At 71.6% G+C, this 97,985-nt stretch carries 100 protein-coding genes and 4 pseudogenes; 62 read left to right on the top strand and 42 right to left on the bottom strand.

Translation table 11 applies throughout. The annotated features are described in order from the left end of the window. Positions 1-169 precede the first annotated feature (169 nt). The 3 genes from AB0B58_RS07865 to fdxA all read right to left on the bottom strand — a co-directional run bounded on the left by AB0B58_RS07865 (position 170) and on the right by fdxA (position 2,100). On the bottom strand, positions 170-589 hold the full coding sequence (locus AB0B58_RS07865; RefSeq protein ID WP_360219306.1) for a hypothetical protein: 420 nt from the start codon (positions 587-589) through the stop codon (positions 170-172). 93 nt (positions 590-682) lie between these two features. Beyond that, the gene (gene dapC, locus AB0B58_RS07860) at positions 683-1,777 is read right to left on the bottom strand and encodes a succinyldiaminopimelate transaminase (protein ID WP_360219885.1); all 1,095 of its coding nucleotides are present in this window, start codon (positions 1,775-1,777) and stop codon (positions 683-685) included. Further along, a complete protein-coding gene (gene fdxA, locus AB0B58_RS07855; protein WP_239087677.1) occupies positions 1,774-2,100 on the bottom strand; it encodes a ferredoxin in 327 nt (108 codons plus the stop codon). Before fdxA ends, dapC begins: the two co-directional genes overlap by 4 nt. An 82-nt stretch (positions 2,101-2,182) precedes the next feature. Between fdxA and AB0B58_RS07850 the strand changes: the two genes are divergently transcribed. Continuing rightward, the gene (locus AB0B58_RS07850) at positions 2,183-3,139 is read left to right on the top strand and encodes a GNAT family N-acetyltransferase (protein ID WP_360219302.1); all 957 of its coding nucleotides are present in this window, start codon (positions 2,183-2,185) and stop codon (positions 3,137-3,139) included. 16 nt (positions 3,140-3,155) lie between these two features. On the opposite strand, the gene AB0B58_RS07845 is transcribed toward AB0B58_RS07850, so the two are convergent. Genes AB0B58_RS07845 through mshB form a run of 4 tightly spaced genes read right to left on the bottom strand, consistent with a single transcriptional unit; the run spans position 3,156 to position 6,732 of the window. Beyond that, on the bottom strand, positions 3,156-3,620 hold the full coding sequence (locus tag AB0B58_RS07845) for a hypothetical protein (RefSeq protein ID WP_360219299.1): 465 nt from the start codon (positions 3,618-3,620) through the stop codon (positions 3,156-3,158). A 19-nt stretch (positions 3,621-3,639) separates the two neighbouring features. Then, positions 3,640-5,388, bottom strand: coding sequence for a VanW family protein (locus AB0B58_RS07840; RefSeq protein WP_360219296.1), 1,749 nt, complete (start codon positions 5,386-5,388; stop codon positions 3,640-3,642). 52 nt (positions 5,389-5,440) lie between these two features. Then, entirely contained in the window at positions 5,441-5,887 is a 447-nt protein-coding gene (locus AB0B58_RS07835) for a hypothetical protein (protein WP_360219293.1), read from the bottom strand. Further along, positions 5,884-6,732, bottom strand: a complete 849-nt coding sequence (mshB, locus tag AB0B58_RS07830) for an N-acetyl-1-D-myo-inositol-2-amino-2-deoxy-alpha-D-glucopyranoside deacetylase (protein ID WP_360219882.1) — start codon at positions 6,730-6,732, stop codon at positions 5,884-5,886. The genes AB0B58_RS07835 and mshB overlap by 4 nt, the downstream gene beginning before the upstream one ends. A gap of 118 nt (positions 6,733-6,850) precedes the next feature. Between mshB and AB0B58_RS07825 the strand changes: the two genes are divergently transcribed. The 5 genes from AB0B58_RS07825 (at position 6,851) to AB0B58_RS07805 (ending at position 12,363) form a co-directional block, all read left to right on the top strand. After that, on the top strand, positions 6,851-8,593 hold the full coding sequence (locus AB0B58_RS07825; protein WP_360219290.1) for a prolyl oligopeptidase family serine peptidase: 1,743 nt from the start codon (positions 6,851-6,853) through the stop codon (positions 8,591-8,593). Continuing rightward, positions 8,590-9,108, top strand: a complete 519-nt coding sequence (locus AB0B58_RS07820) for a Uma2 family endonuclease (RefSeq protein WP_360219287.1) — start codon at positions 8,590-8,592, stop codon at positions 9,106-9,108. The genes AB0B58_RS07825 and AB0B58_RS07820 overlap by 4 nt, the downstream gene beginning before the upstream one ends. Before the next feature lie 69 nt (positions 9,109-9,177). Then, on the top strand, positions 9,178-9,699 hold the full coding sequence (locus AB0B58_RS07815) for a Uma2 family endonuclease (RefSeq protein ID WP_360219284.1): 522 nt from the start codon (positions 9,178-9,180) through the stop codon (positions 9,697-9,699). 103 nt (positions 9,700-9,802) lie between these two features. Continuing rightward, a complete protein-coding gene (locus AB0B58_RS07810) occupies positions 9,803-11,125 on the top strand; it encodes a GH1 family beta-glucosidase (RefSeq protein WP_360219879.1) in 1,323 nt (440 codons plus the stop codon). Beyond that, entirely contained in the window at positions 11,092-12,363 is a 1,272-nt protein-coding gene (locus AB0B58_RS07805; protein ID WP_360219281.1) for an MFS transporter, read from the top strand. The genes AB0B58_RS07810 and AB0B58_RS07805 overlap by 34 nt, the downstream gene beginning before the upstream one ends. Before the next feature lie 79 nt (positions 12,364-12,442). Here the strand turns inward: AB0B58_RS07805 and AB0B58_RS07800 are convergent, their stop codons facing one another. Then, positions 12,443-13,090 (bottom strand): RICIN domain-containing protein, encoded by a 648-nt coding sequence (locus AB0B58_RS07800; RefSeq protein WP_360219278.1) that lies wholly within the window; start codon positions 13,088-13,090, stop codon positions 12,443-12,445. Between the two features lie 131 nt (positions 13,091-13,221). Further along, complete coding sequence (locus AB0B58_RS07795; protein ID WP_360219275.1) at positions 13,222-16,419, bottom strand: penicillin acylase family protein; 3,198 nt, start codon at positions 16,417-16,419, stop codon at positions 13,222-13,224. 134 nt (positions 16,420-16,553) lie between these two features. On the opposite strand from AB0B58_RS07795, the gene AB0B58_RS07790 reads away from it, so the two are divergent. From AB0B58_RS07790 to AB0B58_RS07700, 19 genes and pseudogenes are all read left to right on the top strand, one after another. After that, the gene (locus tag AB0B58_RS07790) at positions 16,554-17,996 is read left to right on the top strand and encodes a TldD/PmbA family protein (protein ID WP_360219272.1); all 1,443 of its coding nucleotides are present in this window, start codon (positions 16,554-16,556) and stop codon (positions 17,994-17,996) included. A 73-nt stretch (positions 17,997-18,069) separates the two neighbouring features. Further along, a complete protein-coding gene (locus tag AB0B58_RS07785; RefSeq protein ID WP_360219269.1) occupies positions 18,070-19,446 on the top strand; it encodes a metallopeptidase TldD-related protein in 1,377 nt (458 codons plus the stop codon). 266 nt (positions 19,447-19,712) lie between these two features. Continuing rightward, positions 19,713-19,832 (top strand): annotated as a pseudogene (locus tag AB0B58_RS07780) (pentapeptide repeat-containing protein); the annotation flags it as partial. A gap of 235 nt (positions 19,833-20,067) precedes the next feature. Further along, entirely contained in the window at positions 20,068-20,478 is a 411-nt protein-coding gene (locus AB0B58_RS07775; RefSeq protein ID WP_360219266.1) for a hypothetical protein, read from the top strand. A gap of 157 nt (positions 20,479-20,635) precedes the next feature. Continuing rightward, entirely contained in the window at positions 20,636-21,439 is an 804-nt protein-coding gene (locus tag AB0B58_RS07770) for a hypothetical protein (protein WP_360219263.1), read from the top strand. A 10-nt stretch (positions 21,440-21,449) separates the two neighbouring features. Beyond that, complete coding sequence (locus AB0B58_RS07765) at positions 21,450-23,357, top strand: fumarate reductase/succinate dehydrogenase flavoprotein subunit (protein ID WP_360219260.1); 1,908 nt, start codon at positions 21,450-21,452, stop codon at positions 23,355-23,357. Continuing rightward, entirely contained in the window at positions 23,357-24,364 is a 1,008-nt protein-coding gene (locus AB0B58_RS07760; protein ID WP_360219257.1) for a succinate dehydrogenase/fumarate reductase iron-sulfur subunit, read from the top strand. The genes AB0B58_RS07765 and AB0B58_RS07760 overlap by 1 nt, the downstream gene beginning before the upstream one ends. A gap of 110 nt (positions 24,365-24,474) precedes the next feature. Further along, positions 24,475-25,554, top strand: coding sequence for an LPXTG cell wall anchor domain-containing protein (locus AB0B58_RS07755; protein ID WP_360219254.1), 1,080 nt, complete (start codon positions 24,475-24,477; stop codon positions 25,552-25,554). A gap of 76 nt (positions 25,555-25,630) precedes the next feature. Further along, on the top strand, positions 25,631-26,245 hold the full coding sequence (locus AB0B58_RS07750) for an alpha-ketoglutarate-dependent dioxygenase AlkB (RefSeq protein WP_360219876.1): 615 nt from the start codon (positions 25,631-25,633) through the stop codon (positions 26,243-26,245). A gap of 226 nt (positions 26,246-26,471) precedes the next feature. Next, positions 26,472-27,191: an ABC transporter ATP-binding protein gene (locus AB0B58_RS07745; RefSeq protein WP_360219251.1), complete on the top strand. Its 720-nt coding sequence runs from the start codon at positions 26,472-26,474 to the stop codon at positions 27,189-27,191. Continuing rightward, on the top strand, positions 27,188-27,904 hold the full coding sequence (locus AB0B58_RS07740) for an ABC transporter ATP-binding protein (RefSeq protein ID WP_360219248.1): 717 nt from the start codon (positions 27,188-27,190) through the stop codon (positions 27,902-27,904). The genes AB0B58_RS07745 and AB0B58_RS07740 overlap by 4 nt, the downstream gene beginning before the upstream one ends. A 12-nt stretch (positions 27,905-27,916) precedes the next feature. Continuing rightward, the gene (locus AB0B58_RS07735; RefSeq protein WP_360219245.1) at positions 27,917-28,795 is read left to right on the top strand and encodes a branched-chain amino acid ABC transporter permease; all 879 of its coding nucleotides are present in this window, start codon (positions 27,917-27,919) and stop codon (positions 28,793-28,795) included. Between the two features lie 106 nt (positions 28,796-28,901). Next, positions 28,902-29,948 (top strand): branched-chain amino acid ABC transporter permease, encoded by a 1,047-nt coding sequence (locus AB0B58_RS07730; RefSeq protein ID WP_360219242.1) that lies wholly within the window; start codon positions 28,902-28,904, stop codon positions 29,946-29,948. Continuing rightward, the gene (locus AB0B58_RS07725) at positions 29,945-31,219 is read left to right on the top strand and encodes an ABC transporter substrate-binding protein (RefSeq protein ID WP_360219239.1); all 1,275 of its coding nucleotides are present in this window, start codon (positions 29,945-29,947) and stop codon (positions 31,217-31,219) included. The genes AB0B58_RS07730 and AB0B58_RS07725 overlap by 4 nt, the downstream gene beginning before the upstream one ends. Positions 31,220-31,347: 128 nt before the next feature. Then, entirely contained in the window at positions 31,348-32,103 is a 756-nt protein-coding gene (locus tag AB0B58_RS07720) for an SDR family oxidoreductase (protein ID WP_360219236.1), read from the top strand. Continuing rightward, positions 32,100-32,876, top strand: coding sequence for an SDR family oxidoreductase (locus AB0B58_RS07715; RefSeq protein WP_360219233.1), 777 nt, complete (start codon positions 32,100-32,102; stop codon positions 32,874-32,876). Before AB0B58_RS07720 ends, AB0B58_RS07715 begins: the two co-directional genes overlap by 4 nt. A gap of 73 nt (positions 32,877-32,949) precedes the next feature. Then, positions 32,950-33,597 (top strand): annotated as a pseudogene (locus tag AB0B58_RS07710) (phosphotransferase family protein); the annotation flags it as partial. Between the two features lie 360 nt (positions 33,598-33,957). Beyond that, entirely contained in the window at positions 33,958-35,163 is a 1,206-nt protein-coding gene (locus tag AB0B58_RS07705; protein WP_360219873.1) for an acyl-CoA dehydrogenase family protein, read from the top strand. Further along, a complete protein-coding gene (locus tag AB0B58_RS07700) occupies positions 35,163-35,765 on the top strand; it encodes a TetR/AcrR family transcriptional regulator (protein WP_360219230.1) in 603 nt (200 codons plus the stop codon). The genes AB0B58_RS07705 and AB0B58_RS07700 overlap by 1 nt, the downstream gene beginning before the upstream one ends. Positions 35,766-35,793: 28 nt before the next feature. Here the strand turns inward: AB0B58_RS07700 and AB0B58_RS07695 are convergent, their stop codons facing one another. Then, entirely contained in the window at positions 35,794-36,012 is a 219-nt protein-coding gene (locus tag AB0B58_RS07695; protein ID WP_360219227.1) for a DUF397 domain-containing protein, read from the bottom strand. Positions 36,013-36,233: 221 nt separating this feature from the next. Here AB0B58_RS07695 and AB0B58_RS07690 point away from each other — a divergent pair, with 221 nt between their 5' ends. Next, the gene (locus AB0B58_RS07690; protein WP_360219224.1) at positions 36,234-37,106 is read left to right on the top strand and encodes a helix-turn-helix transcriptional regulator; all 873 of its coding nucleotides are present in this window, start codon (positions 36,234-36,236) and stop codon (positions 37,104-37,106) included. 5 nt (positions 37,107-37,111) lie between these two features. Here the strand turns inward: AB0B58_RS07690 and AB0B58_RS07685 are convergent, their stop codons facing one another. Then, positions 37,112-37,411: a DUF6232 family protein gene (locus AB0B58_RS07685; RefSeq protein WP_360219221.1), complete on the bottom strand. Its 300-nt coding sequence runs from the start codon at positions 37,409-37,411 to the stop codon at positions 37,112-37,114. A gap of 376 nt (positions 37,412-37,787) precedes the next feature. Here AB0B58_RS07685 and AB0B58_RS07680 point away from each other — a divergent pair, with 376 nt between their 5' ends. Beyond that, positions 37,788-38,411, top strand: a complete 624-nt coding sequence (locus AB0B58_RS07680; protein ID WP_360219218.1) for a DUF5753 domain-containing protein — start codon at positions 37,788-37,790, stop codon at positions 38,409-38,411. Here the strand turns inward: AB0B58_RS07680 and AB0B58_RS07675 are convergent. The 3 genes from AB0B58_RS07675 to AB0B58_RS07665 are packed head-to-tail and all read right to left on the bottom strand — an operon-like array spanning position 38,408 to position 41,534. Beyond that, positions 38,408-39,493 carry a zinc-binding dehydrogenase gene (locus AB0B58_RS07675; protein ID WP_360219215.1) on the bottom strand — a complete coding sequence of 362 codons (1,086 nt, stop codon included), beginning with the start codon at positions 39,491-39,493 and terminating at the stop codon, positions 38,408-38,410. The genes AB0B58_RS07680 and AB0B58_RS07675 overlap by 4 nt on opposite strands. Beyond that, a complete protein-coding gene (locus AB0B58_RS07670) occupies positions 39,490-40,890 on the bottom strand; it encodes an aldehyde dehydrogenase family protein (protein ID WP_360219212.1) in 1,401 nt (466 codons plus the stop codon). The genes AB0B58_RS07675 and AB0B58_RS07670 overlap by 4 nt, the downstream gene beginning before the upstream one ends. After that, a complete protein-coding gene (locus tag AB0B58_RS07665; protein ID WP_360219209.1) occupies positions 40,887-41,534 on the bottom strand; it encodes a TetR/AcrR family transcriptional regulator in 648 nt (215 codons plus the stop codon). Before AB0B58_RS07665 ends, AB0B58_RS07670 begins: the two co-directional genes overlap by 4 nt. A 55-nt stretch (positions 41,535-41,589) precedes the next feature. On the opposite strand from AB0B58_RS07665, the gene AB0B58_RS07660 reads away from it, so the two are divergent. Continuing rightward, positions 41,590-42,762 (top strand): acyl-CoA dehydrogenase family protein, encoded by a 1,173-nt coding sequence (locus AB0B58_RS07660; protein WP_360219206.1) that lies wholly within the window; start codon positions 41,590-41,592, stop codon positions 42,760-42,762. Positions 42,763-42,787: 25 nt separating this feature from the next. After that, a complete protein-coding gene (locus tag AB0B58_RS07655; protein ID WP_360219203.1) occupies positions 42,788-44,323 on the top strand; it encodes a long-chain fatty acid--CoA ligase in 1,536 nt (511 codons plus the stop codon). On the opposite strand, the gene AB0B58_RS07650 is transcribed toward AB0B58_RS07655, so the two are convergent. Beyond that, on the bottom strand, positions 44,300-44,746 hold the full coding sequence (locus AB0B58_RS07650) for a (deoxy)nucleoside triphosphate pyrophosphohydrolase (RefSeq protein ID WP_360219200.1): 447 nt from the start codon (positions 44,744-44,746) through the stop codon (positions 44,300-44,302). The two genes, AB0B58_RS07655 and AB0B58_RS07650, sit on opposite strands and share 24 nt — an antisense overlap. A 182-nt stretch (positions 44,747-44,928) precedes the next feature. On the opposite strand from AB0B58_RS07650, the gene AB0B58_RS07645 reads away from it, so the two are divergent. From AB0B58_RS07645 to AB0B58_RS07630, 4 genes are all read left to right on the top strand, one after another. Continuing rightward, on the top strand, positions 44,929-45,240 hold the full coding sequence (locus tag AB0B58_RS07645; RefSeq protein ID WP_360219197.1) for a pterin dehydratase: 312 nt from the start codon (positions 44,929-44,931) through the stop codon (positions 45,238-45,240). 10 nt (positions 45,241-45,250) lie between these two features. Then, the gene (locus AB0B58_RS07640) at positions 45,251-45,613 is read left to right on the top strand and encodes a PH domain-containing protein (protein ID WP_360219194.1); all 363 of its coding nucleotides are present in this window, start codon (positions 45,251-45,253) and stop codon (positions 45,611-45,613) included. A gap of 299 nt (positions 45,614-45,912) precedes the next feature. Further along, positions 45,913-48,705 carry a PQQ-dependent sugar dehydrogenase gene (locus AB0B58_RS07635; protein ID WP_360219191.1) on the top strand — a complete coding sequence of 931 codons (2,793 nt, stop codon included), beginning with the start codon at positions 45,913-45,915 and terminating at the stop codon, positions 48,703-48,705. After that, positions 48,702-50,375, top strand: coding sequence for a ThuA domain-containing protein (locus AB0B58_RS07630; RefSeq protein ID WP_360219188.1), 1,674 nt, complete (start codon positions 48,702-48,704; stop codon positions 50,373-50,375). The genes AB0B58_RS07635 and AB0B58_RS07630 overlap by 4 nt, the downstream gene beginning before the upstream one ends. Here AB0B58_RS07630 and AB0B58_RS07625 read toward each other — a convergent pair. Genes AB0B58_RS07625 through AB0B58_RS07615 form a run of 3 tightly spaced genes read right to left on the bottom strand, consistent with a single transcriptional unit; the run spans position 50,372 to position 52,964 of the window. Then, complete coding sequence (locus AB0B58_RS07625) at positions 50,372-51,109, bottom strand: peptidase E (RefSeq protein ID WP_360219185.1); 738 nt, start codon at positions 51,107-51,109, stop codon at positions 50,372-50,374. The two genes, AB0B58_RS07630 and AB0B58_RS07625, sit on opposite strands and share 4 nt — an antisense overlap. Then, entirely contained in the window at positions 51,106-51,939 is an 834-nt protein-coding gene (locus tag AB0B58_RS07620; protein WP_360219182.1) for a nucleotidyltransferase domain-containing protein, read from the bottom strand. Before AB0B58_RS07620 ends, AB0B58_RS07625 begins: the two co-directional genes overlap by 4 nt. Positions 51,940-51,980: 41 nt before the next feature. Beyond that, a complete protein-coding gene (locus AB0B58_RS07615) occupies positions 51,981-52,964 on the bottom strand; it encodes a G5 domain-containing protein (protein WP_360219179.1) in 984 nt (327 codons plus the stop codon). Positions 52,965-53,228: 264 nt separating this feature from the next. Between AB0B58_RS07615 and AB0B58_RS07610 the strand changes: the two genes are divergently transcribed. From AB0B58_RS07610 to AB0B58_RS07580, 7 genes are read left to right on the top strand one after another with little or no spacing between them, the layout of a single operon-like run. Continuing rightward, positions 53,229-53,687 carry a lamin tail domain-containing protein gene (locus AB0B58_RS07610; protein WP_360219176.1) on the top strand — a complete coding sequence of 153 codons (459 nt, stop codon included), beginning with the start codon at positions 53,229-53,231 and terminating at the stop codon, positions 53,685-53,687. Between the two features lie 58 nt (positions 53,688-53,745). Next, positions 53,746-54,237, top strand: coding sequence for a MarR family winged helix-turn-helix transcriptional regulator (locus AB0B58_RS07605; protein ID WP_360219173.1), 492 nt, complete (start codon positions 53,746-53,748; stop codon positions 54,235-54,237). After that, the gene (locus tag AB0B58_RS07600; protein WP_360219170.1) at positions 54,227-54,421 is read left to right on the top strand and encodes a DNA-binding protein; all 195 of its coding nucleotides are present in this window, start codon (positions 54,227-54,229) and stop codon (positions 54,419-54,421) included. Before AB0B58_RS07605 ends, AB0B58_RS07600 begins: the two co-directional genes overlap by 11 nt. After that, positions 54,418-55,029, top strand: coding sequence for a DUF402 domain-containing protein (locus AB0B58_RS07595; RefSeq protein ID WP_360219167.1), 612 nt, complete (start codon positions 54,418-54,420; stop codon positions 55,027-55,029). Before AB0B58_RS07600 ends, AB0B58_RS07595 begins: the two co-directional genes overlap by 4 nt. A gap of 30 nt (positions 55,030-55,059) precedes the next feature. After that, on the top strand, positions 55,060-55,413 hold the full coding sequence (locus AB0B58_RS07590; protein ID WP_360219164.1) for a metalloregulator ArsR/SmtB family transcription factor: 354 nt from the start codon (positions 55,060-55,062) through the stop codon (positions 55,411-55,413). Beyond that, positions 55,397-55,891, top strand: coding sequence for an SRPBCC family protein (locus tag AB0B58_RS07585; RefSeq protein WP_360219161.1), 495 nt, complete (start codon positions 55,397-55,399; stop codon positions 55,889-55,891). Before AB0B58_RS07590 ends, AB0B58_RS07585 begins: the two co-directional genes overlap by 17 nt. Before the next feature lie 25 nt (positions 55,892-55,916). Then, positions 55,917-56,516, top strand: a complete 600-nt coding sequence (locus tag AB0B58_RS07580) for a phosphoesterase PA-phosphatase (RefSeq protein ID WP_360219158.1) — start codon at positions 55,917-55,919, stop codon at positions 56,514-56,516. 15 nt (positions 56,517-56,531) lie between these two features. On the opposite strand, the gene AB0B58_RS07575 is transcribed toward AB0B58_RS07580, so the two are convergent. After that, entirely contained in the window at positions 56,532-57,893 is a 1,362-nt protein-coding gene (locus AB0B58_RS07575; protein ID WP_360219155.1) for an MFS transporter, read from the bottom strand. Positions 57,894-57,941: 48 nt separating this feature from the next. Continuing rightward, positions 57,942-58,256, bottom strand: coding sequence for a hypothetical protein (locus tag AB0B58_RS07570; RefSeq protein ID WP_360219152.1), 315 nt, complete (start codon positions 58,254-58,256; stop codon positions 57,942-57,944). A gap of 93 nt (positions 58,257-58,349) precedes the next feature. On the opposite strand from AB0B58_RS07570, the gene AB0B58_RS07565 reads away from it, so the two are divergent. Continuing rightward, the gene (locus tag AB0B58_RS07565; RefSeq protein WP_360219149.1) at positions 58,350-59,327 is read left to right on the top strand and encodes an LPXTG cell wall anchor domain-containing protein; all 978 of its coding nucleotides are present in this window, start codon (positions 58,350-58,352) and stop codon (positions 59,325-59,327) included. Here AB0B58_RS07565 and AB0B58_RS07560 read toward each other — a convergent pair. Beyond that, complete coding sequence (locus AB0B58_RS07560) at positions 59,324-60,133, bottom strand: GNAT family N-acetyltransferase (protein WP_360219146.1); 810 nt, start codon at positions 60,131-60,133, stop codon at positions 59,324-59,326. The two genes, AB0B58_RS07565 and AB0B58_RS07560, sit on opposite strands and share 4 nt — an antisense overlap. Before the next feature lie 92 nt (positions 60,134-60,225). Continuing rightward, positions 60,226-60,981: a helix-turn-helix transcriptional regulator gene (locus AB0B58_RS07555; RefSeq protein ID WP_360219143.1), complete on the bottom strand. Its 756-nt coding sequence runs from the start codon at positions 60,979-60,981 to the stop codon at positions 60,226-60,228. Between the two features lie 176 nt (positions 60,982-61,157). Between AB0B58_RS07555 and AB0B58_RS07550 the strand changes: the two genes are divergently transcribed. The 3 genes from AB0B58_RS07550 (at position 61,158) to AB0B58_RS07540 (ending at position 62,435) form a co-directional block, all read left to right on the top strand. Further along, positions 61,158-61,376, top strand: coding sequence for a hypothetical protein (locus tag AB0B58_RS07550; RefSeq protein WP_360219140.1), 219 nt, complete (start codon positions 61,158-61,160; stop codon positions 61,374-61,376). A gap of 412 nt (positions 61,377-61,788) precedes the next feature. Continuing rightward, entirely contained in the window at positions 61,789-62,235 is a 447-nt protein-coding gene (locus AB0B58_RS07545) for a hypothetical protein (RefSeq protein WP_360219137.1), read from the top strand. Next, complete coding sequence (locus AB0B58_RS07540) at positions 62,205-62,435, top strand: hypothetical protein (protein WP_360219134.1); 231 nt, start codon at positions 62,205-62,207, stop codon at positions 62,433-62,435. Before AB0B58_RS07545 ends, AB0B58_RS07540 begins: the two co-directional genes overlap by 31 nt. On the opposite strand, the gene AB0B58_RS07535 is transcribed toward AB0B58_RS07540, so the two are convergent. The 5 genes from AB0B58_RS07535 to AB0B58_RS07515 are packed head-to-tail and all read right to left on the bottom strand — an operon-like array spanning position 62,422 to position 66,420. Further along, positions 62,422-62,817, bottom strand: a complete 396-nt coding sequence (locus tag AB0B58_RS07535) for a PIN domain-containing protein (protein ID WP_360219131.1) — start codon at positions 62,815-62,817, stop codon at positions 62,422-62,424. The genes AB0B58_RS07540 and AB0B58_RS07535 overlap by 14 nt on opposite strands. Beyond that, a complete protein-coding gene (locus AB0B58_RS07530; RefSeq protein ID WP_360219128.1) occupies positions 62,814-63,053 on the bottom strand; it encodes a hypothetical protein in 240 nt (79 codons plus the stop codon). The genes AB0B58_RS07535 and AB0B58_RS07530 overlap by 4 nt, the downstream gene beginning before the upstream one ends. Before the next feature lie 60 nt (positions 63,054-63,113). After that, positions 63,114-64,199, bottom strand: coding sequence for a redox-regulated ATPase YchF (gene ychF, locus AB0B58_RS07525; protein ID WP_360219125.1), 1,086 nt, complete (start codon positions 64,197-64,199; stop codon positions 63,114-63,116). Between the two features lie 11 nt (positions 64,200-64,210). After that, on the bottom strand, positions 64,211-65,335 hold the full coding sequence (locus tag AB0B58_RS07520) for a hypothetical protein (RefSeq protein WP_360219122.1): 1,125 nt from the start codon (positions 65,333-65,335) through the stop codon (positions 64,211-64,213). Next, positions 65,332-66,420, bottom strand: coding sequence for a helix-turn-helix transcriptional regulator (locus tag AB0B58_RS07515; RefSeq protein WP_360219119.1), 1,089 nt, complete (start codon positions 66,418-66,420; stop codon positions 65,332-65,334). The genes AB0B58_RS07520 and AB0B58_RS07515 overlap by 4 nt, the downstream gene beginning before the upstream one ends. 237 nt (positions 66,421-66,657) lie before the next feature. Here AB0B58_RS07515 and AB0B58_RS07510 point away from each other — a divergent pair, with 237 nt between their 5' ends. Continuing rightward, complete coding sequence (locus tag AB0B58_RS07510; protein ID WP_360219116.1) at positions 66,658-66,894, top strand: hypothetical protein; 237 nt, start codon at positions 66,658-66,660, stop codon at positions 66,892-66,894. A gap of 95 nt (positions 66,895-66,989) precedes the next feature. Further along, positions 66,990-67,487 carry a GNAT family N-acetyltransferase gene (locus AB0B58_RS07505; RefSeq protein WP_360219113.1) on the top strand — a complete coding sequence of 166 codons (498 nt, stop codon included), beginning with the start codon at positions 66,990-66,992 and terminating at the stop codon, positions 67,485-67,487. Here the strand turns inward: AB0B58_RS07505 and AB0B58_RS07500 are convergent. Next, positions 67,484-68,179: a hypothetical protein gene (locus AB0B58_RS07500; RefSeq protein WP_360219110.1), complete on the bottom strand. Its 696-nt coding sequence runs from the start codon at positions 68,177-68,179 to the stop codon at positions 67,484-67,486. The genes AB0B58_RS07505 and AB0B58_RS07500 overlap by 4 nt on opposite strands. Before the next feature lie 78 nt (positions 68,180-68,257). On the opposite strand from AB0B58_RS07500, the gene AB0B58_RS07495 reads away from it, so the two are divergent. From AB0B58_RS07495 to AB0B58_RS07480, 4 genes are read left to right on the top strand one after another with little or no spacing between them, the layout of a single operon-like run. Beyond that, positions 68,258-69,673, top strand: coding sequence for an AlkA N-terminal domain-containing protein (locus AB0B58_RS07495; protein WP_360219107.1), 1,416 nt, complete (start codon positions 68,258-68,260; stop codon positions 69,671-69,673). After that, a complete protein-coding gene (locus AB0B58_RS07490) occupies positions 69,670-70,179 on the top strand; it encodes a methylated-DNA--[protein]-cysteine S-methyltransferase (protein ID WP_360219104.1) in 510 nt (169 codons plus the stop codon). The genes AB0B58_RS07495 and AB0B58_RS07490 overlap by 4 nt, the downstream gene beginning before the upstream one ends. Further along, complete coding sequence (valS, locus tag AB0B58_RS07485) at positions 70,176-72,707, top strand: valine--tRNA ligase (protein ID WP_360219101.1); 2,532 nt, start codon at positions 70,176-70,178, stop codon at positions 72,705-72,707. Before AB0B58_RS07490 ends, valS begins: the two co-directional genes overlap by 4 nt. Positions 72,708-72,762: 55 nt before the next feature. Then, positions 72,763-73,311: a hypothetical protein gene (locus AB0B58_RS07480; protein WP_360219098.1), complete on the top strand. Its 549-nt coding sequence runs from the start codon at positions 72,763-72,765 to the stop codon at positions 73,309-73,311. Positions 73,312-73,318: 7 nt separating this feature from the next. Here the strand turns inward: AB0B58_RS07480 and AB0B58_RS07475 are convergent, their stop codons facing one another. Next, positions 73,319-74,044 carry a hypothetical protein gene (locus AB0B58_RS07475; RefSeq protein ID WP_360219095.1) on the bottom strand — a complete coding sequence of 242 codons (726 nt, stop codon included), beginning with the start codon at positions 74,042-74,044 and terminating at the stop codon, positions 73,319-73,321. A gap of 54 nt (positions 74,045-74,098) precedes the next feature. Between AB0B58_RS07475 and AB0B58_RS07470 the strand changes: the two genes are divergently transcribed. After that, positions 74,099-75,265, top strand: coding sequence for a DNA recombination protein RmuC (locus AB0B58_RS07470; RefSeq protein WP_360219092.1), 1,167 nt, complete (start codon positions 74,099-74,101; stop codon positions 75,263-75,265). Here the strand turns inward: AB0B58_RS07470 and AB0B58_RS07465 are convergent. Next, positions 75,262-76,254 carry a 4-hydroxy-3-methylbut-2-enyl diphosphate reductase gene (locus AB0B58_RS07465; RefSeq protein WP_360219089.1) on the bottom strand — a complete coding sequence of 331 codons (993 nt, stop codon included), beginning with the start codon at positions 76,252-76,254 and terminating at the stop codon, positions 75,262-75,264. The genes AB0B58_RS07470 and AB0B58_RS07465 overlap by 4 nt on opposite strands. Positions 76,255-76,364: 110 nt before the next feature. Here AB0B58_RS07465 and AB0B58_RS07460 point away from each other — a divergent pair, with 110 nt between their 5' ends. The 4 genes from AB0B58_RS07460 to AB0B58_RS07445 are packed head-to-tail and all read left to right on the top strand — an operon-like array spanning position 76,365 to position 78,934. Continuing rightward, the gene (locus AB0B58_RS07460; RefSeq protein WP_360219086.1) at positions 76,365-76,886 is read left to right on the top strand and encodes a hypothetical protein; all 522 of its coding nucleotides are present in this window, start codon (positions 76,365-76,367) and stop codon (positions 76,884-76,886) included. Between the two features lie 54 nt (positions 76,887-76,940). After that, positions 76,941-77,474, top strand: a complete 534-nt coding sequence (locus AB0B58_RS07455) for a hypothetical protein (protein WP_360219083.1) — start codon at positions 76,941-76,943, stop codon at positions 77,472-77,474. 27 nt (positions 77,475-77,501) lie between these two features. Continuing rightward, positions 77,502-78,734: an exodeoxyribonuclease VII large subunit gene (xseA, locus tag AB0B58_RS07450; RefSeq protein WP_360219080.1), complete on the top strand. Its 1,233-nt coding sequence runs from the start codon at positions 77,502-77,504 to the stop codon at positions 78,732-78,734. Continuing rightward, complete coding sequence (locus AB0B58_RS07445; RefSeq protein ID WP_354717373.1) at positions 78,731-78,934, top strand: exodeoxyribonuclease VII small subunit; 204 nt, start codon at positions 78,731-78,733, stop codon at positions 78,932-78,934. Before xseA ends, AB0B58_RS07445 begins: the two co-directional genes overlap by 4 nt. A gap of 22 nt (positions 78,935-78,956) precedes the next feature. On the opposite strand, the gene AB0B58_RS07440 is transcribed toward AB0B58_RS07445, so the two are convergent. Then, entirely contained in the window at positions 78,957-79,508 is a 552-nt protein-coding gene (locus AB0B58_RS07440; protein WP_360219076.1) for a DUF4245 domain-containing protein, read from the bottom strand. A gap of 98 nt (positions 79,509-79,606) precedes the next feature. On the opposite strand from AB0B58_RS07440, the gene glpX reads away from it, so the two are divergent. Then, a complete protein-coding gene (glpX, locus tag AB0B58_RS07435; protein ID WP_360219073.1) occupies positions 79,607-80,632 on the top strand; it encodes a class II fructose-bisphosphatase in 1,026 nt (341 codons plus the stop codon). Between the two features lie 68 nt (positions 80,633-80,700). After that, on the top strand, positions 80,701-81,612 hold the full coding sequence (locus AB0B58_RS07430) for a DMT family transporter (protein ID WP_360219870.1): 912 nt from the start codon (positions 80,701-80,703) through the stop codon (positions 81,610-81,612). 16 nt (positions 81,613-81,628) lie between these two features. On the opposite strand, the gene AB0B58_RS07425 is transcribed toward AB0B58_RS07430, so the two are convergent. From AB0B58_RS07425 to AB0B58_RS07410, 4 genes are all read right to left on the bottom strand, one after another. Beyond that, a complete protein-coding gene (locus tag AB0B58_RS07425; protein ID WP_360219070.1) occupies positions 81,629-82,291 on the bottom strand; it encodes a rhomboid family intramembrane serine protease in 663 nt (220 codons plus the stop codon). 60 nt (positions 82,292-82,351) lie between these two features. Next, positions 82,352-83,143 (bottom strand): serine protease, encoded by a 792-nt coding sequence (locus tag AB0B58_RS07420; protein WP_360219067.1) that lies wholly within the window; start codon positions 83,141-83,143, stop codon positions 82,352-82,354. A 79-nt stretch (positions 83,144-83,222) separates the two neighbouring features. Beyond that, the gene (locus tag AB0B58_RS07415) at positions 83,223-83,924 is read right to left on the bottom strand and encodes a lytic transglycosylase domain-containing protein (RefSeq protein ID WP_360219064.1); all 702 of its coding nucleotides are present in this window, start codon (positions 83,922-83,924) and stop codon (positions 83,223-83,225) included. Positions 83,925-84,310: 386 nt separating this feature from the next. Continuing rightward, entirely contained in the window at positions 84,311-85,723 is a 1,413-nt protein-coding gene (locus AB0B58_RS07410) for a PhoH family protein (RefSeq protein WP_360219061.1), read from the bottom strand. A gap of 264 nt (positions 85,724-85,987) precedes the next feature. Between AB0B58_RS07410 and otsB the strand changes: the two genes are divergently transcribed. Continuing rightward, entirely contained in the window at positions 85,988-86,815 is an 828-nt protein-coding gene (gene otsB, locus AB0B58_RS07405) for a trehalose-phosphatase (RefSeq protein WP_360219058.1), read from the top strand. On the opposite strand, the gene AB0B58_RS07400 is transcribed toward otsB, so the two are convergent. Beyond that, on the bottom strand, positions 86,792-87,667 hold the full coding sequence (locus tag AB0B58_RS07400; RefSeq protein WP_360219056.1) for a LysR family transcriptional regulator: 876 nt from the start codon (positions 87,665-87,667) through the stop codon (positions 86,792-86,794). The genes otsB and AB0B58_RS07400 overlap by 24 nt on opposite strands. A gap of 68 nt (positions 87,668-87,735) precedes the next feature. Between AB0B58_RS07400 and AB0B58_RS07395 the strand changes: the two are divergent. Further along, positions 87,736-88,539, top strand: a pseudogene (locus AB0B58_RS07395) (EamA family transporter); the annotation flags it as partial. Between the two features lie 16 nt (positions 88,540-88,555). Here the strand turns inward: AB0B58_RS07395 and AB0B58_RS07390 are convergent. The 3 genes from AB0B58_RS07390 to AB0B58_RS07380 form a co-directional block, all read right to left on the bottom strand. Continuing rightward, positions 88,556-89,326, bottom strand: coding sequence for an isoprenyl transferase (locus tag AB0B58_RS07390; RefSeq protein WP_360219053.1), 771 nt, complete (start codon positions 89,324-89,326; stop codon positions 88,556-88,558). A gap of 31 nt (positions 89,327-89,357) precedes the next feature. Then, a complete protein-coding gene (locus AB0B58_RS07385) occupies positions 89,358-90,473 on the bottom strand; it encodes a geranylgeranyl reductase family protein (protein WP_360219867.1) in 1,116 nt (371 codons plus the stop codon). Between the two features lie 67 nt (positions 90,474-90,540). After that, positions 90,541-92,346, bottom strand: a complete 1,806-nt coding sequence (locus AB0B58_RS07380) for a phosphoenolpyruvate carboxykinase (GTP) (protein ID WP_360219050.1) — start codon at positions 92,344-92,346, stop codon at positions 90,541-90,543. 309 nt (positions 92,347-92,655) lie between these two features. Between AB0B58_RS07380 and AB0B58_RS07375 the strand changes: the two genes are divergently transcribed. From AB0B58_RS07375 to AB0B58_RS07365, 3 genes are all read left to right on the top strand, one after another. Continuing rightward, positions 92,656-93,450: a sigma-70 family RNA polymerase sigma factor gene (locus AB0B58_RS07375; RefSeq protein ID WP_360219047.1), complete on the top strand. Its 795-nt coding sequence runs from the start codon at positions 92,656-92,658 to the stop codon at positions 93,448-93,450. 23 nt (positions 93,451-93,473) lie between these two features. Next, on the top strand, positions 93,474-94,037 hold the full coding sequence (locus AB0B58_RS07370) for a GtrA family protein (RefSeq protein ID WP_360219044.1): 564 nt from the start codon (positions 93,474-93,476) through the stop codon (positions 94,035-94,037). A gap of 64 nt (positions 94,038-94,101) precedes the next feature. After that, positions 94,102-94,665, top strand: coding sequence for a GtrA family protein (locus AB0B58_RS07365; protein ID WP_360219041.1), 564 nt, complete (start codon positions 94,102-94,104; stop codon positions 94,663-94,665). Here AB0B58_RS07365 and AB0B58_RS07360 read toward each other — a convergent pair. The 3 genes and pseudogenes from AB0B58_RS07360 to AB0B58_RS07350 form a co-directional block, all read right to left on the bottom strand. After that, positions 94,592-95,206 (bottom strand): PH domain-containing protein, encoded by a 615-nt coding sequence (locus AB0B58_RS07360; protein ID WP_360219038.1) that lies wholly within the window; start codon positions 95,204-95,206, stop codon positions 94,592-94,594. The genes AB0B58_RS07365 and AB0B58_RS07360 overlap by 74 nt on opposite strands. Before the next feature lie 4 nt (positions 95,207-95,210). After that, a complete protein-coding gene (locus AB0B58_RS07355; RefSeq protein ID WP_360219035.1) occupies positions 95,211-96,074 on the bottom strand; it encodes a biotin--[acetyl-CoA-carboxylase] ligase in 864 nt (287 codons plus the stop codon). A gap of 34 nt (positions 96,075-96,108) precedes the next feature. Then, positions 96,109-97,985, bottom strand: a pseudogene (locus AB0B58_RS07350) (hypothetical protein); the annotation flags it as partial.

Below are 97,985 nucleotides of genomic sequence, written 5' to 3'. Positions count from 1 at the left end.
CGCTCACAAGCTCGCTCATGCCATCACCTCCGCTAGCGCTCCGGCGACGACATGAGTCTTGGACTGAGCCGATGATTCGCTCACAAGCTCGCTCATGCCATCACCTCCGCTAGCGCTCCGGCGACGACATGAGTCTTGGACTGAGCCGATGATTCGCTCACAAGCTCGCTCATACTGCGACCGGCCCTCCCCCGTTGTGGGGGCGGGAGGCCCGCTCGGCGGCGAGCCGGGCGGCTCGGGCCTCCTGCGCGGCGGTCCACAGTGCGTGCTCGACCCGTTTGGTCCCGTCGGCCGAGCGCGCGTCGACGGCGTCGAAGTCGGCGGCGACCTTCTCCGCCGCGGCGGCGAGCAGCCGGGCCGCGGTCAGGAAGCTGGTGAGGTTGGCGGTGGACGCGCTCAGGCTCTTCGCGTAGCGCTCCTTGGCGGCGTGCACGCCGCCGCTCGCGTTCTGCGCGCCGAACGGCACGCTGTCGAGCGGCAGCTTGGCCCGGCCGACCGCGGGCTCGGTCACCTGGTCGGTGTCCGAACGGACGTCGGCGGCGAACTTGTTGAGCCCGCCCGTCTCGACGTTGATTCCAGGATCGCCCACGTCAGCCTCCCCGTAGCCTCCGTCGTCACAACGCTACGAGGGTAGCGACCGCAGGCGAGGTCCGGTAACCCGAGGAGTATCGATCGGGCCGGATCAGGGGGTCAGGCGGGCGACGGCCTCGGCGACGCGTTCGTCCGTCGCGGTCAGCGCGATGCGAACGTGCCGCGCCGCGGCCGGGCCGTAGAACGCGCCGGGCGCGGCCAGGATGCCCCGCTCGGCGAGCCAGTCGACGGTGGCCCAGCAGTCCTCGCCGCGAGTGGACCACAGGTAGAGGCCGGCGGTGGAGTGCTCGATGGAGAACCCGGCCTTTGCGAGCGCGTCCCGGAGCGCCTCCCGGCGGGCCGAGTAGAGCGCACGCTGCTCGCTCACGTGCGTCTCGTCGCCCAGGGCGGCGACCATCGCGGCCTGCACGGGCGCGGGAACGATCATGCCCGCGTGCTTGCGGACGGCGAGGAGCTCGGCGATCAGCGCCGGGTCCCCGCCGAGGAAGCCGGCCCGGTAGCCGGCCAGATTGGACCGCTTGGAGAGCGAGTGCACCGAGATGACGCCGGTGTAGTCCCCACCGCAGACCTCGTCGGCCAGCACCGACACCGGGGTCTCGTCCCAGCCGAGGGACAGGTAGCACTCGTCGCTGACCACGACCGCGCCGCGCTCGCGGGCCCAGTCGACCACCTTGCGCAGGTGGGCCGCGGGCAGCACCCGGCCGGTCGGGTTGGACGGGGAGTTGATCCAGACCAGCTTGACCCGCGGGTCCGGGCCCAGCGCGGTCAGCGAGTCGGAACGGACCACCTCGGCGCCGGCGAGGCGGACCCCGACCTCGTACGTCGGGTAGCAGACCTGTGGGATGACGACGACGTCACCGGGGCGGACGCCGAGCAGGGTCGGCAGCCACGCCACCAGTTCCTTGGAGCCGATGGTCGGCAGCACGCCGAGCCGGCCGGAGGCGTCGCAGGTGCGGGCCAGCCAGCCGGCGATGGCCGCACGCAACGCCGGCGTGCCGGCCGTCAGCGGATAGCCGGGCGCGTCGGACGCGTCGGACAGCGCCGCCCGGATCAGCGGCGGGACCGGGTCGACCGGGGTGCCGATCGACAGGTCCACGATGCCGCCGGGGTGCGCCGCCGCGACCGCCTTGGCCGGCTCCAGCAGGTCCCAGGGGAAATCGGGCAGCGTGGCCGACAGCACGGTCAGTGTGCGTCGCCGCGGGGCGGCTGCGAAGTCACGAACGGGGTGTCCTTGTCGATCTTGCCGACCTTGGAGGCGCCACCAGGCGAACCGAGGTCCTCGAAGAACTCGTAGTTCGCGGTCGTGTAGTCCTTCCACTGCTCCGGCACGTCATCCTCGTAGAAGATGGCCTCCACCGGGCAGACCGGCTCGCAGGCACCGCAGTCGACGCACTCATCGGGGTGGATGTAGAGCATCCGATTGCCCTCGTAGATGCAGTCGACGGGGCATTCCTCGATACATGCCTTGTCGAGCACATCGACGCAGGGCTCAGCGATGATGTAGGTCACGGTCTTTCCCTTCCAGAGCCACGCCGCGGGACACCGCGACGGTACGAGCAGAGCCTAGTATCTCGCCGGAAGGAGGTGGCACGTGCTCCGACGGCAGGATGTGGGACACCGGGTTGTGGTTCGCCGAATTGTAGGCGTTTCGCAGAATCGCCCACTTTTTACCGACGCGCTCGGTGAGCTGGTCGAGCTGACAGAGACGGATCTCACGCTGGCCACCGCCAAGGGCACGCTCCGCGTACCGCTGCGGGAGGTGCACCGCGCCAAGCGGGTGCCCGCCGCCCGCCGCCCGCCCGCCGCCGAGGTGGTCGCCCTCGAACTCGCGGCGAACGAGGCCTGGCCGGCCCCGGTGCAGGCCCGCCTGGGCGGCTGGATCCTGCGCGCGGCGGAGAACTGGACGGGACGGGCCAACGCGGCACTCGCGGTCGGCGATCCGGACCGCACCCTCGAGGCCGCGATCGACGCCGTCGAGCGGTGGTATTCGGCCCGGGGGCAGCGGCCGATGATCAACACTCCGATGCCGCTGGCCGCGCCGGTCAACGCGGCGCTCGACGCCCGCGGCTGGACGGCACGCCCGCTGACGCTCGTGCAGACCGCCGCCGTGCAGAGCCTGGTCGGCGATCCGCGGCGGGACCTGCCGCCGGTCGAGCTCGCCGACACCCCGGCCGACGCCTGGTACGCGATGGTCGCCGAGCACAAGGGCACGCTGCCCGCGGTCGCGAGGCAACTGCTCACCGGCGTACCGGATGTGGTCTTCGCGTCCGTGCGGGACGAGGCCGGCGACCTGCTCGCGGTCGGCCGCGGCGCGGTCACCGGCCCGGACCGCTGGCTCGGCGTCTCCCTGGTGCAGACCGCGCCCGCCGCCCGCCGCCGCGGCCTGGGCGGGCACCTGGTGCGCGCGGTGGCCGGCTGGGCGGCCCAGCGCGGCGCCGCGCGGGCCTATCTGCAGGTGGAGGAGCGGAACACCGGCGCGGCCGCGCTCTACCAGATGCTCGGTTTCCGCACCCACCACACCTACCTGACCCGCGAGGCGCCGGACTGACGGGCGCCGCGGCGCCTCAGCGGCGGACGACGCGGCGGGGCCTGGTCGTCCGCGCCTTGGCGAAGGCCTGCAGCGAGCGGGAGCGGTAGTCGCGCCCGAGCATGGTGGCGATCCAGTAGCCGAGCAGCGTGCCGACGATGGCGAAGCCGCTGTACAGCCAGACCTGGGAGAAGAAGTTCCCCGCGCCGGCGGAGAACGGGGTGTCGCCGCTGACGAACGGGCCGACCAGGATGGTGAGCAGCATGCCGCCGATCGCCGCGGCGGCCAGCTCGGGCAGCCAGGAGCTCGGCGGGACCCGCTGGGCCCGGATGAAGGTCACGACCGCCAGCACGATGCCGATGGCGGCGAACATGATGATCGAGACCCGGCCCTCTGCCGTCTCGTTGTCGGCGAAGCCGATGCGGATCACGAGCCGCGCGATCACATTGATCGCGAACAGACCGGCCGCCAGCACTGCGACCGGCACCCAACGCTGCCTCATGGCGTCCTCCCCTGACGAGCTACGGCTTCGCGCCGCAGATGAATCGTGGCTCGGGATCGTAGCGCCAGGTGAACTTCTCGCGCTCGATCTCCTTGCCGTCCTTGCGGATGACGCGCCATGCGTCCTGGGTGAATCCCGGCAGCCCGCTGCTGGTGATGCACTTCGGCCCCGGCTCGCGGTAGACCGTCGAAGGCGAGGTGACGTTGCGGCGCGGGCCGCGCACGGTCTTGACGCTGTCGTAGACCTTGGTGCTCCACATCGTGACCGTCACGGACCTGTTGGTGTACGACGTGTCGATGAAGATCCCGTACGGCGTGGTGTTCTTGAACTTCAGATCGAGCGTCGGGTAGAAGATCGTCGACTCGATGACCGCCGGATAGCGGGAGAAGTAGAACGAGTGCGGCTTGTGCTCGACGTCCTCGAGCCCCGCGTAGTAGGCGGCGTTGAAGAGCGTCGTGGTGAACTGCGAGGCGCCGCCGCCGACACCCGGCTCGAGCTTGCCGCCGACGATGACCGGGGCGTCCTGGTAGCCGGACGCGTAGTCGCGCTCGCCGGTGTGCCCGTTCAGCGAGAACGTCTTGCCGGGGAGCAGGAGCGCGCCGTCGACCGCCCGGGCGACGGTCATTATGTTCTGGCTGCGCGGCGAGCCGCCGCCGCCGGTGAAGTAGGTGGTGAAGGTGGACACCTTCTCCTTGATGCCGAGCCCGGCCAGTTCGGCGTCGGTCACCCCGGCGTTCTGCGTCGTGAGGCTCGCGGTGACGGACCGGGGTTCCGGGTTGGCCAGCACGCCGAGCAGCGCCGGACCGAGCAGGTTCAGGTCGACCAGGTCGCCCGGCCGGCCCGCCACGATCTTCGGTTTCCCGCCCTTCAGGGCGATCTTCGCCTCCTCGGGCGGCGTCTCGACCTTGGCGAACTCCTTCGCGGCGGCGGCGTGCAGCCGCGCACCGTCGATCGCCGGGGTCAGCAGGCCGTTGCCGTCGGCGCGGAAGACCAGGCCCTTGGCGATCGCCTTGGGCCTCAAGGTGAACGACCTGTCACCGACGGTGACGGTGACAGGTGCCGCGACGGCCGGGGTGGCCAGATCGGCCACCAGCGCGTCGACCTGCTCCGCCGTCGTCGCCGGCGGCTTGGTGACCAGGACGATCTCGGCCTTGCCGCCGACCAGCCAGGCCTGCCGGATCGCGGCGACGGCCGCCGGCATGTCGAGGTTCAGGCCCGGCGCCGGGTAGGTGGCCTCCGGCTTCAGCCCCGCGTACGCGATGCCGGGCTTCTTCAGCGTGATCTGCTTCGGATCGATCTCCCCGCGCAGCACCGCCTCGAGCCTGGCCTCGTCGATCTCGATCACCGGCGGCACCGTGCGCCCGTCGAGCAGCGCCGGGCCGCCGCTCCTGATGGCCCTGCCGACGGACAGGTCGACGTTGAGCCTCATGGCGATGTCGGCGGGCGCGATCGAGAGGTCCCTGCCCGCCAGGTTCACCGCAACCGGGTCGCCCGTGCGGGAACCGACCCCGTTGGTCAGCCTGCGCTCGGCCTCGGTGCGGGACATGCCACCGAGGTCGACGCCGAGGACGCGGGTACCGCGGGGCACGTCACCGACGTAGGCCCACGCCGCCGCGGCCGCTCCGGAGATGAGGACGGCGGCCACGGTGCCGACCACGACGATGCGCCTGCGGTTGACCGGGCCCTCGGAGGGACTCGGATCCTGCGGCGGCACGGGTGGCGGCGCTGTCGTGGGGGCCTGATCGGCGGAGGGCTCAGAGACGAACACGGCGCAAGTGTGCAGGCCGGGCGCCGATCGCGACAAACGCCACGAGCGGTCGTCACTGCTTTGTGACAGGCGGCGGTTTCAAGATCAGCCGGTACGTGTACACCGCGAATGTGAGGCTTCCCACCAGGATCATCACCAGCGCGACCCAGTTGTCGCCGCTGATCAGATAGTCGCCCTCCGGGGTGCGTAGCCCGGCCGCGGCGAACATGATCAATGTCCAGACCGCCCACGGCGGCCCCACCGCCCAGCGCCGCCCGACCGTCGTCACGGCGAACCAGCAGATCGCCAGGTTGCCGACCACGGCCGCGGGTACCGCCACCCCGATCGGCACGCCGCCGATCCGCAACGGGGTCAGCACGAGCTCCAGCACGGCGCTGAGCACCGTGGCGAGCATGGCGATGACCAGCCCGGCGGTCCGGATCGTCGTCTCGAGCGCCCGGCTCGGCTCGGCCCGGGGAGCCGGATCGGCGGAAGCCGAGGCGGGCGCCTCCAGCGTCATCGCCCGACCACGTTGCTGAACAGGTCGTCCTCCCACTTGTGCGGGCCGCTCACCTCGCCGCGCTCGCCCTTGACCAGCGCGAAGTACTCGACGCCCATGAACTCGCCGCCGAAGTCACCGGCGATGCCGTACAGCCAGGAGTTGGCCGGGATCTGGGTCGCGTGCGCGCGCATCGCGGCGACCTTCTGCTCGTAGAAGTCCGTGCCGTCGATCCGGGCCGCGATCTCGTCGTCGGGGTGGCCGAACGGCAGGTCCTCGACGTTCTCCACGTCGGCGAACGGGTTGTCGTCCATGCCCCGGAACGCCTCCATGCCGCCCTCGAGCACGCTCAGCGGCATGGCGGTCCAGTAGATCTTCTCCGGCCCGAAGCCCTCGGCCTCGGCCAGCTCCGCCGCCCGCATCGCGACCCGGTGCGCCTGGATGTGGTCGGGATGTCCGTAGAAGCCGTTCTCGTCGTACGTGATGAGCACCTGCGGGCGTACCTCCCGCATGATCTCCAGGCACTGCCGGGCCGCCTCCTCGAGGTCGGCACGCCAGAAGGCCCGGGGGTGGTTGTTGGTCTCCAGGCCCATCATCCCCGAGTCGCGGTAGCGGCCCGCGCCGCCGAGGAAGCGGTAGTCGGTGACGCCGAGGGCCGCGCAGGCCCGCTCGAGCTCGCCGATCCGCCACCCGCCGAGCTGGTCCGCCTGCCGGGCCTCGAGCTGCGCCAGCTCGGGCACGTGGATCTCGCCCTCCTCGCCGAGCGTGCACGTCACCAGCGTCACCCGGGCACCCTCGGAGACGTACCGGGCCATGGTGGCGCCGGTGCCGGTGACCTCGTCGTCCGGGTGTGCGTGCACGAGCATCAGGCGGCGTGTGGGCAGCGCATTCGTCACGCGCGCCACTCTACGCGCGAGCGTCGGCGGCCCCCACCTGCGCGGTTTGCCGGGCGGGAGGGGCCGCTGATCGGCGATGCTGGTCGGCGTGGAGTATCCCGAACTCGCGGCCCGCACCGGCGGGTTCCGCTTCGGCACCCCGCACGCCCTGACGGTCGGCGACGACGGCGCGCGGATCGCCTTCCTGCGCTCCGCCGGCCCGCGGGACCCGGCGCCCGCGCTGTGGTCCCTCGACGTCGCCACCGCGGCGCTCACCCAGGTGGCGGCCGGGCCGGTCCACTCGTACGCGGGCTCGGCGCGGCTCGACGTCCTGGCCTGGGCGCACGAGGGCGGGCTGTTCTCCTCCGCCGCCGGGCGGATCGGCACCGCCGCCGAGGCCCTGGACCCGCGCCCGGACCCGACCGGGCGGCACATCGGCTATGTCACCCCGGACGGCTGCCTGCGGGTGGTCACCGGCCCTGAGGACCAGCTGCTCGCGGGCGAGCCCGGCGGCGACGCCTCCTGGGGGGCCGCGGAGCCGGCCGCGGCCCAGTTCGGCCGCGACCGCGGCTGGTGGTGGTCGCCCGACGGGACCCAGATCCTGGCCGTACGCAGCGCGCCGGCGCCGAGCCTGCACCTGCTCGACCTGGTCGGCGGCTGGGTCGACGTGCACTGGGACCGGGAGACGTACCCGTACCTGGTCGACGTGCGCTGGGGTGGCGCCGGCAACGCCCTGATCACGGTGCTGCGGCGCACCCAGCAGCACGGCCTGGTGCTGTCCGTGGATCCACGCACCGGTGAGACCCAGGTGCACGCCGAGCTCGCCGACGCACGCTGGGTCGAGCCCGTGGCGGGAACGCCCCGGCTGCTGCCCGACGGCCGCGTCATGGTCGGCGGCGAGCTGGCGCACGACGGCTTCGACGCCCGCTGCCTCTTCGCCGACGGCAGCCTGATCACCCCGCCCGGCCTCTACGTCCGCCGGGTCGCCGGCGTCCTGCCGCGGCCGAACGGCGGCCCCGAGATCATCATCGAGGGCACCGAGGGCGAGCCCGCCGAGCAGCAAGTCTTCGCGGTCCGCACGGCACAGGCCGGCGGCGTCAGCGCCCGCCGGCTCACCGCGGCACCCGGCTGGCACACCGCGAGGGTCGGCGGCGACGTGCTCGTCGTCGACCTGACGGTCATCCGCGGCGCCGCCGAGGTCACGACGCTGCCGTCGCTGGCGGAGCCGCTCCCGTACGCGCCCGAGCCGGTCCTCGAGCGCGTGACCGACCGGCGGCTGCCGAGCGGGGTCCTCTACCCCACCGGCCACGTGACCGGCACCAGGCTGCCGGTCCTGCTCGAGCTGGGTGCCGGGCCGGGCCACCAGCAGGTCGTGGCCGACCCGGCCCGGTGGCAGGAGCGGCAGTGGTGGGCCGACGCCGGCTTCGTCGTGGTCAGCGTCGACACCCGGGGTACTCCGGGGGTGGCGCCCAGCTTCGAGAAGGTGATCTACCGACGGCTGGCCGACGTGGCCCTGACCGACCAGATCGACGCGCTGCGGTCCCTCACGGGCAAGCACCCCGACCTGGACCTGGGCCGGGTCGCCGTACGCGGAACCGGCCTCGGCGGCTGGCTGGCGGCCGTAGCCGTGCAGCGCCGGCACGACGTCTTCCGCTGCGGCGTCGCCCGCGACCCGATCATCGACTGGACCGAGCTTCCCACCGCGTACGCGGAGCGCTATCTCGGCAGCCACGCCGACAACGCCGACGTCTACGACCACCACCGCGTGGACCCGGCGGCGGCCGGGCTACTGATCTCCCCCGCCGGGGGCCTGTCCGAAGAACTCGCATTCGTGACCCGGGAGTGTGCATGACGTCAACCCTGATCGGCCGCAGCCTGCCCTTGGAGGCCCTGGCGACGACGGAGACCGACTACCTGCAACTCGGCGAGACGTCGGCCCGTACGGAGCTGTGGGACGGCGGAGTGCTCAGCTGTCCGAGGGACACGCCGCGGCACCAGCTGATCCTGAGCGCCCTGGCGAACGCGCTCCGGGCGAACCGCACGGACCTGAACGTGATCGCGGGTGTACCGGTGCATCTCGGCCCGGGCCGGATCGCGGTCCCGGACCTGATCATCGCGGGCACCATCGACCCGGACCAGCCGCTGGTCGACGCCGCGTCGGTGCGCCTGGTCTGCGAGATCACGTCACCGACCAGCGCGACGGTCGACTGGTCACTGAAGATGCACGCGTACGCGCAGGCGGGCATCCCGTGCTATCTGGTGGCAGAGCCGGAGCGGGGGCTGCTGCACAGCAACATGCTGTCGGCGCAGGGCTACGTCGAACAGTCGGTGATGCAGCTCGTCCGAGTCACCGGCCTGAATCTCTGACCGGCCCGATCATGGCCGGCTGTGGGAAACTCGGGTCATGACGTCCGCCATCTTCGCCGGGGAATGCCGATGACAGAGGAGGAGTTTCTCGCGCTGGGCGAGACCTCCGAGCGCGTCGAACTCTTCGACGGGAGCTTGTACGTGACCCCCGCGCCGACCCCCCGGCATCAGCACATCTCGAGTGAGCTGAAGTTCGCACTCCGGACCGCTGCCCGCACCGCCGGTCTCTACATCCATGAGGCCGTCAACGTGCGGCTGCAACCCAGGCGGATCCCGATTCCGGACCTCGTGGTCACCCACAAGATCGACTTCGACGAGTCGGTCATCGACGCCGAGTCGGTCGTGCTGGTCTGCGAGATCGTCTCGCCCTCGAACGCCTCCGCCGACAAGGTGCTGAAGATGCACTACTACGCGGCCGCGGGCATACCCTGGTATCTGCTGGTCGAGCAGGAGACCGGCGCGCTGCACCTCTACGAGCTCACGGGTGGCCACTACGCCGAGCGGTCGGTCACGAGGGCCGGCGAGGTGCTGCACCTGACCGAGCCGTTGGACGCCGTGATCTCCCCGGCGGACCTGCTCCCGCCCGCCTGACACCGACCTTCGCCGGTCGCACGCCGCGACCACTACCGCAGTCCCCCACCCGGCACTAACCTGAGCCGAATTCACCTCTGAGGGGACGTGGGTCGTGGACGCACTGCCGAGTTTTCCGCCGGGGTTCCTCTGGGGCGTGTCCACCGCGTCCTACCAGATCGAGGGCGCCGTGCACGACGACGGCCGGGGCCCGTCGATCTGGGACACCTTCGCGCACACGCCCGGGCGCGTCCGCGACGGCGACACCGGCGACGTCGCCTGCGACCACTACCACCGCTGGCCGCAGGACGTGGAGTTGCTCGGCGAGCTGGGGGTGCGCGCCTACCGGTTCTCCATCGCCTGGCCCCGGGTGCAGCCCGACGGCTCCGGGCCCGTCAACCCCAAGGGCCTGGACTTCTACGACAGCCTGGTGGACGGGCTGCTGGAGCGCGGGATCACCCCGATGCCCACGCTGTACCACTGGGACCTGCCGCAGGCGACCGAGGACACCGGCGGCTGGCTGAACCGCGACACCGCACACCGGTTCGCCGAGTACGCGGCCGCCGTCGCGGACCGGCTCGGTGACCGGGTCACCCGCTGGATCACCCTCAACGAGCCGATCGTGCACCTGGCCGAGGGCTACGCCTTCGGCACGCACGCGCCCGGGCGGGCGCTGATGTTCGAGGCGCTCCCGGTCGCACACCACCAGCTGCTCGGCCACGGCCTCGCGGTGCGGGCCCTGCGCGCACGCGGCGCAACCGAGGTGATGATCACCAACAACTGCACGCCGGTGCTGCCGGCCGGCCCCGGGCCGCAGGATGCCGCCGCGGCCGCGGTGTACGACGCGTTCCACAACGGACTGTTCCTCGACCCGATGCTGACCGGCCGGTACCCGGAGCTGCCGGGGATGTCCGACGCCCCGTTCATCCGCGACGGCGACCTCGACGTCATCCGCACGCCCGTCGACGCGCTCGGCGTCAACTACTACCAGCCGACCCGGGTCGGCGCGCCGGGCGCCGAGAGCCCGCTGCCGTTCGAGGTGCTGCCGATCGAGGGCGTGCCGCAGACCGCGTTCGGCTGGCCCGTCGTACCCGGCGGGCTGTTCGACCTGATGGTCGGGCTACGTGACCGCTACGGTGCCGCGCTGCCGCCGATCTACATCACCGAGAACGGCTGCTCCACCGACGACGTGCCCGACGCGGACGGGCGGGTACACGACACCGCGCGCATCGACTACCTCGACGGTCACCTGCGTGCCCTGCACCGGGCCATCGACTCCGGCGTCGACGTCCGCGGGTACTTCGTCTGGTCGCTGCTGGACAACTTCGAGTGGGCCGACGGCTACAGCCAGCGCTTCGGGCTGGTCCGCGTCGACTACGACACCCAGCGCCGCACGCCCAAGGACTCGTACGCGTGGCTGCGTTCGGCCCTGGCCGCCCAGCCATGACCGTCCCGGTCGTCGCTACCGCCGAGCCGACCGCCAGGGTCGGCACCCGCTGGATCGCCCTGCTGTCGCTGGCCAACCTCGGCCTGTGGATGGGCTACTTCGGCCCGCTCCAGGTGCTACTGCCCAACCAGGTGCAGGACGCGGCGGGCGATGACAAGACCACCGTGCTCGGCATCGTCACCGGCGCGGGCGCGCTGGTCGCCGTCCTGGTCGGCCCGATCGCCGGCGCCCTCTCGGACGCCACGACGGCGCGCACCGGGCGCCGGCACACCTGGATCGCCGCGGGTGCCCTGCTCGCCTTCGCCGGCCTGGCCCTGCTGGCCGTGCAGGACACCGTGCTCGGGCTGACGCTCGGCTGGTGCGCGGCGCAGGCCGGGCTCAACACCCTGCAGGCCGGGCTCACCGCGATCGTCCCGGACCGCGCGCCGGTACGGCAGCGCGGGCTCGTCTCCGGCTGGGTGGGCCTGACCCAGTCGATCGGCGTGGTGATCGGCGTCCTGCTGGTCACGGCGGTGGTCGCCGGCACCGTCAGCGGCTATCTGCTGATCGGCATGCTGGTCGTGCTGACCGCGGCGCCTTTCGTGCTCGCCACGCCCGATCCCCCGGCCGCGCCCGGCACCGTGCCGCGGCTCAGCGCCCGGTCGCTCCTCGGCTCGTACCGGTTCAGCCTGCGCGACAACCCCGACTTCGCCTGGGCCTGGATCACCCGTTTCCTGGTTCAGCTCGGCAACGCCATGGCGACGCTCTACCTGCTGTACTTCCTGCGCGACCGGGTGGGCTACGCGGACCCCGACACCGGGCTGCTGCTGCTCATCGTCGTGTACACCGCCGCGACCCTGCTGACGGTCGTCGCCGGCGGGGTGCTGTCGGACCGCACCGGCCGGCGCAAGCCCTCGGTGATCGTGTCCGGGTACGTCATGGCCACCGCGGCCGTGCTGCTCGCGTTCTGGCCGACCTGGACCGGCGCCCTGATCGCCGCGGCCGTTCTCGGGCTGGGCTTCGGCGTCTACCTCTCCGTCGACCAGGCGCTGATCACCCAGGTGCTCCCGGCCGCGCAGGACCGGGCCCGCGACCTGGGCATCATCAACATCGCCAACTCGGCGCCACAGGTGCTCGGACCAGCGCTGGCCTTCCCCATCGTGGCCTACCTCGGCGGCTATCCCGCGCTCTACCTCACCGTTGCCGCGGTCACGGTGCTCGGTTCCGTCCTGGTCACCCGGATCCGCTCGGTCGCCTGACGCGCTAGGGGGAGTCTCGCGGATCACAGCGTCGCCGAGCCGAGGTCCGGCGCAGGCCGCCGTGATCCGCGAGACACCCCTAGCTGCAGTTGTGCCGATCGTGGTTGAAGTGCTTGTGGTAGGCGTGCATGCACTGGAGCTCGTAGCTGTCCCAGTACTGCTCGTCGTCGATCCGGAGGCGCTGGAGCACCGCGGTGCGGCCCGTCCCGGCGGCCAGGACCATGGGCTCGAGGCGCGACCTGTCCGAGTGATACCGGTTGTACAGGGCGAACGGGTGCCTCGACGCCTCGGGGACGGCAAGGCCGCCGGCGCGGGTCGGGATCGCCGTCGTCGGTCTGAGCTCCCAGAGTTGCTGGTCGGAGCCGTTGCATCGCCAGAGCTGGATCCGGGCGTCGTCCTTGTCCGCGTCGAGGCACATGCCGGTCGGTTCCAGCTTGATCCGGATGCCGCCGCCTGCGGTATCCCACTGCGCGTACCAGCGCTGATTCTCCTGACCCCTGGACCCCGCGTCGTGGCACGGGTACACGATCACCCTGCCGCCGTTGCGGTCCATGGTGCCGGGCGGCGCGTCGAGGCAGTCGCGGTTGCGGCCCATCACCTGGAGCCACAGGAGGTCGATGTTGCGGCCGTGGTGTGCGCTCGCCGGCTCGCCGACCGTGAGGACTCCGGCCGCAACGACCGCGGCCAGGACGGCCGAGAGCAGGGCGCGCGGGGATTTCTTGATCATCGTGCTCCAGGTGCGGATCGGACGGGGCAGACGGCGGGACGGCCGGCGCTGTCAAGGAAAGCTAGCGCCGGCGACCCGCGACCGGGATAGGGCAGATGCCCTATCCACCGCACCCAGACCTCAGCGGACACCTAGCGCGAATAGAGCTCCACCTCGTACGCCGAGAATCCGTACGAGGTGGCCCGGGTCTGCCCGGTCAGCCGGACGTAGCGGGCGTTGGCAGCCGCGAAGGCGACGTTGTCCAGGCCGCCGTTGCCGCCGGTCACGGCCGCCACCTGGGTCCAGGCGCCGCCGTCGGCGGAGACCTCGATCTTGTACGCCGTGGCGTAGGCCGCCTCCCACCTGATCACCATCCGGGCCACCGGCCGGCTCGCGCCCAGATCGATGCGCAGCCACTGGTTGTCCGCGGACGAACTGGACCACCGGGTGGTCAGGCTGCCGTCGACCGCGTTGGCCGCCGGATAGAACAGCTGGGTGCTCGACGCGGTGACGGGCCGGCCGGCCGCCAGGTTGGACAGGTCGTCGCCGCGCTTGGCGGGGAACGAGACCACCTGCTGGTACGTCGGGCGGTTCTGCCAGGCGATCGGGTCGTGGGTGATCCCGCCCAGCGGCGACTGCACGATGGCGTCCGCGCACCACTGGTTGCCGGCGGCACAGTACGAGTCACCGGGATAGGTGGTGGTGGCCGGCTCGGCCAGCGCGGCCGAGAGGCTGGACAGCAGCGCGCCGCGGCAGGCGCCGAGCGCCCCGGCACCGCAGTGCGTCCTCGGCCAGCCCGCGACCGTGTCGCCCAGCGCCGCGCGCAGATCCTTCTCGACGTAGCCCCACCAGCCGTACTGGAAGGACGAGCCCTTGTGCGACTGCGCCTCGTTGGCCGCGGTCGGCAGGCCGGACTGCCGGCCGGTCTGGCCGCCCGAGGGCGACTCGTTGATCTGCAACGTGTCGACCAGCGCCTGGTACAGCCCGTCGCCCAGCGAGGACTCGAACTGCGCCGACACAAGCCGCGGCCACCACGCGTCGAAAATCCGGATGGCCTCGGCGTCCTGGTAGGTCCTGCTGCCCGCACCCGTCTCGATCCGGTGCGACCCACGCTGCTGCCAGGCGCGCAGCTTGGCGACGGCCGCCGCCTGCGCGGAGTCCGTGACCGTGCCGGTGTCGATCACCCGGAGCAGGTCGTCGAGCACCTCCGAGCCGCGCAAGTCGGTGGTTCCCGCCGACTCGACGACGCTGAGCAGCGAGGCCCGGTCGAATTTCGTCCCGGCCCGCAACGCCGCCTTGATCGGCCGGTCCAGCAGGTCGCCGCGATGGACCGCGCCGAAGCTGAAGTTGCCGTCGGCCGCGGAGTAGTCCGCCGCCTGCTTGTTGTTCCAGCTGACGAAGTAGTCCTGGTTGACCGCCTGCGGATGGCTCGCCTGCGGATGGTAGGTGGCCGTGTTCGTGTCCGGGTTCCAGCCGGCCCACTCGTAGGCCGTCTGCGCCCGGGTGGGCAGGTTCGGGTCGGCGCCGGCCGCGCGCACCGGGGCGGCGCCGGACATGAAGTACGCCGAGTCGGTCGAGTTGACGTAGAACCAGTTGAACGCGAACGAGATCGTCGACGCCGAGGCGGTGAACGCGGCCGGCGTACCCATCTGATCGGGCTCGTTGAACATCTGGAACCCGATCGCCGAGTCGGCCTCGTGGCGGTAGGTGGAGCGCAGGCTGGTGAACGCGACGGGCTTGCCGCCGACCAGGCCACGCCAGGTCACCAGCCCGTACCTGGTGCGCAGCATGGTCAGCCGGTAGGAGCCCACGGCGGTCGAGTCGGCCGTCGTCGGAGTCCACGAGTTGGTCCGCGACAGCGGCTCCATGGCGACGCACTGACCGTGGTAGAGGTAGTGGGTCGAGGCGGTCGTCGGCGCGCTGCCGTCGGTCTCACAGAGTTCCGCGGCGAAGGTGTCGGTGATGTCCTGCACCGACGACGTGGCGCTCCAGGCGTAGTCGGGGCCGCGGCCGAGCAGGGTGTAAAGGTTCAGCCCGGAGAAGGCGACGCCCCGGCTGCTGATCCCCGGACCCTGCAGCTCCTGCAGCATCAGCAACTGCGGGGCGAAGTAGCCGGTCTGCGGCCCGAAGACGGCGACCGGATGCCCGGTCGCCGAGTGCGCGGCCGAGACCACGGCCGCATTCGACATGCCGCGGTGGCGGCCGTCCACCCGCAGCCCGCCGAGGGAGTCGGCGATGGCGCTGGTGCCGCTCGCGGCGGCCGAGGTCGCCGAGCCGGTCTTGTCGTAGACCAGCGGCTCGGGGGCGGCGGTACCCGCGTCCGGCATCGCCACGCCGGCCGCGTCGGGATCACCGGCGCCGTACGGGAAGGACCGTCCGTTGTGCACGGTGAGCACGGCCTCGGGGTCGTTCTGGGAGCGGAAGGCCGTCCAGACCTGATCACCGATAACGGTGCCGTACTTCGCCCGGGCCGCGATCCGGACCAGGGCCGACTGCATCTCGGTGCCGCCACCGCCGCCGAACAGTCCGCCGATCACGCCGGCGACCGCGATCAGGTCGGTCAGCTGGAAGTCCACCGGGCCGCCGGCGTTGGTGACGGCGTCGAGGTGCCCGGTCAGCACGTACTCGCCGGGGCAGTCCCGGGCGGCCATGCAGTCGGCGATGTACTTGTTGATCCCGGCGATGTAGGACTGCACGTCGGTGTAGAGCTGGGCGCCCCGCGGGCCGGAGACCCGCAACGCGTCGATCTGCGCCTGCAGGTCCTCCTCCGTGTACGGCGAGTTGCGCCAGACGCTCTGCTCCAGTTCCCGGTTGCCGAGGGCGCCGCCGGCGAACGGGGTCAGCTGGCCGCGGGCCACGTGGCGCATCAGGTCCATCAGGAACAGCCGGTCCTCGGCGCCGGCATAGCCCGCGCCGAACATGGTGCCGGACCGAGTGGTGCCGGTGACGTGCGGAATGCCGAGGGCCTTGTCGCGCACCACGGTCACGTCGGAACGCGGCGAGTAGCTGCGCTCCACCTGGTTGACGGGTACGCCGTAGCTGCTGTCGTTGAAGAACGTGTTGATCTGCTGGCCGGTCAGGCCGGTGTAGTTGTAGGTCAGGTTCTCGTAGCGGGCCAGTTGATCGTCGGAGTGCCGGGGCATCGTGCCGAAGGCCTGATGGGCCAGGATCTCGAGCAGGTCGGCGTTGCCGTTCTGGCCCGGCGGCAGGATGTCCGCGCACTCGCCCAGGCAGTAGTCGTCGGCGGTGTAGGCGGCTGCCGCGGGGACGGCGAGCAGCGGGTTGAGGACGGTGGCGGCGACCAGGGAGACGGTGAGGAGGGCGCTGAGCGGAGCGAGGCGTCGGCGCATGGGGTTTTCCCTTCCGGGACGCACGAACGCGAGAAGGATTCATAATGTTACGCACGAGTTAACGATCCACACCAGAGCACGATGACGATCGATTGATGCGAGGAATGTCGGTGGTGTCGCCTAGGGTTTCGGCCATGAGTGTTGATCACTTCGATGAGGCCGGCGCGGCGGTTCAGGCCGCCCTCGACGCCGGAGCGCGATATGCGGACGCGCGGGTCATGCTGCGCCGCACCGAGACGATGAGCGCCCGCGACGGCGAGGTCGAGGACCTCAGCTCGGAGGAGAGCGCGGGCATCGGGGTGCGTGCGCTGGTCGGCTCGAGCTGGGGCTTCTACGCGGTTCCCGACCTCTCCGACGCCGCCGCCCGCGCCGCCGGCCGCCGGGCGGCCGAGATCGCCGCCGCGAGCGCGCTCGTACCGGGCCCCGCGATCGACCTGACCCCGGCCGGCGCCGGCACGGCGAGCTGGGCCAGCCGATGCGAGATCGACCCGCTCTCGGTGCCGCTGTCGGTCAAGGGCGACCTGCTCGTGGCGGCCACCGCCGCCGCCCGGGACGCCGGCGCCGACCTGGCCGAGGGCATCTACCAGATCTGGGACACCCGCAAGTGGTTCGCCTCCAGCGACGGCCACCGCATCGACCAGCACATCCGCGAGTGCGGCGCGGGCGTCACCGCCAGCGCATACGGCGACGGCGAGATTCAGCGCCGCTCCTGGCCCTCGCACCGCGGGCAGTACGGCACCCGAGGCTGGGAGCTCGTCGACGAGCTCGCCCTGACCGACAACGCCGCCCGGATGGCCGAAGAGGCCCGCGCCCTGCTCACCGCGCCGCTGTGCCCGTCCGGCGAGACCACCCTCATCCTCGGCGGCGAGCAGCTCGCGCTGCAGATCCACGAGTCCGTCGGCCACGCGATCGAGCTCGACCGCATCCTCGGCTGGGAGGCCGCCTTCGCCGGCACCTCGTGGCTCGACCTCGACCAGCTCGGCACCCTGCGCTACGGCTCCGACCTGATGAACATCACCATCGACCCGACGATCCCGGGCGCGCTCGGCAGCTTCGGCTACGACGACGAGGGCTCACCTGCGGTCAAGCGCGACGCGGTGCGCAACGGCCGCTGGGTGGGCGTGCTGGCCGGCCGCGACTCGGCGGCGATGGCCGGGCTCGACTACGCGGGCAGCGTGCGCTCCGACGGCTGGGCGCGGCTGCCGATGGTCCGGATGACAAACGTCGGCCTGGAGCCCGGCCCGCACACGCTGGACGAGATCATCGCGGCGACCGACGACGGCGTCATGATGGACATCAACCGCTCCTGGTCGATCGACGACCGGCGGCTCAACTTCCAGTTCGGCTGCGAGATCGGCTACGAGATCAAAAACGGCAGGCGCGGCCGGATGCTGCGCAACCCGACCTACACGGGGATCGGCCCGAAGTTCTGGCAGTCGATGGACATGCTCTCCTCGGAGACGATCGCGTGGGGCACGCCCAACTGCGGCAAGGGCCAGCCCGGCCAGATCGGGCACACCGGCCACCCGGCCGCCCCGGCCCGCTTCACCAACGTCCGCGTGGGGGTCCGGGGATGAGCGAGCTTGCGAGCGAATCATCAGCTCCGTGTCTGACTCATGTCGTCGCCGGAGCGTCAGCGGAGGGGGCGGCATGAGCGCCGAGTTGGATATTGCGGGGCGGGTGGTCGGGCTGGTCCGGGGGCTCGCTGGGGCGGGTGCCGAGGCCGAGGTCCTGGCCGGACACTCCGCCGAGGCGCTGACCCGCTTCGCGAATTCCGCGATCCACCAGAACGTGGCCGACGCGACCACGACCGTGCGCCTGCGGCTGCACCTCGACGGGCGGACGGCCTCCGGCTCGACCACGGTGACCGACGCCGACGGCCTGCGGTCCCTGGTCGAGCGCACGGTCGCCGCGTCCCGCCTCTCCCCGCCGGACGCCGCCTGGCCCGGCCTCACCCCGCCCAGCCCGCTGCGCCCGGCGGGCGGCTTCGACGAGGCGACCGCGGCGGCCACCCCGCAGGAGCGGGCCGAGCGCGTCCGCGACTTCGTCCGGGCGGCCGGCGGGCTCGAGACCGCGGGCTTCTGCCGCACCAGCTACTCGTCCGGCGGCTTCGCCAACACGGCCGGGCACTCGGCCGAGGGCCGCGCGGCCGAGGCGGCGATGGACGGCATCGCCCGCCTCGACGGCGCGGACGGCGTGTCCCGCCGGGCGAGCGGACGCCTCGCCGACCTCGACGGCGCCGCGCTGGGAGTCCGGGCCGCCGCCAAGGCCCGCGCGGGCGGCCGGCCGATCGAGTTGCCGCCCGGCCGCTACGAGGTCGTCCTCGAGCCGACGGCGGTCGCCGACATCCTCGACAACCTGGCCACCTTCGGCTTCAACGGCAAGGCGTTCGCACAGCACCAGTCGTTCGCGGAACTGGGCGCGCAGCAGTTCGACGACGCGATCACCATCGTCGACGAGCCGCTGGGCGCGACGCTGCCCTTCGACCTCGAGGGCACACCGCGTGACGCGCTGCCCCTGGTCCGCGCGGGCACGACGACCGCGGTGACGCACGACCGCACCTCGGCCGCCGAGGTGGGTGCGGCGTCGACCGGCCACGCTTCAACGATCTCCCGTTCGTGGGGCCCGCTCGCCTCCAACCTGCACCTCGCGGGAGGTCCGGGCGCCGACGCCGCCGCCGAGTCCGGCGACGGGCCGACGGCGGCGTCCGCCCGGGCGCTGGTCGCCCGGATGCGGCGCGGCCTGCTCATCACCGACTTCTGGTACACGCGGGTGCTGGACCAGAAGAGCCTTGTCATCACGGGCCTGACCCGCAACGGCGTCTGGCTGGTCGAGGACGGCGAGGTGACGGCGGCGGTGGGCAACATGCGCTTCACCCAGTCCTACCCGCAGGCGCTGGGGCCGGGGACGGTGCTGGGCCTGGGCAGCGAGGCGATCTCGCTGCCGGACCGGTGGTCGGGGGTCCGCTACACCGCGCCGGCCCTGCACCTGAAGTCCTGGAACATCACCGGCAACGCCTCCGGCTGAGCCGAACGGCACCGGGCAGGCCACGCAGGCGCCTGCCCGGGCCAGCGGCCAGCGGAGCGGTAGGGCGGCCGAGGCGGGCCAAGCCTGAGCGGCAAGTGGTGGGCGGGGCATTGACCGGCGTGTTTCACTGGGCCGGTGAGCGCTGGATCAATGAGTGACGGGCCGCATGACCAGCAGCCCGACGAGCATCAGGCCGCCTACCTCCCGGCCGACGAGCCGACCACCGGCCCGCCCGCCGGCGCAAGCACGATGCCCGGCCCCAGCACATCCACCTCAGGCGCGCCGACCTCGAACACCCCGACGTCAGGCGCACCGGTCTCAGGCGCCCCGGTTTCTGGTGCACCGATCTCAGGCGCACCGATCTCAGGCGCACCGATCTCAGGCGCACCGATCTCAGGCGCACCGATCTCAGGCGCGCCCACGTCCGGCGCACCGGCGTCCGGGCAGGGCCCGGACGGGGCCCCGGGCCCCCGCCGCCGCGGGATAAGGCTCACGCGCGCCGACGCGGACGCCGGGCCCGAGGAGAACGCCGGCAGGCGCCGCCGGCGGCGGCTCTTCATCGCCGGTATCTCGATCGGCGCCGCCCTGGTCGTCATCGCGACCTGCGCCGGCGCCCTCGCCGTGATCGACACCGTCTCCGACTTCCGCGACGACGCCGCCGGCGCCCGGGAGCGCCAGCGTCTCCGGGACGCCGCCTGTGTCGCGCTCGAGACCCGTCTCAACCGCCTCGTCCCGCCCGGCGCCACCACCACGCCGCAGGCCCGGGCCGTCGCCGTCCGGGACGAGAACGCCGCGACGCGGATCTACGTTGTACAGCTCCGCGACCAGCGGGCCGGTGACGGCTGGCGGCAGCTTCTCGACGCCCGTACCGCCTTCGCCGAGGGGCTCGAGGCACAGGCCAGATCCCGGACCCCGGCGTTCTACGTGGCCCCCGAGACACGCGGCCAGGTCTCCGTGGCGGATGAGCTGATCCGCTGGTCACCGGCGCCCTGTGCAGGCGCGATCCGGCGATTGGCAACACCTGACCTGTAGTAAGCCTTCCCTTACACGCCACGAAGCTGACCTTCGTTGTAACGTGTGCCACACATTGCGGATGCACCCCGTCTGACAGGTAGAAACAGGGCAGACAGGATCAAGGCGCGCCCGCCGGCAGACGCAGGTCACTGTCAGCACCGTCAGGGAGACGTCAATGACGACGACGGCAACGAGGCCGGATCCGGGGCGCGCACGCGCCGCGATCGCGGCGAAGACGTTGCGTACGGACCGGTGGTGGTTTCCACCGCTGGTCACCTTCGTGGGACTTACCGCGTGGGTCACCTACGCCACCGTCCGGGTGTTCATGCACCGGGACTTCTTCGTTCCGGCCTACCACTATCTGACCCCGTTCTACTCACCGTGCATCACCGACCGGTGCGGTGACGCGGCCATGTTCGGCACCCCGCTGCCGAGCGCCTGGTTCATTCCGGACGCGGCATTCACGCTGCCGTTCCTGCTGCTCTTCCGCCTCACCTGCTACTACTACCGCAAGGCGTACTACCGCTCGTTCTGGTTGTCGCCGCCGGCCTGCGCCGTGCCCGACGCGCACGAGAAGTACTCCGGCGAGACGCGCTTCCCGCTGATCTTCCAGAACATCCACCGGTACGCGTTCTACGCCGCCGGCGTCATCTCGGTCATCAACACCTGGGACGCCATCATCGCGTTCCAGCACGACGGCGAGTTCGGCTTCGGGCTGGGCAACGTCATCCTGGTCGTCAACGTGGTGATGCTGTGGGCGTACACGTTGTCCTGCCACTCCTGCCGGCACATCGCCGGCGGGCGGCTGAAGCACTTCTCGAAGCATCCGGTGCGGTACCGCTTCTGGACGTTCGTGTCGAAGCTCAATACCCGGCACATGGGGCTCGCGTGGATCACGCTCGGCACCCTCGCGCTGACCGACTTCTACATCATGGCGCTGGCGGCGGGCTGGTGGCCCGACCTGCGCTTCATCAACTAGAGGGCCCCCAATGACAACCCGAATCGAACGACACCACTACGACGTCGTCGTGATCGGCGCCGGTGGCGCCGGGCTGCGGGCGGCCATCGAGGCCCGGCTCGCCGGTAAGCGGACCGCGATCATCTCGAAGTCGCTCTTCGGCAAGGCGCACACGGTCATGGCCGAGGGCGGCGCGGCCGCCGCCATGGGCAACGTGAACAGCCGGGACAACTGGATGGTGCACTTCGGTGACACCATGCGCGGCGGCAAGTTCCTGAACAACTTCCGGATGGCCGAGCTGCACGCCAAGGAGGCGCCGGAGCGCATCTGGGAGCTGGAGACCTACGGTGCGCTCTTCGACCGCACCAAGGACGGCAAGATCTCCCAGCGCAACTTCGGCGGCCACGAGTACCCGCGGCTCGCGCACGTCGGCGACCGTACCGGCCTGGAGCTGATCCGCACCCTGCAGCAGAAGATCGTCTCGCTGCAGCAGGAGGACTTCGCGGAGACCGGCAACTACGACGCGCGGATCCGGGTCTTCTCCGAGACCACGATCACCGAGCTGCTGCTCGACGGCGACAAGGTGGCCGGCGCGTTCGGCTACTACCGCGAGTCGGGCGAGTTCATCCTGCTCGAGGCGCCGGCGATCGTGCTCGCCACCGGCGGCGTGGGCCGCTCCTACAAGGTCACCTCGAACTCGTGGGAGTACACCGGCGACGGCCACGCGCTCGCGCTGCGGGCCGGCGCGACGCTGATCAACATGGAGTTCCTGCAGTTCCATCCGACCGGCATGGTCTGGCCGCCCAGCGTCAAGGGCATCCTGGTCACCGAGTCGGTGCGCGGCGACGGCGGCATCCTGAAGAACTCCGACGGCAAGCGGTTCATGTTCGACTACGTCCCGGACGTCTTCCGCCGGCAGTACGCGGAGACCGCCGAGGAGGCGGACCGCTGGTACAAGGACCCGGACAACAACCGGCGCCCGCCCGAGCTGCTCCCCCGCGACGAGGTCGCCCGGGCGATCAACAGCGAGGTGAAGGCCGGCCGCGGCACGAAGGCGGGCGGCGTGCTGCTCGACATCGCCAGCCGGCTGCCGGCCGAGGAGGTCCAGCGGCGACTGCCGTCGATGTACCACCAGTTCAAGGAGCTGGCGGACGTCGACATCACCAAGGAGCCGATGGAGGTCGGTCCGACCTGTCACTACGTGATGGGCGGCGTCGAGGTCGACCCTGACTCGGCGGCGGCGTTCGGCCACGTCGAGGGCCTGTTCGCGGCCGGCGAGGTGTCCGGCGGCATGCACGGCTCCAACAGGCTCGGCGGCAACTCGCTCTCCGACCTGCTGGTCTTCGGCAAGCGGGCCGGCGAGCACGCGGCGGCGTACACGGAGACGCTGGCGAAGCGCCCCAAGGTGGCCACCGGTGACGTCGAGTCCGCGGTGGACGCCGCGCTCGCCCCGCTGAGCCGGGCGAACGGCGAGAACCCGTACACGTTGCAGCAGGACCTGCAGGCGGTCATGGGCGACCTGGTCGGCATCATCCGCCGCGAGGGTGAGCTGACCGACGCCCTCAAGCGGCTCCAGGAGCTCAAGGTGCGGGTGGCGAACGTCGGCGCGACCGGCGGCCGGCTCTACAACCCGGGCTGGCACCTCGCGCTGGACCTGCGCAACATGCTCATCGTCTCGGAGTGCACCGCGAAGGCGGCGCTGGAGCGGGAGGAGTCGCGCGGCGGTCACACCCGCGAGGACTTCCCGAAGATGAGCCCGCAGTGGCGGCTGATCAACCTGGTCTGCTCGCTGGACAACGGCGACGTGCATCTCGAACGCAAGCCGGTGCCGAAGATGCGCGCCGAGCTGATGAAGCTCTTCGACCGCACCGAGCTCTCGAAGTATCTGACGGACGAGGAACTGGCCGAGTACGACGAGGCAGTCGGGGAGGCGAAGTAATGGAGCGTCACTTTCGGGTGTGGCGGGGCGACTCGTCGGGCGGTGAGATCCAGGACTTCGACGTCGAGGTGAACGAGGGCGAGGTCGTCCTCGACATCATCCACCGGCTGCAGGCGACGCAGACACCGGATCTCGCCTGCCGCTGGAACTGCAAGGCCGGCAAGTGCGGCTCCTGCTCGATGGAGATCAACGGCAAGCCGCGGCTGGGCTGCATGACGCGGATGTCCACCTTCGAGGAGGACGAGACCGTCACGATCACCCCGCTGCGGGCCTTCCCGATCATCCGCGACCTGGTCACGGACGTCTCGTTCAACTACGAGAAGGCCCGCGAGACCCCGGCGTTCGCGCCGCCGCCGGATGTCCGGCCCGGCGATTACCGGATGCAGCAGGTCGACGTGGAGCGCTCGCAGGAGTTCCGCAAGTGCATCGAGTGCTTCCTCTGCCAGAACACCTGCCACGTGGTCCGCGACCACGAGGAGAACAAGCAGGCGTTCTCGGGCCCGCGTTACTTCATCCGCGCGGCCGAGCTCGACATGCACCCGCTGGACGACCGCGGTGACCGCAAGGAGTATGCGCAGGCCCGTCAGGGCCTCGGCTACTGCAACATCACCAAGTGCTGCACCGAGGTCTGCCCCGAGCACATCAAGATCACGGATAACGCGATCATCCCGATGAAGGAGCGGGTGGTGGACCGCCGCTACGACCCGCTCGTCTGGCTGGGCCGCAAGATCTTCCGCCGGGACCAGCTGGACAGCGCACCGGCCGGCTCCGGACGGGAGTCGATGGCGCCCAGCACCAGTGCGGGTGTCACCGGCGTCGCGGCCGGCCTGAGCGCCTCCGGCGCCCGGCCGCCGGAGGCACCACCGCTCAACGTCGACGGCCGGCTGGACGTCGCCGAGATGGTCGCGCAGCATGCGGGCGGCCCGTCGCCGTTCGGCGACGACCAGAAGTTCCCGCTGCCGGAGGGCGGCATCACCTACCGCCATCCGGAGCCGGAAAAGGACTGAACAACACCCGTAGAGGCCCGCTTCGGCGGGCCTTTACCATTCCGTACCCCCGCGGGTCGCGACCGCTTCGCTTCTGCGCTAGGTTCCGTCCACCTGACGGAAGGCTGGACATGTCGATGTGGCTCCGGCGCGGTACGGCTGCGACCTACGCTGCAACCCTGGGCGTCCTGCTCCTGGCGGCGCCCGCCGCGGCGGCACCCGCGGCGCCGGCGCCCTCCGGCTCCGCGGCTCCGCGCAAGGCCGCCGCGCCCCCGGCCAGCGTCGACGCGCGGCTGTTCCTCTACAACGAGGGCGGGCCGGGCTCGGTGGCACCTGGCGCCAGCGTCACCTTCGTGATGTCGACGGCCGGCATCCCGGAGAACGTGCCGCAGCACAAGACCGTCGTGCTGGAGCTTCCGGAGGGGGTCACGTTCCGCGTGGCCAACAACCAGCACGCCTCCGGCCCGTGCGTGCCGGACGCCGCCGGGCGCAGGGTGACGTGCACGACCCAGGACCCGGTCGATCAGCTGCCGGCGACCAACGGCGCCTGGTGGGTGACGACCGACTTCGCCGACGATCTGCCGCTCGGCGAGTACGTCACCGCCAAGGCCACCCTCAGCACGGAGATCCCGGACCCGGAGCAGGACAACAACGTCTCGACCTGGGACGTGTTCGTCGCCACGACCGGCGACATGTCCGTCGCCATCAGCGCTCCGCCCGGACCGTGGAAGGTCGGCGACAAGTTCGACGCGACTTACAAGGTGCACAACTTCGGCCCGCACCGCGCGCCCTTCAGCCTCACCTCGGGGATCAACCCCACCAGCCTGCGATACACCGGCTGGCCGGAAGGCTGCGGCTTCGACCCGGGCGAGATGCAGTGCACGTTCGGCGTGCTCGAGGCCGGCAAGACGTTCGAATTCACCATGCGCTTCGAGGTGAGGGAGTACGACGCCGACGGGATCTCGCTGACCCCGACGGTCTACCCCGGGAACCAGGACACCAACGCCGCCAACAACAAGGCCAGCTACCGGGCCGACATCATCAAACCGTCCGCCTCCCCCTCGCCGTCGCCCACCGGCGGCCAGGCCGGCGGCGAACCGACCCTGCCGATCACCGGGGCGCCGGCCGTCCCGCTCGCGGCGGCCGGGCTGAGCCTGCTCGCCGCGGGGGCGGGCGCCCTGCTGCTGGCCCGGCGCCGCCGCACCTCCTGATCGCCGCCCCGCGCCGCATTGGCACACGCGTGCTAATGCGGCGTAGGGTGTCCGGGTGACCGCCTACCAGCCGTCGATGCTCGACCTCATGGCCGGCCCGGCCGCCACGCTCGGGCCGCTGAGCGGCGGCCTGGTCCGCCACCGGCTGACGGCGGGCGCCTGGGTCGACGTGCTGCCCGGCTGGGTGCGGGGCTCGGACCAGGTCTTCGAAACCCTGCGGACCGAGGTCGACTGGCGGGCCGAGCGCCGCCAGATGTATGACGGCGTGGTCGACGTCCCCCGCCTGCTCCGCTGGTACGGCCGCGGCGAGGCCCTGCCGCACCCGGCTCTGACGGGCGCCCGCGACCGCCTCTCGGCCCACTACGAACCGGAGTTGGGCGAGGACTTCGTCACGGCGGGCATGTGCCTCTACCGCGACGGCCGCGACAGCGTGGCGTGGCACGGCGACACCCACGGCCGGTCCTCCCGCGAGGACACCATGGTGGCGATCGTGTCCTTCGGCTCCCCGCGAAACCTGCTGCTCCGCCCCCGCGCGGGCGGCGCGGAGACCCTGCGTTTCCCGCTGGGACACGGCGACCTGATCGTCATGGGCGGCTCCTGCCAGCGCACCTGGGAACACGCGATCCCCAAGACGGCGAAGCCGGTCGGCCCCCGGGTCAGCGTGCAGTTCCGCCCGATCGACGTCGCCTAGCCGGCACACACAGCCCGCAGCGCCCGCCTCGCCGGGCGCTGTTCGTCGCGCGCTCCGGCCCGGCCCATCGATGAGCGGCGACGCCTCGCAGCCCGGAACCTTTGTCGAGCCGGATGTTTCGGGGCTATTGACACCGGGTCTCAAGAACTTACACTCGGAGTGTAAATAGTTACCCGCGTCACATCCCCCACCTAGGACAATGTCCGCCCTCAACGCCGAGGTGACGATGCCCCAGCCAGATTCCGCCGAGACCGACAAAGGGCTCGTTCTACATCAGATCGGAGTCCGCTTCGGCGGCCTCGTCGCCCTCGACGGCGTCTCGCTGCGGGTGCCACCCGGCCGGACGGTGGGCGTCATCGGCCCCAACGGCGCCGGCAAGACCACCCTCTTCAACGTCGTCTGCGGCTTCGTCGCGCCGACCACCGGCACGCTCACCCTCGACGGCAGCCCGCTGCGGCCGCGCCCGCACCGGCTGGCCCGCCTCGGCATCGCCCGGACCCTGCAGGGCGTCGGCCTGTTCGCCGGCATGACCGTGCTCGAGAACGTCATGGTCGGCGCCGAGCACGCGGGCCGGCCGGCCGACTCCGCATGGGAGGCGCTGGAGCAGTGCGGCGTCGCCGAACACGCCCACGCGCTACCCGGCGGCCTGCCGTACGCGGTCCGCAAACGCGTCGCGCTGGCCCGCGCCCTCGTCGCCCAGCCCCGCCTGCTCCTGCTGGACGAGCCGGCCGGCGGCCTGGGCGCCGACGAGATCCAGCAGCTCGGCGAGCTCATCACCGGGCTGCCCTGCGCCGTCCTGCTCGTCGAGCACCACATGGATCTGGTCATGGCCGTCTGCGACGAGATCCTCGTGCTCGACTTCGGCAAGCCGGTCGCGCACGGCACCCCCGCAGAGATCCGCACGAACTCGGCGGTCGCGGACGCCTACCTGGGTGCCGCGGCGTGAGCGGGCTGCTGGAGGCCGAGCAGATCACGGTCGGGTACGGCGCGGCGCCCGTCCTGCACGGCGTCGACCTGTCGGTGCCGGCCGGCGCGATCACGGCCGTGCTCGGTGCGAACGGCGCCGGCAAGACGACGCTGCTGCGTACCCTCTCGGGTCTGCTCCGGCCGGCACAGGGCCGGATCCTGCTCGACGGCCAGGACCTGCGCGGGGTCCGGGTCGAGGAGATGGTGCGGCGCGGGGTGGCGCACGTGCCGGAGGGCCGCGGGGTCGTCACCGAGCTGACCGTCGACGAGAACCTGCGGCTCGGCGGCCTGTGGCGCAAGGACCGCGCGGACGCGAAGCGGGCGCTGGACGAGGTGTACGACCTCTTCGAGCCGCTCGCCCGCCGCCGCCGCTTCCCCGGCCACCAGCTCTCCGGCGGCGAGCGGCAGATGCTCGCGCTCGGCCGCGCCCTGGTCGGCCGGCCGCGGCTGCTGCTGCTGGACGAGCCGTCGCTGGGCCTGGCGCCGCGGGTGACCGGCCAGATCATGGGCCTGCTGCGCACCCTGCGGGACTCGACCGGCCTGACCGTGCTGCTCGTGGAGCAGAACGTGCGCAGCGCGCTGTCGGTCGCCGACACCGGCGTCGTGATGTCGCTGGGCCGGGTCGTCGCCGGCGCGGACGCGGCGACGCTGCGCGAGGACGAAGACATGCGACACGCATACCTCGGATTCTGAGAAGGGAGGGCCATGGACCGGTTCGTTTTCCTGACGTTCGACGGCCTGGGCCGGGGCGCGGTGTACGCCGCGTTCGCACTGGCGCTGGTGCTGATCTGGCGGGCCACCCGGATCGTGAACTTCGCGCAGGGCGCGATGGCGGTGGCCACCGCGTACGTGGGCTATTCGGTGGCCGGCGCGACCGGCTCGTACTGGCTCGGCTTCGTGGTGGCGGTGGCCGGCGGGCTGCTGCTCGGCGCGGTCACCGAGCGGGTGGTGATGCGGTTCGTCGACCATTCGTCGCCGCTCAACGGTGTGGTGGTGGCGCTCGGCCTGGTCCTGGTCATCCAGGGCGTGCTCGGCATGACCTACGGCAACGAGTTCCGCCCGGCCGGCGCGCCGTTCAGCCGGGACGCGTTCAGCGTCGGCGGGATCGCGCTGCTGTCGCGCTTCGACCTGTTCGTGTTCGCGGCCGTGTTCGCCGTCGTCGCGCTGCTGGCGGTCCTGTTCACCAGGACGACCGTCGGCCTGCGGATGCGGGCCTCGGCGTTCGCGCCGGACGTGTCGCGGCTGCTGGGCGTCAACGTCGGCGGGATGCTCACGCTCGGCTGGGCGCTGGCGGCGGCGGTCGGGTCCATGGCCGGCATGCTCGTCATCCCGACCGAGCTGGGCCTGCATCCGAACGCGATGGACATCGTCTTCGTCTCGTCGTTCACCGCGGCCGTGGTCGGCGGGCTGGACAGCCCGTTCGGCGCGGTGGCCGGCGGGCTGATCGTCGGGCTGCTGCTCTCCTACGTCAGCGGCTATCTGGGCGCGACCGTCGCCCCGATCGCCGTCCTGCTGCTGCTCGTCGTCGTGCTCCTCGGCCGCCCCGGCGGCCTCTTCTCCCGATCGGCGGCGAGGGCGGTATGAGCGAGCTTGCGAGCGAATCATCAACTCAAGTGTCTGAGCTTGCGAGCGAATCATCAGCTCAGTGTCAGACTCATGTCGTCGCCGGCGCGCCAGCGGAGGCGATGGCATGAGCGCGACCCTGGCCCCGGCGGTACGCACCGGCCGGCGCGTGCCCGAGACGCGGCGGAAGGCCGGCTATCTGCTGTGGACGGTGGGCGCCGCGGTGCTGATCGTCGCGCTGACCTACGTCCTGCCGCCCTTTCGCAACTACCAGCTCGCGACCGTCGGCGCCTACCTCTGCGTGACGGCCGGGCTGACGGTTCTCACCGGGCTGAACGGGCAGCTGTCGCTCGGGCACGGCGCACTGATGGCGACCGGGGCGTACACGGTCGCGCTGCTTCAGGAGCGGCTCGCCGGCTCCGGGCAGTGGACGCTGCTGGTCTCCGTCGTCGCCGCGATCGTCGTGACCACGATCGCCGGCGGGATCGTCGGGCTGGCGGCCGCGCGGCTGCGCGGCCCCTACCTGGCCGGGCTCACCCTGGCCGTCGCGGTGGTGGTACCGGCCATCACCAGCACGTTCGACACGACCTTCAACAGCGACCAGGGCCTGAGCGTGTACGTCGATCCGCCGCCGCTGGCGCTCGGTGCGACGTTCCCCTACGAGCGCTGGCAGGCCTGGCTGACCTGGACGGGCGCGCTGCTCACCATGTTCGTGCTGGCGACGCTGATCCGCGGCCGGTTCGGCCGGTCGCTGCGTGCCGTACGCGATGACGAGGCCGCCGCCCGCATCGCCGGGGTGAACGTCGCGCGCACCCAGGTCCTGGCGTTCGTGGTGAGCGCGGCCTGCGCGGGCCTCGGCGGCGCGCTCTTCGCCGTGCTCGCGCAGAGCGTCTCACCGGGAGCGTTCCCGCTGTCGCTCTCCCTGTTCCTCGTGATGGCGATCGTGATCGGCGGGCTCGGCAGCCTGGCCGGCGCGGTCTGGGGCGCGGTCCTGCTGGTCGCGCTCCCCGCCCTGACCCATTCGGTCACCGACTCGATCGACGTGTCGCCGGCGGTCGCGCAGCGGCTCGAGGGGAATCTGCCGCTCGCCCTCTTCGGCATCACGTTGATCGTCGTCATGCTCGCCGCCCCCGGCGGAATCGCATCCCTCAAACCCAGAAGGAGAAAGGCATGAGACGCATCTGGTCCGCGCTCGCCGTGATAACCCTGGTGGCCGCCGCAACTGCCGGTTGCAGCGACGACGGCACGAGCGGCAGCAGCGGCGGCGGCAGTGTTCCCGGCGTGACCGGCACGGACATCCTGGTCGGCACGCACATGCCGCTGACCGGTCCGGCCGCGGCCGGCTACTCGAAGATCGCGCCCGCCACCAAGGCGTACTTCGACTTCGTGAACGCGAACGGTGGCGTGCACGGCCGGAAGATCAGCTACAAGATCATGGACGACCAGTACAACCCGGCGACGACCCAGCAGGTGGTCCGCGAGCTCGTCCTGCAGGACAAGGTCTTCGCGATCCTGAACGGCCTGGGCACGCCGACGCACACCGGCGTGCTCGACTTCCTCAAGACCAACCGCGTGCCGGACCTCTTCGTCGCCTCGGGCAGTCGCAGCTGGGACCAGCCGGACAAGTACCCGGGCACGTTCGCGTTCAACCCGAACTACACCGTGGAGGGCAAGATCCTGGCCTCACACGTCAAGGAGACCCTGCCCGGCAAGAAGGTCTGCTTCCTCGGTCAGGACGACGACTTCGGCCGCGACAGCCTGGCCGGCATCGAGAAGGTCCTCGGCCCGGTCGCCGCGAAGCAGTCGTACGTCACGAGCAACCCGAACGTCGGCCCGCAGATGGGCGCGCTCAAGCAGGCCGGCTGCCAGGTCGTCATGCTGGCGACCGTGCCCGGCTTCACCGCGCTGAGCATGGGTACCGCCGCGAAGATCGGCTTCAAGCCGCAGTTCGTGGCCTCACAGGTCGGCGCCGACCTGCGCACGCTCACCAAGCAACTGGGCGCGGCCGCGCCGCTCACCGAGGGCCTGATCTCGGCCAACTACCTGCCGATGAGCGGCGACGACGCCAACCCGTGGATCCAGCTCTACAAGAAGGTGAACGCGCAGTACAACGGCAACGCCGACTTCGACAACAACATCGTCTACGGCATGTCCGTCGGCTACCTCTTCGTGCAGACCCTGCAGGCGGCCGGGAAGGACCTGACCCGGGAGGGGATCATCGCGGCGGTGGAGAAGGGCGGATTCCAGGGCCCGGGCATCGCTCCGCTGCGCTACTCGGCCCAGGACCACTCCGGGTACGGCGGCGAGCAGCTGACCAAGATCGAGGGCGGCAAGCAGGGCTACTTCGGTACGCCGTACGAGACCGACGACGCCGACGGGCCGGTTGCGGCGTACCCGGTGCCGGCCGCGGCGCCGCCGCAGAACGGGATTCCGGTCGCCTCCTAGCACACGGGCAACGCAAGAGAAACGGTTGCGACTCGCCGTCAACAGATGCAGGGTTGGCGGCGAGGGGCGGCTACTCGTCAGCATTTCGCACTGTTAGTGTGAATTCATTCTTGGGGGGTCTTGACCGGATGTCGAAGCTTTCGGGTGCTGTGGCGATCGTGACCGGGGCAAGTCGAGGAATCGGGTTCGCCATCGCGCAACGCTTCGTCGCCGAGGGCGCCAGGGTCTGCATCACGGGACGGGACGCCGGCGCCCTCGAGACCGCGACCAAGGACCTCGGCGGGCCGGGCGTGGCCATCGGCGTCGCCGGCAAGGGCGACGACGCCGCGCACCGCGCCGCCGTGGTCGACACGGTCCTCGGCACGTTCGGCCCGGTCACCACGCTGATCAACAACATCGGCATCAACCCGGCGTACGGGCCGCTCGCCACGCTCGACATGGGCGCCGCGCGCAAGATGTTCGAGGTCAACGTGCTCGGCACCCTCGGCTGGGTGCAGGAGGCGCTGCGTGGCGGCCTCGCCGAGGCCGACGGCTCGATCGTGAACATCTCGTCGATCTCCGGCGTCCGGCCCGCGCCGGGCATCGGGTTCTACGGCGTCACCAAGGCCGCGCTCATCCACCTGACCGAGGAACTGGCCGTGGAACTGGCGCCCCGGGTGCGGGTCAACGCCGTCGCGCCGGCCGTCGTCAAGACCCGCTTCGCCACCGCGCTCTACGAGGGCCGCGAGGAGAAGGTCGCGGCCGCCTATCCGCTGGGACGGCTCGGGGTTCCCGAGGACGTGGCCGGCACGGTCGCGTTCCTCTGCTCCCCGGACGCCGCCTGGATCACCGGCCAGACCGTCGTCATCGACGGCGGCATCACCCTGACGGGAGCGGGCGAGTGAGCCGACAGCGAGTGATCGTCACCGGGGCCGGCGGCGGCATCGGCGCGGCGCTGGCCCGCCGGTTCGCCGCCGACGGCGCACGGGTGATCGTCAACGACCGGGACCCGCTGGCGGCGCAGGCCGTGGCCGCCGAGATCGGGGGATTCGCGGTACCGGGTGACGCCGGCAGCGAGGCGGACGTGCGCCGACTCGTCGACACGGCGTGGGAGGAGCTCGGCGGCTGCGACCTGTTCTGCGCCAACGCCGGCATGCTCTCGCCCGGGTCGGCCGACGCGAGCGACGCCGACTGGGAGCGGGCCTGGCAGGTCAACGTCATGTCCCACGTGTACGTGGCCCGCGCGGTGCTGCCACGCTGGCTGGAGAACGGTGGCGGGCGGCTGCTCTTCACCGTCTCCGCGGCCGGGCTGCTGACGCTGCTCGGCAGCGCGCCGTACTCGGTCACCAAGCACGCGGCGCTCGGCTTCGCGGAGTGGCTGCGCGCGACGTACGCACACCGCGGCATCACCGTGCAGGCGCTCTGCCCGCAGGGCGTGCGCACCGATATGTTGACCGGCGGCCGGGACAGCGCCAGCAAGGCACAGCTCGCCGCGACCGCGATGGAACCCACCGAGGTCGCGGCCGCGGTTGCCAAAGCGCTGGAGGGCGACAGCTTCCTGATCCTGCCCCACCCCGAGGTGGCCGAGTACTACCGGCGCCGCGCGACCGACCCGGACCGCTGGCTCGGCGGAATGAACAAGATCCAGCGCGGCTTCGACGTGGCGGGGATCGCATGAGCGAGCTTGCGAGCGAATCATCAGCTCAGTCTGAAACTCATGTCATCGCCGGAGCGTCAGCGGAGGTGATGGCATGAGCGGGCCGCCGGGGCTCGATCTTGAGAGGTTGCGGGCCCACCTCGGCTCCGGCGAGCTGGCCGCGACCATGTTCGCCGGCGGCCGGTCCAACCTCACCTACGCCGTCAGCGACGGCACCGACCGCTGGGTGCTGCGCCGCCCGCCGCTGGGCCACGTCCTGCCGACCGCGCACGACATGTCCCGCGAGCACCGGGTCCTCGCCGCGCTCTCCGCGGCCGGCTTCCCGGCGCCGCGGCCGGTGCTGATCTGCACCGACCTGGACGTGATCGGCGCGCCCTTCTACCTGATGGAGTACGTCGACGGCACCATCTACCGCGACGTCGAGGCGCTCGAGACGATGGGTACCGCGGCGATGCGCGCGCTGACCCTCTCCCTTGTGGACACCCTCGCCGACCTGCACGCCCTCGACCCGGCCGAGATCGGGCTCGCCGACTTCGGCCGCCCGGAGGGCTTCAACGAGCGCCAGGTCCGTCGCTGGAAGAAGCAGCTCGACGCGTCCCGCAGCCGCGAGGTGCCGGGCATCGAGGAGCTGCACGCCCGGCTGGCCGAGAAGATCCCGGACGGCGCGGGCGCGGTGGTGCACGGCGACTACCGGCTCGACAACGTGCTCATCGGCCCGGGCCTGGAGATCAACGCGGTGCTTGACTGGGAGATGTCGACGCTGGGCGACCCGCTCAGCGACATCGCCCTGATGCTCGTCTACGCCGGGCGCCCGATGCTGAGCAAGGACGGTGAGCCGCGCCACGTCCCTCTCCGTACCGGGGCATCCGAGCCTCGACGAGATGGCCGGCCGCTACGCCAAACGCTCCGGCCGCGACGTCTCCGACCTGCACTGGTACGTGGCCTTCGCCGCGTTCAAGCTGGCGGTCATCCTCGAGGGCGTGCACTACCGGTACGTTCAGGGCCAGACCGTGGGAGCGGGGTTCGACACGGTCGGCGCGATGGTCGCGCCGCTGGTGGCACAGGGACACGAGTCGCTCGACGCAGCGCTGGAGGGAAACTGATGGACTTCGCGTTCGACGAGAAGACCGAGGACTACCGCAAGCGGCTCCTCGCCTTCATGGACGAGTACGTCTACCCCGCCGAGGCCACCTTCGACGAGGGCTACGCGAACGACTGGTCGCCGCCGTCGATCATCACGAGGCTGCAGTCCCAGGCGAAGCTCGCCGGCCTGTGGAACCTCTTCCTGCCCGGCGAGCACGGCGCCGGCCTGACCAACCTGCAGTACGCGCCCCTGGCCGAGCTCACCGGCCGCTCGCCGGCGATCGCCCCGCCCGCGCTGAACTGCGCCGCGCCGGACACCGGCAACATGGAGGTGCTGGCCCAGTTCGGCAGCCCCGAGCAGCGGGAACGCTGGCTGCGACCGCTGCTGGACGGCACCATCCGGTCGGCGTTCGCGATGACCGAGCCGCAGGTGGCCTCGTCCGACGCGACGAACATCGGCACCCGGATCGCCCGCGATGGCGACGACTACGTGATCAACGGCCGCAAGTTCTACATCTCCGGCGCGATGAACCCGAACTGCCAGATCTTCATCGTGATGGGCAAGACCGATCCGGACGCCGCCCGGCACGTGCAGCAGAGCATGATCCTGGTGCCCCGCGACACCCCGGGCCTGACCATCCGGCGCGGCATGACGGTCTTCGGCTACGACGACGGCGACCACGGCGGCCACGCTGAGATGATCTTCGAGGACGTCCGGGTGCCGGCCGGGAACCTGATCGGCGAGGAGGGATCCGGCTTCGCCATCTCGCAGGCGCGCCTTGGGCCGGGCCGGATCCACCACTGCATGCGCCTGATCGGCATGGCGGAGCGGGCACTCGAGTTGATGTGCCGGCGCTCCCTGACCCGTACCCCGTTCGGCAAGACCCTCGCCGAGCAGGGCGTGGTCCAGGAGTGGATCGCGGATTCGCGGGTACGCATCGAGCAGTCCCGCCTGCTGGTGCTCAAGGCCGCCTGGCTGATGGACACGGTCGGCAACAAGGGCGCGCACACGGAGATCCAGGCCATTAAAATCATCGTCCCGACCACCGCCGAGTGGATCATCGACAAGGCGATACAGGCGCACGGCGCCGCGGGGGTCGGCCAGGACACGCCGCTGGCCCGTCTCTGGTCGCAGGCACGCACGCTGCGGCTGGCGGACGGCCCGGACGAGGTACACAAGCGCTCGCTGGCCCACCGCGAGCTCAATCGCTATCGGAGCACCTGATGCCGGCCACCTCTCCCCGCCCGACGCAGCGCATCGACGGCCGCACGGCCCGCTCGGAGCGCACCCGCAACGCCATCGTCGAGGCCCACGTCGCCCTGATCGTCAGCGGCGACCTGCGGCCGACCGCGGATCGCATCGCCAAGCAGGCCGGCGTCTCGCTGCGTGCGCTGTGGAGCCACTTCGCCGACATGGAGGCGCTCTTCGCGGCCAGCGGCGAACGGATCCTGGAGCAGCGCGACGAGGCGCACGAGCCGATCCCGACGGACCTGCCGCTGAAGGCGCGCATCGACGCCTACTGCCATCAGCGGGCGCGCCTGCTGGAGCAGGTGGCGCCCGCGGCCAAGGCCTCGTCGTTGAAGGAGCCGTTCTCCCCCGCGCTGCAGAGCTACCGCCGCAGCCACACGGATCGCGTCTACGACGAGCTGAAGGAGCTCTTCGCCCGCGAGATCGGCGACGACGAAACCCTGCTCGCGGCGCTGACGGCGGTGAGCATGTGGCCGACCTGGGGCACCCTGCGCGATGCCATGGGCATGGACACGGAGGCCGCCCGGGAAGTGCTGACCTGCACGATCACGGCCCTGCTGACCGCGCCGCGGGGCTGACCGGCGCGAACCGCGCCCCCGCCGGGACTCAGCCGGCGTGTCCCGTGACGGGCAGGTCGAATTCGCTGCCGCGGACTCCGCTGAGGAAGTCACCGAATGTGGCGCGGGTGAAGGACAGCACGGGACCGTCCGGGTTCTTGGAGTCCCGGACCAGGACCGCCGCGGGATCGGTCATTACCTCCACGCAGTTGCCGCTCGAGCTCCGCGTGCTCTTGCGCCACTGCGGAACCTCGTCACGCGTGTCCATCCGACCGACCTCCAGCTGTTATGGCGACAGCCGGAACGCACCTCGGCGCGTGGGCTGTGAAGTCTGAATTCTTGGGCTTTGTCCCTTGACAGGCCGGGGTCATAGCCCTGAATCAAATCAGGATGCTAGAGGCAGCCGCGTCCGAGTGCAATCATCCACCTGCATTTTGCATTAGGCTTACCCGGAAGAGATCCGTTCCGCCGACTTCACCGGAGTTCGCCATGACCGAGCCGGTCGGCCCCGCAATCGCACGCCAGCGACTGCACACCTATCTCCGCGACCGCAGGGAGGCGCAGGGCCACACGGCCTCCGCCGTCGCCAAGAAGATGCGCTGGTCTCAGAGCAAGCTCAACCGGATCGAGAACGGCGTGGTGACCATCCAGCCGATCGAGGTCAAGGCCCTCCTCGAGTTCTACGGCGTGCACGACCCCGACGAGGTCGAGCGGCTGATGGACCTCTCCGAGATCTCCCGGGAGCGCCGCTGGTGGCGCGAGGAGAAGCTCTCCCAGGAGTTCAAGGACTTCGTCGCGTACGAGAGCGAGGCCTCCGGCCTGAACGGCTACTTCGCGTTGTTCGTCCCCGGCCTGCTGCAGACCCCCGCGTACGCGCAGGCGCTCAGCTCGCCGGCGATCCGGGAGGCGGTGGCGGACTCCACCGGCATGGACCTGACCGAGGTCCGCCGCAAGCGCCAGGAGACGCTCTTCGATCGGCTCGACGGCAGCCGGCCGCCGACGCTGAGAATGGCCATCGACGAGGCCGTCCTCCTGCGCCCGGTCGGCGGCGGTCAGGTGATGGCCGACCAGCTGGACCACCTGCTCGCGGTCTCCCGGCGCCCGACGGTGCAGCTCACCGTGGTGCCGCTGGCCCTCGGCGCGCACGGCGGCCTCGGCGGGACGTTCGAGCTGCTCGAGTTCGCGGGCAAGCAGGACGAGAGCGTCGTGTTCATCGAGACGGCGGTGGACGACTTCCTGCTGACCGAGAAGACCAAGACCGACACGTTCCGGAAGATCATGGACGACCTGCTCTCGTCCGGGCTGTCCGGCAGCGACGCGACCCGCGAGATCAGGGCCGCTCGCCGGCGCCTGCCGGGCTGACCCGGTCACAACAGCGGCGGACGGTTGATCTCGACGGCCCGGATGAGGGCGCGCCGGACCCGTTCGAACTCCGCCTTGTCGCGGGTGGCGAAGAGCAGGACGTCGGCTCCTCGATAGCCGGCCCGCAGCTCCATCCATCCTGGATCGCGCAGCGGCAGGTGGCGCAGGACCCCGTCGAGCTCGGCGATCGGATAGCGGTCGTGCGGCGTCTCGACGTACCAACTGGTGACGACGATGCGGCTGTCGGCGTAATACACGGCCCAGCCGCAGTGCGGGTTGCTCGGGGAAGTGCGGTCGATTGACATAGGACCCCTCCGGTCGCCGCTACCCCGATTGTCCACTGAAAACTCCTGTCGGCAACAATCCGATCACAAATTCCTGACAGCAGTGCGCTATCTGCAAAATGCAGACGGCCGAGACCAGGGCACCCGTTCGCGGACTAGAATCTTGGCCGGACGAGAAGCGCGCCGATGCGGTCCGTCGATTATCGTGAGGGCACCACCGCCTCAACTTCCCCTCAGGAGGGAGCCGCTCCTATCCATCCAGGACGACGGCGCAGTCGGACCTCATCAGTAAAAGAGGCTCGTCATGTCACAACCCATCGGACCGGCGGCCGCCCGCGACCGGCTTCGAGCCCCGCTACGTGAGCTGCGAGATTCACTGAGGCTGTCGTCCGATCGCTTGGATCGGGACAGGGAGTGGTGGGCGAGCTACCGCTTCACCGCCGAGTACCCGCACTTCGTCGACCATGAGGCCCGCGCCGCCCGGATCGGCGTGTGTCAGCCGCTCGTCGTGCCCGGCATCCTCCAGACCAGGGCGTACGCGGAAGCGGCCACCGCGGCGATCATCGGCCTGCCGCAGGATCATCCGGCCGTCCTGGCGCGCGTGGAGGTGCGGCTCGGCCGGCAGTTCGACCTGCTGAACCGGATGGCCGGCGCGGACCCACCACGGCTGACCGTCGTTCTCGACGAGATAGTCCTGCGCCGGCCCGTCGGCGGCGCGGCGGTCCTGCGCGCACAGCTCGACGCCCTGCTCGAACTGTCCACGATCGACAGCATCGCGGTGGCGGTGATGCCGACCCGGGACGGCGCCCATGCCGGCCTGGGCGGCTACTTCGAGCTGTTGCGGTTCCCCGGCGGGCAGGAGGACGTCGTCTTCATCGAGTCGACGGCCACCGACTCCCTGCTGACCGGCGCCGCCGCCACCGCGCCGTACCGTGACAGCCTGGACCGGCTGGTCTCCACGCCCGGCGACGGGCGCCCGGCCGCGGAGACCATCGCGCAGATCCGCGACTCGCTCGGCTAGAAGATCACCACCGAGCGGGCGCCCTCGCCGCGGGACATGCGGTCGAACGCCTCCGGGACGTCGGCCAGGCCGATGCGGTCCGTGATCAGGTGGTCCAGGTCGAGCGCACCGGACAGCACGTCCCGCGCCAGCTCCGGCACCTCACGGTCCGGGTCCGACGAGCCGTACACCGACGCGCGCAGCGTGCGGGCACTGTTGAAGATGTCCAGCGCGCTCAGCTGCACCATGTCGTCGGCGCCGCCCATGCCAACGACGGTCACCTGGCCGCCCCGGCGGGTCGTCCGCCAGGCAGCCCGGATCGTCGCCGCGCGGCCCACGCACTCGAACGCGTGGTCCGCGCCCAGCCGCGACGTGAGCGCCCGGATGTCCTTCGTCAGGTTCTCCGAGGAGACCACGAAGTCCGTCGCCCCCGCCGCCTCGGCCAGCGCCTTCTTCGACTCCGACACGTCGACCGCGATGACCGTCGCGGCTCCGGCCGCCCGGGCCGCCGCGACGACCGACAGCCCCACTCCGCCGAGGCCGATCACGACCACGGACGAGCCCGGCGCGACCCGCGCGGTGTTGCGCACCGCGCCGATACCGGTCAGGACCGCGCATCCCAGCAGCGCCGCGCTCTCCCAGGCCAGCTCGTCCGGCACCGCAATGACGGCCTTCTCCGGCACCACGACCTGCTCGGCGAACGCGCCCAGCCCGAGCGTCACGTGCACCGGGGCACCGTCGAGGGTGATGCCGTTCTCCAGCGCCGCCACGTTCGACGCCGCGCACAGCCACGGTTCGTCGTGGATGCAGAACCAGCAGTCGCGGCAGGGCGGTGCCCAGTTCAGCGCGACATGCGTGCCGGCACGCACCCGGGCGACGCCCGCGCCGGCCTCGACCACCTCGCCCGCCGCCTCGTGGCCCAGCACCAGCGGATGTGGCGGGCTCAGCGTGCCGTTCACCATGGACAGGTCCGAGTGGCAGACCCCGGCCGCCTTGATCCGGACCCGGACCTGGCCGGGCCCGACCTCGGGCAGGCGCAACTCCTCGACCGCGGGCGCCGCGCCCCTGTCACGAACGACCAGTCCCCGTATGTAAGCACTCATCGCTGAATCGCCTTCGTCTGCTGGAATTCGGCGAGGCCGTACGGCCCCAGTTCCCGGCCGTGGCCGGACTGCTTGTAGCCGCCGAACGGCGCGGCCGGGTTGAACGAGGCGCCGTTGACGTCGACCGCGCCCGTGCGCATCCGCCGGGCCACCGCCATCGCCCGGTCCTCGCCGCCCCAGACGCCTCCGGCCAGGCCATACCTCGAGTTGTTGGCGATCTCCACCGCGTGGTCGTCGGTGTCGAACGGAATGATCGACAGCACCGGGCCGAAGACCTCCTCCTGCGCCAGTTCGCTCGCCGGGTCGACGTCCGCGAAGACGGTCGGCGCGACGAAGTAGCCCCGGTCCGGAACCGCCGCGTCGCCGGCCACCTGCCGGGCGTCGGCCCGGGCGATGAAGCCGCGGACGCGTTCGCGCTGCGCCGCCGACACCAGCGGTCCGAGGCGGGTTCCCTCGTCGAACGGGTCACCGGTCGAGTATGCCGAGACGGTAGCGGCGGCGAGCTCAACGGCCGCCGGGTAGAGGCTGCGGTGCACCAGCATGCGCGTCCACGCCGTACAGGTCTGACCGGAGTTCAGCAGGGCGTTGCCCACGCCGACCTTGACCGCCTTCGTCAGGTCGGCGTCCTCGAGGATCACGTTGGCGGACTTGCCGCCCAGCTCCAGCGACACCCGGGCGATCCGGTCGGCCGCCGCGTGGGTGATCGCCCGGCCGGTCGCCGTTGAGCCGGTGAACGACACCATGTCAACGTCCGGGTGCCCGGCGATCGCGGCGCCGACCGCCGGCCCGGTCCCGGTCACCAGGTTGAGCACGCCGGGCGGCAGGCCGGCCTCGTCGGCGGCGTCGAACAGCAGGTACGCCACCAGCGGCGTCAGCTCGCTCGGCTTCAGCACCACGGTGCAGCCCGCGGCCAGCGCGGCGGCCACCTTGGCGACGACCTGGTGCAGCGGGTAGTTCCACGGCGTGATCGCCCCGACGACACCCACCGGCTCGCGTACGACCAGCGAGTTGCCGATCGTCTCCTCGCGTACCGGCTCGGCCGCCAGGTCCGCGTACCCCCGGAGAACCGTGAGCGGCAGTCCTGCCTGGACCGCCTTCGCGATCTTGAGCGGCGTGCCCAGCTCGAGCCCGACGGTGCGTGCGATGTCGCCCGCCCGGGCGGCGAGCGACTCGTGCAGCTTGCCGAGCATCGCACCGCGCTCGGCCATCGAGGTCTCCGCCCAGCCGGGGAACGCCAGGCGCGCGGCCGCGACGGCCCGGTCGACGTCCTCGGCGCCGCCGGCGGGCACGTGGCCCAGGATCTCCTCGGTTGCCGGGTTCTCGACCGGGATCGTCTCCGCGGACGACGGCGGCACCCAGGCCCCGCCGAGGTAGATCTTGTCGCGCGACAGGCTCATGTCAGGCTCCCTTTCAGCGAATCCAGGCCGGCCTTCTTCAGTTCCAGGCCGGCGAGAACGGTTTCCAGGCCGAGTGCGAACGCACCCTCGTCGACGCTCTGGCGGCGCTCGGCGAGCAGGTGTGCGTTGCGCAGGTGCGGGTAGCGCTCGTCGTACAGCTCGGGATCCTCGTCGAAGCCTAGGGCGAACGACCCGAGCGCCGCGCCCGTCACGAGATACCGCATCAGGGCGCCGATGTGCGTGGCGCGGCCGGGCGGCCAGCCGGCCGCGATGAGCCCGCCGTAGACGGTGTCGGCCATGGCCAGCGCCGCGGGCCGGCGGCCGGGACCGTGCGCTAGGACCGGGACGATGTTCGGGTGCGCGGAGAGCACCGCGTGGTACGAGTGCGCCCAGAGCCGCAGCGCCTCGCTCCAGTCGTTGCCGGTGAAGTAGGAGACGTCGACCTGGGCGACGACCGCGTCGGCGACGGCGTCCAGGATCTCCGCCTTCGTCGCGAAGTGGTTGTAGAGCGAGGGCCCGGCGACGCCCAGCTCGGTGGCGAGCCGCCGGACCGAGACCGCCTCGAGCCCTTCGGCGTCGACCAGGGCACCGGCGACCTCCACGATCCGCTCTCGGGTGAGCAGCGTGTGCCGGGGCCGGGCCATTTTGACGCTCCTGAAACTCTGGACGGCGCAAAACTTACACCGCTAGTTTTATCACGTGGACTTTTCACTCAGCGACGAGGAGAGGGCGGTCCGTGACACCGCCCGGACATTCATCACCCGCGAGGTCATGCCTCTGGAACAGGAGGCGCTGCGGCGCGAACGGGCGCACCTGCCCGGGCTCGAGCCGAGCGAGCTGCGTGAGCTGCAGCTCAAGGCGAAGAAGTTCGGCTTCTGGGGACTGTCGACCCCCGAGCAGTACGGCGGCATGGACCTCCCGGCGGTCGTCCAGTCGTTGATCTGGACCGAGGTCGGCCGCACGTTCGTGCAGTTCAAGTTCGGCGGCGAGGCCGACAACATCCTGTATCACGCCAACGACCAGCAGAAGGCCGAGTATCTCGTCCCGACGATCGAGGGCGACCGGATCTCCTGCTTCGCCATCACCGAGCCGGGCGCCGGCTCCGACGCGGCGAACATCAAGCTCAGCGCCCGGCGCGACGGCGACGACTGGATCCTCAACGGGGAGAAGACGTTCATCACGAACGGCAACGACGCCGACTTCGTGATCGTCGTCGCGGTCACCGACCGGGAGAAGGGCGTCCGCGGCGGCGGCACGACCGCGTTCCTGGTCGACCGCGACATGGGCTGGCGCTCCGAGTTCATCCAGACCATGGGCGAGGGCGGCCCGGCGTCGCTGATCTTCGACAACGTCCGGGTGCCCGCCCGCAACATCCTCGGCGAGATCGGCCAGGGCTTCGAGCTGGGCATGAAGTGGATCGGCAAGGGCCGCTACCTGATCCCGTCGAACGCGGTCGGCATCGCCGAGCGCGCGCTCGGCATGGCGATCGAGTACGCGAACACCCGCGAGACCTTCGGCACCACGATCGGCACCAACCAGGCGATCCAGTGGATGATCGCCGACTCCGAGGTGGAGCTGGAGGCGGCCCGGTGGCTCATCCTGCGGGCCGCGTGGACCGTGGACCAGGGCGACGACCCGCGGCACGCCTCGTCGATGGCGAAGCTCTACGGCGCCAACATGGTCAACAACGTCGTCGACCGGGTGATGCAGATACACGGCGGCATGGGCTACACCCGCGAGCTGCCGATCGAGCGCTGGTACCGGCAGGTCCGGCTGATGCGCATCTACGAGGGCACCGACGAGATGCAGCGGCTGATCATCTCCCGCGACCTGCTGCGCGGGTACACCAAGATCGGCGGGCACCTGGCATGACGCAGGCGCCGGAAGGAGGCTCGACATGACCATGTTGTCGCTGGCGGCGGTCCTGGCCGAGGGCGCACGCCGGTACCCGGGGAAGGTCGCGGTCGTCGACTGCGACGACCGGATCACCTACCGGGAGCTCTGGGACCAGTCCCTGTCCTACGCCGCGGGCCTGCGCGAGTTCGGCGTCGGCCCGGGCGACACCGTCGCCGTCCTGATCCCCAACGTGGCCGACTTCCCCCGGGCCTACTTCGGGGCGCTCGCGGTGGGCGCGCGGATCGTCCCGGTCCATCTGCTGCTGACCGCGAGCGAGATGGCGTACGTGCTGCGCGACAGCGGCACCGACGTGCTCGTGGCGCACTCCAGCCAGTTGCGGACGGCGGCCGCCGCGGCGGAGCTCGCCGGCGTCCGGCTGGTGAGCGTCGGCCCGATGCCGCCGGGCGTGCCCGACGCGCCGCCGCGGCTGGAGGAGGCCGCGGCGGCCGCCACCCCGCTGCCGACCTACGTGAGCCGGGAGGCCGAGGACGTCGCGGTGGTCTTCTACACCAGCGGCACCACGGGCGAGCCGAAGGGCGCCCTGCTGACCCACCTCAACCTGGTCATGAACGCGACCGTGAACATCTTCGACGCGAACGACGCGCGCGAGGACGACGTGGTCCTGGGCTGCCTGCCGCTGTTCCACACCTTCGGCCAGACCGTCGGCATGAACGGCACCTTCCGGCTGGGCGGGACCCTCGTGCTGCTGGCCCGCTTCACCGGCGAGGCGGCGATCGACCTGATGGTCCGCGAGCGGGTGACCGTCTTCCACGGCGTACCGACGATGTACATCGGCCTGGTCGAGGCGGCGGCGAAAGCGGACAAACTGCCCGACTTGCGACTCTGTGTATCGGGCGGGGCATCACTGCCGGTGGCCGTGCTCGAGCGGTTCAGCGAGGTCTTCCGCTCCACGGTCTACGAGGGCTACGGCCTGTCCGAGACGTCGCCGACGGCGACCACCAATCAGCCCGCGTTCGGCACCCGCGCCGGCTCGATCGGGCACCCGATCTGGGGCGTCGAGGTGGAGATCGCCCGGGCGGAGATCGACGAGCGCATCGAGCTGCTGCCGGTCGGCGAGCTCGGCGAGATCGTGATCCGCGGCCACAACGTCTTCGCGGGCTATCTGAACCGGCCCGAGGAGACCGCGAAGGCGCTGGTCGACGGCTGGTTCCGCAGCGGCGACCTGGGCGTCAAGGACGCCGAGGGCTTCATCACGATCGTCGACCGCAAGAAGGACCTGGTCATCCGGGGCGGCTTCAACGTCTACCCACGCGAGGTGGAGGAGGCCCTGGCCCGGCACCCGGCCGTGGTGCAGGTCGCGGTGATCGGGGTGCCCGACGAGGTGCACGGCGAGGAGATCTGCGCCGTCGTCGTCGCCGGCCCCGGGGGCGTCACCGAGCAGGAGCTCATCGACTGGTCGCGGGAGCGGCTGGGCCGGCACAAATACCCGCGCCAGGTCCGGTTCGTCGACGCCCTGCCGATGGGGCCCAGCTTCAAGGTGCTCAAGCGCGAGCTACGCAAGACCTTCGGATCGTAGGGAGGCCAGCAGCCTGGGCAGCTCGGCCACGATCGGCTTGTCCGCCGGCAGCCATGGGACGCTGTCCAGCTCGCCGGCGGTCAGCCAGCGCATCGCCGAGTGCTCGAGGGCGCGTGGCCGGTCGCCGTTCAGCAGCGTCACCGCGTAGACCCGCAGGATGGCTCGGCCGTGCGCCAAGGGCACGTCCGGGCCCACCCGGGCGCCCACCCGCACCCGGACGCCGAGCTCCTCGGCGCACTCGCGGGCCAGCGCCTCGGCGTCGGTCTCCCCGGGCTCGACCTTGCCGCCCGGGAACTCCCAGCGCCCGGCGGCCTCCGGTGGCGCCGAGCGCTCGCAGGCGAGCACCCGGCCATCGGTCACGATCACAGCCGCGACAATCACTCTGGGTGATGTCCGGCCGCTGACGTGGTGTTCGTGGCGCATGAGCCAAGAGCGTGCCACAAAACTTGGCCGATCAGGTTGCCCGAGCCGTCCCGATCGTCACGAGAACACGGATATGTGGGCGTGGACATAGTTGACGGGGGAGGCGAGACTGTTTGGCACCGACCATGACGACACGGCGACAGTTTGGCCACAAGCCGGCAACGACGCCAGGGAGGTGGGCCATGCGGGGCAGAAAAACACGCGGCATCCGCTCCGACTACTTGAGCGATGCGCTCGCGGTGCTCGGCGGGTGGACCCGGGACGGCGTCCAGCTGAAGCGCGTCCTCGCCTGCGACGAGAGCCAGCATGCCGCATTGACGGAACGGATCAAGGTCGCCGCCGACACGCTGCGCCTGCGCCCCAGCATCCGGCGGATGGACGGTCACACGCAGATCCTGCTCGGCGCGTCCGACGGCGTGGCCATCACCGACGGTGAGGTTACCCTCGCAGCCCGCATCGAGGATGCGTACCGCACGGTGGTCGGGCCCCAGTAGCCTTTCGACCATGACGGCACCGGTTTACGACAGCAAGGGCCAGCTCCAGCAGATCGAGAGCGGCCTGCTCGAGGGCGAACAGATCATCGCGGTGTACGACGCGATCGGCGCCGGCACCGGCTTCATCGGGCTCACCACCCGCCGCGTGATCATCCAGGACAAGTCGTTCGTCGGGAAGCGCATCGCGATCACGAGCATCCCGTACTCCAAGGTGAGCAGCGTCAGCGTGGTCAGCAACAAGAGCTGGGCGGGTCAGTTCTTCTCGAGCGGCACCATCGCGATCACGGTCGGCACGCACACCTACGAGGTCGAGTTCCGGGGCACGGAGAAGACCCAGCACGTGCACAACGTGATCCTGCACTACGCGTCCTAGCTCCCGCTTCGCCCCGCGCCCACGACGGCCCGGCCCGCACGCCCGCTTTGTCCGGGCTGCGGGCCGGGCTTTTTGCGTGATGAACAAAAGTCCGACCGGGACTGACGAAAGTATGGACAGCTGCGCCGCAAGTTACTAACGTTTGCACACTGTTACACGTTAGTAACAAGTGGCGAGATCATCCCCGGGGTCTCGGCGCTTGGCCAGGGCTCGGCGTATCGGCGCAAGGTAGCCCACACCTGGCAACTCCCCTACGTCAGGAAAGGGACTGGACCCCTATGTCCGTCAGACATCGACGAATGCCCAGGCTTCGATATACAGCAGGTGCGGCGCTGCTCGTCGCCGCGAGCCTGGTCGCCACGGCGGCGCCCGCGCAGGCACACGACATCGACCCCGCCGACTTCCAGCAGGTGACGCTCGCCAAGGGAGTCGCCGAGGTCGGCGAGCCGATGGCCATCGCCGTGCTGCCCGACTCCTCGGTGCTGCACACCGCCCGCAACGGCACGCTGCGGCGCACCGACCGGAACGGCACCACGACCGTCGTCGGCACGCTCGCCGTATACAGCCACGACGAGGAGGGGTTGCAGGGCGTCGGCGTCGATCCCGGCTTCGCCACCAACCGGCAGATCTACCTCTACTACGCGCCGCCGCTGACCACCCCCGCCGGGGACGCGCCGAGCACCGGCTCGGACTGGTCCGCGTGGACCGGCGTCAACCGGCTCTCCCGCTACACGCTCAACGCCGACTTCACCCTCAACACCGCCAGCAAGGTCGACGTCCTGGACGTGCCCGCCACCCGCGGCCTCTGCTGCCACGTCGGCGGGGACATCGACTTCGACGCGGCCGGCAACCTCTACCTGTCCACCGGCGACGACAGCAACCCGTTCGACTCGGCGGGCTACTCGCCGATCGACGAGCGCGCCGACCGCAACCCCGGCTACGACGCCCAGCGCAGCGCCGCCAACACCAACGACCTGCGCGGCAAGGTGCTGCGCATCAAGGTGAACGCCAACGGGACCTACTCCGTCCCCGCCGGCAACCTCTTCGCGCCCGGCACGGCGAACACCCGGCCCGAGATCTACGCGATGGGCTTCCGCAACCCGTTCCGGATGAGCGTCGACAAGGCGACCGGCGTCGTCTACCTCGGCGACTACGGCCCCGACGCGGGTTCCACCGATCCGAACCGCGGCCCGAGCGGCCAGGTCGAGTTCAACCGGATCACCAGCCCGGGCAACTACGGCTGGCCGTACTGCACCGGCACGAACACCAGCACCGAGACCTACAACGAGTGGAACTTCGCCACCGGCGGCACCGGCGCGAAGTACGACTGCGCCGGCGGCCCGACGAACAACTCGTTCCGCAACACCGGGCAGACCAAGCTCCCGCCGGCCCGGCCGGCCTGGATCCGGTACGCGGGCGACGCGGGCAGCCCGCCCGAGTTCGGCGGCGGTTCGGAGTCACCAATGGGCGGCCCGGTCTACCGCTACGACGCAGGCCTGAACTCCCCGACCAAGTTCCCGCAGTCGCTCGACGGGCACTTCTTCGCCGGCGAGCTGGGCCGCGGCTGGATCAAGCCGATCCACGTCGGAGCGGACGGCTCGGTCGGCGAGATCTCGAGCTTCCCGTGGGTAGGTAAGCAGGTCATGGACATGGCCTTCGGGCCGGAGGGCTCGCTCTACGTCCTCGACTACGGCACCGGCTACTTCAACGGCGACGCCAACTCGGCGCTGTACCGCTTCGACTACCTGGCCGGCTCGAACCGGGCACCGACCGCGGTGGCGAGCGCCAGCAGGACGTCCGGTCAGGCGCCGCTGACGGTCGCCTTCTCCTCGGCCGGATCCTCCGATCCGGAGGGTGGTGCGCTCACCTACTCGTGGAACTTCGGCGACGGCACCAGCACCAACTCCGCGAACCCGTCGAAGACCTACACGGCCAACGGCACGTACACGGTCACGCTGACCGCGCGGGACGCCGAGGGCCTGACGGGCACGGCGAACGTGACCATCACGGTCGGCAACACCGCGCCGGCGGTGAAGATCAACAGCCCGTTCAACGGCGCGCTCTTCTCGTACGGCGCGACGATCCCGTTCTCGATCACCGTCACCGACCCGGAGGACAGCTCGATCAACTGTGCCGCCGTGAAGATGACCTACGTACTCGGCCACGACAGCCACGGCCACCAGATCACCTCGCAGAACGGCTGCACCGGTTCGATCACCATCCCGGTCGACGGCGAGCACGACTCGGCGGCGAACATCTTCGCGGTCTTCGATGCCGAGTACACCGACGCGGGCGGCCTGACCACGCACACCCAGCACACGCTGCAGCCGCGGCACCGGCAGGCCGAGCACTTCAAGACCGCGTCCGGCGTCGACCCGATCGGCAAGACGCAGGCCGAGGGCGGCGCGACCGTCGGCAACATCAACAACGGGGACTGGATCGCGTTCGAGCCGTACCGGCTGAACAACGCGACGTCCTTCACCGCCCGGGTCTCCTCCGGCGGCGCCGGCGGCACGCTGCAGATCCGGACCGGGTCTCCGACCGGCACGGTGCTCGGCTCGGCCACGGTGCCGGTGACCGGCGGCTGGGAGACCTTCACCAACGTCACGGGTACGGTCAGCGGCGCGCCGGCCAGCACCGGCACCCTCTATCTGACCTTCGCCGGAGGTTCCGGGGCGCTGTTCGACGTGGACGCGTTCACGCTGAACACCGGGGCGGGCCCGATCGTCGGGCTGGCGGGCAAGTGCCTGGACGTCGCCGGCGGCGCCACGGCCGACGGCACGAAGATCCAGCTCTACACCTGCAACGGCACCGCCGCGCAGAACTGGACCGTCACCCCGAACGGCCCGGTCAAGGCGCTCGGCAAGTGCCTGGACGTCGCCGGCGGCGCGACCGCCAACGGCACCAAGACACAGCTCTACACCTGCAACGGCAGCGGCGCGCAGACGTGGGCCGCCAACGCCGACGGAAGTCTGCGCAACCCGCAGTCGGCCAGGTGCCTCGATGTCAGCCAGAACAGTTCGGCCAACGGCCAGCAGATCCACATCTGGGACTGCCTGGGCGCCGCCAACCAGAAGTGGGTGCTGCCATGATCGGCAAGTTGTTAGCTGCCCTGATGTTGCTACCCGCCCCGGCGGCGGTGGCCGACGCTCCGTACGACGTGCTGGTCTTCTCCCGCACGGCCGGATTCCGGCACGACTCCATCGCGGCCGGCACCCAGGCCATCCGTGACCTGGGCGCCGCCAACGGCTTCTCGGTGACCGCGACCGAGGACCCGGCGGTGTTCACCGCCGCCGGGCTGGCCGGCTACGAGGCCGTCGTCTTCCTCAACACGACCGGCGACGTGCTCGACAACAGCCGGCAGACCGCGTTCGAGAGCTACATCCGCGGCGGCGGTGGCTACGTGGGCGTGCACGCCGCCGCCGACACCGAGTACGACTGGCCGTTCTACGGCCAGCTGGTCGGCGCGTGGTTCGCGTCGCACCCGGCGATCCAGCCGGCCGCGGTGGTGGTCGGTGACCGCGCCCACCCGGCGACGGCGCACCTGCCGCAGCGCTGGAACCGCACCGACGAGTGGTACAACTACCGCACCAACCCCCGCTCTACCGCCCGCGTGCTGGCCACCCTGGACGAGGGCTCGTACTCGGGCGGCGGCATGGGCGCCGACCACCCGCACGTCTGGTGCAAGACGCTCGACGGCGGCCGGTCGTTCTACACCGGCGGCGGCCACACGATCGAGTCCTACGCGGACCCGGCCTTCCGGGCACACCTGCTCGGCGGCATCCGGTACGCGGCCAGGGCGGCCGACGCCGACTGCCGCCCGGAGACCGGTTACACGTCGCTGTACAACGGCTCGACCGCCGGCTGGTCGCAGGCCGGTCCGGGCAGCTTCACCAACAGCGACGCGACCCTCACCTCGGTCGGCGGCATGGGCCTGTTCTGGTACAGCGGGAAGCAGTTCACCAACTACTCGCTGAAGCTGGACTGGCGGCTGGCCGGCGACGACAACTCGGGCGTGTTCCTCGGCTTCCCGCCGTCGACCGACCCGTGGTCGGCGGTGAACAACGGCTACGAGGTGCAGATCGACGCGACGGACGCCGCGGACCGCACCACCGGCGCGGTCTACACGTTCAAGTCCGCCGACCTCGCCGCCCGCGACGCCGCGCTCAACCCGCCCGGCGCGTGGAACACCTACGAACTGCTGGTCGAGGGCGAGCGCCTGCAGGTGTTCCTGAACGGCACGAGGATCAACGACTTCACCAACACCGACCCGGTCCGCTCGCTTGCCGGCCACATCGGCCTGCAGAACCACGGCGACGGGGACGACGCCTCGTTCCGCAACATCCGGATCAAGGAACTGGGCGGTACCCCGCCCGTCCCGGGCGTCGGCCCGATCGTCGGGCTGGCGGGCAAGTGCCTCGACGTGGCCGGCGCCGGCACGGCGAACGGCACGAAGATCCAGCTGTACACCTGCAACGGCAGCGGCGCGCAGAACTGGACCGTGATCCCGAACGGCGCGATCGAGGCGCTGGGCAAGTGCCTCGACGTCGCCGGCGGCGGCTCGGCCAACGGCACCAAGGCCCAGCTGTACACCTGCAACGGCACCGGCGCGCAGAACTGGTCGGCCCAGTCCGACCAGACCCTGCGCAATCCGCAGTCCGGCAGGTGCCTGGACGTGAGCCAGAACAACCCGGCCGACGGCCAGCAGATCCACATCTGGGACTGCCTGGGCGCGGCCAACCAGAAGTGGGTGCTGCCCTAGAACTCCAGAACTCTGGTGGGCAGCGGCGTCTCGGTCACCGAGCCGTCCGCTGCCCGCTTGAGCTCGTAGCCCAGCGGGCCCTCCTTGTCGGCCACCACCTCGGCCAGCCGGGTGCCGCGGTAGACCAGCCCGGCGCCGTCGTCGGTCGCGTAGCCGTCGCCGAGCGTCCCGTCGCCGATCAGCTTGTGCATCATCGGCCGGCGCTGCTCCTCGCCGTCGTAGTGCACCCCGTTGCTGTACGGCAGCCAGCCCAGCCCGTCGGTGAACGCCCGCAGCTCGGGTCCGAAGCTGTCGGTGCTGCCGCCCCGGTGCCAGCAGATCGAACCGGCGGACACGCCGCCCAGCACGATCCCGGCCTGCCACGCCTCGTGCAGGATCTCCTCGATACCGTGCACCCGCCAGACCGCGACCAGGTTGGCGACGCTGCCGCCGTTGACCCAGATCACGTCCTGGTCGAGCAGGTGCGCGCGGATGTCGTCGTGATTCGGCATCGGGAAGAGCTGCAGGTGCGAGGCCCGGTAGCTGGTCTTCGCGAACGCCGCGTAGGTCGCTCCGATGTAGTCGGCGGGGTCACCTATCGCCTGGTGCAGGAAGCAGAACCTGGCGGTCTCGCCGGCGTTCGCCAGCTCCGCGGCGAAGTGGTGGATCGGCCCGACCTGCAGGTCGAACAAGCCGTAGCGGCCGCGCCGGAATCCGGCGCTCGTGGCGAGAATCGTGGGTTCGTCGGCTGTCATCGCGACATCATGGCGCACGCGTCGGCGGTCTCCAGAACGAGGTCGGTGGCGGCGTCCAGCGCCGCGGCGAGGTGCACCGGGTCGCCGTCCAGGCCGGCGAAGAGGGCGTCGACCCGCTCGGCGAGACGCGGCGGCGCGCCGGGCAGGGCGGCGGACGCGGCCACCGCGCCCTTTTCGTTGATCAGCCAGCGCCCGGCCGCGCCGTGCAGCGCGTGCGCACACACCCCCACCAGCCGGAACAGGCAACCGGCCAGGTAGGCCGAGTCCCCGCGCGGCACCGCCTTGCGTGCGACTCCGACGAGGAAGTCCGCCTCCCACAGGCCGGCGACGAGGCTCTCGCGCAGCGCGGGCGGGAAGACCCGGGCCCGCCCCTGCAGCGCCGCCAGCTCGCCGGCCGGATCGGCCAGGACCACCCCGAGGGCGACCTCTCCCGCGTACGCGAAGTCCGGCACGCCCAGCGGATGGCCCACCTGCGCGTGGAACGCGTACCGGCCCTGCTCCGCGTCCGCGCACGCCTGCTCGACCCGGCGCACGTCGCGGTAGATCCAGTCGACCGCCGCGCCGTCGACGGTCAGCCAGCCGCCGCCGTCCACCCACGGTCCCCACTCGCCGGGCGAGGTGACCCGCGCCGCCGGGCCGCCGAAGACCCTGGCCCGCTCCGCCAGCGCCGCCACGTCGAGCGGCGCGCGGTAGTAGACGCCCAGGTCGGTATCGGAGTCCGGGGTGTGCGTGCCCCGGGCCCGGCTCCCGCCCAGCAGCACGCCGGTAACGCCGGGCACCTCGGCCAGGCTCGCGGCGAGCTCGTGCAGCCGCGTGTCGCTCAACGCCACCCGGTCATCCTGCCGCACCGCGGTTCGCCCGAGCCGGCGGACTACCCTTGTTCGCCGTCCGGTTGCCGGTCGTCCTCGCCGGCCCCCGGCGTGGCGACCGTCGCGGGATCCTGCGCGGCGTCCTTGGCGGCGTTCTTCGAGACGTCCTTCGCGGCATCCTTCCCGGCGTCCCTCGGCTCCGCCTCGCAGGGAAGCGTGAGCTGGAGCTCGTCGATGTCGACGGGGGTGAGCAGGCTCAGGTCGCCGTCGATGAGGTCCTCCTGGCGCCGATCGCCGTTTCCGTCGATGCAGGCGGTGCCGCGGCCGAGACCGATGCACGGCCCGAGCCCGAGCTGGCATTCCCGCCGGTGCGGGAGCCCGCCGCCGAGGCCGTTGCCACGCCGGTTGCCGAAGGCCACCACCCGGTGCTGCGGTTCGCGGGTGACGGTCGAGTCGATGAGCCGGCGACCCGTCTCCTTGCTGCCGGTGAAGGTCACCTCGTAGTGCAGCACCCGCTCGCCGGGTATCCCGGGCGTCTGGATCCTCCTGCTGCCGGGCGGCAGGGACGGATCCCGGATCAGCCTGGTCCGGAACGGGATCGACTCGGACTCCGAGACGCGCTCGACGCGCACCACGAGGCCCGCGGGCCCGGCCACCCGGACGGATCCGCCCGCCGGCGACGCGGCGGCACCGGCGGAGTTCCCGCCGCCGACCGGAGTCGTCCGGCGCGGCGTCCGGGTCGCGGTCCGATCCGCCTCGGCGGGCCCGGACCGGCCGTCGTCCGCCGGCTCCGCCCCGGCGCGGCCGGTGTTCGGCAGGCCCGCGCTCTGGTCACCGCCGCTCCGGCCTGCCGGGCCCTGGCCACCACCGTCCTGACCGGCGGCGTCCTCGGCGCCGAGTTCCGAGGCGTCGGGCGGGGGCAGCTCGACGACGGACGAATCGCTGCCGACTGCGTTCACCACTCGCGTGTCCGTGCTCGTCAGGGCGGCGATACCCGCCGCCGAGCCGGCCACGACGACGAGCGCCCCGAGCCCGGCGGTGGCCATCCGTACCCCGAATGGCAGCCGCGCCCAAAATGACTTTCGCGGCGTTTCGAGTAGATGCTGCCAGGAATCACTAGATGTCTGGATTAGCACCAAAGCATTGTGCTTCCGCGGACTCCCGGCGCCAGCGTCAAAGCCGCACCCGAAAGGATGACGGTCGCCCGTGCGACGGCTATCCGACACCGGCGGCAGGCCGCACTCCAGGTCCCTGACCGGGCCGGAATCGGGCCGAGAATCGCGGACACGCCCACGATTCCTGGAGGTACGGTGCGCAGAACGATCAGCATCCTCGCGGCGACGACGATGGCGGTCGCCGGCTCGCTCGCGATCGGCGCCCCCGCCTCGGCCGCCACGCCGAGCCTGCGCTTCCACGGCGCCCAGTACGACTCACCGGGCAAGGACAACCGCAGCAACGCGAGCCTCAACAGCGAGTGGATCTCTTTGATCAACAGCGGTAACAAGCCGGTCAACCTCAGCCGCTACACGATCCGCGACGCGTCGAACCACGTGTACACGTTCGGCAACGTGACGATCGCCGCCAAGGGCGGCCGCATCTGGCTGCACACCGGCAAGGGCACCAGGAGTGGCCGCGTCGTCTACTGGGGCAGCGGCAACTACATCTGGAACAACACCGGCGACACGGCGACGCTGCGCAACGCCGCCGGCAAGAACCTCGACGCCTGTTCGTGGAGCTCGCGGAAGGACCGGGTCTGGGTCGCCTGCTGACCAGCCGGACGAACGCTGTCCGGCCTCGGCCTCGAGGTCAGGCCGTACGATCGGTGCCATGGCCGCCACCCCGCCTCCCGTGCCGCTCAGCGGCGAGGAGCAGGCGGTCATGCGCGCCTTCGGCCGGCTGATCCAGGTCCTGCCGCGCCTGCTCGACGCCGACCTCGAGCGGGACCAGCGCATGTCCCTGAGCGAGTACACCGCCCTGCGGCACCTGTCGGAGACCGAGGACCGGCGGATGCGGATGAGCGAGCTCGCCGCGGCCTGTGACATGTCGCTGAGCGGCATGACCCGGCTGGCCGGCAAACTCGAGTCGCTCGGCTACCTGAAGCGGATCCGCTGCGAGCTGGATGCCCGCGGCTCCAACGCGGTGCTCACTCCCGCCGGCCTCGCCCGGCTGCGGGAGGCCTGGCCGGATCACCTGGCCAGCGTGCGGCGGCACATCTTCGATCACCTGGAGGGCATGGATCTGCGCCGGCTCGCGACGGTGCTCGAGGCGATGACCGGCTCCGCCGGGCCGGCGTGCAACAGTTCTTCGCATGACGACTGACGACCTGCCGGCCGGCATCGGCGCTCCCGCCACGCGGGCCCTGCACCTCGCGGGATATCACCGCCTGGCGGAGCTCGACGGCGTCAGCCGGGCCTCGCTGGCCGCGTTGCACGGCGTCGGGCCCAAGGCGCTGCGCATCCTGGCTGAGGCCCTCGGCGCACGCGGCATGTCGCTGGCCGAGTGACGTTCGATCCCGGTCAACCGGTCGTCCGGCGCTACCTGCACGCCGACCGCCGCATCGCCGCCGCGCAGGCCGCACTGGTCGTCGCCGACGACGCGGACGGGCTGCTGCTGTGGAGCGACATCGGCGCCGAGACCATGCGGCGCACCGATCTGTCCGGCGGGCCGACCCGGCACCTGAGCATCGCCGCCGAGGTGGCGATGCCCACGATGTTGAGCCCGAGCCACCACCGGGGCTTCCGCACGCTGCTGCTCATGCCGCCCGGCGCCGCCCATTCGGTCTCCTGGAACTGGCTCGCGGACGGCACGTTCGCCGGCTGGTACGTCAACCTGGAGACGCCGGCCCGGCGCTGGTCCGGCGGGGTGGACACCCGTGACCAGTCGCTCGACGTGCTGGTCGGCGCCGACCGCGCGTGGCTGCTGAAGGACGAGGACGACCTGGCGGCGCTGGACCCGGCGGAGGCGGCGGCCGTCCGGGCCGAGTGCGTACGGGTGACCGGGCTCATCGACGCGGCGGCCTTCCCCTTCGACGACAGCCGGCGGGGCTTCCGGCCGCCCGCCGGCTGGATCCCGGCGACGCTGCCGGCCTGGTGGGACGCCGTACCGGCTTGACGTATTCCGTTATGGGTATACGATCTGCCCATGGCGCGAGCGGCGACGACTACGGACGCGTTCAACGCGGTGGCAGAGCCCCGGCGGCGGCAGATCCTCGACCTCCTCGCGGCGGGCGAGCGGCCGGTCAACGACCTGGTCGAGCTGCTCGGGCTGGCGCAGCCTCAGGTCTCCAAACACCTGCGCGTGCTGCGCGAGGTCGACCTGGTGCGCGTCCGCGACGAGGGACGGCACCGGATGTACCGGATCAACGCCGAACCGCTGAAGACCATCCACGACTGGCTCAGCGGATACGAACAGTCGTGGAACACCCGGTTCGACCTCATGGACGACGTTCTAGACGAGCTCAGGAAAGCGGAGGAAGCAGATGGCGACCACGACTAGGGGCACGGCGAAGGTCACGCTGCCGGCCGACAACCAGATCCTGATCACCCGCGAGTTCAACGCACCCGCGCGGCTGGTCTGGAAGGCATACACCACGCCGGAGCTCATCAAGCGCTGGTGGAGCGGCGACCACGGCACCGTCACGATCGCCGAGGTCGACCTGCGGGTCGGCGGCGGATGGCGCTACGTGATGGAGGCCGAGGGCGGCTTCGAGGTTGCCTTCCACGGCGTCTACCACGAGATCCAGGAGCCCGAGCGCCTGGTCAACACCGAGGCCTACGAGGGCATCCCCGATCCGGACGAGCACGCGGCGCTGGTCACGACGACCCTGACCGAGAAGGACGGCCGCACGTTCATGGAGATGCTGGTCGAGCACCGCGACCAGGCGGACCGGGACGCGCACGTCAACTCCGGCATGGAGGCCGGCATGCAGGTCTCCATGGACCACCTCGAACTGGTCGCCGCCGCACTGGCCTGACCGCCGACACTGCGATCATGGGGCGGTGACCATCGCCGAGACCCCCGTCCGTGACCGCCTGGCCCGGATCACGTCCGAGGTGCTCGCGCCCGCCGTCCTGGTCGCGGTCCTGATGCTGGTGGTCGGCTGGCACGCCGGCGACGAGCCCGGCGTGTCGCGCTGGTGGGGACTGCCGGGGGCGCTCTTCGCCGCCGGCATCCCGCTGGCGTACGTCCTGCGGGGCGTCCGGACGGGACGGTTGACCAGCCACCACATCCCGGAACGCGAACACCGCCGGTTGCCGCTGCTGTTCGGAATCGGGTCGGTGGCGGTCGGCCTGCCGGCGCTGGTGCTGCTCGGCGCCCCGCGCGACGTGCCGGCGTTGATGGCGGCGGGCGGCGCGGGCCTGCTGGTCTTCGCGGCGGTGACGCACTGGTGGAAGATGTCGATCCACGCGGGCGTGGCGGCGGGCACGGTGGCGACCCTGGTCGCGGTGTACGGCCCGATCGCCCTGCTCGGCGCGCCGCTGGCGCTGCTGGCCGGCTGGTCCCGGGTACGCCTGTCGGCGCACACGACGGCACAGGTGGTCGCGGGTGCGCTGGTCGGGGCGCTGATCGCCGCGACGGTCTTCCCGGCGCTGCGCTGATCCCAGGTCTACGGCTCAGGCCCTGCCCGCCGGGGTCGCGCCCACCCGCAGACCGACGAGGATCACGACCACCGCGAGCAGGCCGGTGAAGGCGAACGAGCCGGCGAACTCCAGGAGCGCGAACAGCAGGCCCGCGACCGCCAGCGCCGCGCTGCCGCCGACCGCGTCCGTGATGCTCTTCGCCGCCGTGTTGAAGCCCTGCTCCCCCGCCGCCGACAGGGCGAGCACCAGGGTGCTGATCCGCGGATACAACGTGCCCATGCCCGCGCCCGCCGCGAACCAGCCGATCGCCGCCGCCGCGGGCGGCAGGTGCAGCACGACGGTCGCCCACTCGGCGCCGGCCCCGGCGGCGAGCAGCACCGCGCCGGCGCGGATCGCCGTACCCGGATCGAGCCGGTCGCCCAGCCGGCTCTGCACCGCCGAGGCCAGCGCCCACGCGATCGCGCCCGCCGTCAGCGTGATGCCGGAGAGCCAGGCCGGCAGGCCGTAGCGGTCGTGCAGCAGCAGCGGCAGGAAGGCCTCGGTGCCGAAGAACACCCCGCCCGCGAAACCGCAGAGCGCGACCGTCGCCGGCAGCCCCGCCCTGATCCGGTACGTGCCGGGCGGCACCAGATTGCGCAGCGCGACACCGATGACCAGCAGGACGACCGGCACGAGCAGCCACGCGGTCGCCGGCTCGAACTCGCCGAGCGAGCTCAGCGCCACCACGCTGACCGCCACCACGGTGGCCTCGACAACCCGGCGCGCATCGGCGGCCGACGCCGGCAGCCGGTCGGCGCCGGCCCGGTCGCGGCCGCGCAGCGAGGGCAGCATCAGCGCGGTCGCCACGGCCACCAGTGCGACCACGCCGAGGAACACCCAGTGCCAGCTCAGCGCCGAGGCGACCAGGCCGGCCGCGAAGGGCCCGACCATCGACGGCAGGACCCAGGCGGACGCGAACGCCCCGAAGATCCGGATGTGCAGGCTCGCCGGGTAGACCATCGCGACGAGCACGTACAGCGCGACGGTCTCGCCGCCCGCGCCGAGCCCCTGCAGGAAACGCCCGGCCACGAACACCGGCATCGTGCTCGCCGTGCCGGCGAGGGCGAGGCCGAGCGTGAAGACGCCCACCGAGGCGAGCAGCGGCACGGCCGGGCCGCGCCGGTCGGCCCAGGAACCGAAGGCCACCATGCCGACCACCCCGGCGGCGAGCGTCGACGAGAAGGCCAGGGCGTATAGCCCGCGCCCGTCCAGGTCGGCGGTCACGACGGGCATGATCGTCGTGACCGCGAGCGACTCGAACGCGGCCAGGAAGACCAGGCTCCAGGCGCCGACGGTCGTCAACGCGTACGGCCGTTGCAGGATGCCGGCCGGTCGGGTCTCGCTCTCCACACTCACTGCCCGAACCTAGGACCTCAACCCGGCTTCAGGTCAAAACCGCACGGCCTACTTCACGTCGAGGTAGTCGCTGCCGCCGTTCACCGCCGTCGAGGCGGCGTCGCCGGCGAAGACCCGCGCGACGGCGAGGTAGTCGCCGGGCGGCAGCTGGGCGGTGCCGGCGGGGCTGTCGCCGTCGCCCTGCACGACGTGGTAATTCCACGTGCTGCGGTCCCAGACGTACATGAACCTGCCGGAGACCTTGGCGGCCGCGGCGATGGCGAACTTCACCTGGTAGGTTGCCGCGGCCGAGGCCGGCGGCGGCACGGAGGCCACGACGAGACCGACCGCCACCGCGACCGCCAAGATCCGCAGCAATCTCATGGCGGCCACAGTAGACGGATCGTGCGCCTGCCGTGCACCCCGGAATGGAAGCGGGACAGCGGCGCGGCGGAGGACGTGACACACTCCCCGCCCATGACGGCACGCCTCGCAAGATCTTTCGCGATTCTCCTGCTCATCGTCGGCGCGACGATCGGCCTCGGCCCGGCACCCGCCTGGGCCGCACCGATCGACCTGAAGATGACCCTGACCGGGCCCACCACGGTCACCGCCGGCGGCGTCGTCGCCTACCGCATGCGGGTCGAGGCCGGGTCGGCGCCGGACGCCGCCTCGATACGCGCGTGGATGTACCTGCCGTCAGGCGTCACCTTCCTTCCGGCCGCGTGGCATGAAGACGAATCCGGCCCGTGCGTCGACGGCAGCTGCACGGTGAAGAGGCCCGAGCACATCGCCCGCGGAGTGTTCGAGTGGACCGTCACGCTCCAGTTCGACACCATGCCGGACGGCACCCGGCTGGGCCTGCGGGCGACCGCCGAGTCGGCCGGCGAGGAGGCCACGCCGGCCGACAACCTCGACGAGCTGGACGTGACCCTCGTGGAGGCGGACGACGTCGGCCTCACCGCGGTACCCCCGGCGGGCCCCGTGACCGCCGGCGAGCCGGTGACCTTCGATGTCATCGCGAAGAACCTCGGCCGGCGGCAGATCTCCCGGATCGCGCTCGCCTACAGCGAGCTCGGCCCGTGGTTCACCGGCGGCAGCCTCGACGTCGAGGGCTCCGAGTGCATGTCCGACCCCGGCCAGATGCGCTGCTCCCTGCCGGCGAACCTGAAGCCCGGCGAGGAGCTGCGGATCAAGAACATCTTCCCGACCCACGCGAACGACGAGACCTGGGGCACCCGGGGCACCGTCCGGATCCGCTCCACGAACAGCGACATCACCGTGAAGTTCCGTTTCGCCCCCAAGCCCGGCTCCACGACCTCACCGCCGGCCCCGGGAACCGGCGGCGGCCTCCCGGTCACCGGAACGGCGACCACGCCACTCGCCCTCGGCGGCATCGTCCTGCTCCTCGCGGGTACGGGCGCCCTGTGGGCCACGCGCCGCCGGCGCGCCTAGTCCTCGTCGGGCGTTGAGCAGCGCCGCCAGAGATAGGGCGTCGTGGTCGACACCTTCACCAGACCCGACCGCTCCAGGATCGGGCGGGAGTACTCCGTCGAGTCGCTGTGCACCAGGGACCTCGCGCTGTTCAGTGCCGCTCGGGCGCGGGCCGCCGTGAGCGCACGGTAGATGCCCCGGCCCCGCCATGATTCGCGAACGGCGCCGCCCCAGAGGCCGGCGAAGTCGCTGTCCGCCACCAGTTCCAGCCGTCCCGCCCCGACCATCTGGCCGTCGGCCTCCGCCACCCACAGCTCCATCCCCGTCCCGAGCCCGAGCCGGTGAAGGAGGGCGTCCGCCAGCTCCCGCGAGGGCTGTTCCCCGAAGACCTCGTCCGACATCGCGCTCATCGCACGGACGTCCCGCTCGCCGGTCACCCGGCGCAGCGTGACCCCGGCCGGCAGAGGCACGTCCACCGCCAGGGCGGAGGCCTCCCCGATCATGATCGACTCCGGGTCGTCCGGGAAGAACCCGTTGCGGACCAGGGCCTCGTGCAGACCGGGAGCGTGGTCGTGGCCCCGGGCCTTCCATTCCACCCGCAGGACCGCCGGCTCGGCCCGGTAGTGGTCCAGGGCCTCCGAAACCAGCCGGTCGATCGCGTCGGCGGCGGCATCGGGTAGCGGCGGATAGGTGATGAAACCCCGCCCGCCTTCGAAGGTGGCGAGCCGCAAGGGGCCGTGCCGGGCGACCGAGACCGCGCCCGCCGTCTCCGCCTCGGTGCGCAGTTGTTCGTCGTAGAGCCGGAGGAGGTACGCCGCGTCTTTCATCGCCGATCAGGCTGCCGACGCAGGCCACCCGCGTGCAACCGATTTAGCGACGCGAGGCCGATCCGTGTCTGGCATGCCAGACACCCGTGTGGTCAATTGAGGACGTCAGCTGCCTCGGCCGGCCGGCTGTACTTCTCCATCGCCGCCTTGCCGGTGCCGGCCTCCTGGAACGCCAGGGTCCATGGGCCGGTGTTCGTCTCGCCGTCCTTGCCGAAGCCGACCCACTTGCCGGTCATCCGCAGGCCGGTGGCGTCGGCCTGGAGCTGGATGGCGCCGTGGTAGCGGGCGCCGCGGTAGTAACCCTCGGCGTCGGTGGTCTCCGACCAGGTGCCGGTGACCACAGCGCCCTCAACGGTGAGGTCCATGGTCAGCATGGAGTTGGCCGACCCGGGGATGCTGCGCACCGTGAGCCTGTCGTCGTGCTGCAGCAGCACCACGTGGTGGTAGGCGGGGAAGGACTGGTCCCGGCTGCTGGAGAAGTACTGGTACTCGCTGAGCCAGATGCCCGTGTAGTTGCCGAACGGGCGGTGCTGGCCGGTCGGGGCGGTCAGCAGACCGTCGGCCCGAACCTCCAGGTCGTGCCCGCCGCGACCGTCCTCGACGACCATGGTGTCGGCGCCGGCCGGGAATCCGAGCGACGCGATCGGTAGGCGGGTGACCGCCTCCAGCGCACGGGCGCTTGCCGGCCGCGGGTTGGCGATCTCGCCGCTCTCGTATCGCTGGACGGTGCGCTTGGTGGTGCTGGGCGCGCCGGCCTGGCGCATCCGCCCGGCCAGTTCGTCCTGGCTGAGGCGCAGCGACAGACGGACCGCCCGCAACGCGGTGTTGGGTCGGTGATCGTTCTGCATGGCGACGAAGGTACTCCAACGTCGCCGCAATGTCGCCCCATATGTCGTCCGAACGCCGTCTTGCACGTCGTCGCGAAAGGCGACGTATCGGCGACATCCTGTAGTCGGAGGCGGCGGCTAGGGCCGTAAGAGATCCGTGGTCGTCGCCTCCCTTCCATCAATGCCGGAAGGCGACCATGGCCACCGTCGAACACCTCGCCGAACGCCCGACCTGGGACTGCCTGGCCTGCGGTAAGCCCTGGCCGTGCGATCCCGCACGCGAACGCCTTCTCGCGGAGCTGAGTCCGGTTCAGGTCGCCGTATACGCCTGGGCCAACCTCGAAGAGGCGGCCGGCGATCTGGCGGACATGCCGATCAGTGAGGCCTTCGACCGGTTCCTCGCCTGGACGCGGTAGGTCACGCCGGAGGCACGAACGCCTCCTTGATCAGCGGGAGTCCGCCACGGCCGCCCTGCTGAACTTTTCCGCGCGGTTTCACCAATGGAGACAGGCTGTGGTCATAGGCCCGCCGAGGTTGCACCATGCGCACGCCGCCCTGCAGTCGGCAGGGTCGTGCTTGTCCCCGCCCTTGCCCAGGGTGGATGTGGTCGGCGCGCTCTGCCCGCCCCGTGCACCCTAGGCCCTTCGATGGTGCAGTGCCACCGATCCCGATCCATCGGTGGCGCAGAACGTGCAAGGTGGAGGGTGCCGAGGGCATCACGCTGCGGACGTGATGATCGTCTTCGTAATCGGTTGGTGACTTTCGGCGACGGAGCGGGTCGCGACGAGGCTGGACCAGGGCCGGCGCCGGGATGACGCGGTTCGGGGTGTGCAGTCGGCGGAGTTGCCGGCGTCGGTGGCGTGGTTGCTGCATCCGGGCAAGGCGGTGGTGCCGTTCTTCGGCCGGGGTTGGGTGCTGCAGGCGCTGGAGACCTGGGCGTCCGATCCGGAGGCGATGGCGGTCCGGCTGCTGGTGGGCGCCGGCGGTGTCGGCAAGACCCGCCTGGCGCGGGAGTTCGCGGGCCGGCTGCCGGCCTGGCAGTGCCGGTGGATCAAACCACGGTTCGAGCTGCAGACGGCCGGGCTGATCGCATCCGGCGAGATCGCCGGACGGTCACTGCTGGTGGTGGATTGTGCGGAGGCCCGGGACCGCTCCGGTGTTGCGGCGCTGATGTGCGCGGCGCAGCAGGTGTCCGGGGTGCGGGTGCTGCTGCTGGCGCGGTGGACTGGCCGGCGGACACGCCGGTGTTGCGGCTGCACGCCGCGGCCCTGGTGACGGCCCTTGGCGGCGTCCACCGGCAGGGCCGGTACGACGTGCTGGAGGAGGTGCTCAGGCACGAGGCGCGGTACTGGCGGTCCGCGGCGCGCAGGGCGGGTCTCGTCGCCGGCGATGACCCGTCGGCGGATGCGGTGCTGGAGCAGGTGGCCGGGGTCGCGGCGCTGATCGGCGCGGACGGCCCGGTTACAACCCGATGACCCGAACCCGTTGCCCGCACAGCTTGGCCATGTCGTCGACATCGGAGGTCAGAACCACCACCGGCCCCGGCAGCCGCAGTGCCACTTCGGCAACCATGGCGTCGATCGCGTACTTGTGCCCATGCAACCTCGCCTCCTTCAGGAGACCTGCGCTGCGGCGGGCGCTTTCCTTCGTCACCGGCTCCACCCGAGTCCGGGACAAGAGCCAGTTCAGTCGTGCGACGTCCAAGCCGTCATACGAAACCTCGATGATTGTGGCGGCCGAAATGGCGAGATCGGCTCCGTCACGCTCTGCCTGCTCCAGAAGCCGCATCACCTTGCGGTCCCGGTCGATCCACGAAGAGAGGCCCTGCGAATCGAGCACCAGCGATTCGATGCTCACGCCGCATGCTCCATCCCCTCGGTTCCATGCAGAAGAGCCTGGGCCTCGGCCATCTCCTGATCGGTGAACGCGCCGAACTCACCCTGGTAGTGGTCCAGTTCCTCCCGCAGAAGCCTGCGCCGCTCGGCACGCTCGGCCAACTCGGTAAGGTAACCGGACACGTTGTCGGTGTGCGTCTTCATGCTTTCCAGCAGCTCGACCGGCAGCGTGATCGTGACCTTCCTCGTCTTCGCCATACCGCGACCATACCACGGTATTACCGCGTCGGAAGATGCCCGATTCGACCCGGACGGCTACTAAACGTTGAAGCGGAACTCCACCACGTCGCCGTCCTTCATGATGTAGTCCTTGCCTTCCATGCGGACCTTGCCCGCCGCCTTGGCCGCCGCCATCGAGCCCGCCGCGGTCAGGTCGTCGTAGCTGACGATCTCGGCCTTGATGAAGCCGCGCTGGAAGTCGGAGTGGATCACGCCGGCGGCCTCCGGGGCGGTCGCGCCGACCGGGATCACCCAGGCGCGGGCCTCCTTCGGGCCGGCCGTGAGGTAGGTCTGCAGGCCGAGCGTGTTGAAGCCGACCCGGATGAGCTGGTTCAGGCCGGGCTCGGTCTGGCCCGTCGACTCCAGCAGCTCCATCGCCTCGTCGTCCGGGAGGTCGATGAGCTCGGACTCGATCTTCGCGTCCATGAAGACCGCTTCGGCGGGTGCGACCAGCGCGCGCATCTCGTTCAGGAACGCCTCGTTGCCGAGTTCGTCCTCGTCGACGTTGAAGACGTACAGGAAGGGCTTGGTGGTCAGCAGGTGCAGCTCGGCCAGCAGGTCCAGGTCGATGCCCGCCGCCTGCGCGCCGACGTACAGGGTCGTGCCCTCGTCGAGCAGCTTGAACGCGGCCTCGGCGGCGGCGACCACCGGCAGGCGGTCCTTCTTCAGCTTGGCTTCCTTCTGCAGGCGCGGCAGCGCCTTCTCGACCGTCTGCAGGTCGGCCAGGATCAGCTCGGTGTTGATCGTCTCGATGTCGTCGGCGGGCGCGACCTTGCCGTCGACGTGCAGCACGTTCGGGTCGGAGAAGGCGCGCACCACCTGGCAGATCGCCGAGGCGTCGCGGATGTTCGCCAGGAAGGCGTTGCCCCGGCCCTGGCCCTTCGACGCGCCGCGCACCAGGCCGGCGATGTCGACGAAGGAGACCGGCGCGGGCAGGATCTTCTCCGAGCTGAAGATCTCGGCCAGCTTCGTCAGCCGCTCGTCGGGCAGCCCGACCACGCCGACGTTGGGCTCGATCGTCGCGAACGGGTAGTTCGCGGCGAGCACGTCGTTCTTGGTCAGGGCGTTGAAGAGGGTGCTCTTGCCGACGTTGGGCAGGCCGACGATCCCGATGGTAAGGCTCACGACAGGCCAGTCTACGGGGCGGGCAGGTGCACGTACGCCTTGAGCCCGAGGGCGGCGAAGGCCGCGGCCGGGTCCGCGTGCCGGGGCAGGCCGGCCTGGAACCTTTTCCAGACGTCGAGGTCCGCCTGCCAGGCCCGCAGGTAGGCCACGCAGAACGCCGGATCGATGATCTGGCAGCGGCCGCGGGCCACCTTCAGCGCCTGAATTATCCGGGTACGCCGCTCGTCCGGGCGGTGCCGGGCCAGCCGGGCCAGGATCTCGTCGATCATGGCGATCCGGCTGTCGAGGAAGGCGCGCCAGAACCGCTCGTCCGCCGCCTGCATGGGGCGTTCGTGGTCGGACAGGGAGAAGAGGCCCTCGGCGAGGCAGTCGCCGAACTCCTCGGACCGCGCCCGCTCCGGCGACAGGTACGGGTCGTAGGGCTCCTGCGTGACCCGCCCGTGCACCGCGACCTGCTCGACGTTGCGGCGGCCGACGAGGAAGAGCCAGTCCTCGTTGTAGATCGTGGGGAAGAACGGGGTGCGGGCGTTGACGCGTACGGCCATGGCGCCGCCGCCGACGAAGACGTCCTGCGGCAGGCCGACCTCCCGCCGGGCGTGACACACGACCGAGTTGTCGGGAAAGCCGACGTTGCGCATCGCCGACACGTTGTGGTCGCGCAGCAGGCCGCCGGCGTCGCGGATGGCTTCCGGCCGGAGCTGGGTGAGGTCGTCGTCGAGGAAGGCGACCCGCTGCCAGCGCAGCATCCGGGCCACGGCCAGGCCGAGGTTGCGCTTGATGCTGACGTCGTTGGCGCGGTTCAGCTTCTTCTGCGCCGCGAGGAGGACGTCACAGCTGAACACCGGCAGCTTCGCCCGGTCGGTGACGTCCACCGCGATGACCGGCGCGCCGAGGAGCTTCGCGTGCTCGCGCACTATCTCCGCGGACGACCAGCGGCTGCACAGCGCGATCATGGGCCGCCCGAGCTCCCGCGCCAGGAGCACCGAGTCGCGCATGGTGGCCGGGTTCCGGACCGTCGGCACCACGATGGCGGGCACGTCGCCGGGCGTGACCTGCGTCGGGTGTACGAGCAGGTGACCGTGCGAGTACCGGTGTCCGACGGCGCGCTCGACGGGAAGCTGCAGGGCGGTGGTCATCCCGCGTTCGACCACTCGTGCAGGACGGTGCCGGGCAGGGTCCAGTCCGGGGTGATGACCTCGCCGGCGACGATGCTGGCCCGGGCCAGGATGCTGTACGTGTCCTCGGGCCGGTACCGCTGCTCGATGTAGGCGCGGTTGCGGTCGCGGAAGCGGGGGTCGGTCAGGGTGCGCACGGCGGCGTAGGTGCCTCGACCGTAGTTGCCGTTGCAGATGGTGACCGACCTCTTCCGGTTGAACGGGTTCGGCGCGCGACAGAACTGGGCGACGTCCTCGATCAGCCGCTGGCCCGGCGGGTCACCCTCCAGCCTCGACGGGAAGACCGTCGCGTTGCCGTCGTGGTCCAGTACACGGAAGGAACCGACGTCCGGGTCACTTCCCTCGCGCCGGTCCTGTGCGACCGGGAGGCCCAACGACTGCATCACCCGGCGCGTCATGGGGTTCCAGTCCACGCCACCCATTAGGACCAGGTGGTTGGTTACGTCGTCCTGGGTCAGTTCGTCGGCGAGCTTGCGGCGCACGGAGACGCCGGGGTTCGCGGCGTACACGTGGCCGTAGAGCTCTATCAGGGCGTCGAGGTCCGAGTAGGCGTACAGCTCGACGTAGTCCGGGCTCTCCGGCGAGGTGTAGGTCTCGCTGGCGCGCAGTTTGGCGGGCAGCCGGGCGCAGACGAGCGTGATGGACGACTGGTCCGGGAAGTGCCACATGCCTTCCCAGGGCGACCGGGTGGTCAACTCGTCCGCGCTGGACCGGCTCGGCGGCAGGCCGGGGCCGGTCGCGGTGCGCAGCTGGAGCAGTTCGCGGAACAGGTCCTCGAAGCGGTCGAGCTCGTCGTCCCTGAGGTCCTGCCGGGTGAGCAGCCGCGGGTGCCCGTCCGCGAGCGAGCGCGGGCTGGCGAAGAACCGGGCGTAGGCGTTCAGCCATTCCTCGGAGGGTTGGGCCTTGCCCTTTTCCCAGGACGAGACGAGCGGGACGCTTCGGCCCAGCGCGGTGGCGACCACTCCCTGGGTCACCGGCTGGTTAGCGAACCCGGTCTCGCGCAGCGCACGCAGGCGCGCACCGAGCCGCTTGCCGTCGTCAGCCATCGCAGTCCTTCAGTCGAAACTTCAGCTATCTACTGAACTCTTGCTTCAGTTCAGGCTGAAGTTTAGCTTAAAGGCAGAAGTTATCCGAAACGTTATGTCGGATGACCGGCTGTGGAGGGAGGCGCACTCCGCAAGCGATGGCGAAGACGACGACACCCCCGGTGGCCGCCGAGGGTGCAGTCAGGGCATTTCCTTCAGTGGCATTTCAGTTCCACTTGCCTGCAGAAAGAAGCCACCATGACCACATTAACCCTGGACTCCCTGCTGTCAAACTCCGCCGCGGACCAGGACGGCACGCTGAGCGCCCTCATCGTCTGCATGATCCTGGTGATGGCCGTGCTGGTGCGGCTCTTCGGCGGGATGATCGCGCCGTTCAAGGACGTCATCAAGGCCGCGGTCGCCGCCCTGGGCGCCCTGCTGCTGACCGGCGCCCTCGTCGTCATGCTGGTCGCCGCGCTCGTGATGTCCGCGTAGTGGCCGGCCTCTCGGCCGGCGGGCCGGCGTTCCACGCCGCCGGTGGGCGCCGGCCCCGGGGTGACGGGTGGCGCATCCACCGGCACGATGATCCCGTGGGGGACCTACAGGGATTGCGCATCGCACCGCAGGTCCCCGGAGACATCGACCGGCTGGGTCGCACGTTCGGGCCGTCCGCCCGTGGCTACTACCTCGAACGGTCCCGCCGGCAGGGCGTGCTGCTCGTCGCCCGGGTCGGCGAGCGGTCCGTCGGCGCGGTGTTCGTCTCGACGGAGCCGGCGCCCGAGTCCGCGATCATCCGCCACCTCGGCAAGGTGCCGATGCTGCACCGGCTCATGGTCGACGCGTCCCTGCGCCGCAAGGGCGTCGGCACGAAGCTCATCGCCGCGGCCGAGGCCGAGCTCCGCCGCAGGCGGCTGTGGCGGGTGGCCGTCGGCGTCGACGTCGACAACCCCAGCGCGGCCCGGCTGTACCGCCGGCTCGGCTACCGGGAGTGGGCACACGGGCTGCTCGAGACGATCCGCGAGGACGTCAAGGACGGCAAGGTGATCGTCCTGCCGGACGAGTGCCATGTCTTCGTCAAGCACCTCTAGCGGGTGAGCACACCCAGCGGGTTGTCGGCCATCGTGCGCAGCTGGGTGGCGAGGTTGCGGGCGTCGCCGTCCGGGTTCGCGGCGATCGCCTCCGCCAGCGCCCGCAGTTCGGGCGACGGGAGCTGCGCCATGCCGATGCCGTGCAACGGGATCGTGATCGTCGGCCCGCCCGCCGGGTCGCGGGCGATCAGCGTCGGTACCCGTTCAATCGTCTCGCGGGAGGTCTCCCGGTTGCGCCGGAAGGCGAGCGCGCCGACCGTGATCGTGGCGGTCGCCAGGTCCACCGTGCGGGCCCGGAACGCGCGCCGCACCGTCGCCCTCGTCCCCTCCAGCCAGGCCGCCGTCCGCAGCGAACCCAGCGCCAGATAGAGCCCGAGGAGGACGAACGGGATGCCGATCAACCCGACCAGCCGCATCGCGCCGATGCCGTCGTCGAAGCCGGAGAACCAGCTGCCGTTCGACACGCAGTCCCGGACCGACTCGGGCAGGAACTCCTCCGGGATGCCGGAGATCTCGTCCGTCGAGGGGCAGGACTCGTCCGCGTTGATCACGCCGCGCAGCCAGTTGTCCGCGATGAGCGGCAGCATGACGAACGCCGCGCCGCCGGCCGCGAAGAGCAGGCCGAAGAGCGTACCGACGACCTTCTGCGCGGGTGGGGCGCCGATCGACAGGCGCAGCTTCTCGCTGATCACGACCGGAAGCATACGTCGTAACGGCAATGTCCGAATCCCGCCAGCCGAAGGCTTCCGCGGTGGAGCAGACTCGGTCGCATGGAGTTGGACTTCGAGCGGTGCTACCGGGCCGTGGACAGCCGCGACCAGCGCTTCGACGGCTGGTTCTACACCGCCGTGCACACCACCGGCATCTACTGCCGCCCGTCCTGCCCCGCCGTGACCCCCCGGCGGGAGAACGTCTCCTTCCACCCCAGCGCGGCCGCCGCGCAGCGCGGCGGCTTCCGGGCCTGCCGCCGCTGCCGGCCCGACGCAGCGCCCGGCTCACCCGAGTGGGACGTGCGGGCGGACACGGTCGGCCGCGCCATGCGGCTCATCTCGGACGGCGTCGTCGACCGCGAGGGCGTGCCGGGACTGGCGAGCCGGCTCGGCTACACCGAGCGGCACCTCAACCGCATGCTCGGCGCCGAGCTGGGCGCCGGGCCGCTCGCGCTGGCCCGGGCACAGCGCGCACAGACCGCGCGCATCCTCATCGAGACCACCGACCTGGGCCTGGCCGAGATCGCGTTCGCCGCCGGCTTCGGCAGCGTGCGCCAGTTCAACGACACGATCCGGGCGGTGTACGCCCGGTCGCCGAGCGAGCTGCGGCAACGCCGGACGGCCCGGCGGCCCGAGGCCGGCACCATCACGCTGCGGCTCGCGTACCGGGCGCCGCTGCACGCCGGCGCGTTGCTCGGGTTCCTGGCCGCCCGGGCGCTGCCCGGGATCGAGGACGCCGACGCGACGACGTACCGGCGGGGGTTGAATCTGCCGCACGGCGGCGCGACCGTCTCGCTCACGCCGGGCGACCGGTGGGTCTCCGCGACGCTGCGGCTCGCGGACGTCCGCGACCTCGCGCCGGCGGTCGCCCGCTGCCGCCGGCTCCTCGACCTGGACGCGGACCCGGTCGCCGTCGACGGCACGCTGGGTGCGGATCCCGCGCTCGCCGCCGCGGTGCGCGCGGAGCCAGGGGTACGGGTACCGCGCGCGGTCGACGGCTTCGAACTCGCCGTACGGGCGATCGTGGGCCAGCAGGTCTCGGTCGCCGGGGCGCGCACGACGCTGGGCCGCCTGCTGGGCCCCGCCACCCAGGGCGAGCTGCGCGGATTCCCCGGCGCCGGGACCGTGGCCGAACTGCCCGACGAGGTGTTCCGGATGCCGGCGTCCCGCCGGGAGACCATCCGGGCGCTCGCCGGGGCGGTGGCCGACGGCAAGCTCGACCTGGAGCCCGGCGCCGACCGCGAGGAGTCCGTCGCCCGGCTGCTGGAGCTGCCGGGCGTCGGCCCCTGGACCGCCGGCTACGTGGCGATGCGCGCCATCGGCGACCCCGACGTCCTCCTGCACACCGACGTGGCGGCCCAGCGCGGCGCGAGGGCGCTCGGCCTGCCGCACTCCCCCGACGCCCTGGCCGCGCACGCCGAGAGCTGGCGGCCCTGGCGCTCCTATGCCCTGATGCGACTCTGGAGGTCAGCATGATGCAGCACACGACCATCGACACCCCGGCCGGGCCGTTCACCTACCTGGTCAGCGACGCCGGCGCCGTGCGGGCCTCGGGTTTCACCGCCGAGCTCGGCGAGCTGCTGCCGCTCGTCCACTCCGAGCTGCGGGAGGAGACGCGGCCCGCGGCGTCTCCCGGGCCGGTCGGCGACGCGGTCCGGTCCTATCTCGACGGCGACCTCGCCGCGATCGACGACGTGGTGGTCGAGCAGCACACCGGCGGGCGGTTCCTGGGCCACGCCTGGCGGGTCATGCGTGACATCAAGGCGGGCGAGCCGGTGACCTACACCGCGTTCGCGGAGCTGGCCGGGCGGCCGGCCGCGGTGCGCGCGGCGGCGACGGCCTGCGCGCGCAACGCCGCGGCGCTGTTCGTACCCTGCCACCGGGTGCTCGGCACCGACGGCACGCTGCGCGGATACCGTTGGGGACTCGACGTCAAAACCTGGCTGCTGCGGCACGAGCAGGGCCGTAGCATCGCTGCATGACCGATACGGGCAGGACCGCGCGCGCCGGTCTCCCCGAGCGGCCGTCGCTGGACGGCCTCGAGGAGAAGTGGGCGAGCCGCTGGCAGGAGGAGGGCACGTACACGTTCGACCGCAGTAGGACGCGGTCGGACGTGTACGCGATCGACACGCCTCCGCCGACCGTATCGGGCGAGCTGCACATGGGGCACGTCTTCTCCTACACGCACACCGACACGGTCGCGCGGTTCCAGCGGATGCGCGGCAAGACCGTCTTCTACCCGATGGGCTGGGACGACAACGGGCTGCCCACCGAGCGCCGGGTGCAGAACGTCCACGGCGTCTACTGCGACCCGTCGCTGCCGTACGACCCCGCGTGGCAGCCGCCGGCGACGCCGCCGAAGCCGGCCGTCGCGGTGTCGCGGCGCAACTTCGTCGAGCTGTGCAACCGGCTCACCGTCGAGGACGAGAAGGCGTTCGAGGCGGTCTGGCGCAGGCTCGGGCTGTCGGTCGACTGGGCGATGACCTACACGACGATCGGCGCCCGGTCGCAGGCCGTCTCCCAGCGCGCGTTCCTCGCCAACCTGGCGCGCGGCGAGGCGTACACGGCGGAGGCGCCGACCCTCTGGGACGTCGGCTTCCGCACCGCGGTCGCGCAGGCGGAGGTCGAGGACCGGGACCGGCCCGGCGCGTACCACCGGCTGCGCTTCCACGGCCCGGACGGACCGGTCGAGGTCGACACGACCCGGCCCGAGCTGCTGCCGGCCTGCGTCGCGCTGGTCACCCATCCGGATCATCCGCTCGTGGGCCGGACCGTGCGCACGCCGTTCTTCGACGTCGAGGTCCCGGTGCACGCCCACCCGCTCGCCGAGGCCGGCAAGGGCACCGGCATCGCGATGGTCTGCACGTTCGGCGACCTCACCGACGTCGTCTGGTGGCGCGACCTGCACCTGGAGACCCGGGTCGTGCTGGGCCGCGACGGTCGTCTCCTGCCGGACCGGCCGGCGGGCGTGCCGGAGGCGGCGTACCGGCCGTTCGCCGGGCTGACCGTCAACGCCGCCCGGCGCGAGGTCGTCCGGCTGCTGGCCGAGACCGGTGACCTGGTCGGCGACCCGCGGCCGGTCAGCCACCCGGTCAAGTTCTACGAGCGGGGCGACTCGCCACTGGAGATCGTCACCAGCCGGCAGTGGTTCATCCGCAACGGGGGCCGGGACGCCGAGCTGCGCGACGGGCTGCTCGCCCGCGGGCGCGAGCTGACCTGGATACCGGGCCACATGCAGCACCGCTACGACCACTGGGTCAACGGGCTGACCGGGGACTGGCTGATCAGCCGGCAGCGCTTCTTCGGCGTGCCGATCCCGGTCTGGTACCGGCTCGACAACGCTGGCGAGCCGGACTACGGCCAGCTTCTCATACCGGATGTTTCGGCGTTGCCGGTTGACCCATCCTCGGAGTGTCCTCCCGGCTTCGACGAGTCGCAGCGCGATGTCCCGGGCGGCTTCACCGCCGACCCGGACGTCATGGACACCTGGGCGACCTCATCGCTGACACCGCAGATCGCCGGCGGCTGGGGCAGCGACGACGACTTGTTCGGCCGGGTGTTCCCGATGGACCTGCGCCCCCAGGGTCAGGAGATCATCCGGACCTGGCTGTTCTACTCGGTGGTCCGCTCGGACTTCGAGCACGGTGCGCTGCCGTGGAAGACGGCCGTGCTCTCCGGCTGGATCCTCGACCCGGACCGCAAGAAGATGTCGAAGGCCAAGGGCAACGTCGTCACGCCGATGGACCTGCTCGCCCAGAACGGCTCGGACGCGGTGCGGTACTGGGCGGCCAGCGGGCGGCCCGGCGCCGACCTGGTGTTCGACCCGGCGCAGATCAAGGTCGGGCGCCGGCTCGCGACCAAGCTGCTCAACGCGTCCAGGTTCGCGCTCGGCCTGGGTGCCGCGGACGCGCTGCGGCGGCCGGTCACGGCCGGGCTGGACCGCGCGGTGCTCGCCCGGCTCGCCGAGATCGTCGACGTCGCCACGGCGGCGTTCGACGCTTACGACCACACCGCGGCGCTGCAGGCGAGCGAGGCGTACTTCTGGACGTTCTGCGACGACTACATCGAGATGGTCAAGGACCGGGCGTACGCCGAGGGTCCGGCCGGCGACTCGGCGAGGGCCGCGCTCGCGGCCGGGCTGTCCGTGCAACTGCGGTTGTTCGCGCCGTTCCTGCCGTTCACGACCGAGGAGATCTGGTCGTGGTGGCGCTACGGCTCGGTGCACCGCGCGACCTGGCCGACCAGGTACGAGCTGACCCGGGTCGCCCCCGACGGCGACGCCACCCTGCTCGACCTGGCGGGGGACGCCCTGCGTCAGGTCCGCCGCGCCAAATCGGACCGGAAACTGTCGATGAAGGCGGACATCCCGCTGGCGGAGGCGCTCGGCCCGGCGGCGATGCTGGAACGGCTGGCGCTGGTCGAGGGCGACCTGAAGGCGGCGGGCCGGATCGGCGAACTCGACATGCTCCCGGACCGCACGGCGGAGCTCGTGATCGCCTGCGCGTTCTGAGCGGCCTTGGGCAACCCGGTCCTACGGACGCCGCCGACACGGCAGCATGGGAACCATGTCGATCCCGCCCGACGAGGTCGAGGCCCCGGCCGACGACGCGGTCCTCTTCCGGTCGTCGCCGTGGCGGACGTTCGCGCTGATGTTCGGCGTCGTGCTGGTCGCCTACCTGGCCGTGTCGCCGCTGGTCGCGCTCCTGCCGGGCGCCCAGCAGGACCCGTGGTGGTCCACCGTCGTGCAGGGCGCGGTGATCGGGGCCGTGGTGGCCGGGTGTTACGCGCTGTCGGCCCGCTCGGCGCTACCCACCTGGGTCCGGGCCTCGTCGGGCGGCCTGGAGCTGGCCGCGCAGGGCAGCGACCCGGTGCTGCTGGCCTGGCCGGACATCGACCACGTGGTGGTGCGCCGGGACGGGCTGCGCACGGTCCTCGACGTGACCCCGGTGGACCTGGACCGGGTCCATCCGGTCTCGGAGGAGGACGAGGGCTGGCCGGCGATCCGCGACGACGACGCCGACCCCGCGGGCCGGCCGGCCTTCACCGCCGATCTGACCGAGGTCTGGCCGGGCCCGCGGGCCCTACGCCGCGAGCTCGCCCGGCGCATGCACTGACCGGCCGCTAGAAGTCCCCACCGCCGAAGTCCCCACCGAAGTCGCCGCCGCCGAAGTCCCCACCGCCGAAGTCGCCGCCGGCGTCGCCCGCCGCGTCCTGGAAGCCGTCGCCGTAGCCCATGTCGCCGAACTCCGGCGAGAGCAGCGCGTCGAAGATCAGCATGCCGCCGAGGACGCCCGCACCGGCTCCGAGCGCGGTGCCCCAGACCGGCGTCGAATACCAGCCCGACGGCACCGGCCGGCCCTGCACCCGACCGCCCGGGTAGTAGTAGGGCGTCTCCGGCCCCGGTCGCGGTCCCGCCCGGTACCGGTGGCCCTGCACGCTGACCTCGCGCTCCTGGGTCAGCTGGCCCGCGCCGCGCGCGGCCGCGAGCGGCGGCAGCTCCGGGCCCGGGTCGAGGCCCATCGCGAGGCGCGCCGCGCGCGCATAGGCCAGACCCTCCAGGGCCGACTCCCGCGCCAGTTCGAACTGCCGCACCGACCGGGCCTGCTGAAGCTGCCCGCCGGCCGCGTTGTAGCGCTCACCCGCGTCGGCGAGCGCCTGCCGGGCCGCCGGGTCGTCGCCGCCGTGCAGGTTCATCAGCTGGCCGCCGAGCCGCTCGTACCACCGCTGGGCCTCGGCCCGGGCGTCGTCCAACTGCCGCTGCTCCCGGGCCGCGGTGCCCCGCCGCGCCACCACGGCGACCGCCACCACCAGGATCAGAATCAGGAAGAGCAGCAGAAACACCTTCATGACTCGACCGTACCCGCGCCGATCCGGTCGGGGGTGTCTGGCAAGCTCCGATGCGTGACCTTCTCGACGCTCGCCGTGGTGATCATCTGCCTGGTAGTCGGCGGCGCGCTCGGCTGGCTGGCCGGGCGCCTGCGCGCCGCCACCGACATCGCCAGGCTGGAGGCGACCCTGGAGGCCGGCCGCGAGGGCGAGGCCCGGCTGGAGCAGTCGCTGCGCTCGCTGTCCTATGAGGCGACCGCGCAGTCGCAGGAGGCCGTTGCCCGCGCGGTGGCCCCGCTGCACGAGACCCTGCAACGCTACGAGCTGCGGGTGGCCGAGCTCGAACGCGACCGGGTGGACGCCTACGCCGAGCTGCGCGAGCAGGTCCGGTCGATGGGCGCGGTCTCGGGCGAACTGCGGACCGAGACGAAACAGCTGGTCGCGGCGCTGCGGGCACCGCAGGTGCGCGGCCGCTGGGGCGAGCTCCAGCTGCGCCGCATCGTCGAGGCGGCCGGCCTGCTCGAGCACTGCGACTTCGCCGAGCAGGTCACCGGCGCGACCGACCACCAGGGCGTACGCCCCGACATGCTGGTACGCCTGCACGGCGGGAGGTGCGTGGTGGTGGACGCCAAGGCGCCGTTCGACTCGTATCTGTCGGCGATGGAGGCCCGCGACGAGCGCACCCGCGACGCACACCTGGACCAGCACGCCAAGGTGCTGCGCGGGCACGTGGACGCGCTGTCGGCCAAGGCCTACTGGACCGCGTTCGACCAGGCGCCGGACTTCGTGGTGCTGTTCGTGCCGGCCGACCCGTTCCTCGACGCGGCCCTGCAGCGCGACGCGTCGCTGATGGAGCACGCGTTCACCCGCAACGTGGTGCTGGCGACCCCGGCGACGCTTGTCGCCCTGCTGCGCACGGTGGCCTATTCGTGGCGGCAGGAGGCGCTGGCCCGCAACGCGCTTGCGGTGCACAGCCTGGCCCGCGAGCTGTACGGCCGGCTGGCCACGCTGGGCGATCACGTTGGCAAGCTGGGCAGCTCGCTGAGCGGGGCGGTGACGGCGTACAACCGCGCCGTCGGCTCGCTGGAGTCACGGGTGCTGGTCAGCGCCCGCAAGCTCGCGGAGATGGGCGTCTCGGACGACGAACTGGTCGTACCGGCGCAGGTGGAGCTGGCCCCCCGCCAGCCGCAGGCGCCGGAGTTGCTCGACGACAGCGGCCTCGACGGCCGGCCGCTGCGCTAGCCGCGGGCGGCCGCGGCCGCGGCGGCCTTCATGTCGCGGCGCAGTTCCTGCGGCAGCGAGAAGGTCAGCCGCTCCTCGGCCGTGGTGAACTCGGTGACCTCGCCGAAGCCCCGCTCCGCGAGGTAGGCGAGCACCTCCATGACCAGGTCGTCGGGGACGCTGGCACCCGAGCTGACGCCGACGGTCGCCGCGCCCTCCAGCCACTCGTCCTTGATCTCCGAGGCGTAGTCGACCAGGTGTCCGGCCCGCGCGCCCGCGCCGAGCGCGACCTCGACCAGGCGCACCGAGTTGGACGAGTTGGTGGAGCCCACGACGATCACCACGTCGCACTCCGGGGCGATCTCCTTGATCACGTGCTGGCGGTTCGACGTGGCGTAGCAGATGTCGTCGCTGGGCGGCGACTGCAGCAGCGGCAGCCTCGTCTTCAGCCGGGCGACGGTCTCCATCGTCTCGTCGACCGACAGCGTGGTCTGTGACAGCCAGACGACCTTCGCCGGGTCGCGGACGACGACGTTCTCCACGTCGTCGGGCCCGTCGACCAGCTGGATGTGCGCCGGGGCCTCGCCCGCCGTGCCGATGACCTCTTCGTGCCCCTCGTGCCCGATGAGCAGGATGTCGTAGTCCTCGGCGGCGAACCGCTTCGCCTCGTGATGCACCTTGGTGACCAGCGGGCAGGTCGCGTCGATCGCCTTGAGTCTGCGCTCGCGGGCCTGCTCGTGCACCTCCGGCGCGACGCCGTGTGCCGAGAAGACGACGGTCGAGCCCTCCGGGACCTCCTCGTTCTCCTCCACGAAGATCGCACCGCGGGCCTCGAGCGTGGTGACGACGTGCTTGTTGTGCACGATCTGCTTGCGCACGTAGACCGGGGCGCCGTAGAGCTTGAGCGCCTCCTCGACGGTCTGCACGGCACGGTCGACGCCGGCGCAGTAGCCCCGCGGCTTGGCGAGGAGCACACGCTTGCGAACTGGGCTGGAGGAGTCGGCGGTCACCCAGCCATGGTACGTGCACCCGGCCGCGACCGGTCGGCGTGCGACGGGCGCCACAGTCGCCCGGCATCGCCGCCGGGCGCGATCGCGCCGCGGCGCGGCATACTCGTCCGGTGGATGAGACGAGTGTGACGGTTGGGCACCGGGTCAGCGCCGCCGTGCGAGGGCTGCTCGGCGCGGTGAGCCTGGTCGGCGGCCTGACCTGGATCCTGCTCAACCTGGATGCGCCGCGGCCGTTCAGCGACGTGACCGTCGGCGTGGTGCTGGCCATGGGCGGGCTGGTGCTGCTCATGCCGCACCGGGTCGGGCTGCCGGCCCGGGCCACCGCGGCGGCGACCGCCGGCGCGGCGGTCGGCGGCACGCTGGCCGGCTGCCTCGTGGCCGGCGTCAACGTCGGTGGCATGTTCGCCTACCTCGCCAGCCGCGGCTGGCCGCACGCCTGGCTGACCCGGGGCGGGGTCGGCGCCGACCCGGCCGCGGCCCAGGCGGCCGCGAACCGGGCGAACTGGCGGATCGACGCCGTGAACCTCGCCGCGGACCTCTACTTCTGGGGCCTGGTCGGCCTGCTGGTGCTGGCCTGCGCCGTCGTGATCCGCCGCGCCGGCGCACGGCGGGACGCCGTACCTCAGTCATGATCTACAGAACGCGTTTCCGCACGCAGGGGCGGTGACGGACGCGATACTCAGGCGATGAGCGCCGTAGGTGACGCGGGGTACCCGGCCGGCCGCACGGGGGGCCATGACGAGCCGGCACACGGTCTCCTCGGCTCGTTCGGCGCGGCGCTGCGGCTGCTCGTCGGCTGGTTCAGCATCCTCATCGGGGTCCTCAACCTGCTCGTCGAGATCGACCGCGGCGGCGCCGGCGACGGCGCGTACCTGGCGTTCCACGTCATGCTCGTGATCGGCGGCGTGCTCATGATCATGTTCCCGAGCCTCGGCGCCGGGGCGGGCGTCGCGGGCTACTGCGCCGGCGGCGCGGTGCTGGCCGGCGGCATGATCCTCAGCGGCGTGCGGGCGTTCGACGCGGCGTGCTGCATGACCGCGTACGCGGACCGACACGGCTATCCGTTCAGCTTCGCGGCCAGCGACGCCGGCCGCTGGCACCTCGGCGGCCAGCACCTGCTCGCCGACCTGCTCTTCTGGGGGTACGCGGGCCTGATCGTGCTGGTCGCGGTGGCGTGTGTGCGCCGGGCCGTGCGACGCCACGACCGGGAACCGGGCTGACCCGGCCCCAGGGCCTAGGCTGGCCCGGTGACCCAGCCCGAGACCCCGAGCGCGCCTGCGAAGTCGAGCGCCGACGAGCCGTGGCCCGTCCGGGTCGTCAGCCAGAAGGTCAGCGCGTGGATCGCCAAGCTCGGCTGGGTCTGGGTCGACGGCCAGGTCGCGCAGATCAGCCGCCGCCCCGGCGCCAGCGTGGTCTTCCTGACGCTGCGCGACCCGTCCGCCGACCTCAGCCTCACCGTGACCGCCCATCGCGACGTGCTCGACGCCGGCGCACCGGAGCTGGCCGAGGGCGCCCGGGTCACGCTGCACGCCAAGCCCGAGTTCTACCCGGCGCGCGGCTCGCTGAGCCTGCGCGCCGACGAGATCCGCCAGGTCGGCCTCGGCGAGCTGCTGGCCCGCCTCGAGCGGCTGAAGAAGCTGCTCGGCGCCGAGGGCCTCTTCGCCCGCGAGCGCAAGCGGCGGCTGCCGTTCCTGCCGCAGCGGGTCGGGCTGATCACCGGGCGGGCGTCCGCGGCCGAGCGGGACGTGCTGATGAACACCCGGCGCCGCTGGCCGTCCGTGGACTTCCGGGTGATCAACGTGCCCGTGCAGGGCCCGACCGCGGTGCCGCAGATCATCGACGCGCTGAAGGTGCTCGACAACGACGACACCGTCGACGTGATCGTGCTCGCCCGCGGCGGCGGCAGCGTCGAGGACCTGCTGCCCTTCTCCGACGAGGCGCTGTGCCGGGCCGTGTTCGGCTGCCGCACCCCGGTGGTCAGCGCGATCGGCCACGAGACGGACGCGCCGCTGATCGACTACGTGGCCGACGTGCGCGCGTCCACGCCGACCGACGCGGCCAAGCGGATCGTGCCCGACCTGGCCGAGGAGACGAACCTGGTCCGGCAGGCGCGGCGGCGGCTGGACCGCGCGGTGATCACGCTGGTCGAGCGCGAGTCGCACCGGCTGGAGTCCTGGCGGTCGCGCCCGGTACTGGCCCGGCCCGAGGCGCTCGTCGAACAGCGCGCCGTCGAGGTCGGCGCCCTGCGCGACCGGGCGATACGCAGCCTGGACCAGCGGCTGCGCCGCGCCGACGACGATCTGCGGCACACCCTGGCACGGCTGCGGGGGCTGTCGCCGATGGCGACCCTGGAGCGCGGGTACGCGATCGTGCAACGCGCGGACGGCCACGTGGTCCGCGCGGCAGGCGAGGTGGAGACGGGTGACGTTCTCCGGGTACGGCTGGCCGACGGTGAGCTTCGAGCGGGAGTGCGGGAATGACGGACGAGGAACTCAGTTACGAGCAGGCCCGCACCGAGCTGGCCACGGTGGTGGAACGCCTCGAGCAGGGCGGCAGCTCACTCGAGGAGTCGCTGGCCCTGTGGGAGCGCGGCGAGAAGCTGGCGGACGTCTGCCAGCGCCGGCTGGACGGCGCCCGCGAGCGCATCGAGGCGGCGCGAGCGGCCCGCGACGACGGATAGGCAACGTCCCCGGACATCACACCTAGCCCAGCGACGAGGCGAAGCTCTCCAGGCTCTCGGTCTCGGTGGTGCCCACCACGATGATGGTGCGGCCCTTCTCCAGCAGCAGCAGCGCGCTCTCGCCGGGCCGGGCGTCGTAGCGGTGCCAGGTGCGCGCGCCGTCGCGGAAGGTCCCGGTCGCCTCGGGGTCGCGGCCCAGCTCCACCGGGATCAGCGCCTCCGTCGGGCGGCTGCTCTCGATCAGCTGGATCGGGTCGGAGTCCGGGTCGACGTAGCCGATCCGCAGCGTGGCGCCTTCGCCGCCGCGCTGGAAGCTCGCGCTCACCGGGTGCCAGCCGTCGCCGAGGCCCTGCGGCACGACGACCTCGAAGGCCGCCGCGGCGCGGGCCTGTTGGAGGGCCGGCTCGGTGTCGACGCTCACCGGCTTGTCGCCGTCGAGGACGAGCCGGTAGAAGAGCAGCAGCAGCGCGATCGGCAGCAGCAGGATGCCGAGCGACATCGCCATGTCCCGCGGTGAGCGGCCGCCGCGCTTTCCCACGGTGACGGGTTCGGCGGCGGCGTCAGGGGTAGTCACCCCACCATTGTTAACCATGTCGCTGACGCGGGACTTCGCGCGTCTCCGCATGTGAGGATCGGTGCACCACACCCGCACCGTCGCGAGGAGGCACCCCTATGCCCGTTTCCAAGAACCCGCAGGATCTCGACCGCAACATCGCGCTCGACCTGGTACGCGTGACCGAAGCCGCCGCGATGGCAGCCGGCCGCTGGGTCGGCCGGGGTGACAAGGAGGGCGGCGACGGCGCGGCCGTCGACGCCATGCGCAAGCTCATCAACTCGATTCAGATGCGCGGCGTCGTCGTCATCGGCGAGGGCGAGAAGGACAACGCCCCGATGCTGTTCAACGGCGAGGAGGTCGGCGACGGCACCGGGCCGGAGGTGGACGTGGCGGTCGACCCGGTCGACGGCACGACGCTGATGAGCAAGGGGATGCCGGGCGCGGTCGCCGTGCTGGCCGTCGCCGAGCGCGGCGCGATGTTCGACCCGAGCGCGGTCTTCTACATGGAGAAGATCGCCGTGGGGCCGGACTGCGCCGACGTCATCGACATCAACGCGGGCGCGACCGAGAACCTGCGGCGCATCGCCAAGGCCAAGCACTCGAGCGTCTCGGACGTGACCGTCTGCATACTGGACCGGCCGCGGCACCAGGCGCTGGTCGAGGAGGTCCGGGCGGCGGGCGCGAACATCAAGTTCATCTCCGACGGCGACATCGCCGGCGCCATCTCGGCGGCACGCAGCGAGTCGGACGTCGACGTGCTGATGGGTATCGGCGGCACCCCGGAGGGCATCACGGCCGCCTGCGCGCTCAAGTGCCTCGGCGGCGCGATCCAGGCGAAGCTCTGGCCGCTCGACGCCTCCGAGCGGGAGAAGGCCATCGGCGGCGGCCACGACCTGGACCGGGTGCTGAACACCGACGACCTGGTCACCGGCGACAACTGCTTCTTCGTCGCCACCGGGGTGACCTCCGGCGACCTGCTCAAGGGCGTGCGGTACCGGTCCGGCGGCGCGCACACCCAGTCGATCGTCATGCGCTCCAAGAGCGGCACCATCCGGGTCATCGACTCGTACCACCGGCTGGAGAAGCTGGCGCAGTACTCGGCGGTCGACTTTGACGGGCACCTGCCGACGGTGCGCGAGTGACGCAGACCTCGACCGCGCCCGCTCCACCCGGATCGGCCGTCTCGGCCGGTCGCCGCGCCACCGGCGTCCTGTTCGCCCTGGTCGCGGGGGTCGCGCTGGCGGTGCAGTCGAGGATCAACGGCGAACTCTCGATTCGCCTGGACGACCCGATCGGTGCCGCCCTCGTCTCGTTCGGCTCCGGCCTGCTGGTGCTCGCGGTGCTCGTGCCGCTGCTACCGGTCGGCCGGGCCGGGCTGCGCCACCTGCGCGACGGGCTGCGGGGGCAGCGGATCCGCCCGTGGCAGTGCATCGGCGGGATGTGCGGCGGCTTCCTGGTCGCCACGCAGGGCCTGACCGTGCCGACGCTGGGCGTCGCCGTCTTCATCGTGGCGCTGGTCGCGGGCCAGTCCTCGAGCAGCCTGCTGGTGGACCGGGCGGGCGCGGGCCCGGCCGGCCCGCAGCCGGTGACCACCCCGCGGCTGGCCGGCGCGGTCCTGACCGTCTGCGCGGTGATGCTGGCGGTCGGCGACCGGATCGGCCATCCGAGCGCGCTGGCGCTCGCCGTGCTGCCCCTGCTGGCCGGGGTCGGCATCGCCTGGCAGCAGGCCGTCAACGGCCACGTGCGGGTCGTCTCGGGCAGCGCGATGGTGGCGGGACTTGTCAACTTCGCGATGGGTACGTCGGTGCTGCTGGTCGCCTTCGCGGTCTCCGTGACCGTCCGCGGCCTCCCGGACCGGCTGCCGGCCGGCCCCTGGTGGCTGTACGCCGGCGGCGTCCTCGGCATCGTCTTCATCGCCGTCGGAGCCGCCGTGGTCCGCTACACCGGCGTCCTGCTGCTCGGCCTGGGCATGATCGCGGGCCAGGTCACCGGCGCGCTGCTGCTGGACGAGATCGTGCCGGGCGCGGCCGGCCGGCCGGGCTGGAACACGGTCCTCGGCGCCGTGCTCACCCTGGTGGCGGTCGGCGTGGCGGTCCTGCCGGCGCGGCGGGCCCGCGACTGACCGCCGGCGGCTGCGCTCAGATGTCGGTGAGGGTGGTGTCCGGGTCGAACAGGGCGGGGGCGGGGCGCGGGCGGCGCCGGCGGAACAGGATCGCCGAGATCACGCCGCCGAGCAGGCCGAGCAGGTGCCCCTGCCAGGAGATCGGCTGGTCGGTCGGCAGCACGTTGTAGAGCTGGTACCAGTAGAGCAGCCCGATGAACGCGGCCACGCCCAGGTTCCACCAGCTGCGCTCCACGAAGCCACGGGCGAAGAGCAGGCCCAGGTAGCCGAAGACGACCCCGCTGGCACCGACGACGACGCTGCTCGGATCGCCGATCAACCACACGCCGAAGCCGCTGAACAGCACGATCACCAGCGTCGACCAGAGGAAGCGGCGCACCCCTCCGGCCAGCGCGAACGTGCCGACCAGGATCAGCGGGATGCTGTTGCCGTACAGGTGGTCCCAGCCGGCGTGCAGGAAGGGGCTGAAGATGACGCCGTCGAGACCGCTGAGGCGGTGCGGGATGATGCCGCCCGCGACGTCGAGGCGGCCGGCGCCGATCCCGACGTCGATAACCTCGATGAGGAACAGCACCGGGATGACGGCGCACATGGCCACGAACGCCCGGCCGATCGAGGCGAAGAACGCCTCGGTGCCGAATCTCGCCGCCTGGTCCTCGCGCTCCCCGGGGTAACCCATCCCCCGATGGTTACCGATGGGCGCCAGCCGCGCCAACCAGGTGCGTCAGTTCGGGCAACGTCAGCCCAGCTTCCGGGTAGCGGCCTTGATGTCGGCACGGAACTTCGACACCTGCGTATAGACGCCGGGGTAGTTCTTGCGGGCGCAGCCGAGGCCCCAGCTCACGATGCCGACCTGCACCCATTTACCCTCGGCGATCCGGTGCACCAGCGGGCCGCCCGAGTCGCCCTGGCAGGTGTCGACGCCGCGGCCGCCGGCGCAGATCGACTCGTCCTCGACGAGATCGACCTTGACCTTTTCGTACGCCTTGGCGCAGGGCGCGTCGGCGACGACCTGCACCGAGGCGTACCGGAGCTTGGTCTCCTGGCGCAGGGAGCCCTCCCCGGTCTGCCCCCAGCCGAGGATGGTCTGCTGACCGCTCTCGTCGGCGCCGCCGGCGGTGAGTTCCAGGGTCGGCAGGTCGAGCCGGCGGTCCAGCTTGACGAGGGCCCAGTCGTCGCCGAGCGTCTCCGTGCGGAACTCCGCCGCGCGGATCACCGAGACCGACTTCGCCTTGATCGCGCGGGCGGACTTGAGATTGGTCACACCGGCGACCACCTCGATGCTGGAATCCGCGCCCGTGCCGGTGACGCAGTGACCCGCGGTGAGCACCACGCGCGGCGCGGTCAGCGCACCGCCGCAGCCCATGGAAAGCCGCACCATCCACGGAAATCGCCCATCGGGCGCGTTATCGCCCCCGACGACTTCCCGTGCCGGCTCCGCGACGTCTCCGGCCCGTGCCGCTATCTGGTTCGCGGAAAGCACGGAGGCGAGAACGCCGAGCACGACCAACGGGGCGACTTTCCGGACCATATGGATATTTGATCACGAGGTGACCACGCAAAAGGGGTACGCGCCGAAGCCCGTACCCCTTTTGTCTTGCCCGAGGTTCTTAGTACCAGCCCACGTTCTGCGAGTGGCCCCACGCGTCACATGGGGAGCCGTACCGGCCCTTGATGTAGCCGAGTCCCCACTCGATCTGCGTCGCCGGGTTGGTCTCCCAGTCGTCGCCCTCGCTGGACATCTTCTTGCCCGGCAGGGCCTGCGGAATCCCGTACGCGCCCGAGCTGGTGTTCTCGGCGTGGTGGTTCCAGCCGCTTTCCTTCTTCCACAGCTTGTCGAGGCACGGGAACTGGTCGATCTCGAAGCCGTCCTTGAGCATGAGCGCGCACCCGGTGGCCCGGTTGCCGCTGTATTCGTCGCACGAGGCGGGGATCGGCCCGTCGTAGGGCACCGTCCCACCGGAGGACCCGGAGCCCTCGTCCTCGGCGGCCTTCTTCTCCGCGGCCTTCTTCTCGATGGCCTTCTTCTCCAGCGCGCGCGCCTTGCCGGCCGCGGCCTTGGCCTCCTCGGCAGCCTTCGCGGCGGCCTCGCCTTCGGCCTCCCGCTGGTATGCGCGGGCGGCCGCGTGCTGACCGTGCCGCTCCTTGAGCAGCTGCAGGTCGTCCACGTCGGCCTGCGCGACCACGCCGGTCTGGGCGCTCTGCGCCTCGACCTGCTGGTCCTTTCCGAGGTAGACCCCGCCGATCACGCCGGCCACGAGCAGACCCACCGAGGCCACACGGATACCGACCCGGCTCCAGAGCCGATTCACGAAGTGTCCCTTCGTAGGGGGCAATGACGCAGCGCGAATTCGCCGGGACGAATCCCGGGAACCATTCCCGCCGCGAGCACCGGCGACCCCTCGGGGACGCGTGACCGACCCCACCGCTGCCGGTCACGATGACCCCGCAGTCGATCTCAGACCTGCCGGGCCACGCGATTGATGCTCGCCAGACACCATGGCCCACAGTGAGGTGGATGTGAAATGACGACGCGCACGTGTGAAATGAATCACAGGATGTTTGGGATTTAATCTGGGCAAATGGCCATCATTTCCATCACTTTAGAGGTAATGGAAAACTCACTTTAGGTAGTTAGACCTCTCCATAGCGTGAGGCGGGGACCCGTCGGGTCCCCGCCTCAGCTAGTGACGGAGCGTTACTGGGGGATGTCCTCCAGGAGATCGGTGACGACCTCTGCGATCGGCGAGCGCTCCGACCTCGTTAGGGTGACATGGGCGAAGATCGGGTGGCCCTTCAGCGCCTCGATCACCGCCGTGACGCCGTCGTGCCGGCCCACCCGGAGGTTGTCGCGCTGCGCGACGTCGTGGGTGAGGACCACCCGCGAGCCCTGGCCGATCCGGGACAGCACCGTGAGGAGCACGTTGCGCTCCAGTGACTGGGCCTCGTCCACGATCACGAACGCGTCGTGCAGGCTGCGGCCGCGGATGTGGGTCAGCGGCAGGACCTCGAGCATCCCGCGCGCCAGAACCTCCTCCATGACGTTCGCGTGCACCACGGCGCCGAGGGTGTCGAAGACGGCCTGCGCCCAGGGCGACATCTTCTCCGACTCGCTGCCCGGCAGGTAGCCGAGATCCTGCCCGCCGACCGCGTACAGCGGGCGGAAGACCACGACCTTCTTGTGGCGGTTGCGTTCCATCGTGGCCTCGAGGCCCGCGCAGAGCGCCAGCGCGGACTTGCCGGTGCCGGCCCGGCCGCCCAGCGACACGATGCCGATCGACTCGTCCAGCAGCAGGTCCAGGGCGATGCGCTGCTCCGCCGAGCGACCGCGCAGGCCGAACGCCTCGCGGTCACCGCGGACCAGCCGCACCGTCTTGTCCGGATTGACCCGGCCCAGCGCCGAACCGCGCGAGGAGTGGATCACCAGACCGGTGTGGCAGGGCAGCGCGTCCGCCTCCTCCAGCTCGAGCTCCTCGCCCGCGTACAGCTGGCTGACCTGGTCCTCCGAGAGCTTGAGGTCCGCCATGCCCACCCAGGTCGGGTCGCTGGCCTGGCCGTGCCGGTACTCGTCGGCGGTCAGGCCGACCGACGCGGCTTTGACCCGCAGCGGCATGTCCTTGCTGACCAGCGTGACGTCCCGGCCCTCCGCGGCCAGCCCCAGCGCCACCGAGAGGATCCGGGTGTCGTTGGAGTCGTTGCGGAAGCCGTGCGGTAGCGCGCTCTGGTCGGCGTGGTTGAGCTCCACGCGCAGCGTGCCGCCCTCGTCGTTGCAGAGGACCGGCTGGTCGAGCCGGCCGAACTTGATGCGCAGCTCGTCGAGCATGCGCAGCGACTGCCGGGCGAACCAGCCGAGCTCGGGATGGTGGCGCTTGCCCTCCAGTTCGGAGATCACCACGAGCGGAATGATCACCTCGTGGTCGGTGAACCGGCGGAACGCCGCCGGGTCGGACAGCAGGACCGAGGTATCCAGGACGAAGACCCGGCCGGCTGGGGCGGGCTCCGCGTCGGCGTGCCGATCCCGGGACGACCTGCGTCCCGTGGAGGCGCGGCTGCTGGAGACTTTGGCGGCCGGGTCTTGTGGGGCCCCGGCGTCATTACGGCGAGATGTCACAGGCCTGCTCGCTCCAGCGGGCGTGCAACCCGGGCCGCCCGCGGTCCGCCACGTCCGGCCACCGTCCCTGACACGGAGCCGGGATGCGGGCCCCGTGGCGCACTTTGTCGCAGGTCCGGGACGACCGGTTGGCCCGGGACGACCCCGCGCCATGACAAGAACGCTACTGGTCAACTGGCACGTGCGGTAGTACCCGCGTGATACGCCAATTCGCCGTCTCAACGGTTGCGTGCAACCGGCCGAACGGCGGGTACGCTGGGAGTCGTGCCTGAGTCTCCCCCCAGCAATGCGCGTCCTACGCACCCGCTGAGCGCCGCCGAGGCCTGGCAGTTCACCGCCTCGCGGGCCCGGGACACGACTCTCTTCTTCGACTTCGACGGGGTGCTGTCCCCCGTCACGGACGATCCCGACGCCTCCCAGCCCGTGCCCTCGGTGCTGGGCGTGCTCGAGGAACTGGCCGGCGCGGTGGCCCGCGTCGCCATCGTCTCGGCCCGCCCGGTGAGCTTTCTGCGCTCGCGCTTCGAGTCGCTGGCCCACGTCGACCTATTCGGGCTCTACGGCCTGGAGGTCTGGCACGACGGCGAGGTCGTCACGGAGCCCGCGGCCCTGCCCTGGGTGCCCGCGATGGCCGACCTCGCCGAGCGCGCCAAGGCGGAGTTGCCCGAGGCGATCCTGGTGGAATACAAGCGCCTCTCGGTCGCCCTGCACTACCGCACCGCGCCCCGGCTCGCCGAGGTCGTCGAGCGCTGGGGCCACGAGCAGGCCGAGCGCCTGGGGCTGCGCGTGCAGGGCGGGCGCATGGTCGTCGAGCTCAAGCCGCCGGTCGACCAGGACAAGGGCATGGTGATCAGCGAGGCCGTGCTGAACGCCGGCTGCGCCTGGTATTTCGGCGACGACATGTCCGACATCAAGGCGTTCGACGCGCTGCGCGCCCGCGAGGCCGTGGACCCCGACTTCTTCGGCATGTGCGTCGCCGTGGCGAATCCCGAGACCGGCGCCGAGGTCTCCAGCGCGGCCGACCTGACGCTGGAGTCCCCCGAGGCGGTGGCGGGCTTCCTCGCCGAGGCGCTACACGCCTTCCACCGCGCCTGACCAGCCGTAGATCCGCCGGGCCAGGTCCCGCAGCTCGCCGAGGTGACCCGGCGGATCGTCACGCCACCACGCCAGCGACACCGAGATGCGCGGCGCGTGCCGCAGCACCCGGTAGGCGACGCCCGGCCGCGGGTACTGGTGTGCGGTCGCCTCGGAGGTGACGCCGACGGCCTGGCCGGCGGCGATGAGCGTCAGCCACTCGTCGACCGCGGGCGTCTCGCGGACGGCGGCCGGCCGCGCGTCCGGCGGCCACAGGTCCAGCGTCGTCGTGCCGGTGCGGCTGTCGATCGCCACCGTGTAGCGGGTCAGGTCCTCCACCCGGAGGCTGCGCCGGCGGGCGAGCGCGCTGTCGGTGGCGACCGCGGCGTACCGCGACTCGAGGCCGATCTCCGCGCTGGCGAATCGCTCGTCGTCGAGCGGGCGGCGGATGACGGCGATGTCCGCCGTACCGTCGCTCAGGCCCGCGGTCGGGTCGTTGGACTGCACGAACACCAGCGGAACGCCCGGGTGCGCGGCCGCCCAGGTCTTCTGCAGGCGCCGGGTGTGCCGGCCCAGCGCCGCCCAGGCGTAGCCGAGCAGGACCTCGGTCCGCGCGGCCTCGACGATGCGCTGCAGGTGCGCGACCTCCTCGACGATCCGGCGGGCCTGACCGACGATCCGGGTGCCGGTGGGCGTCAGCGCCACGTGCCGGGTGGTGCGCTGCAGCAGCCGGGCGCCGAGCGCCCGCTCCAGCGCGGCGACCGAGCGGGAGACGGTCGCCTGCGACACCCCGAGCACGGCCGCGGCGTCGGTGAAGGTGCCCGCGTCGACCACCGCGAGGAGCGTCCGGAGCTGACCCAGGCGCACATCCATACGCCCAGCGTATAGATCGGGCGGCTCGCGCATTTCCGTGCACGCCGCGGGCGGCGAAGGCTGTGGGCATGAGATCCCCCCGACTCGCGGGCGTCGCGACGATGCTCGCCAGCGCGACGAGCAACCAGGTCGGCGCCGCCGTCGGCGCACACGCGTTCTCGACGATCGGCCCCGCGGGGGTCGTCGCGGTACGCCAGTTCGTCGCCGCCGCCGTGCTGCTCCCGCTGGCCCGGCCGAACCTGCGCCGCTTCACCTGGGCGCAGTGGTGGCCGACGCTGCTGCTCGGCGCCGCGTTCGCGGTGATGAACCTGAGCCTCTACACCGCGATCGACCGGATCGGGCTCGGCCTCGCCGTCACCCTCGAGGTGCTCGGCCCGCTCGCGGTCGCGCTGGCCGCCTCCCGCACCCGGCTCGACCTGCTCTGCGCGGCGGCGGCCGGCGCCGGCGTCTACGTGCTGGTGCTGCCCGGTACGGCCAGCGACTACCCCGGCATCGGGCTGGGCCTGCTCGCGGCGGCCTGCTGGGCCGCGTACATCCTGCTCAACCGGCTGCTCGGGACCCGGCTGCCGGGCATACAGGCACCGGCGGCGGCGACCGCGGTGTCGGCGGTCGCCTACCTGCCCGTCGCCGCGACGCTGGTGGCGCAGGGACGGCTGGGCGGCGCCGGGCTCGGGTACGCGGCCGTCGCGGGCCTACTCAGCTCGGTGGTGCCCTACGCCGCGGACCTGATCGCCCTGCGGACGATCCCGGCCCGGTTCTTCGGGATGTTCATGAGCGTGCACCCGGTGCTCGCCGCGCTGGCCGGGCTGGTGCTGCTCGGCCAGGTGCTGCGCCCGCACGAGTGGGCCGGCATCACGATCGTGATCTGCGTGCTGGCCGTGAACAGCGTCAGGCGCCGTAGCGCCGCTGCCGTCCCGCGTAGGACCGCAGCGCACGCAGGAAGTCCGTCCGGCGGAAGTCCGGCCAGTTCGCGTCGTGGAAGTAGAACTCGGAGTGCGCCGACTGCCAGAGCAGGAATCCGGACAGCCGCTGCTCCCCGCTCGTGCGGATGACCAGGTCGGGATCGGGCTGGCCGCGGGTGTAGAGGTGCTCGGCGATGTGCTCGACGTCGAGGATCTCGGCCAGTTCCTCGAGCGTGCGGCCGGCCGCCGACTGCTCGTAGAGCAGCGAGCGGACCGCGTCGGTGATCTCGCGGCGGCCGCCGTAGCCGACCGCCAGGTTGACCTCGACGCCCTCGGTGCGGTGGCGGGTCTTCTCCTGTGCGGCCTTGAGCGCCGTCGCCGTGTTGGCCGGCAGCACGTCGAGCGCGCCGACGATGCGCAGCCGCCACGGGTTGCCGTCCTCGGCGAGCTCGGTCGCCAGGTCTTCAATGATCTTGACCAGGGGATCCAGCTCGGCCGCCGGGCGCTGCAGGTTGTCGGTCGCCAGCAGGTAGAGCGTGACGTGCTTGATGCCGGCCTGGTCGCACCAGCCGAGCAGCTCCTTGATCCGCTCGGCACCGACCCGGTGGCCGTCGTTGGGGTCGACGTAGCCCATCTCGCGGGCCCAGCGCCGGTTGCCGTCGCACATGACCCCGACATGCTGCGGTACCGGCCGGCCGGCGAGCTTGCCGGCGAGCCGTCGTTCGTACAGCGAATAGACCAGGGACCGCAGACTCATCCCTGCAAGCCTAGCGAGCGCGTGCGCACGCTCAAGAGGGCGGCAGGGCGATGTGGAGCAACTCTGCCCCGATGCGTCCGATCGTGCGAAGGTCGAAGACCCCGTCACCCAGCCCCAGGTCCACCATTCGGTCGAAAACCGCACCATCTCGGCGAGCCGCGCGGACCGCGGCGTCGACCACCCCGGGCCGCCGGGTCAGCCGCGCCACCAGACCGGAGTGGCGCAGGTGGCGGCCGAGCCGCCTCCTGAGGGCGGCGCCGTACCGCTCGGCGGCACCGTGCGGCCCGGCCGCGGCCGCGGCGCCGGCCAGGGCGCCGGAGAGCACGGCGTAGAAGATGCCCTCGCCGGTGAACGGATTGATCAGCGACAGCGCGTCGCCCGCGAGCAGCACCCGGCCGCGGGTCGGCGGCGGGCGGTGGGTGGACAACGGCAGGTGGTGGGCGCGCAGGCCGGTCGGCTCGGTGCCGGGCAGCAGCTCGCCCAGCCGCGCCATCAGGTACGCCTTCGTCAGCGGCGTCCCGCGCAGCGTCTCGCCGTACCCGACGTTGGCGGTGCCGTCCCCGATCGGGAAAGACCACGCGTACGCGGGCCAGCGCGCGCTCGTCGTCCTGATGAGCTGCTCGGTGCCGACCGCCGGCGCGTAACCGCGGATCGCGATGGCGAGGTGTCCGTCCGGGTTGACCGGATGACCGAGCGCGCGGCGTACCACCGAACCGGCCCCGTCCGCGCCGATCACGACCAGGGCCCGGATCCCGTCGTCGAGGGTGACGCCCCCGGCGTCCTCGCAGATCTTCCGGACCGCGTGTCTGCGCAGCTGCGCGCCCTGTGCGACCGCCGCCTGCACGAGCCGGGCGTCGAACACCCGGCGTGGAACGGTGTGCGCCGGCCGGGGCAGTGGCCGGGCCACCTCGGTGCCGCCCGGCGCGATCAGGCGCAGGTCCGCCACCGGCGGGTATCCGTCGGTGACTCCGATGACGCCGAGGTCGGTGAGCACGTCGACGGCGTCGGCCGCGATGCCGTCGCCGCACGCCTTGTCCCGCGGGAACGCCGCCCTGTCGAGCAGCAGCACCGACGCGCCCGCCCGCCGCGCCGCGAGGGCCGCGGCCGCGCCGGCCGGCCCGGCGCCGACGACCGCGACGTCGAACACGGCCTCACTCACCCGGTGGACGGTACCCAGGCCGCGCCCGCCTCGTTCAAGAGGCGGGCGCGGGGTGTCACGCGGCGTTGAGGCGGGACTTGAGAGCGTCGAGCTCGGACCAGAGCACGGCCGGCAGCTTGTCGCCGAACTTGGCGAACCACTCCTCGACCTGCGGGATCTCCGCCAGCCACTCGTCGGTGTCGACCCGCAGCACGGCCTCCAGGTCCGCCCGGCTGATGTCGAGGCCGCTCACGTCGAGGGCGTCGGCGGTCGGCACGTGACCGATCGCGGTCTCGACCGCGTCGCCCTTGCCGTCGAGGCGCTCGACGATCCACTTGAGCACCCGCGAGTTCTCCCCGAAGCCCGGCCACAGGAAGCCGCCGTCGGCGTCGCGCCGGAACCAGTTCACGTAGAAGACCTTCGGCAGCTTGTCGGCGTCGCCGGAAGCGGCCTTGCCCATCTCGATCCAGTGGTTGAAGTAGTCACCGGCGTGGTACCCGATGAACGGAAGCATCGCCATCGGGTCGCGACGCACCACGCCGACCTGGCCGACCGCGGCGGCCGTGGTCTCCGAGGAGAGCGTCGCTCCGAAGTAGACGCCGTGCACCCAGTCGCGGGCCTCGGTCACCAGCGGCACGGTCGTCTTGCGCCGGCCGCCGAAGAGGATCGCGTCGATCGGTACGCCGCGCGGGTCGTCGTACTCGGGCGCGAGGATCGGGCACTGGTTGATGGGCGTGCAGAAGCGGCTGTTCGGGTGGCTGGAAACCTGGTCGGAATCCGGCGTCCAGTCGTTGCCGCGCCAGTCGATGAGGTGCGCGGGCGGCTCGCCCATGCCCTCCCACCACACGTCGCCGTCGTCGGTGCGGGCCACGTTGGTGAAGACCGAGTTGCCACGGGCCAGCGTGCGCATCGCGTTCGGGTTGGTGTGGTGGTCGGTGCCGGGCGCGACGCCGAACAGGCCGTACTCCGGGTTGGTGGCCCACAGGCGACCGTCCTCACCGAAGCGCATCCAGGCGATGTCGTCGCCGACGGTCTCGACCTTCCAGCCCGGCAGCGTCGGCTCGAGCATGGCGAGGTTGGTCTTGCCACAGGCCGACGGGAACGCGCCGGCGATGTAGCGGACCTGACCCTCGGGCGAGGTCAGCTTCATGATCAGCATGTGCTCCGCGAGCCAGCCCTCGTCGCGGGCGGCGACGCTGGCGATCCGCAGTGCGAAGCACTTCTTGCCGAGCAGCGAGTTGCCACCGTAGCCGGAGCCGTACGACCAGATCTCGCGGGACTCCGGGAAGTGCGAGATGTACTTGGTCTCGTTGCACGGCCAGGCCACGTCGGACTCGCCCTCGGCCAGCGGCATGCCGACAGAGTGCAGCGCGGGCACGAAGTCCGCGTCGGCACCCATCGCGGCAAGGACCGCGGTGCCCATCCTGGTCATGATCTTCATCGAGGCCACCACGTACGCACTGTCGGTGATCTCGATGCCGAACATCGGGTTGGGCGCGTCGAGCGGGCCCATGCAGAACGGCACGACGTACATGGTGCGTCCGCGCATACAGCCGCGGTACAGCTCCGTCATCGTCGCCTTCATCTCCGCAGGCGCCGCCCAGTTGTTCGTCGGGCCGGCGTCGGCGGGGTCCACCGAGCAGATGAAGGTGCGTTCCTCGACCCGGGCGACATCCCCGGGATCCGTGCGCGCCCAGAACGAATTGGGCCGCTTGGCGGAGTCCAGGCGGACCAGCGAACCGGCCTCGACCAGCGAGTCGGTGAGCCGGGTCCACTCCTCGTCGGAGCCGTCGCACCAGACCACCCGGTCCGGTGTGGTGAGGGCGGCAACCTCGTCCACCCAGTTCAAAAGCTTGGCGTGTGCGGTGGGGGGCACAGACATGTGATTCCCTTCGGTCGGCACTGACCTGTGACGAACCAGGCCGGTCGGTCGGCCATTGTCACGGGAGTCACTTCAGCCTAAGCCGAGGAAACGTTCAGTTCATCGGCGAATCTTGTGGACAACCGCACAATCCTCGGTGTTTGTGCGCAATCACGATCGATCCTTCGCCGCTTGATGCACAAGCGCGCACGGCGGGCCAACTGAATGCATTTCCCGGCCCGCATCCACCCGCGTTCACAAAGCGGACGAAACGGCCTAAGCTAGTCGTTAATCGGGCTTTCCTCCCACTCCCCGCTACAGGAGGCAGGAATGACGATCCCGGCCAGCGAGACCGACATGGACACAGACCTGCTTGCCGCCGTACGCGCGGGTGACACCGCCGCGTACGGCGTTCTATACCAACGCCACCGGGCCGCCGCCCGGGCGCTGGCGTACGGGCTCGTCAGCGACCCCGCCGACGCCGACGACCTGGTAGCCGAGACGTTCGCCAAGGTCTTCGCGTCGCTGCGGGCCGGCGGCGGGCCGCTGGTGGCGTTCCGCGCCTACCTGCACACGACCCTGCGGCACGTCTGCTACCACCGGGCCCGCCGCGACCGCCGGCTCGAGTTCACCGACGACCTCACCCGGTACGACGAGGGCGAGCCGTTCCGCGACCCGGCGCTCGACCGCCTGGAGCGCACGTACGCCGCACAGGCCTTCCGGGCGCTGCCCGACCGCTGGCGCGACGTGCTCTGGCGCACCGAGGTCGAGGGGGCCAGCCCGGCCGAGGTCGCCCCCGACCTCGGCCTCACGCCGAACGCCGTCGCCGTGCTCGCGCACCGGGCCCGCGAGGGTCTGCGCCGGCTCTACCTGCAGCAGCACGTGGCCGTCGCCGATCCGCCCGAGTGCCGGTGGACCGGCGACCGGCTCGGCGGGCACGTCCGGGGCCGGGTGGCGCCGCGCGACGCCGTCCGGCTCGAGACCCACCTCGCCTGGTGCGCCGGCTGCCGGGCCCGGCACGCGGAGATCACAGAGATCAACCAGAGCGGCTACCGTCCGTACAAGCAGCGCGGTGTTCCCGGCGCCGATGGATTAAGAGTCGCTCACGAAAACGGCGCTCCGTGACCGGCGCCGGTACTCTCGGGTCCGTGCCTGCCGCAATCCTGCCCGCGCTGCGGGCACGCTTCGGGGCACTCGTGCGCGAACTGAGCAAGTTCGGCATCGTGGGCAGCACCGCCTTCGCCGTCGACCTGACGATCTTCAACGTGCTGCTGCAGAGCGGCAGCGAGTCGCTGACCGCCAAGACGATCTCCACGGTCATCGCGACCACGGTGGCGTTCCTGGGCAACCGATTCTGGACCTGGCGGCACCGCGGGCACGCCAACATGGCCCGGCAGTACGTGACGTTCTTCCTGCTCAACGCGGTCGGCCTGGTCATCGGCCTGTCCTGCCTGGCGATCAGCCACTACGGGCTCGGCCTGATCTGGCCGGAGTTCCAGAGCCCGCTCGCGGACAACATCTCGGGCCAGCTCGTCGGCACCGCCGTCGGCACCCTGTTCCGCTTCTGGTCGTACCGGCGCTTCGTGTTCGGCGAGGTCGTCGTCCCCGACCCGATCGAGCCCGGCATACCGGCGCCGTCACACCGGGACGCGCCCGCGCCGGCGCCGCAGTCCGTCCCGCCGACGGCCCCGCCCGCAGTCCCGCGAATGTGACGTCGGAGTCACCCCTCCGGTACGGTCCGACGTCCTCGCCTCTTTCCCCCCGTAAGGTTGACCAATGCTTTCAGCCCGCTCGCTGGCGGAACGCCTGCGCCACCTCGCACCGGAAGCGCTGGCCTTCGGCGTGATCGGCGCCGGCAACACGCTGCTCTATATGGCGATCACGTGGGCCCTGCTGTCCATCGGCGCCGTCAAGGCGAGCATCGTCGCGACCGTCGTCACGACGACCCTGGCATACCTCGCGAACAGGTACTGGACCTACCGCCACCACACCCGCAGCGCCCTGCGCCGGGAGTACGCGCTGTTCTTCGGCTTCAACCTGATCGGCATGATCATCCAGTCCGGTGCGGTCACCATCGGCAAGTACGGCTTCGGCCTCACCGAGGAGCACGACGAGATCCTGCTCATGGGGTGCACGATGCTGGGCATCGCGGTGGCGACGGTCTTCCGCTTCTGGGCGTACCGGACCTTCGTCTTCCTCAAGCCGCCGGTGGACGGGCACGAGGGCGCGGTGGCCGAGCTGGACGTGGTCGCGGGCCTGGCCGAGCTCAGCGCCGAGGCCGACGGGAGCCTGGACGCGGAACTGGCGAAAGAGCTCGACGCTCAGCGCCGCGCTGTCTAGCGGTCGACGGAGTCTCCTCCTCGTCGGCCTCCTCGTCCTCGCCGTCCCCGCGTAGCTCGCGGTCCGTCTCGATCAGCTGATAGAGCAGGGTCTGCACCCGCTGGGCCCCCGGCACCGACTCCAGCACCGCGACCTGGTCGCCGATCGAATCGATCTTCAGCGTGCCGCAGCCCAGCACCCGGTCGAGCATCGTCTGGCGCATCGCGTGGTCGTTGACCCGGTTGAGCGGGAGGTCCCGGCGCGCGCGGGCGATCACGCCGTCCTGCAGCAGGATCCGCTCGTCGGTGAAGACGTAGTGCGTCGTCCGCCAGACCAGCAGCGGCCACACGCCCCGGGTCAGGCCCGTGAAGAGCGCGACCGCGCCGACCACCAGCACACCGATCAGGCCACCGGTCGTCGGTGGCAGCATGACCCAGACCAGAATCACCGCCGCCAGGTCGGCGAGCAGCACCAGGACCGGGCGCACGGCCGCCTTGGCGTGGGGGTGCAGGTGGAGGACGACCTCCTCCTCGTCGGTCAGGACCTCGTCCGGGAACGCCACCGGTTCAGCGTACGTGCAGGACGTCTCCCGCCGAGACGCGCCGCTCGCCGTCAGCCGTCCGGACCCCCAACTGGCCGTATCCGTCCACCGTGGTCGCCGTACCCGTGAGCTCCCTGCCCTGCGGGAGCAGCACCCGGACGTTGCGGCCGATTGTCGAACACCCCCGCTGGTACGCCGCCAGCAGCCCGCACATCTCCGCGTCGCCGTCGGCCTCGCGCCAGCCGCCGTACCACTGGGCCACGCCCCGCAGCAGCGAGCGCAGCAGCGGATCGCGGTCGGTGGCCTTGGCGCCGGCAGCCCGCAGGGAGGTGGCCGGCAGGCCCGTCGTGCCGGGAAGCTCCTCCGGGCGGGTGGTGACGTTGAGCCCTATCCCGACCACCACGGCGTCACCGGACACCTCGGCGAGGATGCCGGCGGCCTTGGCGTCGCCCGTGCCGGTGCGGATCAGCAGGTCGTTCGGCCACTTCAGCGACGCGTCCAGCTCGGCGAGGCGCTGCACGGTCTCGAGCAGCGCGACCCCGGCCAGCAGCGGCAGCCAGCCCCACGTGTGCTGCGGGGCGGGTGCCCAGCCCCGCCCCTCGTCGGCGGCGCCGGGCCGCAGCAGCAGGCTGAGCGTCAGCCCGGCCCGCGGCGGCGAGACCCACTGCCGGTCCCGGCGGCCCCGCCCCGCGACCTGCTGCTCGGCGACGACCACCAGGCCCTCACCGGCACCGTCCCGCGCCGCGGCCGCGGCGTCGGCGTTTGTCGAACCGGTCTCCGCCCGCACCTCGACCTGTCGCCACAACCCGCCGGGCACGATCAGCGCGCGTTGCAGCGCGCGCTCGGTCAGCGGGGGACGATCAAGATCTGCGTACGGCGAGGAGGCCACGCCCAAAGACTAGGCGTGCCGTTGCGGCGCGGGCTCAGTTGGGCTCCGCCGCGTGCCGGCTCACGTAGACCGTGCTGCGCGGATCGGGCTGGCCGTTGCCCGGGCGCGGGCGGGGCCGCGGGCGGGACCGGGACGCCTCGGAAAGCCCGTGATCCATCACCGGCAGCGTCTGGGTCAGGCTCTCGCTGGCGGAGACCCCGCCGGGGCCGCGCCGGCGCCGGATCAGGCCGGCGGACGGGCGGCGGACCCGGCGAGGCGCGGCCTCGTCCGCGGCCGACCCGGGTGCCCACGACAGGTCGGGCATGTGGGACTGGTGCAGGTCCGACACGTTCCAGATCGGCTCGTCCAGGCTCTGGTTCACCGGGGCGGAGCTCGGCAGCCGCCACTCGGCGTCGTCGCGACGCCCGTTGTCGTCGAGGAACCCTCGCCCGGCACCGTCGTCCTCACCGGCCGGGTCGCCGGCCGCGACGGGCCGGCCGTCGCGGTCCGCGATCGCGGTGCGCTCCGACCAGGGCCGGGGCGCCTCGACACGGTTGTCCGGGCGTGCCGGCGGCCACGGCGGCACGACCGCCGTCGGTTCCGCCTCGACGTCGTCGGCGTCCGCCGCCGGCGGGCGTTCCACCGGTACGGGCCAGCCGTACTCCGAGTCGTAGGCGCCCTTGTTCACCGGCATCCAGTACTCGCCGGAGATCGGCTCGGGCTCGTCGCCGTACTCCGGCCTGCTCCAGCCCTCGACCCGGTCGCCGTAGCGGCCGCCCCACGGCAGGTCGGCGGGCTCCGCATCCGGCGCCGCGAAGCCGCCGGACGGGGTGTCGAAGCGACCGGCGAACGCGCCGGAGGCGCCGGTGGCGTCCACGACGTCGAAGCCGGCGGAGAGATCGGAATCCTCCGGGCTCCCGGCGGCCCATCCGCCGGTGCCGTCCCGCTCGTCACCGGTGCCGTCGCCGGCCCATTCGTCGCCGTGCCGGTCGTCCGGAAGGTCCTCCGGTGCCGGGAAGTGGTCGGCCAGGAAGCCGCCGGTCAGGTCGTAGGCGCCCGCGGCGTCGAGTCCGTGCAGTTCCAGGCTGTGCGAGACCGGCTCGTCGTCGGCTACGCGGTCCAGTTCGGGATCGATGTCGAGTTCGGGATCGCCGCCGCGCTCGGGCGCCGCGCGCAGGTCGATCGGCAGCAGGTCCACGTCGGCGGGCCCGGGGCCCGGCGGGATCAGGTCGAATCGCCCTGAGGCCGGCGCGTCGATGTCCTCCAGCGCGGCGAACCGCTGGAGCATGGATCGCCCGCGGCCCAGGCCGGCAAAGCCGGCGAGGGCGTCGGGCGGTTCCGGCCGGGCGCCGGCGCCTCCCAGCGACTCGATGATCGGGGTGCCCAACTCGGGCCACGGCGAGCCGAACGACATCTCGGTACCTTCCTGTCGCGGAGCGTATTGCGCGGCGGTCCGGTCCTGCGGTTGGCCGTAGGCCTCGGCCGGCTGGGCCGATGCCGCGTACGCCGGATCCGCTTCCGCGAGCCCGCCCGTGAATTCCGGGGCGAGCGGCCGGCCCGGCTCGCCGCCCCGGTGTGCGGAGTCCGAGGCGGGCGCGAGCGCGGCGGAGGTGGGCCAGAAGCGCCGGGATCCCGGGCCGCTCGGCGGACCGGAGTCAGCCTCGTCGCCCAGCGCGCCGCCGAGCGCGGGCCCGGGCCGAGCCTCGTAATCGGACGCAGCCTCTTCGTAGCCGGACGCAGCCTCTTCGCCAGGCCCGGCCTCGTAGCCGGACGCAGCCTCTTCGTAGCCGGGCGCAGCCTCGTAGCTGGACGCGGCCTCTTCGCCGGACCTGGCCTCGTAGCCGGACGCAGCCTCTTCGCCAGGCCCGGCCTCGTAGCCGGACGCAGCCTCTTCGTAGCCGGGCGCAGCCTCGTAGCTGGACGCGGCCTCGT

Origin of the sequence: Actinoplanes sp. NPDC049118 (assembly GCF_040648555.1) — a bacterium.
In the GTDB taxonomy this organism is placed as follows: domain Bacteria; phylum Actinomycetota; class Actinomycetes; order Mycobacteriales; family Micromonosporaceae; genus Actinoplanes.
Note: the sequence above shows the minus strand (reverse complement) of the source record. Positions and strands in the feature narration are given on the sequence as shown.

Bases quoted from the DNA above. Each gene is read 5' to 3' on its own strand.
- AB0B58_RS07555 (WP_360219143.1), bottom strand. From the start codon at position 60,981: ATGCAGAACGATCACCGACCCAACACCGCGTTGCGGGCGGTCCGTCTG.
- AB0B58_RS07550 (WP_360219140.1), top strand. From the start codon at position 61,158: ATGGCCACCGTCGAACACCTCGCCGAACGCCCGACCTGGGACTGCCTG.
- AB0B58_RS07685 (WP_360219221.1), bottom strand. From the start codon at position 37,411: ATGTCAATCGACCGCACTTCCCCGAGCAACCCGCACTGCGGCTGGGCC.
- AB0B58_RS07510 (WP_360219116.1), top strand. From the start codon at position 66,658: ATGACCACATTAACCCTGGACTCCCTGCTGTCAAACTCCGCCGCGGAC.
- AB0B58_RS07375 (WP_360219047.1), top strand. From the start codon at position 92,656: ATGACGATCCCGGCCAGCGAGACCGACATGGACACAGACCTGCTTGCC.
- AB0B58_RS07725 (WP_360219239.1), top strand. From the start codon at position 29,945: ATGAGACGCATCTGGTCCGCGCTCGCCGTGATAACCCTGGTGGCCGCC.
- AB0B58_RS07730 (WP_360219242.1), top strand. From the start codon at position 28,902: ATGAGCGCGACCCTGGCCCCGGCGGTACGCACCGGCCGGCGCGTGCCC.
- AB0B58_RS07390 (WP_360219053.1), bottom strand. From the start codon at position 89,326: ATGAGTCTGCGGTCCCTGGTCTATTCGCTGTACGAACGACGGCTCGCC.
- AB0B58_RS07605 (WP_360219173.1), top strand. From the start codon at position 53,746: ATGGCCGCCACCCCGCCTCCCGTGCCGCTCAGCGGCGAGGAGCAGGCG.
- AB0B58_RS07770 (WP_360219263.1), top strand. From the start codon at position 20,636: ATGACGACGACGGCAACGAGGCCGGATCCGGGGCGCGCACGCGCCGCG.
- glpX (WP_360219073.1), top strand. From the start codon at position 79,607: ATGCCCGTTTCCAAGAACCCGCAGGATCTCGACCGCAACATCGCGCTC.
- AB0B58_RS07765 (WP_360219260.1), top strand. From the start codon at position 21,450: ATGACAACCCGAATCGAACGACACCACTACGACGTCGTCGTGATCGGC.
- AB0B58_RS07565 (WP_360219149.1), top strand. From the start codon at position 58,350: ATGACGGCACGCCTCGCAAGATCTTTCGCGATTCTCCTGCTCATCGTC.
- AB0B58_RS07800 (WP_360219278.1), bottom strand. From the start codon at position 13,090: ATGATCAAGAAATCCCCGCGCGCCCTGCTCTCGGCCGTCCTGGCCGCG.
- AB0B58_RS07590 (WP_360219164.1), top strand. From the start codon at position 55,060: ATGGCGCGAGCGGCGACGACTACGGACGCGTTCAACGCGGTGGCAGAG.
- AB0B58_RS07705 (WP_360219873.1), top strand. From the start codon at position 33,958: ATGGACTTCGCGTTCGACGAGAAGACCGAGGACTACCGCAAGCGGCTC.
- AB0B58_RS07790 (WP_360219272.1), top strand. From the start codon at position 16,554: ATGAGTGTTGATCACTTCGATGAGGCCGGCGCGGCGGTTCAGGCCGCC.
- AB0B58_RS07655 (WP_360219203.1), top strand. From the start codon at position 42,788: ATGACCATGTTGTCGCTGGCGGCGGTCCTGGCCGAGGGCGCACGCCGG.
- AB0B58_RS07495 (WP_360219107.1), top strand. From the start codon at position 68,258: ATGGAGTTGGACTTCGAGCGGTGCTACCGGGCCGTGGACAGCCGCGAC.
- AB0B58_RS07700 (WP_360219230.1), top strand. From the start codon at position 35,163: ATGCCGGCCACCTCTCCCCGCCCGACGCAGCGCATCGACGGCCGCACG.
- AB0B58_RS07585 (WP_360219161.1), top strand. From the start codon at position 55,397: ATGGCGACCACGACTAGGGGCACGGCGAAGGTCACGCTGCCGGCCGAC.
- AB0B58_RS07420 (WP_360219067.1), bottom strand. From the start codon at position 83,143: ATGGTCCGGAAAGTCGCCCCGTTGGTCGTGCTCGGCGTTCTCGCCTCC.
- AB0B58_RS07480 (WP_360219098.1), top strand. From the start codon at position 72,763: ATGTCGATCCCGCCCGACGAGGTCGAGGCCCCGGCCGACGACGCGGTC.
- AB0B58_RS07750 (WP_360219876.1), top strand. From the start codon at position 25,631: ATGCTCGACCTCATGGCCGGCCCGGCCGCCACGCTCGGGCCGCTGAGC.
- AB0B58_RS07560 (WP_360219146.1), bottom strand. From the start codon at position 60,133: ATGAAAGACGCGGCGTACCTCCTCCGGCTCTACGACGAACAACTGCGC.
- AB0B58_RS07835 (WP_360219293.1), bottom strand. From the start codon at position 5,887: ATGACGCTGGAGGCGCCCGCCTCGGCTTCCGCCGATCCGGCTCCCCGG.
- AB0B58_RS07365 (WP_360219041.1), top strand. From the start codon at position 94,102: ATGCTTTCAGCCCGCTCGCTGGCGGAACGCCTGCGCCACCTCGCACCG.
- AB0B58_RS07665 (WP_360219209.1), bottom strand. From the start codon at position 41,534: ATGGCCCGGCCCCGGCACACGCTGCTCACCCGAGAGCGGATCGTGGAG.
- AB0B58_RS07600 (WP_360219170.1), top strand. From the start codon at position 54,227: ATGACGACTGACGACCTGCCGGCCGGCATCGGCGCTCCCGCCACGCGG.
- valS (WP_360219101.1), top strand. From the start codon at position 70,176: ATGACCGATACGGGCAGGACCGCGCGCGCCGGTCTCCCCGAGCGGCCG.
- AB0B58_RS07755 (WP_360219254.1), top strand. From the start codon at position 24,475: ATGTCGATGTGGCTCCGGCGCGGTACGGCTGCGACCTACGCTGCAACC.
- AB0B58_RS07520 (WP_360219122.1), bottom strand. From the start codon at position 65,335: ATGACCACCGCCCTGCAGCTTCCCGTCGAGCGCGCCGTCGGACACCGG.
- AB0B58_RS07650 (WP_360219200.1), bottom strand. From the start codon at position 44,746: ATGCGCCACGAACACCACGTCAGCGGCCGGACATCACCCAGAGTGATT.
- AB0B58_RS07380 (WP_360219050.1), bottom strand. From the start codon at position 92,346: ATGTCTGTGCCCCCCACCGCACACGCCAAGCTTTTGAACTGGGTGGAC.
- AB0B58_RS07735 (WP_360219245.1), top strand. From the start codon at position 27,917: ATGGACCGGTTCGTTTTCCTGACGTTCGACGGCCTGGGCCGGGGCGCG.
- AB0B58_RS07625 (WP_360219185.1), bottom strand. From the start codon at position 51,109: ATGACAGCCGACGAACCCACGATTCTCGCCACGAGCGCCGGATTCCGG.
- AB0B58_RS07745 (WP_360219251.1), top strand. From the start codon at position 26,472: ATGCCCCAGCCAGATTCCGCCGAGACCGACAAAGGGCTCGTTCTACAT.
- AB0B58_RS07795 (WP_360219275.1), bottom strand. From the start codon at position 16,419: ATGCGCCGACGCCTCGCTCCGCTCAGCGCCCTCCTCACCGTCTCCCTG.
- AB0B58_RS07425 (WP_360219070.1), bottom strand. From the start codon at position 82,291: ATGGGTTACCCCGGGGAGCGCGAGGACCAGGCGGCGAGATTCGGCACC.
- mshB (WP_360219882.1), bottom strand. From the start codon at position 6,732: ATGCTCGTGCACGCACACCCGGACGACGAGGTCACCGGCACCGGCGCC.
- AB0B58_RS07475 (WP_360219095.1), bottom strand. From the start codon at position 74,044: ATGAAGGTGTTTCTGCTGCTCTTCCTGATTCTGATCCTGGTGGTGGCG.
- AB0B58_RS07530 (WP_360219128.1), bottom strand. From the start codon at position 63,053: ATGGCGAAGACGAGGAAGGTCACGATCACGCTGCCGGTCGAGCTGCTG.
- AB0B58_RS07695 (WP_360219227.1), bottom strand. From the start codon at position 36,012: ATGGACACGCGTGACGAGGTTCCGCAGTGGCGCAAGAGCACGCGGAGC.
- AB0B58_RS07455 (WP_360219083.1), top strand. From the start codon at position 76,941: ATGAGCGCCGTAGGTGACGCGGGGTACCCGGCCGGCCGCACGGGGGGC.
- AB0B58_RS07815 (WP_360219284.1), top strand. From the start codon at position 9,178: ATGACAGAGGAGGAGTTTCTCGCGCTGGGCGAGACCTCCGAGCGCGTC.
- AB0B58_RS07570 (WP_360219152.1), bottom strand. From the start codon at position 58,256: ATGAGATTGCTGCGGATCTTGGCGGTCGCGGTGGCGGTCGGTCTCGTC.
- AB0B58_RS07445 (WP_354717373.1), top strand. From the start codon at position 78,731: ATGACGGACGAGGAACTCAGTTACGAGCAGGCCCGCACCGAGCTGGCC.
- AB0B58_RS07515 (WP_360219119.1), bottom strand. From the start codon at position 66,420: ATGGCTGACGACGGCAAGCGGCTCGGTGCGCGCCTGCGTGCGCTGCGC.
- AB0B58_RS07720 (WP_360219236.1), top strand. From the start codon at position 31,348: ATGTCGAAGCTTTCGGGTGCTGTGGCGATCGTGACCGGGGCAAGTCGA.
- AB0B58_RS07630 (WP_360219188.1), top strand. From the start codon at position 48,702: ATGATCGGCAAGTTGTTAGCTGCCCTGATGTTGCTACCCGCCCCGGCG.
- AB0B58_RS07675 (WP_360219215.1), bottom strand. From the start codon at position 39,493: ATGAGTGCTTACATACGGGGACTGGTCGTTCGTGACAGGGGCGCGGCG.
- AB0B58_RS07615 (WP_360219179.1), bottom strand. From the start codon at position 52,964: ATGGCCACCGCCGGGCTCGGGGCGCTCGTCGTCGTGGCCGGCTCGGCG.
- AB0B58_RS07670 (WP_360219212.1), bottom strand. From the start codon at position 40,890: ATGAGCCTGTCGCGCGACAAGATCTACCTCGGCGGGGCCTGGGTGCCG.
- AB0B58_RS07760 (WP_360219257.1), top strand. From the start codon at position 23,357: ATGGAGCGTCACTTTCGGGTGTGGCGGGGCGACTCGTCGGGCGGTGAG.
- AB0B58_RS07690 (WP_360219224.1), top strand. From the start codon at position 36,234: ATGACCGAGCCGGTCGGCCCCGCAATCGCACGCCAGCGACTGCACACC.
- AB0B58_RS07820 (WP_360219287.1), top strand. From the start codon at position 8,590: ATGACGTCAACCCTGATCGGCCGCAGCCTGCCCTTGGAGGCCCTGGCG.
- AB0B58_RS07645 (WP_360219197.1), top strand. From the start codon at position 44,929: ATGCGGGGCAGAAAAACACGCGGCATCCGCTCCGACTACTTGAGCGAT.
- AB0B58_RS07785 (WP_360219269.1), top strand. From the start codon at position 18,070: ATGAGCGCCGAGTTGGATATTGCGGGGCGGGTGGTCGGGCTGGTCCGG.
- AB0B58_RS07635 (WP_360219191.1), top strand. From the start codon at position 45,913: ATGCCCAGGCTTCGATATACAGCAGGTGCGGCGCTGCTCGTCGCCGCG.
- AB0B58_RS07490 (WP_360219104.1), top strand. From the start codon at position 69,670: ATGATGCAGCACACGACCATCGACACCCCGGCCGGGCCGTTCACCTAC.
- AB0B58_RS07400 (WP_360219056.1), bottom strand. From the start codon at position 87,667: ATGGATGTGCGCCTGGGTCAGCTCCGGACGCTCCTCGCGGTGGTCGAC.
- AB0B58_RS07640 (WP_360219194.1), top strand. From the start codon at position 45,251: ATGACGGCACCGGTTTACGACAGCAAGGGCCAGCTCCAGCAGATCGAG.
- AB0B58_RS07845 (WP_360219299.1), bottom strand. From the start codon at position 3,620: ATGAGGCAGCGTTGGGTGCCGGTCGCAGTGCTGGCGGCCGGTCTGTTC.